Source organism: Enterobacter sp. EGD-HP1 (genome assembly GCF_000733275.2).
Classification (GTDB): Bacteria; Pseudomonadota; Gammaproteobacteria; order Enterobacterales; family Enterobacteriaceae; genus Enterobacter.
In genome coordinates, this window is the sequence record NZ_AVOP01000005.1 from 1 (window position 1) to 115,343 (window position 115,343).

Annotated in this window: 112 protein-coding genes and 2 tRNA genes (1 of these 114 running past the window's edge); 53 read left to right on the top strand and 61 right to left on the bottom strand. The window is 55.2% G+C overall.

The annotated features are described in order from the left end of the window. A partial coding sequence (locus tag N037_RS05880; RefSeq protein WP_032639687.1) for an SIS domain-containing protein occupies nt 1–373 on the top strand: 373 nt, incomplete at its 5' end. Between the two features lie 9 nt (nt 374–382). After that, entirely contained in the window at nt 383–958 is a 576-nt protein-coding gene (dolP, locus tag N037_RS05885; protein ID WP_023333574.1) for a division/outer membrane stress-associated lipid-binding lipoprotein, read from the top strand. A gap of 49 nt (nt 959–1,007) precedes the next feature. Here dolP and N037_RS05890 read toward each other — a convergent pair whose 3' ends face one another. Further along, nucleotides 1,008–2,045, bottom strand: coding sequence for a permease (locus tag N037_RS05890; protein WP_032639689.1), 1,038 nt, complete (start codon nt 2,043–2,045; stop codon nt 1,008–1,010). 40 nt (nt 2,046–2,085) lie between these two features. Beyond that, complete coding sequence (locus N037_RS05895) at nt 2,086–2,730, bottom strand: NAD(P)H-binding protein (RefSeq protein ID WP_032639691.1); 645 nt, start codon at nt 2,728–2,730, stop codon at nt 2,086–2,088. Between the two features lie 128 nt (nt 2,731–2,858). Here N037_RS05895 and N037_RS05900 point away from each other — a divergent pair, with 128 nt between their 5' ends. Next, nucleotides 2,859–3,377 carry a type 1 glutamine amidotransferase domain-containing protein gene (locus N037_RS05900; RefSeq protein ID WP_023333577.1) on the top strand — a complete coding sequence of 173 codons (519 nt, stop codon included), beginning with the start codon at nt 2,859–2,861 and terminating at the stop codon, nt 3,375–3,377. On the opposite strand, the gene N037_RS05905 is transcribed toward N037_RS05900, so the two are convergent. After that, entirely contained in the window at nt 3,357–3,791 is a 435-nt protein-coding gene (locus tag N037_RS05905; RefSeq protein ID WP_023309322.1) for a YhbP family protein, read from the bottom strand. The genes N037_RS05900 and N037_RS05905 overlap by 21 nt on opposite strands. A gap of 14 nt (nt 3,792–3,805) precedes the next feature. On the opposite strand from N037_RS05905, the gene N037_RS05910 reads away from it, so the two are divergent. Beyond that, nucleotides 3,806–4,135, top strand: a complete 330-nt coding sequence (locus N037_RS05910; RefSeq protein WP_072163896.1) for a GIY-YIG nuclease family protein — start codon at nt 3,806–3,808, stop codon at nt 4,133–4,135. Here the strand turns inward: N037_RS05910 and N037_RS05915 are convergent. Beyond that, complete coding sequence (locus tag N037_RS05915; RefSeq protein ID WP_032639694.1) at nt 4,122–4,625, bottom strand: GNAT family N-acetyltransferase; 504 nt, start codon at nt 4,623–4,625, stop codon at nt 4,122–4,124. The two genes, N037_RS05910 and N037_RS05915, sit on opposite strands and share 14 nt — an antisense overlap. Continuing rightward, nucleotides 4,619–5,143: a ubiquinone anaerobic biosynthesis accessory factor UbiT gene (ubiT, locus tag N037_RS05920; protein ID WP_032639696.1), complete on the bottom strand. Its 525-nt coding sequence runs from the start codon at nt 5,141–5,143 to the stop codon at nt 4,619–4,621. Before ubiT ends, N037_RS05915 begins: the two co-directional genes overlap by 7 nt. 211 nt (nt 5,144–5,354) lie before the next feature. Between ubiT and ubiU the strand changes: the two genes are divergently transcribed. The 3 genes from ubiU to N037_RS05935 all read left to right on the top strand — a co-directional run bounded on the left by ubiU (nt 5,355) and on the right by N037_RS05935 (nt 8,322). Beyond that, the gene (ubiU, locus tag N037_RS05925) at nt 5,355–6,350 is read left to right on the top strand and encodes a ubiquinone anaerobic biosynthesis protein UbiU (protein WP_032639698.1); all 996 of its coding nucleotides are present in this window, start codon (nt 5,355–5,357) and stop codon (nt 6,348–6,350) included. A gap of 7 nt (nt 6,351–6,357) precedes the next feature. Continuing rightward, entirely contained in the window at nt 6,358–7,236 is an 879-nt protein-coding gene (locus N037_RS05930; protein ID WP_032639700.1) for a U32 family peptidase, read from the top strand. A 78-nt stretch (nt 7,237–7,314) separates the two neighbouring features. Then, nucleotides 7,315–8,322 (top strand): luciferase-like monooxygenase, encoded by a 1,008-nt coding sequence (locus tag N037_RS05935; RefSeq protein WP_023333583.1) that lies wholly within the window; start codon nt 7,315–7,317, stop codon nt 8,320–8,322. A gap of 96 nt (nt 8,323–8,418) precedes the next feature. Here the strand turns inward: N037_RS05935 and mtr are convergent, their stop codons facing one another. The 12 genes from mtr to N037_RS05990 form a co-directional block, all read right to left on the bottom strand. Beyond that, the gene (gene mtr / locus N037_RS05940; protein ID WP_032639779.1) at nt 8,419–9,663 is read right to left on the bottom strand and encodes a tryptophan permease; all 1,245 of its coding nucleotides are present in this window, start codon (nt 9,661–9,663) and stop codon (nt 8,419–8,421) included. 142 nt (nt 9,664–9,805) lie between these two features. Next, nucleotides 9,806–11,701 carry a DEAD/DEAH family ATP-dependent RNA helicase gene (locus N037_RS05945; RefSeq protein WP_032639702.1) on the bottom strand — a complete coding sequence of 632 codons (1,896 nt, stop codon included), beginning with the start codon at nt 11,699–11,701 and terminating at the stop codon, nt 9,806–9,808. Next, nucleotides 11,694–11,774, bottom strand: coding sequence for a protein YrbN (gene yrbN, locus N037_RS24800; RefSeq protein WP_097397692.1), 81 nt, complete (start codon nt 11,772–11,774; stop codon nt 11,694–11,696). The genes N037_RS05945 and yrbN overlap by 8 nt, the downstream gene beginning before the upstream one ends. 107 nt (nt 11,775–11,881) lie before the next feature. Beyond that, nucleotides 11,882–12,766 (bottom strand): lipoprotein NlpI, encoded by an 885-nt coding sequence (gene nlpI / locus N037_RS05950; RefSeq protein WP_023333586.1) that lies wholly within the window; start codon nt 12,764–12,766, stop codon nt 11,882–11,884. 108 nt (nt 12,767–12,874) lie between these two features. After that, entirely contained in the window at nt 12,875–15,013 is a 2,139-nt protein-coding gene (gene pnp / locus N037_RS05955; protein WP_023309332.1) for a polyribonucleotide nucleotidyltransferase, read from the bottom strand. Nucleotides 15,014–15,255: 242 nt separating this feature from the next. Continuing rightward, nucleotides 15,256–15,525 carry a 30S ribosomal protein S15 gene (rpsO, locus tag N037_RS05960; RefSeq protein WP_003861789.1) on the bottom strand — a complete coding sequence of 90 codons (270 nt, stop codon included), beginning with the start codon at nt 15,523–15,525 and terminating at the stop codon, nt 15,256–15,258. A gap of 154 nt (nt 15,526–15,679) precedes the next feature. Further along, the gene (gene truB, locus N037_RS05965; RefSeq protein WP_032639704.1) at nt 15,680–16,630 is read right to left on the bottom strand and encodes a tRNA pseudouridine(55) synthase TruB; all 951 of its coding nucleotides are present in this window, start codon (nt 16,628–16,630) and stop codon (nt 15,680–15,682) included. After that, nucleotides 16,630–17,034, bottom strand: coding sequence for a 30S ribosome-binding factor RbfA (gene rbfA, locus N037_RS05970; RefSeq protein ID WP_003024988.1), 405 nt, complete (start codon nt 17,032–17,034; stop codon nt 16,630–16,632). Before rbfA ends, truB begins: the two co-directional genes overlap by 1 nt. A gap of 89 nt (nt 17,035–17,123) precedes the next feature. Then, nucleotides 17,124–19,811: a translation initiation factor IF-2 gene (gene infB, locus N037_RS05975; protein WP_023333588.1), complete on the bottom strand. Its 2,688-nt coding sequence runs from the start codon at nt 19,809–19,811 to the stop codon at nt 17,124–17,126. Nucleotides 19,812–19,835: 24 nt separating this feature from the next. Next, the gene (nusA, locus tag N037_RS05980; RefSeq protein ID WP_032639707.1) at nt 19,836–21,338 is read right to left on the bottom strand and encodes a transcription termination factor NusA; all 1,503 of its coding nucleotides are present in this window, start codon (nt 21,336–21,338) and stop codon (nt 19,836–19,838) included. 28 nt (nt 21,339–21,366) lie between these two features. After that, nucleotides 21,367–21,819 (bottom strand): ribosome maturation factor RimP, encoded by a 453-nt coding sequence (gene rimP / locus N037_RS05985; protein ID WP_032639709.1) that lies wholly within the window; start codon nt 21,817–21,819, stop codon nt 21,367–21,369. Nucleotides 21,820–22,026: 207 nt separating this feature from the next. After that, nucleotides 22,027–22,103 (bottom strand) — tRNA-Met (locus N037_RS05990). A gap of 287 nt (nt 22,104–22,390) precedes the next feature. Between N037_RS05990 and argG the strand changes: the two genes are divergently transcribed. Continuing rightward, complete coding sequence (gene argG, locus N037_RS05995; protein ID WP_023309336.1) at nt 22,391–23,737, top strand: argininosuccinate synthase; 1,347 nt, start codon at nt 22,391–22,393, stop codon at nt 23,735–23,737. A 152-nt stretch (nt 23,738–23,889) separates the two neighbouring features. Here argG and N037_RS06000 read toward each other — a convergent pair. From N037_RS06000 to rlmE, 6 genes are all read right to left on the bottom strand, one after another. Beyond that, nucleotides 23,890–23,976 (bottom strand) — tRNA-Leu (locus N037_RS06000). A 9-nt stretch (nt 23,977–23,985) separates the two neighbouring features. Further along, nucleotides 23,986–24,318: a preprotein translocase subunit SecG gene (gene secG / locus N037_RS06005; protein WP_023333590.1), complete on the bottom strand. Its 333-nt coding sequence runs from the start codon at nt 24,316–24,318 to the stop codon at nt 23,986–23,988. Between the two features lie 223 nt (nt 24,319–24,541). Continuing rightward, nucleotides 24,542–25,879, bottom strand: coding sequence for a phosphoglucosamine mutase (glmM, locus tag N037_RS06010; protein ID WP_023333591.1), 1,338 nt, complete (start codon nt 25,877–25,879; stop codon nt 24,542–24,544). Continuing rightward, nucleotides 25,872–26,720 carry a dihydropteroate synthase gene (gene folP, locus N037_RS06015; protein ID WP_032639711.1) on the bottom strand — a complete coding sequence of 283 codons (849 nt, stop codon included), beginning with the start codon at nt 26,718–26,720 and terminating at the stop codon, nt 25,872–25,874. The genes glmM and folP overlap by 8 nt, the downstream gene beginning before the upstream one ends. Before the next feature lie 98 nt (nt 26,721–26,818). Beyond that, nucleotides 26,819–28,753 (bottom strand): ATP-dependent zinc metalloprotease FtsH, encoded by a 1,935-nt coding sequence (ftsH, locus tag N037_RS06020; protein WP_010436002.1) that lies wholly within the window; start codon nt 28,751–28,753, stop codon nt 26,819–26,821. Nucleotides 28,754–28,855: 102 nt separating this feature from the next. Beyond that, nucleotides 28,856–29,482, bottom strand: coding sequence for a 23S rRNA (uridine(2552)-2'-O)-methyltransferase RlmE (rlmE, locus tag N037_RS06025; RefSeq protein WP_003861812.1), 627 nt, complete (start codon nt 29,480–29,482; stop codon nt 28,856–28,858). A 127-nt stretch (nt 29,483–29,609) separates the two neighbouring features. Here rlmE and yhbY point away from each other — a divergent pair, with 127 nt between their 5' ends. Continuing rightward, the gene (yhbY, locus tag N037_RS06030; protein ID WP_003861814.1) at nt 29,610–29,903 is read left to right on the top strand and encodes a ribosome assembly RNA-binding protein YhbY; all 294 of its coding nucleotides are present in this window, start codon (nt 29,610–29,612) and stop codon (nt 29,901–29,903) included. A gap of 151 nt (nt 29,904–30,054) precedes the next feature. On the opposite strand, the gene greA is transcribed toward yhbY, so the two are convergent. Then, a complete protein-coding gene (gene greA / locus N037_RS06035; RefSeq protein ID WP_014171793.1) occupies nt 30,055–30,531 on the bottom strand; it encodes a transcription elongation factor GreA in 477 nt (158 codons plus the stop codon). 228 nt (nt 30,532–30,759) lie between these two features. On the opposite strand from greA, the gene dacB reads away from it, so the two are divergent. From dacB to pmrB, 3 genes are read left to right on the top strand one after another with little or no spacing between them, the layout of a single operon-like run. Next, the gene (dacB, locus tag N037_RS06040) at nt 30,760–32,193 is read left to right on the top strand and encodes a serine-type D-Ala-D-Ala carboxypeptidase (RefSeq protein ID WP_023333594.1); all 1,434 of its coding nucleotides are present in this window, start codon (nt 30,760–30,762) and stop codon (nt 32,191–32,193) included. 2 nt (nt 32,194–32,195) lie between these two features. Continuing rightward, on the top strand, nt 32,196–32,858 hold the full coding sequence (gene pmrA / locus N037_RS06045; protein ID WP_023333595.1) for a two-component system response regulator PmrA: 663 nt from the start codon (nt 32,196–32,198) through the stop codon (nt 32,856–32,858). Further along, nucleotides 32,855–33,898: a two-component system sensor histidine kinase PmrB gene (gene pmrB / locus N037_RS06050; RefSeq protein ID WP_023333596.1), complete on the top strand. Its 1,044-nt coding sequence runs from the start codon at nt 32,855–32,857 to the stop codon at nt 33,896–33,898. Before pmrA ends, pmrB begins: the two co-directional genes overlap by 4 nt. Before the next feature lie 34 nt (nt 33,899–33,932). Here the strand turns inward: pmrB and cgtA are convergent, their stop codons facing one another. From cgtA to rplU, 4 genes are all read right to left on the bottom strand, one after another. Continuing rightward, nucleotides 33,933–35,108 carry an Obg family GTPase CgtA gene (cgtA, locus tag N037_RS06055; protein ID WP_023333597.1) on the bottom strand — a complete coding sequence of 392 codons (1,176 nt, stop codon included), beginning with the start codon at nt 35,106–35,108 and terminating at the stop codon, nt 33,933–33,935. A gap of 15 nt (nt 35,109–35,123) precedes the next feature. Next, on the bottom strand, nt 35,124–36,089 hold the full coding sequence (locus N037_RS06060; protein WP_023333598.1) for a DMT family transporter: 966 nt from the start codon (nt 36,087–36,089) through the stop codon (nt 35,124–35,126). Between the two features lie 95 nt (nt 36,090–36,184). Then, entirely contained in the window at nt 36,185–36,442 is a 258-nt protein-coding gene (rpmA, locus tag N037_RS06065; protein WP_004385076.1) for a 50S ribosomal protein L27, read from the bottom strand. Between the two features lie 19 nt (nt 36,443–36,461). Then, the gene (gene rplU, locus N037_RS06070) at nt 36,462–36,773 is read right to left on the bottom strand and encodes a 50S ribosomal protein L21 (protein WP_003025032.1); all 312 of its coding nucleotides are present in this window, start codon (nt 36,771–36,773) and stop codon (nt 36,462–36,464) included. A 257-nt stretch (nt 36,774–37,030) separates the two neighbouring features. On the opposite strand from rplU, the gene ispB reads away from it, so the two are divergent. Both ispB and sfsB read left to right on the top strand, forming a co-directional pair. Continuing rightward, entirely contained in the window at nt 37,031–38,002 is a 972-nt protein-coding gene (gene ispB, locus N037_RS06075; protein ID WP_023333599.1) for an octaprenyl diphosphate synthase, read from the top strand. 229 nt (nt 38,003–38,231) lie between these two features. Further along, complete coding sequence (gene sfsB, locus N037_RS06080; protein ID WP_023333600.1) at nt 38,232–38,519, top strand: DNA-binding transcriptional regulator SfsB; 288 nt, start codon at nt 38,232–38,234, stop codon at nt 38,517–38,519. A gap of 60 nt (nt 38,520–38,579) precedes the next feature. On the opposite strand, the gene murA is transcribed toward sfsB, so the two are convergent. The 7 genes from murA to mlaF all read right to left on the bottom strand — a co-directional run bounded on the left by murA (nt 38,580) and on the right by mlaF (nt 43,373). Continuing rightward, a complete protein-coding gene (gene murA, locus N037_RS06085) occupies nt 38,580–39,839 on the bottom strand; it encodes a UDP-N-acetylglucosamine 1-carboxyvinyltransferase (RefSeq protein WP_024906358.1) in 1,260 nt (419 codons plus the stop codon). Between the two features lie 50 nt (nt 39,840–39,889). Continuing rightward, nucleotides 39,890–40,144, bottom strand: a complete 255-nt coding sequence (ibaG, locus tag N037_RS06090) for a BolA family iron metabolism protein IbaG (RefSeq protein WP_023333602.1) — start codon at nt 40,142–40,144, stop codon at nt 39,890–39,892. 126 nt (nt 40,145–40,270) lie between these two features. Then, nucleotides 40,271–40,564 carry a lipid asymmetry maintenance protein MlaB gene (mlaB, locus tag N037_RS06095; RefSeq protein WP_032639716.1) on the bottom strand — a complete coding sequence of 98 codons (294 nt, stop codon included), beginning with the start codon at nt 40,562–40,564 and terminating at the stop codon, nt 40,271–40,273. After that, on the bottom strand, nt 40,564–41,199 hold the full coding sequence (mlaC, locus tag N037_RS06100; protein ID WP_023333604.1) for a phospholipid-binding protein MlaC: 636 nt from the start codon (nt 41,197–41,199) through the stop codon (nt 40,564–40,566). Before mlaC ends, mlaB begins: the two co-directional genes overlap by 1 nt. Nucleotides 41,200–41,217: 18 nt before the next feature. Continuing rightward, entirely contained in the window at nt 41,218–41,766 is a 549-nt protein-coding gene (mlaD, locus tag N037_RS06105; protein ID WP_023309352.1) for an outer membrane lipid asymmetry maintenance protein MlaD, read from the bottom strand. Between the two features lie 4 nt (nt 41,767–41,770). Continuing rightward, nucleotides 41,771–42,553 (bottom strand): lipid asymmetry maintenance ABC transporter permease subunit MlaE, encoded by a 783-nt coding sequence (gene mlaE, locus N037_RS06110; RefSeq protein WP_023333605.1) that lies wholly within the window; start codon nt 42,551–42,553, stop codon nt 41,771–41,773. 7 nt (nt 42,554–42,560) lie between these two features. Beyond that, complete coding sequence (mlaF, locus tag N037_RS06115) at nt 42,561–43,373, bottom strand: phospholipid ABC transporter ATP-binding protein MlaF (protein ID WP_023309353.1); 813 nt, start codon at nt 43,371–43,373, stop codon at nt 42,561–42,563. Nucleotides 43,374–43,600: 227 nt separating this feature from the next. Here mlaF and N037_RS06120 point away from each other — a divergent pair, with 227 nt between their 5' ends. From N037_RS06120 to npr, 11 genes are all read left to right on the top strand, one after another. Further along, on the top strand, nt 43,601–44,578 hold the full coding sequence (locus N037_RS06120; RefSeq protein ID WP_023309354.1) for a calcium/sodium antiporter: 978 nt from the start codon (nt 43,601–43,603) through the stop codon (nt 44,576–44,578). Between the two features lie 13 nt (nt 44,579–44,591). Then, on the top strand, nt 44,592–45,578 hold the full coding sequence (kdsD, locus tag N037_RS06125) for an arabinose-5-phosphate isomerase KdsD (protein ID WP_023333606.1): 987 nt from the start codon (nt 44,592–44,594) through the stop codon (nt 45,576–45,578). 14 nt (nt 45,579–45,592) lie between these two features. Beyond that, on the top strand, nt 45,593–46,159 hold the full coding sequence (gene kdsC, locus N037_RS06130) for a 3-deoxy-manno-octulosonate-8-phosphatase KdsC (protein ID WP_023309356.1): 567 nt from the start codon (nt 45,593–45,595) through the stop codon (nt 46,157–46,159). Continuing rightward, nucleotides 46,156–46,731 (top strand): LPS export ABC transporter periplasmic protein LptC, encoded by a 576-nt coding sequence (gene lptC, locus N037_RS06135; RefSeq protein WP_023333607.1) that lies wholly within the window; start codon nt 46,156–46,158, stop codon nt 46,729–46,731. The genes kdsC and lptC overlap by 4 nt, the downstream gene beginning before the upstream one ends. Then, nucleotides 46,700–47,254, top strand: coding sequence for a lipopolysaccharide ABC transporter substrate-binding protein LptA (lptA, locus tag N037_RS06140; RefSeq protein ID WP_023333608.1), 555 nt, complete (start codon nt 46,700–46,702; stop codon nt 47,252–47,254). The genes lptC and lptA overlap by 32 nt, the downstream gene beginning before the upstream one ends. Nucleotides 47,255–47,260: 6 nt before the next feature. Beyond that, nucleotides 47,261–47,986: an LPS export ABC transporter ATP-binding protein gene (gene lptB / locus N037_RS06145; RefSeq protein ID WP_023309359.1), complete on the top strand. Its 726-nt coding sequence runs from the start codon at nt 47,261–47,263 to the stop codon at nt 47,984–47,986. A gap of 47 nt (nt 47,987–48,033) precedes the next feature. Continuing rightward, nucleotides 48,034–49,467, top strand: coding sequence for an RNA polymerase factor sigma-54 (gene rpoN, locus N037_RS06150; protein WP_032639718.1), 1,434 nt, complete (start codon nt 48,034–48,036; stop codon nt 49,465–49,467). Between the two features lie 22 nt (nt 49,468–49,489). Next, complete coding sequence (gene hpf, locus N037_RS06155) at nt 49,490–49,777, top strand: ribosome hibernation promoting factor (RefSeq protein ID WP_008501444.1); 288 nt, start codon at nt 49,490–49,492, stop codon at nt 49,775–49,777. An 82-nt stretch (nt 49,778–49,859) separates the two neighbouring features. Beyond that, nucleotides 49,860–50,351 carry a PTS IIA-like nitrogen regulatory protein PtsN gene (gene ptsN, locus N037_RS06160; protein WP_008501443.1) on the top strand — a complete coding sequence of 164 codons (492 nt, stop codon included), beginning with the start codon at nt 49,860–49,862 and terminating at the stop codon, nt 50,349–50,351. Between the two features lie 45 nt (nt 50,352–50,396). Next, nucleotides 50,397–51,251: an RNase adapter RapZ gene (gene rapZ, locus N037_RS06165; RefSeq protein WP_008501442.1), complete on the top strand. Its 855-nt coding sequence runs from the start codon at nt 50,397–50,399 to the stop codon at nt 51,249–51,251. After that, entirely contained in the window at nt 51,248–51,520 is a 273-nt protein-coding gene (gene npr / locus N037_RS06170; RefSeq protein WP_003861872.1) for a PTS phosphocarrier protein NPr, read from the top strand. Before rapZ ends, npr begins: the two co-directional genes overlap by 4 nt. Nucleotides 51,521–51,559: 39 nt before the next feature. Here npr and mtgA read toward each other — a convergent pair whose 3' ends face one another. From mtgA to lptF, 5 genes are all read right to left on the bottom strand, one after another. Then, complete coding sequence (gene mtgA, locus N037_RS06175; RefSeq protein ID WP_032639720.1) at nt 51,560–52,285, bottom strand: monofunctional biosynthetic peptidoglycan transglycosylase; 726 nt, start codon at nt 52,283–52,285, stop codon at nt 51,560–51,562. Continuing rightward, a complete protein-coding gene (elbB, locus tag N037_RS06180; protein ID WP_032639722.1) occupies nt 52,282–52,935 on the bottom strand; it encodes an isoprenoid biosynthesis glyoxalase ElbB in 654 nt (217 codons plus the stop codon). The genes mtgA and elbB overlap by 4 nt, the downstream gene beginning before the upstream one ends. Before the next feature lie 233 nt (nt 52,936–53,168). Further along, nucleotides 53,169–55,502 (bottom strand): aerobic respiration two-component sensor histidine kinase ArcB, encoded by a 2,334-nt coding sequence (gene arcB, locus N037_RS06185; protein WP_032639725.1) that lies wholly within the window; start codon nt 55,500–55,502, stop codon nt 53,169–53,171. Nucleotides 55,503–55,637: 135 nt separating this feature from the next. Beyond that, nucleotides 55,638–56,720, bottom strand: a complete 1,083-nt coding sequence (gene lptG, locus N037_RS06190; RefSeq protein WP_023333613.1) for an LPS export ABC transporter permease LptG — start codon at nt 56,718–56,720, stop codon at nt 55,638–55,640. Next, the gene (lptF, locus tag N037_RS06195) at nt 56,720–57,820 is read right to left on the bottom strand and encodes an LPS export ABC transporter permease LptF (protein ID WP_024906345.1); all 1,101 of its coding nucleotides are present in this window, start codon (nt 57,818–57,820) and stop codon (nt 56,720–56,722) included. The genes lptG and lptF overlap by 1 nt, the downstream gene beginning before the upstream one ends. Nucleotides 57,821–58,086: 266 nt before the next feature. Here lptF and pepA point away from each other — a divergent pair, with 266 nt between their 5' ends. The 5 genes from pepA (at nt 58,087) to ahr (ending at nt 64,745) form a co-directional block, all read left to right on the top strand. Then, nucleotides 58,087–59,598, top strand: coding sequence for a leucyl aminopeptidase (pepA, locus tag N037_RS06200; protein ID WP_023309366.1), 1,512 nt, complete (start codon nt 58,087–58,089; stop codon nt 59,596–59,598). Nucleotides 59,599–59,716: 118 nt separating this feature from the next. Further along, nucleotides 59,717–60,160, top strand: a complete 444-nt coding sequence (gene holC, locus N037_RS06205) for a DNA polymerase III subunit chi (RefSeq protein ID WP_008502815.1) — start codon at nt 59,717–59,719, stop codon at nt 60,158–60,160. After that, nucleotides 60,160–63,015 carry a valine--tRNA ligase gene (locus N037_RS06210; RefSeq protein WP_023309367.1) on the top strand — a complete coding sequence of 952 codons (2,856 nt, stop codon included), beginning with the start codon at nt 60,160–60,162 and terminating at the stop codon, nt 63,013–63,015. Before holC ends, N037_RS06210 begins: the two co-directional genes overlap by 1 nt. 123 nt (nt 63,016–63,138) lie before the next feature. After that, nucleotides 63,139–63,642 carry a GNAT family N-acetyltransferase gene (locus tag N037_RS06215; RefSeq protein WP_032639727.1) on the top strand — a complete coding sequence of 168 codons (504 nt, stop codon included), beginning with the start codon at nt 63,139–63,141 and terminating at the stop codon, nt 63,640–63,642. Nucleotides 63,643–63,725: 83 nt separating this feature from the next. Further along, a complete protein-coding gene (gene ahr / locus N037_RS06220; RefSeq protein ID WP_032639729.1) occupies nt 63,726–64,745 on the top strand; it encodes an NADPH-dependent aldehyde reductase Ahr in 1,020 nt (339 codons plus the stop codon). A 90-nt stretch (nt 64,746–64,835) separates the two neighbouring features. On the opposite strand, the gene N037_RS06225 is transcribed toward ahr, so the two are convergent. After that, nucleotides 64,836–66,473, bottom strand: a complete 1,638-nt coding sequence (locus N037_RS06225; RefSeq protein WP_032639731.1) for a dihydroxyacetone kinase subunit DhaK — start codon at nt 66,471–66,473, stop codon at nt 64,836–64,838. 137 nt (nt 66,474–66,610) lie between these two features. Between N037_RS06225 and N037_RS06230 the strand changes: the two genes are divergently transcribed. Continuing rightward, complete coding sequence (locus tag N037_RS06230; protein WP_032639734.1) at nt 66,611–68,113, top strand: helicase HerA-like C-terminal domain-containing protein; 1,503 nt, start codon at nt 66,611–66,613, stop codon at nt 68,111–68,113. Here the strand turns inward: N037_RS06230 and N037_RS06235 are convergent. Then, nucleotides 68,093–69,034 (bottom strand): TIGR01212 family radical SAM protein, encoded by a 942-nt coding sequence (locus N037_RS06235; protein ID WP_156369710.1) that lies wholly within the window; start codon nt 69,032–69,034, stop codon nt 68,093–68,095. The genes N037_RS06230 and N037_RS06235 overlap by 21 nt on opposite strands. Nucleotides 69,035–69,721: 687 nt before the next feature. Between N037_RS06235 and gltB the strand changes: the two genes are divergently transcribed. Continuing rightward, nucleotides 69,722–74,182, top strand: coding sequence for a glutamate synthase large subunit (gltB, locus tag N037_RS06240; RefSeq protein WP_032639738.1), 4,461 nt, complete (start codon nt 69,722–69,724; stop codon nt 74,180–74,182). Nucleotides 74,183–74,191: 9 nt separating this feature from the next. Continuing rightward, a complete protein-coding gene (gene gltD / locus N037_RS06245; protein WP_023333622.1) occupies nt 74,192–75,610 on the top strand; it encodes a glutamate synthase subunit GltD in 1,419 nt (472 codons plus the stop codon). 28 nt (nt 75,611–75,638) lie between these two features. Here the strand turns inward: gltD and sspB are convergent, their stop codons facing one another. The 5 genes from sspB to zapE form a co-directional block, all read right to left on the bottom strand. Next, a complete protein-coding gene (gene sspB, locus N037_RS06250; protein ID WP_032639781.1) occupies nt 75,639–76,136 on the bottom strand; it encodes a ClpXP protease specificity-enhancing factor in 498 nt (165 codons plus the stop codon). A gap of 5 nt (nt 76,137–76,141) precedes the next feature. Then, entirely contained in the window at nt 76,142–76,780 is a 639-nt protein-coding gene (sspA, locus tag N037_RS06255) for a stringent starvation protein SspA (RefSeq protein WP_023333624.1), read from the bottom strand. Nucleotides 76,781–77,088: 308 nt separating this feature from the next. After that, entirely contained in the window at nt 77,089–77,481 is a 393-nt protein-coding gene (rpsI, locus tag N037_RS06260) for a 30S ribosomal protein S9 (protein ID WP_003860436.1), read from the bottom strand. 15 nt (nt 77,482–77,496) lie between these two features. Next, the gene (gene rplM / locus N037_RS06265) at nt 77,497–77,925 is read right to left on the bottom strand and encodes a 50S ribosomal protein L13 (RefSeq protein WP_006178824.1); all 429 of its coding nucleotides are present in this window, start codon (nt 77,923–77,925) and stop codon (nt 77,497–77,499) included. A 349-nt stretch (nt 77,926–78,274) separates the two neighbouring features. Further along, the gene (zapE, locus tag N037_RS06270) at nt 78,275–79,399 is read right to left on the bottom strand and encodes a cell division protein ZapE (protein ID WP_032639740.1); all 1,125 of its coding nucleotides are present in this window, start codon (nt 79,397–79,399) and stop codon (nt 78,275–78,277) included. 189 nt (nt 79,400–79,588) lie between these two features. Here zapE and zapG point away from each other — a divergent pair, with 189 nt between their 5' ends. From zapG to degS, 3 genes are all read left to right on the top strand, one after another. Further along, entirely contained in the window at nt 79,589–79,987 is a 399-nt protein-coding gene (gene zapG, locus N037_RS06275) for a Z-ring associated protein ZapG (RefSeq protein ID WP_008502832.1), read from the top strand. A 171-nt stretch (nt 79,988–80,158) separates the two neighbouring features. Then, nucleotides 80,159–81,526 (top strand): serine endoprotease DegQ, encoded by a 1,368-nt coding sequence (gene degQ / locus N037_RS06280; protein WP_032639742.1) that lies wholly within the window; start codon nt 80,159–80,161, stop codon nt 81,524–81,526. A 91-nt stretch (nt 81,527–81,617) separates the two neighbouring features. Further along, complete coding sequence (gene degS / locus N037_RS06285; RefSeq protein WP_023333627.1) at nt 81,618–82,685, top strand: outer membrane-stress sensor serine endopeptidase DegS; 1,068 nt, start codon at nt 81,618–81,620, stop codon at nt 82,683–82,685. Between the two features lie 56 nt (nt 82,686–82,741). Here the strand turns inward: degS and mdh are convergent, their stop codons facing one another. Next, complete coding sequence (gene mdh / locus N037_RS06290) at nt 82,742–83,680, bottom strand: malate dehydrogenase (protein WP_023333628.1); 939 nt, start codon at nt 83,678–83,680, stop codon at nt 82,742–82,744. A gap of 397 nt (nt 83,681–84,077) precedes the next feature. Between mdh and argR the strand changes: the two genes are divergently transcribed. The 3 genes from argR (at nt 84,078) to yhcN (N037_RS06305) (ending at nt 85,565) form a co-directional block, all read left to right on the top strand. Further along, on the top strand, nt 84,078–84,548 hold the full coding sequence (gene argR / locus N037_RS06295; protein WP_023309388.1) for a transcriptional regulator ArgR: 471 nt from the start codon (nt 84,078–84,080) through the stop codon (nt 84,546–84,548). 375 nt (nt 84,549–84,923) lie between these two features. Beyond that, a complete protein-coding gene (gene yhcN / locus N037_RS06300; RefSeq protein ID WP_032639744.1) occupies nt 84,924–85,187 on the top strand; it encodes a peroxide/acid stress response protein YhcN in 264 nt (87 codons plus the stop codon). Between the two features lie 111 nt (nt 85,188–85,298). After that, complete coding sequence (yhcN, locus tag N037_RS06305) at nt 85,299–85,565, top strand: peroxide/acid stress response protein YhcN (protein WP_032639746.1); 267 nt, start codon at nt 85,299–85,301, stop codon at nt 85,563–85,565. Nucleotides 85,566–85,626: 61 nt separating this feature from the next. Here yhcN (N037_RS06305) and N037_RS06310 read toward each other — a convergent pair whose 3' ends face one another. The 5 genes from N037_RS06310 to aaeX all read right to left on the bottom strand — a co-directional run bounded on the left by N037_RS06310 (nt 85,627) and on the right by aaeX (nt 90,607). Then, the gene (locus N037_RS06310; protein ID WP_032639748.1) at nt 85,627–85,899 is read right to left on the bottom strand and encodes a barstar family protein; all 273 of its coding nucleotides are present in this window, start codon (nt 85,897–85,899) and stop codon (nt 85,627–85,629) included. 45 nt (nt 85,900–85,944) lie between these two features. Next, nucleotides 85,945–87,399 (bottom strand): NAD-dependent succinate-semialdehyde dehydrogenase, encoded by a 1,455-nt coding sequence (locus N037_RS06315; RefSeq protein ID WP_023333632.1) that lies wholly within the window; start codon nt 87,397–87,399, stop codon nt 85,945–85,947. 91 nt (nt 87,400–87,490) lie between these two features. After that, the gene (gene aaeB / locus N037_RS06320; RefSeq protein ID WP_023333633.1) at nt 87,491–89,458 is read right to left on the bottom strand and encodes a p-hydroxybenzoic acid efflux pump subunit AaeB; all 1,968 of its coding nucleotides are present in this window, start codon (nt 89,456–89,458) and stop codon (nt 87,491–87,493) included. A 5-nt stretch (nt 89,459–89,463) separates the two neighbouring features. Continuing rightward, nucleotides 89,464–90,396, bottom strand: coding sequence for a p-hydroxybenzoic acid efflux pump subunit AaeA (aaeA, locus tag N037_RS06325; protein ID WP_023333634.1), 933 nt, complete (start codon nt 90,394–90,396; stop codon nt 89,464–89,466). Nucleotides 90,397–90,403: 7 nt separating this feature from the next. After that, a complete protein-coding gene (gene aaeX / locus N037_RS06330) occupies nt 90,404–90,607 on the bottom strand; it encodes a p-hydroxybenzoic acid efflux pump operon protein AaeX (RefSeq protein ID WP_003860416.1) in 204 nt (67 codons plus the stop codon). Nucleotides 90,608–90,786: 179 nt separating this feature from the next. Here aaeX and aaeR point away from each other — a divergent pair, with 179 nt between their 5' ends. Further along, entirely contained in the window at nt 90,787–91,713 is a 927-nt protein-coding gene (aaeR, locus tag N037_RS06335; RefSeq protein WP_032639750.1) for an HTH-type transcriptional activator AaeR, read from the top strand. A gap of 219 nt (nt 91,714–91,932) precedes the next feature. After that, complete coding sequence (locus N037_RS06340; protein ID WP_032639752.1) at nt 91,933–92,547, top strand: YagU family protein; 615 nt, start codon at nt 91,933–91,935, stop codon at nt 92,545–92,547. A gap of 47 nt (nt 92,548–92,594) precedes the next feature. Here the strand turns inward: N037_RS06340 and tldD are convergent, their stop codons facing one another. The 8 genes from tldD to csrD all read right to left on the bottom strand — a co-directional run bounded on the left by tldD (nt 92,595) and on the right by csrD (nt 104,863). Next, complete coding sequence (gene tldD, locus N037_RS06345; RefSeq protein ID WP_023333636.1) at nt 92,595–94,040, bottom strand: metalloprotease TldD; 1,446 nt, start codon at nt 94,038–94,040, stop codon at nt 92,595–92,597. A gap of 84 nt (nt 94,041–94,124) precedes the next feature. After that, the gene (gene yhdP / locus N037_RS06350) at nt 94,125–97,925 is read right to left on the bottom strand and encodes an AsmA2 domain-containing protein YhdP (RefSeq protein WP_032639755.1); all 3,801 of its coding nucleotides are present in this window, start codon (nt 97,923–97,925) and stop codon (nt 94,125–94,127) included. A gap of 42 nt (nt 97,926–97,967) precedes the next feature. After that, the gene (gene rng, locus N037_RS06355; protein ID WP_010436156.1) at nt 97,968–99,437 is read right to left on the bottom strand and encodes a ribonuclease G; all 1,470 of its coding nucleotides are present in this window, start codon (nt 99,435–99,437) and stop codon (nt 97,968–97,970) included. Then, the gene (locus tag N037_RS06360; protein ID WP_032639757.1) at nt 99,427–100,020 is read right to left on the bottom strand and encodes a Maf family protein; all 594 of its coding nucleotides are present in this window, start codon (nt 100,018–100,020) and stop codon (nt 99,427–99,429) included. The genes rng and N037_RS06360 overlap by 11 nt, the downstream gene beginning before the upstream one ends. Nucleotides 100,021–100,029: 9 nt before the next feature. Further along, nucleotides 100,030–100,518, bottom strand: a complete 489-nt coding sequence (mreD, locus tag N037_RS06365; RefSeq protein ID WP_023309399.1) for a rod shape-determining protein MreD — start codon at nt 100,516–100,518, stop codon at nt 100,030–100,032. Beyond that, nucleotides 100,518–101,534 (bottom strand): rod shape-determining protein MreC, encoded by a 1,017-nt coding sequence (mreC, locus tag N037_RS06370; RefSeq protein WP_023309400.1) that lies wholly within the window; start codon nt 101,532–101,534, stop codon nt 100,518–100,520. The genes mreD and mreC overlap by 1 nt, the downstream gene beginning before the upstream one ends. A gap of 62 nt (nt 101,535–101,596) precedes the next feature. After that, on the bottom strand, nt 101,597–102,640 hold the full coding sequence (mreB, locus tag N037_RS06375) for a rod shape-determining protein MreB (RefSeq protein WP_000913396.1): 1,044 nt from the start codon (nt 102,638–102,640) through the stop codon (nt 101,597–101,599). 282 nt (nt 102,641–102,922) lie between these two features. After that, nucleotides 102,923–104,863, bottom strand: a complete 1,941-nt coding sequence (gene csrD, locus N037_RS06380) for an RNase E specificity factor CsrD (protein ID WP_023333639.1) — start codon at nt 104,861–104,863, stop codon at nt 102,923–102,925. A 183-nt stretch (nt 104,864–105,046) separates the two neighbouring features. On the opposite strand from csrD, the gene acuI reads away from it, so the two are divergent. The 12 genes from acuI to fis all read left to right on the top strand — a co-directional run. Then, on the top strand, nt 105,047–106,021 hold the full coding sequence (gene acuI / locus N037_RS06385; protein ID WP_032639759.1) for an acrylyl-CoA reductase (NADPH): 975 nt from the start codon (nt 105,047–105,049) through the stop codon (nt 106,019–106,021). 77 nt (nt 106,022–106,098) lie between these two features. Then, nucleotides 106,099–107,100, top strand: coding sequence for a protein-methionine-sulfoxide reductase catalytic subunit MsrP (gene msrP, locus N037_RS06390; RefSeq protein ID WP_023333641.1), 1,002 nt, complete (start codon nt 106,099–106,101; stop codon nt 107,098–107,100). Beyond that, nucleotides 107,101–107,700, top strand: a complete 600-nt coding sequence (gene msrQ / locus N037_RS06395; protein ID WP_032639761.1) for a protein-methionine-sulfoxide reductase heme-binding subunit MsrQ — start codon at nt 107,101–107,103, stop codon at nt 107,698–107,700. A gap of 234 nt (nt 107,701–107,934) precedes the next feature. Then, nucleotides 107,935–108,387, top strand: coding sequence for a type II 3-dehydroquinate dehydratase (gene aroQ / locus N037_RS06400; RefSeq protein ID WP_023333643.1), 453 nt, complete (start codon nt 107,935–107,937; stop codon nt 108,385–108,387). Between the two features lie 21 nt (nt 108,388–108,408). Beyond that, nucleotides 108,409–108,870, top strand: coding sequence for an acetyl-CoA carboxylase biotin carboxyl carrier protein (accB, locus tag N037_RS06405; protein ID WP_010436174.1), 462 nt, complete (start codon nt 108,409–108,411; stop codon nt 108,868–108,870). A 10-nt stretch (nt 108,871–108,880) separates the two neighbouring features. Next, nucleotides 108,881–110,230, top strand: a complete 1,350-nt coding sequence (accC, locus tag N037_RS06410; protein ID WP_023333644.1) for an acetyl-CoA carboxylase biotin carboxylase subunit — start codon at nt 108,881–108,883, stop codon at nt 110,228–110,230. A gap of 108 nt (nt 110,231–110,338) precedes the next feature. After that, nucleotides 110,339–110,581: a YhdT family protein gene (locus N037_RS06415; protein WP_023333645.1), complete on the top strand. Its 243-nt coding sequence runs from the start codon at nt 110,339–110,341 to the stop codon at nt 110,579–110,581. Beyond that, the gene (gene panF / locus N037_RS06420) at nt 110,571–112,022 is read left to right on the top strand and encodes a sodium/pantothenate symporter (protein ID WP_032639763.1); all 1,452 of its coding nucleotides are present in this window, start codon (nt 110,571–110,573) and stop codon (nt 112,020–112,022) included. The genes N037_RS06415 and panF overlap by 11 nt, the downstream gene beginning before the upstream one ends. A gap of 11 nt (nt 112,023–112,033) precedes the next feature. Then, nucleotides 112,034–112,915, top strand: a complete 882-nt coding sequence (gene prmA / locus N037_RS06425; protein ID WP_032639765.1) for a 50S ribosomal protein L11 methyltransferase — start codon at nt 112,034–112,036, stop codon at nt 112,913–112,915. Between the two features lie 128 nt (nt 112,916–113,043). Further along, nucleotides 113,044–113,784, top strand: a complete 741-nt coding sequence (locus tag N037_RS06430) for a carbonic anhydrase (RefSeq protein ID WP_032639768.1) — start codon at nt 113,044–113,046, stop codon at nt 113,782–113,784. A gap of 330 nt (nt 113,785–114,114) precedes the next feature. After that, nucleotides 114,115–115,080: a tRNA dihydrouridine synthase DusB gene (gene dusB / locus N037_RS06435; protein ID WP_023309409.1), complete on the top strand. Its 966-nt coding sequence runs from the start codon at nt 114,115–114,117 to the stop codon at nt 115,078–115,080. A 23-nt stretch (nt 115,081–115,103) separates the two neighbouring features. Further along, a protein-coding gene (fis, locus tag N037_RS06440) for a DNA-binding transcriptional regulator Fis (RefSeq protein ID WP_000462905.1) crosses the window boundary here: on the top strand, nt 115,104–115,343 show its 5' portion. Its footprint extends 57 nt past the window's final position; only the first 240 of its 297 coding nucleotides appear in the window; the start codon lies at nt 115,104–115,106; its stop codon lies beyond the right edge, outside the window.

Sequence of the window (115,343 nt, forward strand, 5' to 3'; positions counted from 1 at the left end):
TTTACCCGCCATTGCACTTAATACCGATAATGTGGTCTTAACGGCGATTGCTAACGATCGTCTGCATGACGAAATTTACGCAAAGCAGGTGCGAGCCCTGGGTCACGCCGGAGATGTGCTGCTGGCCATCTCCACGCGCGGGAATAGCCGGGACATTGTCAAAGCCGTTGAAGCCGCCGTCACCCGCGACATGACCATCGTGGCCTTAACCGGCTATGACGGGGGTGAGCTGGCGGGTCTGCTTGGGCCGCAGGATGTGGAAATCCGCATTCCTTCTCACCGGAGCGCACGTATTCAGGAAATGCATATGCTCACGGTGAACTGCTTATGTGATTTGATCGATAACACGCTTTTCCCTCACCAGGATGATTAAGGAGTTCTTATGAAGGCTTTATCGACCCTCGCAGTCCTTATGTCTGCATTACTGCTTCAGGGATGTATCGCTGCGGCCGTTGTGGGTACCGCAGCGGTAGGCACCAAGGCGGCAACCGATCCACGCACCGTGGGGACACAGGTGGATGACGGTACGCTGGAGCTGCGCGTCAACAGTGCGCTGTCGAAAGACGAACAAATCAAGAAAGAAGCGCGTATCAACGTAACGGCTTATCAGGGCAAAGTGCTGCTGGCAGGCCAGGCACCGAATATGGAGCTCGCCTCTCGCGCGAAACAGATTGCGATGGGCGTCGAAGGGACCACAGAGGTGTTTAACGAAGTGCGTCAGGGCAAGCCAATTGGCCTGGGTGACGCCTCTTCCGATACCTGGATCACCACCAAAGTGCGTTCCCAGCTGCTGGGTTCGGACCAGGTGAAATCATCCAACGTGAAAGTGACGACTGAAAACGGCGAAGTGTTCCTGCTGGGCCTGGTGACCGACCGTGAAGGGAAAGCGGCGGCCGATATCGCCAGCCGGGTGAGCGGCGTGAAGCACGTCACCACCGCGTTTACTTACATTAAGTAAGCCACACCTGAATGTAGGCCCGGTAAGCGCTAGCGCCACCGGGCTTTTTTTACATCAACGCAATACTCCCCACTATCGCCCCGCTCAACGCCACCAGCCCAGCGGTGAGCCACAGCGCTTTCGCCGGGAACGACTTACGCAGCATGATAAGCGACGGCAGGCTGATCGCCGGCAGCGTAATCAGCAGCGCCAGCGCCGGCGCGGTACCCATACCGGCCAGCATCATGGTCTGAACAATCGGGATCTCCGCCGCCGTTGGGATCACAAAAAGACAGCCTGCAACGGCCATCGCAATGACCCACATCAGCGTGTTGTCGATTGCGCCATCCGCATGCGGGAAGAGCCAGACGCGCGCCGCCCCCAGAACCAGTACCGCCAGGATATAGACCGGGATGGTGCTCCAGAAGAGCTGCCACAGCGCCCTGCCCCAGCGAGCGAAGAAACCGCCCTGCGGCTCGCTGACGTCAAGCTCAACGGCTGCGGGTTCTTCGGCAGTATCCTTCACCAGCTTTTGTACCAGCGTCGCCACCACCAGCACGGTCAGCAGCCCGGCAACCAGGCGGATAAACGCGAAATGCCAGCCGAGCACGAAGCCCATAAACACCAGCGTTGCCGGGTTGAGCAGCGGGTTCCCCATCCAGAACGCCAGCGCGCCGCCCATCGACACGCGCTGACGACGCATCCCTGCAGCCACGGGCGCGGCACAGCAGGAGCACATCATGCCCGGCAGGGAGAAAATCGTTCCCAGCAGCGTGCCCTGAAAGCGCGGCTGCCCGAGGGTTTTCACCAGCCAGTTACGGGGGATCAGCACCTGAATCAGCGAGCCCAGGATCACGCCTAAGACGGCAGCCTTCCAGACGGCAAGGAAGTAGACCATGGCGTAGTCCCACGCCGCCTGCAGCGGGCTGGAATCAGCCTGCGCGAGAATAGATTTACCGATGCTGTGCGTTTCGGCGGCGGTGAAGGCTTTGCCGTAGTACGGCTGCCATTTCACGTACCAGAGGCCAACAATGACCACGAGAAAGAAGAGTGCGGGCTTCCACCATTGAACAGGTGTTGCCGCCTGAGATGAAGACTGACCAGTCATAGCATTCCCCGGAGAGTATTAGGTTATTAGCCGGGGGAGTTTACGCCTCGCCCTGCGCGATTTCACGCAGTTTTGCCGAGGGGATAATGTTAACGCCCGCTTTCGACGGGGCCAGCCCCTCTTTTAACATCGCGCGGGCGACGTCCCGCGCCTCGATGGATTTCCAGTTGCCGGGAAGAATGCGAAACAGCGGGGCCAGTATCGACTCGTTAAATCGGCGTTCGTCCCGGTGGCCGATCAGCATCGACGGGCGCACAATCGTCAGCTGCTCCCATTTCTGCGCAATCAGTGCATCCTCCATCTTGCCCTTGACCTGGTTGTAGAAGAAAGGCGATCCGGCACTGGCACCCAGCGCGCTGACCACCAGAAAATGTTTGGCCCCCAGCTTTTTCGCCGTGAGTGCGGTATCCACCACCAGCGTATAGTCGGCGTGGATAAATGCCTCTTTGCTGCCCGCCTCCCGCCGCGTGGTGCCCAGACAGCAAAAGGCGATATCAATCGGGTCCTGGACCTGCGCCAGCGCGTCGGTCAGCTGAGGATCGTGCGGATTAAAAACGCCGGATAAGTCCGCCAGCGGTCGACGCGTCGGGGCGGCAATGTAGTTCACGCGGCGATCCTGAATCAGCAGCCGCAGCAGATGATCGCCCACTAACCCGGTGGCACCCGTAATCAATACCTGACTCATCTTATCCCCTTTACAGAATTGTCCGTTTGCGAACTCAGCGTCGTCGACCACACTTAGAAGTCTGTTACAGGTAAGTATTTACCACAAGCGGAGAAAAATCAGTCTGAAGCCAAAACAACGGAGGAAGCATGGGCAAGAAAATCGCAGTCTTGATTACCGACGAGTTTGAAGATTCAGAATTCACCTCTCCAGCAGAGGCGTTCCGCAAGGCGGGACATGAGGTCATTACCATTGAGAAAGAGGCGGGCAAAACGGTGACAGGCCATAAGGGCGAGGCGACCGTGACCATTGATGAGACTATCGATAACGTTAGCCCCTCAGATTTCGACGCTCTGCTCTTACCCGGCGGCCATTCCCCGGATTCCCTGCGCGGGGACGAGCGCTTCGTGACCTTCACCCGGGACTTTGTCTCCACCGGCAAACCGGTCTTTGCCATCTGCCACGGCCCGCAGCTGCTCATCAGCGCAGAAGTGGTCCGCGGGCGTAAGCTTACCGCCGTGAAGCCGATCGTTATCGATCTGAAAAATGCGGGGGCCGAGTTTTACGATCAGGAGGTGGTTAACGACAAAGACCAGCTGATCACCAGCCGAACCCCGGACGATCTCCCGGCGTTTAACCGCGAAGCGCTACGCCTGCTCGGCGCGTAACCAGTGAAGCTTCTTGCCAAAGCCCAGGGTGTTGTCGGTAAATTTCAGCTCATCGAGGCGGATTTCCCACACCGGGGCTTTTAGCGCAGCGGCTACCGGAAAGCGGCGCGTGTAGAGCTTACGGCGCGCGTCGCTCTCTTCACCATCCAGACGACGGATCTCCCCTTTGAACTGCACGCCGCGGATCAGCGCGACCGTTTTCGGCTGGCCGTTTACCGTGCCCGCCACCTTTGCCTGCTGTCCGGTCATCTGCGCGTGACGCGTTTTGTCTTCACTCATGACATAAAAAGCCACGCGCTCAGGATCGTAGTAGTAAAACGCATTTGCGCACCACATCTCACCCTCGTCATAGACGCACCAGGTGACAACATGCTGCTTCGCCAGCCAGCGGTTAATGGCGGCCAGTGTTTCCATTTTCGTTCTCTCTCATGCTATGGTGCGTTCACCTTAACATACTGAATCCGTTTACCGTGTGCTGGTTTCTCTATCTTGTCCGAACCGCTGATAACGCCCTCTACACCGGGATCACCACCGATGTAGCGCGGCGTTTTTTACAACATCAAACGGGAAAAGGGGCAAAGGCGCTGCGGGGGAAAGGGGAATTACAGCTCGCCTTCTCAGCGCCCGTCGGCGACCGTTCGCTGGCGCTCAGGCTGGAATACCGCATCAAACAGCTGACGAAGCGCCAGAAAGAGCGCCTCGTGACCGGAGACGGCTCCTTTGAGGCGCTACGCGAGAGCCTGATTAAAAGCGATTGAAATGGTCGTGGTACTCGACCAGGCCATGCACGCCGTTGAGCGCGTCGTCCGCCAGACGATGGACCTGGAAAGCGGATTCTGTACCCGGCCAGCGGCAGCGCAGATCGTAATGCGCGGCCTGCTCAAAGCCCAATCGGCCATAGAACGCCGGATCGCCCAGCGTGACAACGGCCGCATAACCAAACTCATTGAGCGAATCCAGCCCTTCATAGACCAGCTGGCGCGCCAGACCTTGCCCGCGATAGCTTTCATCTACCGCCAACGGCGCCATGCCTACCCACTGCAGCTCTTCGCCCTGAACGATGACCGGACTGAAGGCAACATAGCCCACCACCTGACCTTCGTCATCGGTGGCAACCAGCCCCAGCGTAATCAGGCCGTCTTCGCGAAGGTCGTGGACCAGTTGGGCTTCGGCATCGCTCGCAAAGGCGCGGCGTAACAACGCATCGATCCCCGGCGCATCAATCCCAATTTCGACTCGAATCAGCATGGCTCACCTACTGAAGTGTGTTTACCGTCCGGCGGGGTTTTCAGCCCGGCCTCAACGAAATCTGCCATTTGCATTAACATCACGCGCAGCGCTTTCGGCATCTGCTCCAGCTCAATGGCATCCATTAAATTCTTAACGTACAGGCCCAGCTCCGTATCGCCTTCAATCACCAGACGGCGCTGGAAGAAGAGCGTATCCGGATCCTGCTTGCGCGCGGCGATCATCAGCAGATCGCTGGCGCTGGCGCTAAAACTCACATCCGCCTCGGCGGTTTCGCGTACGATCAGCTGGTCATTCTCAACGGAGGTAAACCAGCGCAGCCCGATGTCACGCACTTCAATGCTTAACCAGCGGCCTTCGAGGAATTCTAGCTCGCCATCCTGCAGCGCCTGGCGGAACTGCCAGCTCAGGACCTGCTCCAGCACCTGGCGTTTAAGCGCGAACGGCGCCAGCTTGACCGGCACGCTCAGCATTGATGGACCAAATTGTACGAGACGTGAACGCAGTTTATCCAGCACGAGCTTTACTCCCTGATATCTATAGTCCTGCTATTTTGCCATATCCGAAGCGCAACATAGCGGCGTAAATCAACAAACCTTCGTCAGCCGTACCTCATTATTGGTGCCATCAATACGCCATTAGCTGCCTTAAATCAAAAATTGTCGCGTATGGGTTAATTAAAATCCCAGCTCGTTAACAATTTTGCGATCGACTACATCAGGATAAATTATGGAGCTGCTCTGCCCTGCCGGAAATCTTCCGGCGCTTAAGGCGGCCATCGAAAATGGGGCCGATGCGGTCTATATCGGGCTGAAAGATGACACCAACGCCCGCCATTTTGCTGGCCTCAACTTTACGGAGAAAAAGCTTCAGGAAGCCGTTAACTTCGTTCACCAGCACCGCCGCAAGCTGCATATCGCCATCAATACCTTTGCTCATCCTGACGGCTATGCCCGCTGGCAGCGCGCGGTGGATATGGCAGCACAGCTGGGTGCCGATGCGCTGATCCTGGCCGACCTCGCCATGCTTGAGTATGCGGCAGAACGCTATCCTCATATTGAGCGCCACGTCTCTGTTCAGGCATCTGCCACCAACGAAGAGGCCGTGCGTTTTTACCATCAGCACTTTGACGTGGCCCGCGTGGTGCTGCCGCGCGTGCTCTCTATTCATCAGGTTAAGCAACTCGCGCGCGTCACGCCAGTACCGCTGGAGGTTTTTGCCTTTGGCAGCCTGTGCATCATGGCCGAAGGCCGTTGCTATCTTTCCTCTTATTTAACCGGTGAATCTCCGAATACCGTCGGGGCCTGCTCCCCTGCCCGCTTTGTTCGCTGGCAGCAAACCCCTCAGGGGCTGGAGTCTCGCCTGAATGAGGTGCTGATTGACCGCTACAAGGACGGTGAAAACGCCGGTTATCCAACCTTGTGTAAGGGCCGCTATCTGGTCGACGGCGAGCGCTATCACGCGCTGGAGGAGCCGACCAGCCTTAACACGCTGGAGCTGCTGCCGGAACTGCTGGCGGCCAATATTGCCTCGGTGAAAATCGAAGGTCGTCAGCGCAGCCCGGCCTACGTGAGCCAGGTAGCGAAAGTGTGGCGTCAGGCCATCGACCGCTGCATGGCGGATCCGCAGAACTACGCTCCACAGCAGTACTGGATGGAGACGCTCGGGTCGATGTCCGAAGGCACGCAAACCACGCTTGGCGCGTATCACCGTAAATGGCAGTGAGATCATCATGAAATATTCATTAGGACCGGTGCTCTACTACTGGCCAAAAGAGACGCTGGAAGATTTTTACCAACAGGCCGCCACCAGCAGCGCCGATGTGATTTACCTCGGTGAAGTGGTGTGCAGCAAGCGCCGCGCCACCAAGGTGGGCGACTGGCTGGATATGGCGAAAAGCCTGGCCGGCAGCGGCAAGCAGGTGGTGCTCTCGACGCTCGCGCTGGTGCAGGCGTCTTCCGAACTGGGCGAGCTGAAGCGCTACGTCGAAAACGGCGAGTTCCTGCTGGAGGCGAGCGATCTCGGCGTGGTTAATATGTGCGCCGAACGCAAGCTGCCGTTTGTCGCGGGCCATGCCCTGAACTGCTATAACGCCGTGACCTTGCGCCTGCTGCTCAAACAGGGGATGACGCGCTGGTGCATGCCGGTAGAACTCTCCCGCGACTGGCTGGCAAACCTGCTGAATCAGTGCGACGAGCTGGGCATACGCAATCAGTTTGACGTGGAGGTGCTGAGCTACGGGCATCTGCCGCTGGCCTACTCCGCCCGCTGCTTTACCGCGCGCTCGGAAGACCGCCCGAAAGACGAGTGTGAAACCTGCTGCATTAAGTACCCGAACGGGCGCAGCATGCTGTCGCAGGAGAATCAGCAGGTGTTTGTCCTCAACGGTATTCAGACCATGAGCGGCTATGTCTATAACCTCGGCAACGAGCTGGCGTCGATGGAGGGGCTGGTAGATATGGTTCGGCTGTCGCCGCTCGATACCGGCGTGTTCGCGATGCTGGACGCCTTCCGCGCCAATGAAAACGGAGCCGCTCCGCTGCCGCTGACGGCAAACAGCGACTGCAATGGCTACTGGAAGCGTCTGGCCGGGCTGGAACTTCAGGCGTAAAAAAGGCTCACTTTGTTAACAACGGTTATCATTTTTTAATGCAGTATTAAAGATTCACCGTCGACAAAGTGAGCTGTTATGACTGACAAAACCATTCCGTTTTCGGTGCTGGATCTGGCGCCGATCCCACAAGGCGCCTCGGCAAGAGAAGCCTTTTCGCACTCGCTGGATCTGGCTAAGCTGGCCGAAAAGCGTGGCTATCACCGCTACTGGCTGGCCGAGCACCACAACATGGTGGGCATCGCCAGCGCCGCCACCTCGGTACTGATTGGCTATCTGGCAGCTAATACCACTACCCTGCACCTGGGCTCCGGCGGCGTGATGCTGCCAAACCACGCCCCGCTGGTGATTGCCGAGCAGTTTGGCACCCTGAATACCCTCTATCCGGGGCGCATTGATTTGGGCCTTGGTCGTGCGCCGGGCAGCGACCAGCCGACCATGCGTGCCCTGCGTCGCCATATGAGCGGCGATATCGACAACTTCCCGCGCGACGTGGCCGAGCTGGTGGACTGGTTCGACGCGCGCGATCCGAACCCGCACGTTCGCCCGGTACCGGGCTACGGTGAGAAGATCCCGGTTTGGCTGCTGGGCTCAAGCCTCTACAGCGCACAGCTTGCCGCGCAGCTGGGGCTGCCTTTTGCGTTCGCCTCGCACTTCGCGCCGGATATGCTGCATCAGGCGCTGCATCTTTACCGCACGAACTTCAAACCGTCCGAGCGTCTGGAGAAGCCGTACGCGATGGTGTGTATCAACATCATTGCCGCCGACAGCAACCGCGACGCGGAATTCCTGTTTACCTCCGTGCAGCAGGCGTTTGTGAAGCTGCGTCGCGGTGAGACGGGCCAGCTTCCACCGCCGGTGGAGAATATGCATCAGCTGTGGTCAGCCTCAGAACAGTATGGCGTTCAGCAGGCGCTGAGTATGTCGCTGGTGGGGGATAAGGCAAAAGTGCGTCACGGGCTTGAAGCGGTGCTGCGCGAAACGCAGGCGGATGAGATTATGGTTAACGGCCAGATTTTCGATCACCAGGCGCGTTTGCATTCGTTTGATTTGGCGATGCAGGTGAAAGAAGAGTTGGTGGGGTAGCCTTTTTGCCGGGTGGCGGCTTCGCCTTGCCCGGCCTACGGTTTTCTCCCTCTCCCTTCGGGAGAGGGGCGGGGTGAGGGGATCAGGCCGCACGGTTTAATGGTAAACAGGCAGCAGGTTAAAACTCGACAGCACGTGTACCAGGGCATTGCCAGCACCAAACACCAGAATCAGTACAATCATCGGCTTACCGCCCCAGACGCGGAATTTCGGGCTGCCAAAGCGTTTACGTGATTTACGTGCCAGCAGCGCCGGCACAATTGCCGCCCAGATGGTCGCCGCCAGGCCGGCATAGCCGATGGCGTACAGGAAGCCGTTCGGCCACAGCAGACCGCCCACAATCGGTGGCAGGAAGGTCAGCAGCGCGGTTTTGAAGCGCCCCATCGCAGAATCATCAAAGCCAAACAGATCCGCCAGGTAGTCAAACAGACCCAGGGTTACGCCGAGGAAAGAGCTCGCCACCGCAAAGTTAGAGAAGATAACCAGAAGCAGATCCAGGCTGCGGCTGTTCAGCACGCCGCTCAGCGCCTGCACCAGCACGTCGATGTTACCGCCCTTCTGGGCAATGCCGATAAATTCCGGACGCGGGATGTTGCCCATCGTCCCCAGCAGCCAAATCACATACAGACCCAGCGCCAGCAGCGTGCCGTAGACCAGACACTTTACAATGGTGCGGGGATCTTTGCCGTAGTACTTCATCAGGCTCGGCACGTTACCGTGGTAACCGAACGACGCCAGACAGAACGGCAGCGTCATCAGCAGGTACGGCGTGTAGGAGGTATTCACTTCGGCGATGTTAAACAGCGTGGCGGGCGTCACGTGCCCCAGCAGGCTGCCAAAGGTCAGGAAAAAAGTGATGACCTTAGCGCCTAATACGATCGCCGTCATGCGGCTCACCGCTTTGGTGCTCATCCAGACGATAAACGCTACAGCCAGCGCAAAACACAGCCCCGCCAGACGCGCCGGAACGTTCAGCGACATCTCCGAGAAGGTGTGATGCAGAATCGAGCCGCTCGCCGAAATATACGCGTAGGTCAGGATATAGAGCACAAAGGCGATGGACAGCCCGTTCACCAGGTTCCAGCCTTTACCCAGCAGATCTTTGGTGATGGTGTCGAAGCTGGAGCCAATGCGGTAGTTCAGATTCGCCTCAAGGATCATCAGCCCGGAATGGAGCATACAGAACCAGGTAAAGACCAGCGCCGCAAGCGACCAGAAGAACCACGCACCGGACATGACCACGGGCAGGGAAAACATCCCGGCACCTATAATGGTTCCGCCGATGATCACCACGCCGCCAAGCAGCGAAGGTGACGTTTGGGTGGTGGTTAGTGTCGCCATACAGCCTTTTCTCCAGTCAATCATGCGGTTCTGCATTTTAATGTGACGCACTGTACCAGTACAAGAGTACAAAGGGAATAAAAAAAGCCCCGATAGCGTATATCGGGGCTGTATATTTTACTTTACGTCAGAAGCGTAAGGCTTACGCGTCACCGAAACGGCGACGGCTGGTGCCTTCTTCACGACGTGGGCCACGGTTTTCGCGACGCTCGCCGGAGAAACGACGACCTTCACCACCGCGACCTTCGCTGCGGCCGCCTTCACGACGCTCGCCACCGAAGCTGCGACCACCGCCACGACGTTCACCACCGCGGTCAGGGCGTGGCTGTGCATCACCCATCAGCTGCATGTTCATCGGCTTGTTCAGGATGCGGGTACGCGTAAAGTGCTGCAGCACTTCGCCCGGCATGCCTTTTGGCAGCTCGATGGTGGAGTGGGATGCGAACAGCTTGATGTTACCGATGTAACGGCTGCTGATGTCGCCTTCGTTAGCGATCGCGCCAACGATGTGACGAACTTCAACGCCATCATCACGGCCCACTTCAATGCGGTACAGTTCCATGTCACCCGCGTCACGACGTTCACGACGTGGACGGTCTTCACCACCACGCTCTGGACGGTCACCGCGTGGGCCACGGTCATTACGGTCGCCACGACGTTCGAAGCGATCGTCACGGTCACGGAATTCACGCTTAGGACGCATCGGCGCATCTGGTGGCACGATCAGGCTACGTTCGCCCTGAGCCATTTTCAGCAGTGCTGCAGCCAGGGTTTCCATGTCCAGCTCTTCGCCTTCAGCAACAGGCTGAATCTGCGACAGCAGCGCACGGTACTGATCCAGATCGCTGCTTTCCAGCTGCTGCTGTACTTTCGCGGCGAATTTTTCCAGACGGCGTTTACCCAGCAGATCTGCGTTTGGCAGGTCAGCTTCTGGAATGGTCAGCTTCATGGTGCGTTCAATGTTACGCAGCAGACGACGCTCGCGGTTCTCAACGAACAGCAGCGCGCGGCCAGCACGGCCCGCACGACCGGTACGGCCGATACGGTGAACGTAAGACTCGGAATCCATCGGGATGTCGTAGTTCACAACCAGGCTGATACGCTCAACGTCCAGACCACGTGCTGCCACGTCGGTTGCAATCAGGATATCCAGACGACCATCTTTCAGACGTTCCAGAGTCTGCTCACGCAGGGCCTGGTTCATGTCGCCGTTCAGCGCTGCGCTGTTGTAGCCGCTACGCTCCAGGGCTTCAGCCACTTCCAGGGTCGCGTTTTTGGTACGAACGAAGATAATCGCCGCATCAAAATCTTCCGCTTCCAGGAAACGTACCAGCGCTTCGTTTTTGCGCATGCCGTACACAGACCAGTAGCTCTGGCTGATGTCCGGGCGAGTAGTTACGCTGGACTGAATACGCACTTCCTGAGGATCTTTCATGAAGCGTTTGGTGATACGGCGAATCGCTTCTGGCATGGTGGCAGAGAACAGCGCGGTCTGGTGACCGTCCGGGATCTGCGCCATGATGGTTTCGACGTCTTCGATGAAGCCCATACGCAGCATTTCATCTGCTTCATCCAGTACCAGGCCGCTCAGTTTAGAGAGATCCAGAGTACCGCGCTTCAGGTGATCCAGCAGACGGCCCGGCGTACCGACAACAATCTGTGGACCCTGGCGCAGGGCGCGTAACTGCACGTCATAACGCTGGCCGCCGTACAGGGCTACCACGTTTACGCCGCGCATATGTTTAGAGAATTCCGTCATTGCTTCTGCAACCTGAACAGCCAGTTCACGGGTTGGAGCCAGGACGAGGATCTGCGGTGCACGCAGGTCCGGATCAATGTTGTTCAGCAGCGGCAGCGAGAATGCTGCAGTTTTACCGCTACCAGTCTGGGCCATGCCCAGCACGTCACGACCAGAGAGCAGGTGTGGGATACACTCAGCCTGGATCGGAGATGGTTTTTCGTAACCCAGATCGTTAAGGGCTTCAAGGATAGGAGCCTTCAGGCCCAGATCTGCAAAAGTGGTTTCGAATTCAGCCATGTAGTACAAGTGCCTCGATATTAATGGCGGCCAGTCTACTTAGCTCATCGTGAAAATGATTAGCAATTTTCATTGAAAAGTGTGAACCGGCTCAAAGTAGGTGTATTGACGAACAACAACGCCCTCACCAGTGAAGGTGATGGCAATCAAAAGATTACGGGCTGATGTTTATGTCGTCAGCTATTGCTGGTCCGATTCTGCCAGGTCGTCTTGCTCCTGGCCCAAGAGCGATAATTCCAACAATGCATAACGGTGCTCAACGAAGTTGTGTACGTTGTTAGCAACCGCTAATTTGAACAGTGCCGTAGCGCTGTCCATATCCCCCAGACTTAGGTAGTACTTACCTAAATAGAAGTTGGTTTCACTGAGATGCTCAGCGAGCGAGGTGTTATCCGTTGCGTCCGCCTTGAGGCGTTCCATCAGCGTTGCTTCGCTAATGTTGCCCAGGTAGAACTCGACAATGTTCCATCCCCACTGTTCCTTGTCCGATTTATCGAAGCGCTGTTTTAGTGCCTCTTTTGCCTGCTTCTCATCGAGCTTCCGCTCAACGATGTAAAGCCACAGGCTACGGAAAGGATCATTAGGATCGTCTTGATAAAACGCCAGCAGATCATCTTGCGCTAACTTATCACGACCGCCGTAATACAATGCGATACCGCGATTCAAGTGCGCGTAGTTGTAAGTTGGATCAAGCTCAAGTACAGAATCAAACGCTTCATAGGCAGCATCAAAATTGCCTGCCTGCGTTAAATAAATGCCTAAGTAATTGAATACTTCAGGCATATCAGGTCGGATAGCCAGCGCTTGTGAAAAATCATTTCGCGCCAATGCCCTCAGACCGAGACTATCATACAACACTCCGCGCTCATATAAAAGCTGTGCGCGTTCTTCATCGGTTAAAGCCCGACTGGCAAGTATTTGTTCCATGCGTGCCAGAATCACTTCCTGCTGCAAAGTCGGTTGCAATGGCACTGCGAGGACTTCGCTCTTACGCCAGGCAGAGTTGCTGCATCCTGCCAGCGTTAAAGCTGTCGCAACGAAACACCAGCGCAAAAAAGGCTTCATTTCCCACTCCCGAAGACAACTATTGGATGAACGTCCTGTCCCCCGGCGGCTTAACAAGGCGTCCTGCCTGATAATAGGCCCTCCGCAAAGCGGAGGGCAAATGGCAACTTACTCGCCTTGCTGTTCTGCTGCCTGTGCTTCTGGCGCAGCAGCTGGCTGAGACTGCTCGGTTGCTTCTTTAATGCTCAGACGGATACGGCCCTGGCGATCAACTTCCAGAACTTTAACCGGTACTTCCTGACCCATCTGCAGGTAATCGGTCACTTTCTCAACGCGCTTGTCAGCGATCTGAGAGATGTGAACCAGACCTTCTTTACCGCCACCGATGGCAACGAACGCGCCAAAGTCAACGATACGGGTCACTTTACCTGCGTAGACGCGGCCCACTTCGATCTCTGCAGTGATTTCTTCGATGCGGCGGATCGCGAATTTCGCTTTCTCGCCGTCGGTTGCTGCGATCTTCACAGTACCGTCATCTTCGATTTCGATCGTGGTGCCAGTCTCTTCGGTCAGCGCACGGATTACGGAACCGCCCTTACCGATAACATCTTTGATCTTGTCTGGATTGATCTTGATGGTGTGGATACGCGGAGCGAACTGAGAAATATCGCCACGCGGCGCGTTAATCGCCTGTTCCATCACGCCCAGGATGTGCAGACGCGCACCTTTAGCCTGGTTCAGGGCAACCTGCATGATCTCTTTGGTGATACCTTCAATTTTGATATCCATCTGCAGCGCAGAGATACCTTCGCGGGAACCCGCTACTTTGAAGTCCATATCGCCCAGGTGGTCTTCGTCACCCAGAATGTCAGACAGAACAACAAAGTTGTCGCCTTCTTTCACCAGACCCATTGCGATACCCGCAACGGCGGCTTTGATTGGCACGCCTGCATCCATCAGCGCCAGAGAGGCACCACACACGGAAGCCATGGAAGAAGAACCGTTGGATTCGGTGATTTCAGACACCACACGTACGGTGTACGGGAATTTGTCTGCTTCTGGCATGACTGCCAGCACGCCGCGCTTCGCCAGACGACCGTGACCAATTTCACGACGCTTCGGCGAGCCAACCATACCGGTTTCGCCTACGGAGTACGGAGGGAAGTTGTAGTGGAACAGGAAGCTGTCGGTGCGCTCGCCCATCAGTTCGTCGATGATCTGTGCGTCACGTGCGGTACCCAGGGTCGCGGTAACCAGCGCCTGCGTTTCACCACGGGTGAACAGCGCGGAACCGTGAGTACGTGGCAGAACGCCAGTACGCACATCCAGACCACGGATCATGTCTTTTTCGCGGCCATCAATACGCGGCTCGCCTGCCAGTACGCGGCTACGAACAACGTTTTTCTCGATAGCGTGCAGGATGTCGCTCAGTTCGTTAGCGTCCAGCGCTTCGTCTTCAGCAACCAGCGTCGCGATAGTTTCAGACTTGATCACGTCAACCTGAGCGTAACGCTCCTGTTTGTCAGTGATGCGGTATGCATCGCTCAGACGAGATTCTGCCAGGGCTGCAACGCGTGCGTTCAGCGCGTCGTTTGCCGCTTCTGGCTGCCAGTCCCAACGTGGTTTACCGGCTTCTTTCACCAGGTCGTTGATGTTCTGGATAACGATCTGCTGCTGGTCGTGGCCAAATACCACAGCGCCCAGCATCTGGTCTTCGCTCAGCAGTTCAGCTTCGGATTCAACCATCAGCACAGCGGCTTCAGTACCCGCTACAACCAGGTCCAGCTTACTTTCTTTCAGCTCTTCCTGAGTTGGGTTCAGCACGTACTGGTCGTTGATGTAGCCAACGCGCGCGGCACCGATTGGGCCATTGAATGGAATACCAGACAGCGACAGGGCAGCGGATGCGCCGATCATCGCAACGATGTCCGGGTTAACCTGTGGGTTAACGGAAACAACGGTCGCGATAACCTGAACTTCGTTAACGAAGCCTTCCGGGAACAGCGGACGAACCGGGCGGTCAATCAGACGCGCAATCAGGGTTTCGCCTTCGCTTGGACGGCCTTCACGACGGAAGAAACCACCCGGGATTTTACCGGCAGCGTAGGTACGCTCCTGGTAGTTAACGGTCAGCGGGAAGAAGTCCTGACCTGGTTTAGCTTTTTTCTGGCCAACAACGGTAACGAATACCGCAGTGTCATCCATGCTTACCATAACGGCAGCAGTAGCCTGACGTGCCATCATGCCGGTTTCCAGCGTGACGGTATGTTGACCGTACTGGAATTTACGAACGATCGGATTCAGCAAAGTTCTGTCCTTTCTTAAATGTTTGACAGCACACCATCGGTGTGCTGTCGATTTAACCCGACCTTCTTCGCATCCTCGCGACTAATGACAACCAACACCCCCATGGGTGAAGCCTCTCATTAGCCGCGCGAACCTCTGCAATGAAGATCATTTATAGCAACAATACAATAGTTTCCAGTGAATTGCTGCCGTCTGGTTGAAAAAAGGGGCCATCAGGCCCCCTTTTCTGAAACTCGCAAGACTTAGCGACGCAGACCCAGACGCTCGATCAGCGCGGTGTAGCGTGCAACATCTTTACGTTTCAGGTAGTCGAGCAGTTTACGACGCTGAGAAACCATACGCAGCAGACCACGACGGCTGTGGTGATCTTTTTTGTGCTCTGCAAAGTGACCCTGCAGGTGGTTAATCTGTGCAGTCAGCAGTGCAACCTGAACTTCGGTAGAACCGCTGTCGTTAGTACCACGACCAAACTCAGAAACGATTTTAGCTTTAGCTTCAACGCTTAGAGACATTTTCAAACTCCAAAGTATAAAGAATGTAAGGATGCCGATCTCTAATTCAGCAATCCCATGTACGCCCCGCAGATTGTTAAACAATTTACCAGGCGTTAAGCGGCGATATTCTACTCGTCTCCCCTGCTTATCGCAAGGTGAGCCGTTATCACCGTCACGCGTCGACCGGATATTCGACGACCAGACGACGCGGCGCAACGCGCCCTTCGCCATCCATTTCGCCCATACCGATGAATTTCCCTTCGTCACCTTCGGTCACGCGTACCAGTCCTTCCAGCGGCGCTTGTGCCGTACGAACCGGGTTGCCGTTCTTAAAGTAAACGGACGATGTTAAAGGAAGATTAACAACCGGGAAGTCTGCTGCCGGACTGTCCATCGGCATCAGCAGTGGATCCAACAAATCTGCCGGCGCGATCCCCTGTGCTTCCGCCTGTTCTACGAGCTCGCGCAGATGTTCAAGGGTTACCATCCGCTCCACCGGGTACTTGCTCACCGCCAGACGACGCAGGTAAATCACATGCGCGCCGCAGCCCAGCTTTTCACCGAGATCGTCGATGATGGTGCGAATATAGGTCCCTTTCGAACAGTGCACTTCCAGCTCCAGCTCATCGCCTTCATGGCGAATTAACAGCAACTCATACACGGTTATCGGACGGGCTTCACGCGGGACGTCAATGCCCTGGCGCGCATATTCGTAGAGCTTCTTGCCCTGATATTTCAGCGCCGAATACATCGACGGCACCTGCATCGTGTCGCCACGGAAGCTTTCCAGCGCCGCATCAAGCTGCTCTGCACTGAAGGCCACCGGGCGCTCTTCAACCACCTGTCCATCCGCGTCGGAGGTATCCGTGCGCTGGCCCAGTTTAGCGATAACGCGGTAACGTTTATCGGAGTCGAGCAGGTACTGGGAAAACTTTGTCGCCTCACCCAGGCAGACCGGCAGCATGCCGGTTGCCAGCGGATCGAGCGCGCCCGTATGGCCCGCACGGTTGGCGTTATAAATACGCTTAACTTTTTGCAGCACGTCGTTGCTGGATGCGCCCTGGGGTTTATCCAGCAGCAGCACACCATGCACGTCGCGACCACGACGACGAGGACGACTCATCAGTCCTCCTTGCTGTCGTCCGCTGGGTTCACACGACGCTCATCGTCATGTTTCACCACGCTGGTCACCAGGTTGGACATACGCATACCTTCGACCAGCGAGTTGTCGTAGAAGAAGGTCAGTTCAGGAACGATACGCAGGCGCATCGCTTTGCCAAGCAGAGAGCGGATGAAACCTGAGGCTTCCTGCAGCGCTTTAATGCCGTTTTTCACTGCCGCTTCGTCCTGATCGTTCAGGAAAGTGACGAACACTTTTGCATAGGCCAAATCGCGGGACATTTCGACACCGGAAACGGTGGTCATCATGCCGACACGCGGGTCTTTAATTTCACGTTGCAGAATGAGTGCGATCTCTTTCTGCATTTCCTGCGCTACGCGCTGAGGGCGACCAAATTCTTTCGCCATAATAAATTCTCCAGACAAAAAAGGGGCTAAAAGCCCCTTTTAAAATTATTGCCGGGTGGCGCGAGGCGATCCCGGCTTACAATCGGTAATTAAGCGATGGTACGCTGAATTTCGATGATCTCGAACACTTCGATCATATCGCCAACGCGAACGTCGTTGTAGTTCTTCACGCCGATACCACATTCCATGCCGTTACGGACTTCGTTAACGTCATCTTTGAAGCGGCGCAGGGATTCCAGCTCGCCTTCGTAGATAACCACGTTGTCGCGCAGTACGCGGATTGGGTTGTGACGTTTGATGTTACCTTCGGTAACCATACAGCCTGCGATCGCACCGAATTTCGGTGATTTGAACACGTCACGTACTTCAGCCAGACCGATGATCTGCTGTTTCAGCTCAGGAGACAGCATGCCGCTCATCGCTGCTTTCACTTCGTCGATCAGGTTATAGATGACGGAGTAGTAGCGCAGATCCAGGCTTTCAGCTTCAATCACTTTACGCGCAGATGCATCCGCACGAACGTTGAAGCCGACCAGGATAGCGTTGGACGCAGCAGCCAGGGTCGCGTCGGTTTCGGTGATACCACCTACGCCAGAACCGATGATCTTCACTTTCACTTCGTCGGTAGACAGTTTCAGCAAGGAGTCGGAGATCGCTTCCACAGAACCCTGAACGTCAGCTTTCAGAACGATGTTCACTTCGTGAACTTCGCCCTCGGTCATGTTGGCAAACATGTTCTCGAGTTTAGATTTCTGCTGACGAGCCAGTTTAACTTCACGGAATTTGCCCTGACGATACAGTGCCACTTCACGCGCTTTCTTCTCGTCACGCACAACGGTCACTTCGTCACCGGCAGCCGGAACACCGGACAGACCCAGGATTTCCACTGGAATGGACGGACCCGCTTCCAGAACTTCCTGACCCAGTTCGTTACGCATCGCACGAACGCGGCCGTATTCGAAGCCACACAGAACGATATCGCCTTTATGCAGCGTACCTTCACGAACCAGAACGGTAGCAACCGGGCCACGTCCTTTATCCAGGAAGGATTCGATCACCGCACCGCTCGCCATACCATTACGGATCGCTTTCAGCTCCAGTACTTCAGCCTGCAGCAGGATCGCGTTCAGCAGGTCGTCAATACCGGTACCCGCTTTAGCAGATACTGGGATGAACTGCGCTTCACCGCCCCACTCTTCCGGCATAACGCCGTACTGAGACAGTTCATTCTTCACGCGGTCCAGATCGGCTTCTGGCTTATCGATTTTGTTGACTGCAACAACCAGAGGCACCTGCGCCGCTTTCGCGTGTTGGATAGCTTCGATGGTCTGAGGCATCACGCCATCGTCCGCAGCAACAACCAGGACAACGATATCCGTCGCCTGAGCACCACGGGCACGCATTGAGGTAAACGCTGCGTGGCCTGGGGTATCCAGGAAGGTGATCATGCCGTTTTCGGTTTCTACGTGGTAAGCACCGATGTGCTGGGTAATGCCACCCGCTTCACCAGAGGCAACCTTGGTAGAGCGAATGTAGTCAAGCAGAGAGGTTTTACCGTGGTCAACGTGACCCATGATGGTCACTACTGGTGCGCGCGGTTCTGCCGCAGCGCCAGTATCACGGTCGCTCATTACTGCTTCTTCCAGTTCATTTTCACGACGCAGGATAACTTTGTGGCCCATCTCTTCAGCAACCAGCTGTGCGGTTTCCTGATCGATGACCTGGTTGATGGTTGCCATAGCGCCCAGCTTCATCATCGCTTTGATGACCTGAGAGCCTTTAACCGCCATCTTGTTCGCCAGTTCGCCAACGGTGATGGTTTCGCCAATCACGACGTCACGGTTAACTGCCTGAGCTGGCTTCTGGAAGCCCTGCTGCAGAGCGGAACCTTTACGCTTACCGCCTTTACCGCCGCGAACAGCAGCGCGTGCTTCTTCACGGTCAGCTTTGGATTCAGCGTGCTTATTGCCTTTTTTCGCTGGACGCGCAGCTTTAGTACTGCGAGTACGGCCGCGACCACCTTCAACTTCACGGTCGTTGTCGTCTTCAGCCTGACGCGCGTGCTGAGAAGTGGTCACGTGATAATCGCTGGTATCTTCAGTCGGTTCAGCGGTATTCACACCGTTCTTCTCGTTTTCTTCTGCCATACGGCGCGCTTCTTCTGCGACGCGGCGAGCTTCTTCTTCCAGCTTACGGCGGGCTTCTTCTTCCGCTTTACGCTTCAGCTCGGCAGCTTCATTTTCACGGCGGGCTTTTTCAGCCTGGGCGGTTTTTGTCATTTCGTCTGTCTGTTGATTGCTCACTTTGTCTTTTTCCGCAGCGTCACGCTTCACTTTATCACTTGCGTCGCGTTTCGCTTTTTCTGCGGCCTCACGTTCAGCTTTTAATTCTGCTTCACGTTTGGCGGTTGCTTCCGCCTCACGCTGAGCTTGTTCTTCCGCTTCACGCTGTGCCTGCTCTTCCGCGGCAAGGCGTTCTGCCTCTTGCGGATCACGTTTTACAAAGGTGCGCGTCTTGCGGACTTCAATTTGTACCGATTTGCTTTTGCCACCGGTACCAGGGATGTTTAACGTGCTACGCGTTTTGCGCTGCAGCGTTAACTTGTCAGGCGTAGAACCGTGTTCACGGTTCAAATGCGTTAACAAGGTTTGTTTTTCTTGCGCGGTCACCGAGTCATCAGCGGACTTCGGGATCCCTGCATCAGCAAATTGCTGTACCAGGCGGTCCACGGAGGTCTGAATCTCAGCAGCCAGCGATTTTACAGTTACATCAGTCATGCTGTTCCTTCCTGCTACAGTTTATTACGCTTCGTCGCCGAACCAGCAAATATTACGTGCGGCCATGATGAGCTCGCCGGCTTTCTCGTCGGTTAAACCTTCGATATCAGCCAGGTCATCAACGCCTTGCTCAGCGAGATCTTCCAGCGTACAAACACCACGGGCAGCCAGCTTGAACGCAATCGCACGATCAAGACCTTCCAGATTCAGCAGGTCATCAGCCGGCTTCTTATCGCCAAGGCTTTCTTCCTGAGCCAGCGCCAGGGTGGTCAGTGCGTTTTTAGCGCGTTCACGCAGGGTTTCAACGGTTGGTTCATCCAGACCGTCAATTTCCAGCAGCTCTTTCATTGGCACATAGGCCAGTTCTTCCAGCGTAGAGAAACCTTCTTCAACCAGAACAGTGGCGAAGTCTTCGTCAATATCCAGGTATTTAGTGAAGGTATCGATCGCCGCATGGGCTTCAGCCTGATGCTTAGCCTGCAGGTCATCAACGGTCATAACGTTGAGTTCCCAGCCGCTCAGCTGTGACGCCAGGCGTACGTTCTGACCGTTACGGCCGATTGCCTGCGCCAGGTTGCCCGCTTCAACAGCGATATCCATGGTGTGTTTGTCTTCGTCAACAACGATAGACGCCACATCAGCTGGAGCCATTGCGTTGATCACGAACTGCGCCGGGTTGTCATCCCACAGAACGATATCAATACGTTCGCCGCCCAGCTCAGTAGAGACTGCCTGGACACGCGCACCGCGCATACCGACGCAAGCACCGACCGGGTCGATACGCTTGTCGTTGGTTTTCACCGCAATTTTCGCACGGGAGCCCGGATCGCGAGCCGCCGCTTTAATCTCGATAACTTCTTCACCGATTTCCGGTACTTCGATACGGAACAGTTCTACCAGCATTTCTGGCTTAGAACGGGTCACGAACAGCTGCGCACCGCGCGCTTCAGGGCGAACGGCGTACAGAACACCGCGGATACGGTCGCCTGGACGGAAGTTTTCACGCGGCAGCATATCTTCACGCAGGATCACGGCTTCAGCGTTACCCGGCAACCCTTCGGATTTGATCTCCAGGGAGATGTTGTCGCGGTTCACTTTCTTCACCACGCCGGTGATGATTTCGCCTTCCTGATCGCGGAACTGATCGACAACCAGCGCGCGCTCGGCTTCGCGCACTTTCTGCACGATGACCTGTTTAGCGGTCTGGGTGGTGATACGGTCGAAGGTCACAGATTCAATCTGATCTTCAACGTAATCGCCCACGTTCAGACTTTCGTCTTCAAAACGGGCGGCTTCCAGCGTGATCTCTTTGGTCGGCTGGGTCACTTCTTCAACGATTACCCAACGACGGAATGTATCGAAGTCACCGCTTTTACGATCGATTTCTACGCGAACATCGATCTCTTGTTCGTATTTTTTCTTGGTTGCTGTAGCCAGTGCACTTTCCAGCGCTTCGAAAATCTTCTCACGCGGCAGTGATTTCTCATTGGAGACGGCTTCAACAACAGCCAAAATTTCTTTGTTCATCGCGGGCTTTTCACCTCAATCCAGACTGTTAAAAGTGGGGAACCAGGTTCGCCTTCTGGATATTACTCAGCGCGAACACTTCATCTTTGCCGTCGACTGTCACCGTGATCATTTCACCATCAACGGCTTTGATAATTCCCTGCCATTTACGGCGGTTCTGTACGGCCATACGCAGAACGAGAGCCACTTCTTCACCGGTAAAGCGCACATAGTGCTCGGCCGTGAACATCGGGCGATCGAGGCCAGGTGAGGAAACTTCCAGGTTGTACGCAACGGTAATCGGGTCTTCAACATCAAGAACCGCACTCACCTGGTGGCTGACATCAGCACAATCATCAACATTGATGCCATCTTCACTATCAATATAGATGCGCAGCGTCGATGTACGGCCGCGAACGAATTCGATGCCGACCAGTTCGTAGCCCAGTGCTTCGACCGGTGCAGTAATCATCTCTGTTAATTTTTGCTCTAATGTGGACAAGCCCACCCCCAAGACATAAAAAAAGGGCGTAAAGCCCAGTTATTCTGTAGTCAGATAACAAAAAACCCCGATAAATCGGGGCTTTAGATAACTGAACCCTATAGCCACAACTGTGGCCTGGAGCACTTTCCGAAAGAATTTTTTCAAATCCAGCTACGAAGGCTCTAAGTCTTCACAGTATATTTGAAAAAGAACTTTATGGGAAAGTGGTTGCGGGGGCCGGATTTGAACCGACGACCTTCGGGTTATGAGCCCGACGAGCTACCAGGCTGCTCCACCCCGCGCCTGAAACGTGGCAAATTCTACGCGTTTTGGACAGAATTTGCAAATAATGCTGGGATTTGGTACCGAAGACGGGACGTAAAATCGGCGTTTAGTATATTGATAGTTGACCCCACCTGTCAAGGCGACTTCCGCCAGATCAAACAGACCAAAATTTTTACAAAAAACGCACGAGTCTCTTCCGGTCTTCGCCAAAAGATGATTAAATGAATACTCACTTATTTTGCATAAAAATGCACAAGAGAGCGAAAGCGGTCTCTAATCAGTCAATCAAGCAGGGTTTTATTCTATGACGACGATTCTCAAGCATCTTCCGGTAGGACAACGTATTGGCATCGCTTTCTCAGGCGGCCTGGATACCAGCGCTGCACTGCTGTGGATGCGCCAGAAGGGAGCGGTTCCGTATGCCTATACTGCGAACCTGGGTCAGCCGGATGAGGACGACTATGATGCCATTCCTCGTCGCGCTAAAGAGTATGGTGCTGAGAACGCGCGCCTGATTGACTGCCGTAAGCAACTGGTCGCGGAAGGTATCGCGGCTATTCAGTGTGGTGCATTCCATAACACCACCGGCGGCCTGACCTATTTCAACACGACCCCGCTGGGCCGTGCGGTCACCGGCACCATGCTGGTTGCGGCGATGAAAGAAGACGGCGTCAACATCTGGGGTGACGGCAGTACCTATAAAGGCAACGATATTGAACGTTTCTATCGTTATGGCCTGCTGACCAACGCCGAACTGCAGATCTACAAGCCATGGCTGGATACCGACTTCATCGACGAGCTGGGTGGTCGTCATGAAATGTCCGAGTTTATGATTGCCTGCGGTTTTGACTACAAGATGTCCGTTGAGAAAGCCTACTCCACCGACTCCAACATGCTGGGTGCGACGCACGAAGCGAAAGACCTGGAATTCCTGAACTCCAGCGTGAAGATCGTTAACCCGATCATGGGCGTGAAGTTCTGGGACGAGAACGTCAAAATCCAGGCCGAAGAAGTGACTGTGCGTTTCGAACGCGGCCATCCGGTTGCGCTGAACGGTAAAACCTTCTCTGACGACGTTGAGCTGATGCTGGAAGCTAACCGTATTGGCGGACGTCACGGTCTGGGCATGAGCGATCAGATTGAAAACCGTATCATCGAAGCGAAAAGCCGTGGCATCTATGAAGCCCCGGGTATGGCGCTGCTGCACATCGCTTACGAGCGTCTGCTGACCGGCATCCACAACGAAGACACCATTGAGCAGTATCACTCTCATGGCCGTCAGCTGGGTAAACTGCTGTATCAGGGCCGCTGGTTCGATCCACAGGCGCTGATGCTGCGTGATGCGCTGCAGCGTTGGGTAGCAAGCGCGATCACCGGCGAAGTGACGCTGGAACTGCGTCGCGGTAACGACTACTCCATTCTGAACACCGTGTCGGACAACCTGACCTATAAAGCAGAGCGTCTGACCATGGAGAAAGGTGAATCCGTGTTCTCACCGGACGATCGTATTGGCCAGCTGACCATGCGTAACCTGGATATCACCGATACCCGCGAGAAGCTGTTCAACTATGTTGAGAATGGCCTGCTCTCCGCGAACTCCGGTAACGGTCTGCCACAGGTTGAAAACCTGGAACACAGCGATAAGAAATAATCGACAGCAAGTCATGCAAAAGGCGCCCTACCGGCGCCTTTTTTGTTTGGTGTTTGTAGGGCGGGTAAGCGCAGCGCCACCCGTCATTTTGCCCCCCACACAATATACAGACGAAAAAAAAGACGTCTTTCGACGTCTTTCTTCTGGAATATTGGTACCGAGGATGGGACTCGAACCCACAAGCCCGTTAGGGCACTACCACCTCAAGGTAGCGTGTCTACCAATTCCACCACCTCGGTACAGAATACTTAGTGCGGGATATCGCTGGTTGGCTTAGCCGGTGCAGCTGGCTGAGTCTGCTCAGTTTTCGCTGGCGCGCTCAGATTTTCCCACTCGCTTCCTTTGCTGGTCTTGTTGCTGTTGATATTGCCAAGCACCAGACTGATGATGAAGAACAGCGTAGCCAGAATCGCCGTTGTACGGGTCATGAAGTTCGCAGAACCACTTGAACCAAACAGCGTACCGGAAGCGCCTGCTCCGAAGGAGGCTCCCATATCAGCGCCTTTACCTTGCTGCAGCATAATCAGCGCTACGAGAGCGATGGCTACAATAAGGAAAATAACTAAAAGAGCTTCGTACATAATCAACCTGTTCCTTGCGGATTTGCCGCATACCAATGCTTCGACCAATTAGCAGGATTTTTGTTTCCCACTGAAGCGGGTGTGAATACTAACCAAAGCGAATGGCCTTCGCAAGGGCATTTTCGACGCATTGTATCAACTGCGGAAAAAAACAGCAAAAAGCCATTAATTGCTTAAAACAAAGGCGGCAAACGCCGCCTTTTTAAACATTTAGCATGCAATATTATGCAGCTTTCACGGCATCCGCGATACGGTGCGCAAACTCGGTTACCTGCGCTTCGTCTTCACCTTCCACCATCACGCGGATCAGCGGTTCGGTACCGGACTTACGCAGCAGCACGCGTCCACGGTTGCCCAGCGCCGCTTCAACGTCAGCCATTACCGCTTTCACGTTCTCATTTTCCAGCGGATCGCCTTTACCGGCTGTGAAACGTACGTTTACCAGGATCTGTGGGAACATTTTCATCCCGCTGCACAGATCGTGCAGGCTCATATGGTTGCGGGCCATCGCGGCAACCACCTGCAGCGCGGCCACAATACCGTCACCGGTGGTGGTTTTGTCGAGCAGGATCACGTGACCTGAGTTCTCAGCACCGATACGCCAGCCCTTCTCCTGCAGTTTTTCCAGCACATAGCGGTCACCCACTTTCGCGCGGACAAACGGAATACCGAGCTGTTTCAGCGCCAGCTCCAGGCCCATGTTACTCATCAGCGTACCCACCGCACCACCGCGCAGCTGGCCCTGACGCAGACCTTCACGTGCAATGATGTAGAGGATCTGATCGCCGTCGACCTTGTTACCTTCGTGGTCGACCATGATCACGCGGTCACCGTCGCCGTCCAGCGCAATACCCAGATCGGCTTTCTCTGCCAGAACACGCGCCTGCAGGGCACGAACGTCAGTTGCCCCCACCTGCTCGTTAATGTTCAGACCATCCGGCTCGCAGCCAATGGTGATGACTTTCGCACCCAGCTCGCGGAAGACATTCGGGGCGATGTGATAGGTCGCGCCATTAGCACAGTCCACCACAATTTTGAGGTGAGCCAGGCTCAGCTCATTCGGGAACGTGCCTTTACAGAATTCGATATAGCGACCCGCCGCATCAACGATACGGTTCGCTTTACCCAGCTCTGCGGAATCAACACAGGTGATCTCTTTTTCCATTTCAGCTTCAATGGCTTCTTCCACCTCATCCGGCAGCTTGGTGCCGTCAATGGAGAAGAATTTAATGCCATTGTCGTAGAACGGGTTATGAGAAGCCGAGATGACAATCCCCGCTTCCGCACGGAAGGTGCGCGTCAGATACGCAACCGCAGGCGTTGGCATTGGGCCAGTAAAAGAAGCGGAAAGTCCAGCAGCCGCCAGCCCCGCTTCCAGCGCGGACTCCAGCATATAGCCGGAAATGCGGGTGTCTTTACCGATGATAATTTTACGTGAGCCATGACGCGCCAGTACCTTGCCAGCCGCCCAGCCGAGCTTCAGGACAAAATCAGGGGTGATGGGAGCATCGCCTACGCGCCCACGGATACCGTCGGTACCAAAATATTTACGATTACTCATAGCGTTTGTTTTCCTTCGCTGCCAGTGTGGCTTCCACCACACGCATGGCTTCTACTGTTTCTTTTACGTCATGGACACGAATAATGTGCGCGCCCTGCATCGCCGCAATCACCGCGCAGGCCAGACTACCGCTCAGGCGTTCGCTCGGTCCCACGTTCAGCAACTGCCCAATCATCGACTTTCTCGACATCCCCACCAGCAGCGGCAGGCCAAAGTGATGGAATTCCGACAGGCGCGCAAGTAACGCATAATTATGTGAGAGATTTTTACCGAAACCGAACCCCGGGTCGAGCAGCAATTTCTCTTTTGGGATACCTGCACGTTCACAGCGCGCGATATGCTCAATAAAGAAGCGATTCACGTCAGCAAAGACATCGTCGTACTTCGGTGCTTCCTGCATGGTTTTCGGCTGACCCTGCATGTGCATCAGGCATACCGGTAACCCCGTCTCTGCTGCGGCCTCAAGTGCACCAGGCTCAGTGAGTGAGCGAATATCATTAATAATGTGAGCGCCCACTCTCGCCACTTCACGAATCACCTCAGGCTTGGACGTGTCTACGGAGATCCATACTTCAAACCGCTGTGCGATAGCTTCAACCACCGGCACCACGCGCGCCAGCTCTTCTTCCACAGACACGTCCGCCGCACCAGGACGCGTCGATTCGCCGCCAACGTCAATGATGGTGGCACCCGCATTAATCATTAAATTCGCGTGCTTAACCGCCTCGATAAGCGTGTTGTGCGCGCCGCCGTCAGAGAAGGAGTCAGGGGTAACATTCAGGATCCCCATCACATGGGGGTGTGAAAGATCGAGATGCGTGTCCTGAGCGAATAATTTCATGGCGAAATCCCTGATATCTATTTGATTAAACAAAAATGAAAAACCCCGGAGCAAGCTCCAGGGTTTGAGGTAAAAACGAACGCATCAACAGCAGTGACTTACTTATCGCCCAACTGTTCTGACATGGTATTACCCGGGTTTGGCGTACGCGGTTCATCAACCGGACGCGGCGCACGCGGGGTGCCATTGTTGTCAGAATTATTGGAAGCGCCTGGGTCTTCCCAGCCTGCTGGCGGACGCACTTCACGGCGCGCCATCAGGTCGTCAATCTGCGGTGCATCGATAGTCTCATATTTCATGAGCGCATCTTTCATCGAATGCAGGATGTCCATATTGTCGTTCAGGATCTGGCGAGCACGCGCATAGTTACGCTCTACCAGAGATTTTACTTCCTGGTCGATGATACGTGCCGTCTCATCGGACATATGCTTCGCTTTCGCCACAGAACGGCCCAGGAATACTTCCCCCTCTTCCTCTGCATACAGCAGCGGACCGAGTTTGTCGGAGAAGCCCCACTGCGTCACCATGTTACGCGCCAGGTTTGTCGCGACTTTGATGTCGTTAGACGCACCGGTAGAAACATGTTCCACACCGTAGATAATCTCTTCTGCCAGGCGACCACCGTACAGGGTAGAAATCTGGCTTTCCAGCTTCTGACGGCTGGCGCTGATCGCGTCGCCTTCAGGCAGGAAGAAGGTCACACCCAGCGCACGACCGCGCGGAATAATCGTCACTTTATGTACCGGATCGTGTTCCGGCACCAGGCGACCGATAATCGCGTGACCCGCTTCGTGATATGCCGTGGACTCTTTCTGCGCTTCCGTCATCACCATGGAGCGACGTTCCGCACCCATCATGATTTTGTCTTTCGCTTTCTCAAACTCCACCATCGATACGACGCGCTTGTTACCGCGAGCGGCAAACAGTGCGGCTTCGTTGACCAGGTTCGCCAGGTCCGCACCGGAGAAGCCCGGGGTACCACGCGCAATAATTGCCGCGTCGATATCCGGCGCCAGCGGTACGCGACGCATGTGAACTTTCAGAATCTGTTCACGACCGCGAACGTCCGGCAGACCCACAACAACCTGACGGTCGAAACGGCCTGGACGTAGCAGCGCAGGGTCCAGTACGTCAGGACGGTTCGTTGCCGCGATAACGATGATACCTTCGTTACCTTCGAAACCGTCCATCTCAACCAGCATCTGGTTCAGCGTCTGTTCACGTTCATCGTGACCACCGCCCAGACCTGCGCCACGCTGGCGGCCTACGGCGTCGATTTCATCGATGAAGATAATGCACGGTGCTGCCTTCTTAGCCTGCTCGAACATGTCACGCACACGAGATGCACCGACACCCACGAACATTTCGACGAAGTCAGAACCTGAAATAGTAAAGAACGGCACCTTCGCTTCACCCGCGATGGCTTTCGCCAGCAGGGTTTTACCGGTACCCGGAGGGCCAACCATCAGCACGCCTTTCGGAATCTTACCGCCCAGCTTCTGGAAACGGCTCGGTTCACGCAGGTATTCAACCAGTTCACCCACTTCTTCTTTCGCTTCGTCACAACCGGCGACGTCAGCAAACGTGGTCTTGATCTGGTCTTCCGTCAGCATACGCGCCTTGCTCTTACCGAACGACATGGCACCTTTGCCACCGCCGCCCTGCATCTGGCGCATAAAGAAGATCCAGACGCCGATAAGAAGCAGCATCGGGAACCAGGAAATGAAGATAGAAGCCAGCAGGCTTGGTTCTTCTGGCGGCTCGCCAACCACCTTGACGTTTTTGGTCAGAAGATTATCAAGCAGCTTAGGATCGTTCACCGGGATGTAAGTCGTGTAACGGTTACTATCTTTCTTGGTAACGTTGATCTCACGTCCGTTGATACGCGCTTCGCGAACCTGGTCCTGATTGACCTCCTGCAGGAAGGTAGAATAATCCACCTTGCGGCCATTCGACTCGCTGGGCCCAAAGCTCTGGAATACTGACATCAGCACGACGGCAATGACCAGCCAGAGAATTAGGTTTTTCGCCATGTCACTCAAGGGATTAACCTCACATTACAACTGTGTTAAAAACAGCGTCAGGATACTCTATATCCAGTTTCATTCAAACTTTCGCCTGAAATCTACCGGTTATCATTTTCGCCCGGTCGCTACAATATACACTTCTCGGGAACGGGCCCGGGAAGAGTCCGGCTTACGAACTTTAACCTTCGCAAACAGGGAGCGAATTTCCTTAAGATACTCCTCGAAACCTTCGCCCTGAAACACCTTCACAACAAAACTACCACCAGGCGCTAGTACATCACGACACATTTCTAACGCTAGCTCCACCAGATACATGGCGCGGGGGATATCCACCGCCGGTGTTCCACACATATTTGGTGCCATATCTGACATGACAACCTGGACCTTACTGTCACCTACACGATCAAGTAACGCTTTCAGCACTAATTCATCACGAAAGTCGCCCTGAAGGAAGTCGACACCGACGATGGGATCCATTGGTAAAAGATCGCATGCGATGATTCGGCCCGTTCCACCGATCTGCGTAACCGCATACTGAGACCATCCGCCAGGTGCCGCACCGAGGTCAACAACCGTCATCCCCGGCTTAAAAAGTTTGTCACTTTGCTGTATTTCATCAAGTTTAAACCAGGCACGGGAACGCAACCCCTTTTTCTGTGCCTGTTGAACATATTTATCGCTAAAGTGTTCCTGAAGCCAGCGGCTGGAACTGGCAGAACGCTTTTTACCTGTCATTTAACTTTTCCGTCCGGGTTCATCGTTGCCTACTTTTGACGTAAATTTCTACGCAGCTATTTGGCGATATAAGGGAGATGGCGGTAGAATGAACCGTTTTCAATCCCAACGTAAGCAAAAATATACGATGAATCTGAGTACTAAACAAAAACAGCACCTTAAAGGTCTGGCACATCCGCTCAAGCCTGTAGTGATGCTTGGCAACAATGGTTTGACCGAAGGGGTGCTCGCCGAGATTGAACAAGCGCTGGAACACCACGAGCTGATCAAGGTGAAAATCGCCTCTGAAGACAGAGACACTAAAAACCTGATCGTGGAAGCCATCGTGCGCGAAACCGGCGCCTGTAATGTACAGGTCATCGGTAAAACGCTGGTGCTCTACCGCCCATCTAAAGAGCGTAAAATCTCGCTGCCACGCTAAGGATATCCTGAATCAAACACATTTTCTGTGTGAAACGAGGGATTTCTGTCAGCAGGCGAGCAAAATGCCATGCTCCTTGAGTTGATAAAAGGCCGCTATGCGGCCTTTTTCTTTTCTTTACAATGTATCAACATCTTAGTAGAGAAGCGAATTACAGGTATTCAACCTTAATAATTTCGTATTCCACTTCACCGCCAGGGGTGCGGATGGTGACAACATCGTCCTGCTCTTTGCCAATCAGGCCGCGAGCAATCGGAGAGTTCACTGAAATCAGGTTCTGTTTGAAGTCTGCTTCATCATCACCCACGATGCGATAGGTCTGCTCTTCGTCATTGTCCAGGTTCAGTACGGTCACCGTAGAACCAAAGATCACACGCCCGTTGTTTGGCATTTTGGTGATATCGATAACCTGTGCATTGGACAGTTTTGCTTCGATATCTTTAATACGCCCTTCACAGAAGCCCTGCTGTTCACGCGCGGCGTGGTATTCAGCATTCTCTTTCAGGTCGCCATGCTCGCGCGCATCCGCGATAGCGGCGATGATTTCAGGACGACGCACGGATTTCAGGAAATCCAGCTCTTCGCGCAGTTTTTCGGCACCACGTAAGGTCATCGGAATAGCTTGCATTTGTTATACCTCTTAAACATTCCTGTTGGGAGCAGTGTTCCCTGCTCCTGCCCCCCTAAGCGGACAAGAAGCAAAAAGAAAACCGACCCGGGAGCAATGCCCCAGGTCAGCAGCAATTTTTCAATTTGATATGCATTTTACCGCGAAGTTCACTATGGGTCATCGTTTACTTTGCAGTGCCATGCACCGTAGTATGACGGTTTGTTTTCGGGTTGTTAGCGCGAGATTATGCGATTTTCCAGATTTATCATCGGATTGACTACCAGTATAACGTTCACGGCTCAGGCCGCGAATGTTGATGAGTACATTAATCAGCTCCCCGCAGGCGCGAACCTTGCCCTGATGGTGCAGAAGGTTGGCGCACAGGCTCCCGAGATTGACTATCATAGTCAACAGATGGCACTGCCTGCCAGTACCCAAAAGGTGATCACTGCCCTCGCCGCCCTGCTCCAGCTCGGGCCGGACTTCCGATTTACGACCACACTCGAGACCAGGGGTAACGTCGATGGTGGTGAACTGAAAGGCGATCTTATCGCCCGTTTTGGCGGCGATCCGACCTTTAAGCGTCAGGATATCCGCAATATGGTTGCGGTGTTGAAAAAATCTGGCGTGCAGAAAATTGATGGCAATGTGCTGATCGACACCTCCATCTTTGCCAGCCACGATAAAGCACCTGGCTGGCCGTGGAACGACATGACCCAGTGCTTTAGCGCCCCGCCCGCCGCCGCGATTGTCGACCGTAACTGCTTCTCGGTTTCGCTTTACAGCGCGCCAAAGCCGGATGATTTAGCGTTTATCCGCATAGCGTCCTACTACCCGGTCACGATGTTTAGCCAGGTCCGCACGCTGGCGAAAGGTTCCCCGGATGCGCAATATTGTGAGCTGGACGTCGTGCCCGGCGATCTGAACCGCTTCACGCTTACCGGCTGCCTGACGCAGCGCGCCGATCCACTGCCGCTGGCCTTTGCGATACAGGATGGAGCAAGCTATGCGGGTGCCATTCTGAAAGATGAACTGAAACAAGCGGGAATCACCTACTCCGGTACGCTGCTTCGCCAGACGCAGGTCAACCAGCCCGGCACGGTCATCGCCAGCAAACAGTCTCCGCCGCTGCACGATCTACTGCGAATCATGTTGAAAAAGTCTGACAACATGATTGCCGACACCGTCTTTCGCATGATTGGCCACGCGCGTTTCGGCGTGCCGGGAACCTGGCGCGCGGGTTCCGACGCCGTTCGTCAGATCCTGCGCCAGCAGGCGGGGATCGAGCTGGGTAATACCATCGCCGTCGATGGCTCCGGATTATCGCGACATAACTTGATCTCCCCAGCCACGATGATGCAGGTGCTTCAGTACATTGCACAGCATGACACTGAGCTAAACTTTATTTCAATGCTGCCGCTGGCCGGGCATGACGGTTCACTGCAGTACCGCGCCGGGCTTCACGCTGCCGGCGTGGATGGCAAAGTATCCGCTAAAACAGGCTCACTGCAGGGGGTTTACAACCTTGCAGGCTTTATCACTACCGCCAGCGGACAACGCATGGCATTCGTGCAGTATCTTTCCGGCTATGCCGTCGAGCCGACCGACCAGCGCAATCGTCGTATTCCGCTTGTTCGCTTCGAAAGCAGGCTTTATAAGGACATCTACCAGAATAACTAGCGATGAAACTACTCATAGTTGAAGACGATCTGTTATTGCAGGAAGGGCTGGCGCTGGGGCTGGCCAATGAAGGGTATGCCCTCGACTGTGCCGGCACCGCCGCGGAAGCGGACTCCCTGATTCAGAGCGGCGAATACAGTCTGGTGATCCTCGATTTGGGCTTACCTGATAAAGACGGTGCCACGCTGCTCAGCCAGTGGCGACGCCGCGGTATCGCCAACCCGGTATTGATCCTGACGGCTCGCGATGCCATTGAGGATCGCATAACCGGCCTCGATGCAGGCGCAGATGATTACCTGGTGAAGCCTTTTGCGCTTGCGGAGCTGCAGGCTCGGGTGCGAGCGTTGATTCGCCGCTATCAGGGACATAGTGATAACTTACTGACCGACGGCGATATTACGCTGAATCTGCAAACCCAGCAGGTACTGCGCCAGGATCAGGCGGTAGAGGTGACGCCAAAAGAGTTCGCCTTGCTTACTCGTCTTATCATGCGCAGCGGGCAAACGGTGCACAGAGAAACGCTCCAGCAGGATATCTACTCCTGGCAGGACGATCCGGGGTCGAATACCCTCGAAGTTCACATTCACAACCTGCGTCGCAAGCTCGGCAAGGACAGAATCAAAACCGTCCGTGGCGTTGGCTATCGCCTGGAGAGCCAGAAATGAACAGCATGCGTCGGCGTTTGATGGTGCTGCTGGCGGTCATTCTGTTATTTTTCCAGCTGATAAGCGTCATCTGGCTGTGGCATGAAAGCCGTGAGCAGATTGGTTTTCTGGTGAATGAAACGCTGTCGGCGAAAGCGCGCAACAACCACGTTGAGAAAGAGATCCGCGAAGCGATTGCCTCGCTGCTGGTCCCATCTCTGGTGATGGTCGGTTTCACGCTACTGTTTTCATTCTGGGCGGTCACCTGGATAACCCGACCACTGAATAAACTCCGTGACAGCCTGGCTAACCGTTCGGCAGATAACTTAACTCCGCTTCCCATGTATTCCGACATGGAAGAAATCGGTGCGGTGACAACCTCCCTGAACCAGCTGCTCGCCCGGCTGGACAATACCATTCAGCAGGAGCGCCTCTTCACCGCTGACGCCGCACACGAGCTTCGAACGCCTCTTGCCGGTATTCGGCTCCATCTGGAGCTTATGGCGCAGTCAGGCGCGCCACAGGCCGCGACGCTCATTACCCGTATCGATCAGCTCATGCATACCGTTGAACAGCTGCTGATGCTGGCCCGTGCCGGACAGGCAATGGCGAGCGGCCACTACGAAACCGTGGGCTGGACGGAAAATATCATTGAACCTCTCGGCCTGGGACATGAAGCCAAAGAGCATAAGGTGATTTGGCCCGCTAAAAGCGCGCTCACGGTACAGGGAGATGCCGTACTCCTGCGCCTGATGCTGCGCAACCTGCTTGAGAATGCCGGGCGTTACAGCCCACCAGGGACAACGATTACAGTGACATTAACCGAGGTCGAGGGTGGAACGCAGATCAGCGTTATCGATCAAGGTCCTGGTATTGATGAAGCGCACCGACTGTCAATTACTGAGCCATTCCGCCGTCTTGACCAGCGCTACGGTGGCAGCGGTCTGGGCCTGAGCATCGTGCAGCGCATCGTCCAGCTTCATCATGGCAGGTTGACGCTTGAGAATGGCGCTGAAGGCGGTTTAATCGCCAGCTGCTGGCTGCCTGCGACGCTGGAATAAAAAAAGCCCCCATAATGGGGGCTTTGGACAGATGTTAGTGCTTGTAGATGAACTCGACGCCTTCTTCGTCGTCTTCATCCCAGTCATCGTCCCAGTCTTCATCGTCTTCTTCCGCTTCCAGCTCTTCAAGCTGCTGGCGGTGGTAGTCATCCCACATGAATTCGACTTTTTCAGGCTGTTTCGCTTCTTCCGCCTGAACGATTGGGTTCTCAATGATAAAGGTCATTACATCCCAGCACAGATCTTTCACGCCAACCTGGCTTGCCGCAGAGATCAGGTAGTATTTATCTTCCCAACCCATCGCTTCAGCAATGGCTTTCGCTTTTGCTTCCGCTTCGGCTTTGTCCATCAGGTCGATCTTGTTGAAGACCAGCCAGCGAGGTTTATTCGCCAGTTTTTCGCTGTATTTTTCCAGTTCACCGATGATGATGCGGGCGTTTTCAACCGGATCGGAACCGTCGATAGGATCGATATCGATAAGGTGCAGCAGCACGCGGCAACGCTCAAGGTGTTTCAGGAAACGAATACCCAGACCCGCGCCTTCCGCAGCGCCTTCAATCAGACCCGGAATATCGGCGACCACAAAGCTCTTCTCGTTATCCATACGGACAACGCCCAGGCTTGGTACCAGCGTGGTAAACGGATAGTCCGCCACTTTTGGTTTCGCCGCAGAAACAGCGCGAATGAACGTCGATTTACCGGCGTTTGGCATACCCAGCATGCCCACGTCTGCCAGAAGCATCAGCTCCAGCTGCAGATCGCGCTTATCGCCCGGCGTACCCATCGTTTTCTGACGCGGCGTACGGTTAACGGAAGATTTGAAACGGCTGTTACCCAGACCGTGCCAGCCGCCTTTCGCCACCATCAGGCGCTGACCGTGTTTGGTCATATCACCCATGGTTTCACCGGTCCCCTGGTCAATTACACGGGTACCGACCGGAACCTTAATGGTAACGTCCTTACCGCGTTTCCCGGTACAGTCACGGCTTTGGCCGTTCTGACCACGTTCAGCGCGGAAAGATTTTTCGAAACGGTAGTCGATCAGCGTGTTGAGGTTCTCATCCGCCTCCAGCCACACGTCACCACCATCCCCACCGTCGCCGCCGTCAGGACCGCCACGTGGGATATACTTTTCACGGCGGAAGCTCACGCAACCATTGCCGCCATCACCAGCCACGACCAGGATCGTCGCTTCATCAACAAACTTCATTTTACTCTCCGTAACTCATTCGCCTGAGCGGGGGACTACTACAACCGCTTCATTTTTGCGCCAACGTCCCCAAAGACGATGACCAATGGCGGAATACATCGCGCCCGCAACCACGACAAACGCACCGAGATAACCCAACAGGTTGAGCATCGGTCTGACGAAGACATCGGGCCAGGCCATTGATAACAAATCTGAAAATAACAGCGTAAACAGCGGAGTAAGCGTAATTAACGCGCTCACCTGTGCTGCCTGCCAGCGCGCCATCGCTTCGGCCAGCGCGCCATAACCGACCAGCGTGTTCAGCCCACAAAAAACGAGGCACGCCAGTTGCCAGTCGCTAAGCTGGGTAATCACGCCCGGCTTTGCTAATGGCAGCAATGCTATTGTACACAAAGTGTACAGCAAAAAGAGGATCTGCTGTGAGGCAAGTCGACGCAATAACACCTTTTGCGCGACGCCATAGCTCACCCAGACCGTTGCTGCCCCCACACCGAAAATGACACCCCATGTGTAATCCGTCAGGCGGGTAAAAATCTCTATCAGACTGGTGTTGAAGAACATCACCAGACCGCACAACAGCATACTCGCCCCGATAATCTGCGTACCGCGCATCTTCTCTTTGAGGATAAAGACGCTGGCGACCATCATGCCCACCGGTGAAAGCTGACCTATCACCTGCGACGCCGTGGGGCTGAGATATTGCAGGGAAGAGCTGAACAGGATGAAGTTACCGAACAGACCGCCCGTCGCGATAGCCAGCAATACCAGCCAGCGCGGTTTACGGAAGAGCCGCAAGGAAGGAAGCTTACCTTTGATAGCCAGAATAGCCCCAAGGCCGATGCTTGCCATCAGAAAGCGATAAAAGACCACCGTAGGCGGCTCCATCACTTCCAGTACCTGCTTCATTGCAATTGGCAACGCACCCCAGCACATTGCGGTGGTGAGCGCCAAGAGAATACCCATGCCGGCCTGCTGCTTCATGCCCGTTTTCCCTACAGAAAATTTTCCGGGTTTCCAATGTAAAAAGCCCCGCAACACGTTGCGGGGCTTTAATCCGTTACCGGACCGAGAAAACCTTACTCAGCAACGATGCTGATGTATTTACGGTTGTTCGGGCCTTTAACTTCAAATTTCACTTTACCGTCTGCTTTAGCAAACAGAGTGTGGTCACGACCGCAACCTACGTTGTTGCCAGCGTGGAATTTGGTACCACGTTGACGAACGATGATGCTACCCGCCAGAACGGATTCGCCACCGAAACGCTTAACGCCCAGGCGTTTAGCTTCTGAATCGCGACCGTTACGTGTGGAGCCGCCAGCCTTTTTATGTGCCATTTAAATCTCTCCTCAGGTCTTAGGCGCTGATGCCAGTAATTTTCACATCAGTGAACCACTGACGGTGGCCCTGCTGCTTACGGTAGTGCTTACGACGACGAAACTTAACGATTTTAACTTTCTCGCCACGACCGTGTGCAACAACTTCAGCTTTGATAACGCCGCCATCAACGAAAGGAACGCCGATTTTGACTTCTTCACCGTTTGCGATCATCAGAACTTCTGCGAACTCAACAGATTCGCCAGTTGCGATGTCCAGCTTTTCCAGGCGAACGGTCTGACCTTCGCTTACTCGGTGTTGTTTACCACCACTTTGGAAAACCGCGTACATATAAACTCCGCTTCCGCGCACGTCCTCGTATGAATCAGAGTGCGCTATAAATATTCACAATAGGGCGCGAATATTACGCAAAACGCGAGCCTTTGACAAGTGCTACCGTCAATACATGAAGAAAAAAAACACAACACGTACGGTAACGTTTATCTGTGCCGTTTTTTCAGTACAATCAGCACTACTATTGATAAACCGAAACCCTTCGTTACCCCATTGAAGATGGGATCAACAGGATAAAAAGCCCGGCTTTTGCGATGAATTTAGAAAAAATCAACGAGTTAACCGCGCAAGATATGGCGGGTGTGAATGCAGCAATCCTGGAGCAACTCAACTCTGACGTTCAGCTGATCAATCAGTTGGGCTATTACATCGTTAGCGGCGGCGGTAAACGCATTCGTCCGATGATCGCCATTCTGGCTGCCAGAGCCGTTGGCTATCAGGGAAATGCTCACATCAGTATCGCAGCGCTCATCGAATTTATTCACACGGCGACGCTTCTGCATGACGATGTGGTGGATGAATCGGATATGCGTCGTGGCAAAGCCACGGCAAACGCCGCGTTCGGGAACGCAGCCAGCGTACTGGTGGGGGATTTTATCTATACCCGCGCCTTCCAGATGATGACCAGCCTGGGCTCCCTGAAAGTGCTGGAAGTGATGTCCGAAGCCGTAAACGTTATTGCTGAAGGCGAAGTGCTACAGCTGATGAACGTCAACGACCCGGACATCACCGAAGAAAACTACATGCGCGTCATCTACAGCAAAACCGCGCGCCTGTTTGAAGCGGCGGCCCAGTGTTCCGGCATTCTGGCTGGCTGTACCGAAGCACAGGAAAAGGGCCTGCAGGACTATGGCCGCTATCTGGGTACGGCATTCCAGCTGATTGATGATTTGCTGGACTACAGTGCGGACGGCGAGACGCTCGGCAAAAATGTGGGTGATGACCTGAACGAAGGTAAACCTACCCTGCCGCTACTTCACGCCATGCGCAACGGAACGGCCGATCAGGCGAAAATGATCCGTGAAGCGATCGAACAGGGAAATGGCCGCCATCTTCTGGAACCTGTGCTGGAAACCATGGCTATCTGCGGATCGCTGGAATGGACGCGTCAGCGTGCGGAAGAAGAAGCCGACAAAGCCATCGAAGCTCTCCAGGTTATTCCCGACAGCCCATGGCGCGAGGCGCTGATTGGTCTTGCCCACATCGCCGTTCAGCGCGACCGTTAATCCCCTTGTGTCTCCCCGCGACCATAGCGGGGAGATTCCAGTACACACCTGTAAATTCCGCGTTCATGTAAATTCATCGGTTTAGAGACCGCATGAATAAAGGCGTGTCTTATTCTGAATATCCCTTCAAGTAACGCGAACTTTTTAGAACAAGAGTTTGAAATGGGTATAGTAACCTCGTCGTTTCAGAGGAAACGGCGTAGGTGAATCCGAACTTAAGGACAGCGTTATGGATACGAAATTTATCGACTGGCACACGGCTGATATTATTGCCGCACTGCGCAAAAGAGGCACTTCGCTGGCAGCGGAGTCCCGCCGCCATGGACTGAGCTCTTCAACACTGGCAAACGCCCTCACCCGCCCCTGGCCCAAGGGAGAATTAATTATCGCGACGGCGCTGGATACGCATCCGTGGGTGATTTGGCCTTCGCGTTACCACGATCCGATTACCCATGAGTTTATCGACAGAACGCGCATGATTCGCCAGAGAAAGGCAAAGAAAGAACCAAAGGAATAACGTTTTTTTGACGGGAACAGCAACCCCCCGGTCATTGCTGGCAGGGGGCTGCCGGAACGATTACTCGCCCTTCACACGCTCGATATTGGCACCCAGCGCGCGCAGTTTATCCTCAATACGCTCATAACCACGATCGATGTGATAAATACGATCCACGATCGTTGTGCCTTCCGCGATACAACCCGCCAGCACCAGGCTTGCAGACGCACGCAGATCGGTTGCCATCACCTGAGCACCTGACAGCTTCTCAACGCCATGGCAAATCACGGTATTACTTTCGATCTCAGCATGCGCACCCATACGGATCAGCTCCGGTACGTGCATAAAGCGGTTCTCGAAAATCGTTTCAGTGATGAAGCCAGTCCCTTCTGCGACCAGGTTCAGCAAGGTGAACTGCGCCTGCATGTCCGTTGGGAACGCCGGATGCGGTGCCGTACGCACATTGACCGCTTTTGGACGCTGACCGTGCATATCAAGACTGATCCAGTCTTCACCGATTTCGATATCCGCACCCGCATCGCGCAGTTTCGCGAGTACCGCATCCAGGGTATCAGGCTGCGCGTTACGACACACAATCTTACCGCCAGAGATCGCCGCAGCGACCAGGAAGGTACCGGTTTCGATACGGTCCGGCAGTACACGATAGACACCACCGCCCAGACGCTCAACGCCTTCGATGGTGATACGGTCAGTACCCTGGCCGGTGATCTTCGCCCCCAGCGCCACGAGGAAGTTGGCGGTATCCACAATTTCCGGTTCGCGCGCGGCGTTTTCGATGATGGTGGTACCTTCTGCCAGCGTCGCCGCAGACATAATGGTGACCGTTGCGCCCACGCTCACTTTGTCCATGACGATGTGCGCGCCTTTCAGACGGCCATTAACAGACGCTTTAACGTAACCTTCTTCCAGCTTGATCTCAGCGCCCAGTTTCTCCAGACCAAAGATGTGCAGGTCAACCGGACGCGCACCGATGGCGCAGCCGCCCGGCAGAGAGACCTGACCCTGACCAAAACGCGCCACCAGCGGGCCAAGCGCCCAGATGGATGCGCGCATGGTTTTCACCAGATCGTATGGGGCTGAAAAGTTATTCACCTTGCTGGCGTCGATCCAGACGGAACCGTTACGCTCGACTTTCGTGCCCAACTGGGTGAGCAACTTCATGGTGGTATCGATATCTTTCAGCTTCGGTACGTTCTGAATTTCTACCGGCTCTTCCGCAAGCAGCGCAGCAAAGAGGATTGGCAGCGCGGCGTTTTTCGCGCCAGAAATTGTGACTTCGCCCTGGAGACGCGTTGGCCCCTGTACACGAAATTTATCCATTGTGTGCTCTCTTATAAATTCAACCGTGCTGCGGGCCTGTCGCCCTCAGCTCAAAAACCGTTTAGTTTGCGATCGCGTGCCCATTCTTGCGGGGTGAACGCTTTAATCGACAGGGCGTGGATGCGGTTATCCGCAATATATTCCATCAGCGGCGCGTACACAGCCTGCTGTTTCTTCACACGGCTCATACCGTCGAACATCTCACCCACAGCAATAACCTGGAAGTGACTGCCATCGCCAGAGACGTGGGCTTCCTGAAGGGAGAGTGCATTCATCAGCACTGTCTGGATTTCATGATTTTCCATGGGTTCTTAATCATCTGATAGTGAAAACAAGCCCAACATCTTAGAGCAAAGTGGCGTTGTCTTAAACAAGCAAAAAGCCCCGACGATGAAACTGTCAGGGCTTTCGGAAGTAACGCACTGAAAATATTAACGAGGCAGTACGTCCTGAGGGAGATTGTAGAGCTGCGCAAGGGTCACGACATTATCGCTCGCGCCGTGAAGCGTGACGCTAGCCCCCTGCTTTTTCCCTACCGCAACCAGATGGGCCAGCAGCGCAACACCCGCCGTATCCACCCGCGTGACGTCGGTTAAGTCGATGAGCGTCACGCCCTGCATCGCTTCATGGCGTTTGTCCCACAGTGGGTTCAGCAGATCCTGATCCAGCTCACCGGACAGCTTTAATGTCTCGCCTTCACGCGACCAGCTGAGTTGCTGTGACATTACTTCTTCTCATCCAGGCTAATTTTCTGGCGAGAGATAGACTGCAGCTGTGCGGTCAGGCCATCGATGCCCTTGGTGCGCAGCAGGTCGCTCCATTCGTTCTGTTTGGTGGTGATCATGCTTACCCCTTCGGCAATCATGTCATACGCCTGCCAGTGACCGGTCTGGCTGTTTTTACGCCACTGGAAATCCAGACGAACCGGCGGACGACCGTTAGGATCGATGATCGTCACACGGATAGGGACGATAGTTGCATCGCCCAGCGGCTGCTCAGGCGCAATCTGATAGGTCTGGCCGTGGTACATCGCCAGCGCCTGGCCATAAGCCTGTTTCAGGTATTCACGGAACGCGGCAAAGTAGGCATCACGCTGCGCAGGGGTCGCGTCTTTGTAATAACGTCCCAGCACCAGCGCACCCGCATATTTAATCTGCACATACGGCAGCAGCTCCTGGTCAACGACGTCACGCAGATAGTCAGGATTAGCACGAATTTTAGGCTGTTCGTTTTTAAGACGGTCGAAGGTCTTCTTCGCCGCTTCGTCCATCAGTTTGTACGGGTTACTCTGATCCGCAGCGTGAGCGGCGGTAAGAGGGGCGATGACCAGCATGGCAACCATTAACAGTCGTTTAAACATGAATGACTTCTCCTGATATTAATTCGCAGCACCTGGCGTCGGTGCGACGTCGGTATGATCTTCGCTCTGCGCTGGGGCAGCGTCGGATTTTTTCTCATCCCCTTTACTGCTGTAAAGGAACTGACCAATCATATCCTCCAGCACCATCGCGGATTTCGTATCCTGAATGACGCTACCGTCTTTAAGGATAGTCGTTCCCAGTTCGGGGTCTTCAAAGCCAACGTTAAGCGCCAGATATTGTTCTCCCAGCAGGCCGGAAGTACGGATAGAAAGGGAACTGGTATCCGGGATATGGTTGTAGCGCTCTTCGATATCCATCGCGACGCGTGGCAGATAAGTTTTCTCATCAAGCGTAATGTCAGATACGCGTCCGATCACCACGCCGCCGATACGGACCGGTGAACGCGCCTTCAGCCCGCCGATGTTATCGAAGGTGGCATAGATGCGATACGTCGGCTCGGTGCGCACAGACGTGATATCCGCCGCTCTCAGGCAGATAAACAGCGCGGCCAGCAGCGCCAGCAGCAGGAATACACCGACCCAAATTTCATTTTTTCTCGTTTGCATGAACTCAATTCCCAAACATCAGTGCGGTGAGCACAAAATCCAGACCCAGTACGGCCAGCGACGAATGTACGACTGTACGTGTAGTTGCACGGCTAATGCCCGCCGACGTCGGGATGGCATCGTAACCATTGAACAATGCAATCCAGGTGACCGTAATGGCAAATACCACGCTTTTAATCAGGCAGTTAACCAGATCCATTCGCAGGTCAATGGCGTCCTGCATCGCGGACCAGAAGAAACCGGCGTCAATGCCTTTCCAGTGCACGCCAACCAGCGAACCGCCCCAGATACCCACGGCGACAAACAGGATCGTCAGCAGCGGTAAAGAGATCACCCCCGCCCAGAAACGCGGTGAGATCACGCGACGCAGCGGATCGACCGCCATCATCTCCATGCTGGAGAGTTGCTCGGTCGCACGCATCAGGCCAATTTCAGCCGTTAATGCCGACCCCGCACGCCCGGCGAACAACAGCGCCGCCACAACCGGCCCCAGTTCACGCAGCAGCGAGAGCGCCACCAGCATCCCGAGACTGGTTTCCGCACTGTAGGTTGTCAGAACAAGATAGCCCTGTAGCCCAAGCACCATACCGATAAACAGACCGGAAACAATGATGATGAGCATCGACAGCACGGCGACATTATAAAGCTGCCGCACCAGCAGCGGTGCATGCTTACGGAATTCCGGCTTGCCGACCAGCGCGTTGAATAACATCAATCCGGCACGCCCGAACGTCCTGATGGTTTTTATGCCACGGTGTCCGAGAGCGGCCAACGCATTTAACAGCATGAGTGGCTTAACTCCCTATTCCCAGTAAATCGTCACGATAGTCGCCCGCCGGGTAGCGGAACGGCACAGGGCCATCGGCAATACCGTCGAGGAACTGCCGCACGCGCGGATCGCAATTTTCCTGCAGCGCCTGGGCGCTACCGTGTGCGACGATCTTTTTGTCCGCCACGATATAGGCGTAATCGGCAATGCTCAATACTTCCGGTACATCGTGCGATACCACAATGCAGGTGACGCCAAGCGCGCTGTTCAGTTCAGAGATGAGCTTCACCAGCACGCCCATCGTGATGGGATCCTGTCCAACAAACGGTTCGTCGAACATGATTAAATCAGGTTCTAATGCAATGGCTCGCGCCAGCGCGGCACGGCGCGCCATCCCCCCGGAGAGCTCTGAAGGCATCAGCTTCGCGGCGCCCCGCAAACCGACGGCTTCGAGCTTCATCATCACCGTGCTTTTCAGCAGTTCCGGCGGCAGGCTGGTATGCTCGCGCAGCGGATAGGCCACGTTATCAAAGACATTCATGTCGGTGAACAAGGCTCCAGACTGAAAGAGCATGCTCATGCGTTTGCGAACAGTATACAGACGCGAGCGTGACATCTCCGGGATGTTTTCGCCATCAAAGAGGATTTCACCGCGATCGGGTGGGATCTGCCCACCAATAAGGCGCAGCAGGGTCGTTTTACCGATCCCGGACGGCCCCATAATGGCAGTGATCTTGCCACGCGGTACGGTCAACGAAATATCATCAAATATCAATCTGTTGGCGCGAGAAAAACTCACACCGCGAACATCGACTAAATTCGCCATCGTTTGGCTCATTTATGGTTCCTTTATTACCCTGCTCACGTTAAGGCATGCCGCCTGAATCAGCCCTCAACTCCGCATTTTTACAGAATAATAGCCGTTGAGGTTAGCGAAAGCTGGCATTTGTTTTACTTTTCCGGCGCATAAAGTCAAAATTAGGAATTCGTTACGCCTCAGACTGTATGCAGTCCAGCCATTCCCGCGCGATGGACCAACGAGTATACCTGAAGAAAGGACTTTTGATGCTTTTAGCAACAGCACTGTTAATAATTGGTTTACTATTGGTGGTCTACAGTGCTGACCGTTTAGTGTTTGCTGCATCTATCCTGTGTCGCCTGACGGGCGTACCGCCTGTCGTCATCGGGATGACCGTTGTCAGTGTTGGAACGTCACTTCCTGAGATCATCGTCTCTGTCTCGGCATCGCTGCATGGTCAGCTAGACCTGGCAGTCGGCACCGCGATTGGCTCTAACATCGTCAATATACTCTTGATATTAGGGCTTGCCGCCCTGCTCCATCCATTTCGCGTGCATTCTGATGTTCTGCGCCGTGAATTGCCGCTAATGTTAATCGTAAGCCTGCTGGCAGGCTGCGTATTTTACGATGGTGTACTGAGCTACAGCGACGGCATATTCTTGCTGGCGCTGGCCGTCATTTGGCTGCTGTATAGTGTTAAAATCGCCCGACTGGCTGAGAAGCAGGGCCAGGATAGCCTGACCCGTGAGCAGGTCGCCGAGCTTCCACGAGAAGGCACGCTGCCTGTTGCTCTGCTCTGGCTTGGCGTTGCGCTGATCATCATGCCGATGGCAACGCGCATGGTCGTGGATAACGCGACGGTGCTGGCGAACTATTTCGCCATCAGTGAACTGACCATTGGTCTGACGGTGATTGCCATCGGTACCAGCCTGCCGGAGCTGGCCACAGCTATTGCAGGGGCGCGTAAAGGTGAGGACGACATTGCCATTGGTAATATCATCGGTTCCAACATTTTTAATATCGCCATTGTGATGGGCCTGCCGGCCCTGATTACGCCAGGCCCCTTTAATCCCCTGGCGTTCTCACGCGACTATGGCGTGATGTTATTGGTCAGCGTGATATTTGCCCTGCTCTGCTGGCGGCGGCAACGACAGATCGGCAAAGGCGCTGGCGCGCTGCTGACGGGTGGATTTATCGTATGGATGGCGATGCTGTACTGGCTCTCGCCTCTTCTCTCTGGGTAAACGGAAACGCATTATGTCGCAAATAGAATTGCAGCCGGGGTTTGACTTTCAGAAAGCAGGCAAAGAGGTTCTGGAGATTGAACGTGAAGGTCTGGCGCAGTTAGATCAGTACATTAATCAGGATTTTAGTCTGGCATGTGAGAAGATGTTCTACTGTGCCGGCAAAGTCGTGGTGATGGGGATGGGCAAGTCCGGCCACATTGGACGCAAAATGGCGGCAACATTTGCCAGCACCGGAACCTCTTCCTTCTTTGTACATCCGGGGGAAGCCGCGCACGGCGACCTGGGTATGGTCACGCCGCAGGATATCGTCATCGCGCTGTCCAACTCCGGTGAGTCCAATGAGATCCTGGCGCTGATCCCGGTACTGAAGCGACTGCAGGTGCCGCTTATTTGCATGACCAGCCGTCCGGAAAGCAGCATGGCGCGCGCGGCTGATATTCACCTGTGCGTGAAAGTGCCCAAGGAGGCCTGTCCGCTCGGCCTGGCACCGACGTCCAGCACAACCGCAGCATTGGTCATGGGCGATGCGCTCGCCGTCGCGCTGCTCGAAGCCCGCGGTTTTACGCCGGAAGATTTCGCGCTTTCCCATCCGGGCGGTGCGCTGGGGCGCAAACTGCTGCTTCGGGTAAACGATATTATGCACACCGGGGATGAGATCCCTCACGTCAGTAAAGAAGCCTCCCTGCGTGATGCGCTACTGGAAATCACCCGCAAGAATCTGGGTATGACGGTCGTGTGCGACGATCTGATGAAAATTCAGGGGATCTTCACCGATGGCGACCTGCGTCGCGTGTTCGACATGGGTGTCGATGTCCGCACGCTCGGCATTGCCGACGTGATGACGCCGGGCGGTATCCGCGTGCGTCCGGGTACGCTGGCAGTGGATGTGCTGAATCTGATGCAGTCCCGTCATATCACCTCCGTTATGGTTGCCGATGGCGACCAGTTGCTGGGTGTGGTACATATGCATGATCTGCTGCGCGCAGGCGTAGTGTAATGAAGGATAAGACAATGAGTAATGCGGGTGCATCCCTTGCAACCTGTTATGGTCCGGTTAGTACCCAGATGATGGCAAAGGCGGAAAACATTCGTCTGCTCATCCTGGATGTGGATGGGGTACTCTCCGATGGCCTGATTTACATGGGCAATAATGGCGAAGAGCTGAAAGCCTTTAACGTTCGCGACGGCTACGGTATCCGCTGTGCGCTCACTTCTGGTATTGAGGTGGCTATCATCACCGGGCGAAAAGCTAAACTGGTAGAAGACCGCTGTGAAACCTTAGGCATTACCCATCTGTATCAGGGTCAGTCCGATAAAATGGCGGCGTTTAAGGATTTACTGGGTAAACTGGCTATCGCACCGGAAAACGTGGCCTATGTCGGGGACGATCTGATTGACTGGCCCGTGATGGCTGAAGTCGGTCTGAGTATCGCTGTTGCCGATGCGCATCCGCTGCTGATCCCGCGCGCTGACTATGTTACCCACATCAACGGGGGCCGTGGTGCCGTACGTGAAGTCTGCGATCTGCTTTTGCTGGCGCAGGGCAAGCTTGATGAGGCCAAAGGGCAATCGATATGAGTAAAACCAGACGTTGGATTATCATTTTGCTGTCGCTTGTCGCACTGGTATTGATTGGCGTGAACCTTGCCGATCGCGACGATACGCAAACGGAAGTGGTCAACAATAACGATCCAACCTATAAAAGCGATCACAGCGACACTGTGGTCTACAGCCCGGAAGGTGCGCTGAACTATCGTTTGATTGCCCAGCATGTTGAATATTTTTCAGATGACGGTATTTCGTGGTTTACCCGACCTGTCATGACCACGTTTGATAAGGACAAGGTGCCGACGTGGTCAATTAAGTCAGATCGGGCAAAACTGACAAATGACCGTATGCTTTATCTGTATGGCCACGTTGAAGTCAACGCCCTGACCGCTGACTCACAACTGCGAAAAATTACGACGGATAATGCCCAGATTAACCTGGTAACCCAGGACGTGACCTCGCAGGATCTGGTCACACTGTATGGCACAACATTTAATTCCAGCGGTTTGAGAATGCGCGGGAACTTACGCAGCAAGAACGCCGAGCTGATTGAAAAGGTTAGAACCTCCTATGAAATTCAAAACAAACAAACTCAGCCTTAAAGTAATTATCGCCAGCGCGATGCTGGCGACCAGTCTCCCCGCGCTTGCTGTAACGGGCGATACCGACCAACCGATCCATATCGAGTCCGATACCCAGTCTCTCGATATGCAGGGTAACGTCGTCACCTTCACGGGTAACGTCGTCATGACTCAGGGCACCATTAAAATCAACGCCGACAAAGTGGTCGTGACCCGTCCGGGTGGCGAGCAGGGCAAAGAGATCATTGATGGTTACGGTAACCCGGCCACCTTCTACCAAATGCAGGACAACGGCAAGCCGGTGAAAGGTCACGCCTCGCATATGCACTACGAGCTGGCGAAGGACCTGGTCATCCTGACCGGAAACGCGTATCTGGAACAGCTGGACAGCAACATTACCGGCGACCGAATCACCTATCTGGTGAAAGAGCAAAAAATGCAGGCCTCCAGCGAGAAAGGCAAACGCGTCACGACCGTACTGGTTCCGTCGCAGCTGCAGGACAAAGGCAAAGGCCAGGCCCCGGCACAGAAGAAGAGTAACTAATTCGTTATGGCAACATTAACTGCAAAAAATCTCGCGAAGGCCTATAAGGGCCGCCGTGTCGTAGAAGATGTCAGTCTGACCGTCAACTCCGGCGAAATTGTAGGGCTGCTTGGCCCTAACGGTGCGGGTAAAACCACCACCTTCTACATGGTCGTTGGCATTGTGCCGCGCGATGCCGGCAACATAATCATTGACGATGAAGACATCAGTCTTCTGCCGCTGCACGCGCGCGCGCGTCGCGGGATCGGCTACCTGCCGCAGGAAGCCTCCATTTTCCGTCGTCTTAGCGTTTACGATAACCTGATGGCGGTCCTGCAAATTCGTAACGACCTGACCAGCGAACAGCGTCAGGATCGTGCCAACGAGCTGATGGAAGAGTTCCATATTGAGCATCTGCGTGACAGCCTCGGTCAGGCCCTCTCCGGGGGGGAACGCCGCCGCGTTGAGATTGCGCGTGCGCTGGCCGCAAACCCGAAATTTATCCTTCTGGATGAACCGTTTGCGGGCGTTGACCCGATCTCGGTTATCGATATTAAACGTATCATTGAACACCTGCGTGACAGCGGGCTTGGCGTACTGATCACCGACCACAACGTCCGTGAAACGCTGGCCGTGTGTGAACGCGCGTATATTGTGAGCCAGGGCAATCTGATCGCCCACGGTACGCCGCAGCAGATCCTCGAAGACGATCATGTTAAGCGCGTCTATCTTGGGGAAGACTTCAGACTCTGATAGGGTAGAGGTAACGTAACGCCGAACCGGAGAAAAATGCTCTGAACATGAAGCAAGGTTTGCAATTAAGGCTCAGCCAACAACTGGCGATGACGCCGCAGCTACAGCAGGCAATTCGTCTGTTGCAACTGTCCACGTTAGAACTTCAGCAGGAGCTCCAGCAGGCGCTGGACAGCAACCCCCTGCTGGAACAAACCGATCTTCATGACGAGGTAGATACCCAGCAATCGCAGGATACAGAAGCGCTCGACACCGCGGATGCACTCGAACAAAAAGAGATGCCCGACGAGCTTCCGCTGGATGCCAGCTGGGATGAAATCTACACCGCCGGAACCCCTTCCGGTACGCGTGCAGACTACCAGGACGATGAGCTACCGGTCTATCAGGGAGAAACCACCCAGTCGCTGCAGGATTACCTGATGTGGCAGGTGGAACTCACCCCCTTCTCCGATACCGACCGCGCGATTGCCACCTCAATTGTCGATGCCGTTGACGACACCGGCTATTTGACCGTCACGCTGGACGAGATTCTGGAAAGCATGGGCGATGAAGAGATTGAGCTTGAGGAGATCGAAGCCGTTCTGAAGCGCATTCAGCGTTTCGATCCGGTAGGCGTGGCTGCAAAAGATCTGCGCGACTGCCTGCTGATCCAGCTTTCCCAGTTCAGCAAAGAGACGCCATGGATCGACGAGGCGCGCTTAATCATCAGCGATCATCTGGATCTGTTGGCTAACCACGATTTCCGCTCCCTGATGCGCGTCACGCGCCTGAAGGAAGAGGTGCTGAAAGAAGCGGTGAATCTGATCCAGTCGCTCGATCCGCGCCCGGGTCAGTCGATCCAGACCAGCGAGCCCGAGTACGTCATCCCGGACGTGCTGGTCAGAAAACACAATGACCGCTGGGTCGTTGAACTGAATTCAGACAGCATTCCTCGCCTGCAAATCAACCAGCAGTACGCCTCCATGTGCACCAGCGCGCGTAACGACTCCGACAATCAATATATTCGTAGCAATCTTCAGGAAGCACGATGGCTGATCAAAAGTCTTGAGAGCCGAAATGATACGCTGCTACGCGTCAGCCGCTGTATTGTCGAACAGCAGCAGGCGTTCTTTGAGCAGGGCGAAGAGTTTATGAAACCGATGGTACTGGCGGATATCGCCCAGGCCGTCGAAATGCATGAATCAACCATTTCCCGTGTCACCACGCAGAAGTATCTGCACAGTCCACGCGGTATTTTTGAGCTTAAGTATTTCTTCTCCAGCCATGTGAATACCGAGGGCGGCGGCGAAGCGTCGTCAACGGCCATTCGTGCTCTGGTGAAGAAGTTGATCGCCGCGGAGAACCCCGCGAAGCCACTAAGCGACAGTAAGTTAACCACCATGCTGTCCGATCAGGGTATTATGGTGGCACGTCGTACTGTTGCGAAGTATCGAGAGTCTTTATCCATTCCGCCGTCCAACCAGCGTAAACAGCTGGTCTGACACAACCGATAAGGAAGACACTATGCAGCTCAACATCACTGGACAAAACGTCGAAATTACCGAGGCTTTACGCGACTTCGTGAACGCGAAGTTTGCAAAACTCGAACAGTATTTCGAAAGGATCAATCAGGTCTATATTGTGTTGAAAGTGGAGAAAGTGACTCATATCTCGGATGCCACCCTGCATGTTAACGGGGGTGAACTGCATGCCAGTGCGGAAGGGCAAGACATGTACGCTGCTATCGACGGCTTGATTGATAAGCTTGCACGACAGCTCAATAAACATAAAGATAAACTGAAACAACACTAATTGTCCGGGCAGTTAACGGGTGCAGGACGGCCTGTTGTGAAACACAACAGGCCATTTGTACAGTTAGCGCTTAGGTGAAATTATGATGAACAACGATTCCGCTCTTCAACTGAGCAATGTCCTTAACCAGGAATGTACCCGCAGTGCGGTTCACTGCCAGAGCAAAAAACGTGCGCTGGAGATCATCAGTGAACTGGCTGCCAAACAGCTGGGCCTGCCGCCGCAGGTGGTGTTCGAAGCGATTCTGACCCGTGAAAAAATGGGCAGTACCGGTATCGGCAACGGCATCGCGATCCCGCACGGCAAACTGGAAGAGGATACCCTGCGTGCCGTTGGTGTGTTTGTGCAGCTTGAAACACCTATCGCCTTCGATGCCATTGATAACCAGCCCGTCGATCTCCTCTTCGCGCTGCTGGTGCCTGCCGACCAGACGAAAACCCATTTGCATACGCTGTCGCTGGTCGCAAAACGTCTGGCCGATAAAACCATATGCCGTCGACTGCGCTCGGCCCAAAGTGATGAAGAGCTCTATCAAATTATCACTGAAGCAGAAGGCAATCAGGATGATGCATAATCAGGAGATGGCCTTCACATCTGTTGTCCTGAGGAGAAACGGAACATGGTGCTGATGATTGTCAGTGGCCGTTCAGGGTCGGGGAAATCCGTTGCTCTGCGCGCGCTGGAAGACATGGGTTTTTACTGCGTCGATAACCTGCCGGTCGTGTTGTTGCCCGACCTGGCCCGCACGCTTGCGGAGAGACAAACCTCTGCCGCCGTCAGTATCGACGTCCGTAACATGCCGGAATCGCCCGAGATCTTCGAACAGGCCATGAGCAACCTGCCTGATACATTCTCGCCACAGCTGCTGTTCCTTGATGCAGACCGCAATACGCTGATCCGCCGCTACAGCGATACCCGTCGTTTGCACCCGCTTTCCAGTAAGAACCTCTCTCTGGAGAGCGCTATCGATGAAGAGAGTGACCTGCTGGAGCCGCTGCGTTCTCGTGCCGACCTGATTGTCGACACCTCTGAGATGTCCGTTCACGAGCTGGCGGAAATGCTGCGTACCCGGTTGTTGGGTAAGCGCGAGCGTGAACTGACGATGGTGTTCGAATCCTTCGGCTTTAAGCACGGTATTCCGATTGATGCGGATTACGTTTTTGACGTGCGCTTCCTGCCGAACCCGCACTGGGATCCAAAGCTGCGTCCAATGACCGGTCTGGATAAACCCGTCGCGGCCTTCCTCGACCGGCACACAGAAGTTCACAATTTTATCTACCAGACGCGAAGCTACCTTGAGCTATGGTTACCTATGCTGGAGACAAACAATCGTAGCTACCTGACGGTGGCGATTGGCTGTACCGGCGGTAAACATCGTTCGGTTTACATCGCCGAACAGCTGGCCGACTATTTCCGCTCGCGCGGGAAGAACGTTCAGTCCCGTCATCGCACGCTGGAAAAACGTAAAACATGACCGTAAAACAAACCGTTGAGATTACCAATAAGCTTGGCATGCATGCACGCCCGGCGATGAAACTGTTTGAGCTGATGCAGGGGTTCGATGCAGAGGTTCTGCTGCGGAATGACGAAGGCACCGAAGCGGAAGCGAACAGCGTGATCGCCCTGCTGATGCTGGACTCCGCCAAAGGACGCCAGATTGAAGTCGAGGCCACCGGTCCCCAGGAAGAGGAAGCGCTGGCAGCGGTGATTGCGCTGTTCAACGCAGGGTTCGACGAAGATTAAGGTCTGCCAGTCAGGCGGGTGGCGCTGCGCTTACCCGCCCTACATAAGATTATTTCGCTGCATAAATCCTTCCCCACCCAGCTGACGCATTTGACGCATGATCCACGCCTGACGACTTCGCACGTACCCTGATGGGGCGCTGGCTTTAAAGCGGATGGGATTCGGTAAAACAGCGGCCAATAGCGCTGCTTCTGACATGCTCAGACGGCTGGCTGGTTTATTGAAATACCGTTGCGCGGCAGCTTCCACGCCAAATATGCCGTCGCCAAACTCAGCGACGTTGAGATAAACGGTCAGGATGCGTTTTTTGCTCCAGACCGTTTCCATCCCAAGGGTCAGCCCCGCTTCCAGCCCTTTTCGCACCCAGCTTCGACCATCCCACAGAAACAGATTTTTGGCCGTCTGCTGCGACAAGGTTGACGCGCCGCGCACGCGGTTTTCATGGCGTTCGTTATGGGCTAGCGCCTTCTCAATTGCCGCCACGTCGAACCCCCAGTGCTCCGGGAATTTCTGGTCCTCCGCCGCGATGACCGCCAGCCCCATGAACGGTGAAATCTCGTCCATGCTCACCCAGTCAGAGTGGGCAACATAGCCGAAATCACCGCTGAACCACGCGCTAAGCTGGCGCTCAACCATAACGGCAGAGAACGGAACCGGCATAATGCTGAATAAAGCCAGCCCGCCTCCCCAGAATACCGCCAGTACAAGAACAATACGCAAAAGGATGCGTTTCACCCCTGCGCCTGCGGCAAATTTACGCCTCATTCAGTCAGCACCAGCACGCGAGCCACCAGCTTTTCAATGCCTGAGGCCGCCTCAGCGATATTGTTCGCCAGCATATACGCCGGCGTGGTGACAACTTTGTTATCTTCATCAACCACAATGTCATCAACCGGGCACGGAACGTGTTCGCCCCCCATTTCCTCGACGATCTCTGCGGTATCAATATCCGTCCCGATAGTCAGGCGCAGCGGGAAATCGAAAATCCTGGGCAGCATGGCCGGCGCGATGCAGATAAAGCCCAGCGGTTTTCCCACCGCATGCATGGCCTGCGACAGCGCTTTCAGATGAGGATCGATCTGACACTCCGCGCCCTGCGCAGCGAAGGTACTGAGATTTTTGGCCGCGCCAAACCCACCCGGCACAATGAGCGCATCAAGCTCTGTAGGATCTGCCTGAATAAGAGGATGGATATCACCTCGCGCAATACGCGCGGCCTCAATCAGTACATTACGGGTTTCCGCCATCGGCTCACCGGTCAGATGATTAATCACATCCGCCTGATTTTTGTCTGGCGCAAAGCAAATAACTTCTGCTCCGTGCTTAGCCAGGGCCAACAGCGTGATGACGGCTTCATGTATCTCAGAACCATCGTAAACACCGCATCCGCTCAGCACGACACCAATCTTTTTCATCATGACAATCCTTTTCTGCAACTTGCTGAAGCACATTAATAATTTTGATTAAAACGCTATGCTTCACACATTTCACTGATTCATGTAACAAACCATTTAAGATTTGCTATCTTATCTGCGTGCGGCCTAAATTTTTTCAGGCGGCGCCCTTTCGAAAATAACTTTAAAAAACAGGCGCAGCCACGATTTCCCTGGTGTTGGCGCAGTATTCGCGCACCCCGGTTAAGCCGGGGTCATTTTTTTCTGGCATCAACCCAGGCCTTCAGCACCGCAACATCGTTTTGCCACTCTTGTTTCATCTCTTCAACCCAATCACCCACGTTATCTTCCCATGCAGGTAAATCAGGTGACTGAATCTGTTGACCCAGCTGCTGCAGGTGGCGTAAGCCAACCGAGCCGGCGGCACCTTTAATTTTATGTCCTTCTTCCACGATGCCCTTCTGGTCACGAGCCGTCAGGTTTGATTCCAGCACGCTCAGATAGCCCGGCATCATTTTTTCGAATACCGCCAGACCGTCGGTAATCAGTTTCGGGCCGACCAGATCGATGTACTGCTCCAGCATCGCGGTATCGAGTATCGTTTGGGCTTTTGCGCTATCAACAGACGTCATGGTGCTCTCCTCTTCATCACGGGTATCCCAGAACTTCTTAATCATGGCGGTCAGAGCAGGCACCGCCAGCGGCTTGCTGAGTACATCGTCCATACCGGCATCGAGATACTCTTTTTTATCTTTCAGTACGTTCGCCGTCAGCGCCACCAGCGGCGGCAGTTCGTCGGCCGCGTACTGACGCGTCAGCTCACGCGAGATATCCAGCCCGGTCATGTCCGGTAACTGGATATCAAGCAGGACAAGATCGTATTCGTCCGGTTTAAACATCTCGAGCGCGGCCTTACCGGTCATCGCGACATCCACGCTATTGCCCAGCTTTTCCAGCACGGAGCGCGCCACAATAACGTTCAGCTCAATATCTTCCACCAGCAGAACGTGCAGCGCAGGCAGCGGCATGTCGTCGTTTTCAAAGGTATCCTCAACCTCCTCCGCCACCGCCGGTGCATGGACCGTCAGCGTGAAGGTTGACCCTTTCCCCGGCTGGCTGGCAACGGTGATATCGCCCCCCATACTTTTTGCCAGCCGTTTAGAGACCGCCAGACCAATGCCCGTTCCGGTAGCAGGCTTCCCGCCGTTGCTGTCCTTCACCTGGTAGTACATCGCGAAAATTTTGTCCTGCTCCTCCTGCGGAATACCAATCCCGGAGTCCTCCACCTCGAAGTGCAGCATATCGCCGTCGTCAAAGCGGATGCGTACTGCCACCTGCCCCTTCTGGGTAAATTTCACCGCGTTGCTGATAAGGTTCCACAGGATCTGGCGCAGACGCGTGCCGTCAGTCACCACTTTATGCGGCAGCGGCAGGGTTGGCTCCATGACAAAACTCAGCCCCTTCTGCTGCGCCTGTAAGCCGGACAGGTTTTCGAGATCGGCAAGGAAGCTGGTGAAATCAACAGGCTGGTTATCAAGCTGAACTTTACGGCGCTCCATCTTATCCATATCAATAATATCGTTGAAGATATTACCCAGCGTGACCGCTGAGACATGGATAGTCTTGAGGTATTTTTCCTGTTCTGCGGTCAGGTCGGTATCCAGCAGAATTCGGCTCAGCCCGACAATGCCGTTAAGCGGCGTACGCAGCTCGTGGCTGATGGTGGAGATAAAGGTAGTCTTGTCGCGGCTGGCGCGCTCCAGGGCGTCCTGATAGCGCTTACGCTCGGTGATATCGCGGCCAAAGCCCATCAGGCCGTGGCGTTTCCCGACGCGGTCATAGTAAGGCACCTTACGGATCTCAAAGCAGGCTTTGCGTCCATCCGGGTAATCCAGCCACTGTTCATAGGTCAGCGAGACGTTATGGCGGAAGACTTTTTCGTCCGTCTCCATAACCTTGGCCGCCGCCTCTTCAGAGTAAACGTCCTGCGGCTTCAGGTGAATCAGCTGCTTCTCGCTTTTTCCGGTGAGCAGCTCCATCGCACGGTTACAGCCGGAAAACTCTTTATCTTCATTACGGTAGAACACCAGATCCGGTGAAGCATCAAGAAATGACCGCAGGAAAGAGGACTGCTGCTCAAGCTGGATCTGCGTGACCTCGCGCTCTTTCATTTCGATTTTCAGCTGCTCCAGCGTGGCCTGACGCTCGGCTTCCGCCTTCTCACGATCTGAAATCTCCTGGTTCAGCTGCGCGATGTTGTCTTTGAGCTGGACGTTGAGCTTCAGGTCGCGCTCGCGCATCTCTTCCAGTTTATCGACCAGTTTTGACAAACGCTGACGGGACTCTTCCAGCTGTTCAACCACCACGGAAAGGAAATAGACCGCCCAGGGCGTAATGAGCAAGCCAAAGAAGATGGAGCGGATGACGTCGATACTCTCGACCTGACCATGCAGAACCATGGTGACGGCCATTTGCACGACAATGGCCAGAACGACCAGCGCCAGCGCAAGCAGCATGGAGAAACGCACCAGCCCAAGCTTCATCATCAGGTCGACGTAATACTGGGCAAGCATTCGAATTTGCTTCATAGAGGATCCCTTCACGACTTTATCGCTCAATAATACTCAAATTCAGGGCGAGGCGTTGAAGGTTGTGAGAAAAAGTGCGGGGTGAAACAGGAGATTAGCCTCGCTCCCGGTTAACCGGAAGCGAGGAGAGGTCAATCAGGAGCGTTTCAACAGCAGCCAGAGGCTGATCAGGAGGAAACTGGCGCTTGGCAGCAGCGCACCAATCATCGGCGGAATACCATAAACCAGCGTCAGCGGACCGAAGATCTGGTCGAGCACGTAGAATACAAAGCCGAAGCTGATACCGGTCACAACGCGCACGCCCATCGGCACGCTACGCAACGGGCCGAAGATAAACGACAGCGCCATCAGCATCATCACCGCCACGGACATCGGCTGGAAGATCTTGCTCCACATGTTGAGCTGATACCGTCCTGCATCCTGCCCGCTCGACTTCAGGTATTTCACATAGTTGTGTAAACCGCTGATGGAGAGCGCGTCAGGATCCAGCGCCACAACTCCGAGCTTATCGGGAGTCAGATTGGTCTTCCACGTGCCGGTTACCGTCTGAGAACCGGCAATCTGTTTCGGATCGGTCAGGTCAGACTCATCGACCTGGGACAAGCGCCACTGTTTTTTTTCAGCGTCAAATTTCGCCGAAGAGGCGTGGCGGACTGACTCCAGACGGCGCTGGTCATCAAAAGCGTAGATGCTCACCCCACCCAGTTCATCATTGCCATTGACCCGTTCGATGTAGACGAAGTTTTTACCGTCTTTCGCCCATAAACCTTGCTGAGTCGAGAGCAGTGAGCCGCCGTACATGGCCTGGGCACGGTAGTTACGCGCCATCTGTTCGCCCTGCGGCGCGACCCACTCGCCAATCGCCATGGTCAACAGCACCAGTGGGATCGCGGTTTTCATTACCGACAGCGCAACCTGCATGCGGGTAAAACCCGAGGCCTGCATAACGACAAGCTCACTGCGCTGCGCCAGCATCCCCAGCCCCAGCAGTGCGCCCAGCAGGGCCGCCATCGGGAAGAAGATTTGCACATCTTTCGGCACGCTGAGCAGGGTATACATCCCCGCGCCCAGCGCGTCATAGCTCCCCTGCCCGGCTTTTTTCAGCTGGTCGACAAATTTGATAATGCCGGAGAGCGACACCAGCATGAACAACGTCATCATGATGGTGGTAAAAATGGTTTTACCGATATAGCGATCAAGAACGCCAAACGCCTGCATTAGATGGCTCCTTTACGCGAGAATCGGGCACGTATGCGGCGCACAGGCACCGTATCCCACAGGTTTAATCCCAGCGCCAGTAAGATGTACAGGCTGTTGACGAACCATGTCCAGACCATAGGGTCCAGCTTACCCTTCGCGCCGTTAGAACGAATCGAGGTTTGCAGCAGGAAATAGATCAGGTACAGCAGCATCGCCGGCAGCATGGAGAGCACGCGTCCCTGGCGCGGGTTCACCACGCTCAGCGGCACGACAATCAGCGCCATCATAAACACGGTGAAGACAAGCGTAATACGCCAGTGGAACTCAGCGCGCGCTCTGTCGGTATCGGTGTTCCACAGCGTGCGCATGTCCATTTGCTCGGTATCCGTTGGATCGAGCGCCACCGCCTGATGGCCGATAATAGCCTGATAGTTCTGGAAATCCGTAATACGGAAGTCGCGCAGCATCGCGGTGCCTTCGAAACGGGTGCCTTTGTTCAGCGTCACGATCTGCGAACCATCTTTGCGCTGAGCAAGCTGACCGGAGTCTGCAACCACCACTGATGGACGCGCGTTACCTTTGGGACGTAACTGCGCCAGGAATACGTCGTTGAATTTACTGCCGTCAACGCTCTCAATAAACAGCACGGAGTTGCCGTCGGTTGCCTGCTGGAACTGCCCCTGGGCTAACGCCGCCATGCCGGGGTTGGCTTTCGCTTCGGCCAGCACTTCGTCCTGATGACGGGAAGACATGGGGCCCGCCCACATCACATTCACCGCAGCAACAATACCCGTGAACAGCGCCAGTATCATGGCCGCTTTCACCAGTACCGCTTTGCTAAGGCCACAGGCATGCATCACCGTGATTTCACTCTCGGTGTAGAGTTTCCCAAGCGTCATGAGCAGGCCAAGGAAAAGACTTAGCGGCAGGATGAGCTGCGCCATTTCCGGGATCCCTAAACCAAGCAGGGAAAGCACCAGATTTGTTGGAATTTCGCCGTCAACAGCCGCACCGAGGATCTTAACCAGCTTCTGACAGAAAAAAATCAGCAGCAGGATGAAGAGGATCGCCAGTTGGCTCTTGAGCGTCTCCCGCACCAGATATCTTATGATTATCACTTTAAATACGCCCGTAAAAACCCGTCTCTTTGCAGGAATTTCGCTTGTTTCATGGCTTAAACGTCATTTATTCTCTTGAGTCGTCGAAATCATCGCTAAGATTAAAACATCCAGCGGATTCACGCTTCAGGACTTTTTCTGACGTGTCGAAACCGTAGTAACGTAAGATTAACACGAAGTCACCACAACAGCGGACATGAGTTACGAAAGGTTTCAATTCTATCCGTAGCAGCCGCCGTTGTCTTTAAGATTCAGGAGCGTAGTGCATGGAGTTCAGTGTAAAAAGCGGTAGCCCGGAGAAACAGCGGAGTGCCTGCATCGTTGTGGGCGTCTTTGAACCGCGTCGACTCTCCCCGATCGCCGAGCAACTCGATAAAATCAGTGACGGCTATATTAGCGCCCTGCTGCGCCGTGGCGAACTGGAAGGCAAACCTGGGCAGACGCTGTTACTGCACCATGTTCCAAACGTACTGTCAGAACGTATTCTGCTGATTGGCTGCGGCAAAGAACGCGAGCTGGATGAACGTCAGTATAAGCAGGTGATTCAGAAAACAATCAATACGCTGAATGATACTGGCTCAATGGAAGCCGTCTGCTTCCTGACCGAGCTGCACGTCAAAGGACGTAACACCTACTGGAAAGTGCGTCAGGCGGTTGAAACGGCAAAAGAGAGCCTGTACAGCTTCGATCAGCTGAAGACCAATAAAAGCGAGCCGCGTCGTCCGCTGCGTAAAATGGTCTTTAACGTGCCAACCCGTCGCGAACTGACCAGCGGTGAACGCGCGATCCAGCACGGTCTGGCGATCGCTGCCGGCATTAAAGCGGCCAAAGATCTCGGCAACATGCCGCCTAACATCTGTAACGCGGCGTACCTGGCCTCTCAGGCGCGTCAGCTGGCCGACGCCTACAGCAAAAACGTTATCACTCGCGTCATCGGCGAACAGCAGATGAAAGAGCTGGGGATGCACTCTTACCTGGCGGTCGGTAACGGCTCGCAGAATGAATCCCTGATGTCCGTCATCGAGTACAAAGGCAACCCGTCCGAAGATGCGCGTCCGATCGTACTGGTCGGTAAAGGCCTGACCTTCGACTCCGGCGGTATCTCCATTAAGCCTGCCGAGGGCATGGATGAGATGAAGTACGACATGTGCGGCGCGGCGGCGGTTTACGGCGTGATGCGCATGGTCGCGGAACTTCAATTGCCTATCAACGTGATCGGCGTCCTGGCGGGCTGCGAAAACATGCCTGGCGGGCGCGCTTATCGTCCGGGTGACGTGCTGACCACCATGTCCGGCCAGACCGTTGAAGTGCTGAACACCGACGCCGAAGGCCGTCTGGTGCTGTGTGACGTGCTGACCTACGTTGAGCGCTTCGAGCCTGAAGCGGTAATTGACGTCGCCACCCTCACCGGTGCCTGTGTGATTGCGCTGGGCCACCACATCACCGGCCTGATGTCGAACCATAATCCTCTGGCGCACGAGCTTATTGGTGCCTCAGAGCAGGCCGGGGACCGCGCATGGCGTCTGCCGCTGGGTGACGAATATCAGGATCAGCTGGAGTCTAACTTTGCGGATATGGCGAACATTGGCGGACGTCCTGGCGGTGCGATCACCGCGGGCTGCTTCCTGGCACGCTTCACCCGCAAGTACAACTGGGCGCACCTGGATATCGCGGGCACCGCATGGCGCTCCGGTAAAGCCAAAGGCGCAACCGGTCGTCCAGTGGCGCTGCTGTCGCAGTTCCTGCTCAATCGTGCGGGTTTTAACGGCGACGAGTGATGCACAACGCCGGGTGGCGGCTTCGCCTTACCCGGCCTACAGCATCACTCAACCGTAGGCCGGGTAAGCGTAGCGCCACCCGGCTTTGCATTTAAATCCACGACAAGAAGCCCCATATATGAAGAATGCAACGTTCTACCTTCTGGACAACGACACCCATCAGGATGGCCTCAGCGCCGTCGAACAGCTGGTGTGTGAAATTGCCGCAGAACGTTGGCGCGCAGGTAAACGCGTTCTGATTGCCTGTGAAGATGAACAGCAGGCCATTCGCCTGGATGAAGCGCTGTGGGCGCGTCCGCCGGAGAGTTTTGTCCCGCATAACCTGTCGGGCGAAGGGCCGCGCGGTGGAGCACCGGTTGAAATTGCCTGGCCGCAAAAGCGCAACAGCAGCGCGCGCGATATTCTGATTAGCCTGCGGATAGATTTTGCAGATTTTGCCACCGCTTTCACAGAAGTGGTAGACTTTGTCCCTTACGAAGAATCTTTGAAACAACTGGCGCGCGAACGCTATAAAGCGTACCGCCTGGCTGGTTTTAACCTGAATACGGCAACCTGGAAATAATGGAAAAGACATATAACCCACGCGATATCGAACAGCCGCTTTACGAGCACTGGGAACAGCAGGGCTATTTCAAGCCTAACGGCGACGAAAGCAAAGAGTCCTTCTGCATCATGATCCCGCCGCCGAACGTCACCGGCAGTTTGCATATGGGTCATGCTTTCCAGCAGACCATCATGGACACCATGATCCGCTACCAGCGCATGCAGGGTAAAAACACCCTGTGGCAGGCGGGGACTGACCACGCGGGTATCGCGACCCAGATGGTGGTTGAGCGTAAAATTGCCGCTGAAGAAGGAAAAACCCGCCACGACTACGGTCGCGACGCGTTCATCGACAAAATCTGGCAGTGGAAGGCAGAATCCGGCGGCACCATTACCCGTCAGATGCGCCGTCTCGGCAACTCCGTGGACTGGGAGCGCGAGCGCTTCACCATGGACGAAGGCCTGTCCAACGCCGTTAAAGAAGTCTTCGTCCGCCTGTACAAAGAAGACCTGATTTACCGCGGCAAACGCCTGGTAAACTGGGATCCAAAACTGCGTACCGCCATCTCTGACCTGGAAGTGGAAAACCGCGAGTCTAAAGGCTCCATGTGGCATATTCGCTATCCGCTGGCCGATGGCGCAAAAACCGCCGACGGTAAAGATTACCTGGTGGTTGCCACTACCCGTCCGGAAACCCTGCTGGGCGATACCGGCGTGGCCGTTAACCCGGAAGATCCGCGTTATAAAGACCTGATCGGCAAATTTGTGGTGCTGCCGCTGGTAAACCGCCGTATTCCGATTGTGGGCGACGAACACGCCGACATGGAAAAAGGCACCGGCTGCGTAAAAATCACCCCGGCGCACGATTTCAACGACTATGAAGTCGGTCGTCGTCACGCCCTGCCGATGATCAACATTCTGACCTTCGACGGCGATATCCGCGAAAGCGCAGAAGTGTATGACACCAAAGGCAACGAATCCGACGTTTATTCCAGCGACATCCCGGCTGAGTTCCAGAAGCTGGAACGCTTTGCCGCGCGTAAAGCGATTGTGGCTGCCGTCGACGCACTCGGCCTGCTGGAAGAGATCAAACCTCACGATCTGACCGTACCGTACGGCGACCGTGGCGGCGTGGTGATCGAGCCAATGCTGACCGACCAGTGGTACGTGCGTGCCGACGTGCTGGCGAAACCGGCTGTCGAAGCGGTTGAAAACGGCAGCATTCAGTTCGTGCCGAAGCAGTACGAAAACATGTACTTCTCCTGGATGCGTGACATTCAGGACTGGTGTATCTCCCGTCAGCTGTGGTGGGGTCACCGTATTCCGGCGTGGTACGACAACGAAGGCAACGTTTACGTTGGCCGTAGCGAAGACGAAGTGCGTCAGGAAAACAACCTGAGCGCAGACGTTGCGCTGCGTCAGGACGAAGACGTGCTGGACACCTGGTTCTCCTCCGCGCTCTGGACCTTCTCCACCCTCGGCTGGCCAGAAAACACCGACGCGCTGCGTCAGTTCCACCCAACCAGCGTGATGGTCTCCGGCTTCGACATTATCTTCTTCTGGATTGCCCGCATGATCATGATGACCATGCACTTCATCAAAGACGAAGACGGCAAGCCGCAGGTTCCGTTCCATACCGTCTACATGACCGGTCTGATCCGCGACGACGAAGGCCAGAAGATGTCCAAGTCGAAGGGGAACGTGATTGACCCGCTGGATATGGTTGACGGTATTTCTCTGGAAGACCTGCTGGAAAAACGTACCGGCAACATGATGCAGCCGCAGCTGGCCGAGAAAATCCGCAAGCGCACCGAGAAGCAGTTCCCGAACGGGATCGAGTCTCACGGTACCGACGCCCTGCGCTTCACCCTGGCGGCACTGGCTTCTACCGGCCGTGACATCAACTGGGACATGAAGCGTCTGGAAGGTTACCGTAACTTCTGTAACAAGCTGTGGAACGCCAGCCGCTTCGTGCTGATGAACACCGAAGATCAGGATTGCGGCTTCAACGGCGGCGAAATGACCCTGTCTCTGGCAGACCGCTGGATCCTGGCGGAATTCAACCAGACGGTGAAAGCCTTCCGCGAGGCGCTGGACAGCTACCGCTTCGATATCGCGGCGGGCATCCTGTATGAATTCACCTGGAACCAGTTCTGTGACTGGTATCTGGAGCTGGCGAAGCCGGTGATGAACGGCGGTACTGAGGCGGAACTGCGCGGCACGCGCAACACGCTGATTACCGTTCTGGAAGGTCTGCTGCGCCTGGCGCATCCGGTCATTCCATTTATCACCGAAACTATCTGGCAGCGCGTGAAGGTGATTGCAGGCATCAACGCCGATACCATCATGCTGCAGCCGTTCCCGGAATTCGATGCGGCCAAGGTTGACGAAGCGGCGTCCGCGGATACCGAGTGGCTGAAACAGGCGATCGTTGCGGTACGTAACATCCGTGCTGAAATGAACATCGCCCCTGGCAAACCGCTGGAGCTGCTGCTTCGTGGCTGCAGCGAAGCGGCTGTTCGTCGCGTCACCGAGAACAACACCTTCCTCAAGACCATGGCGCGTCTGGAAAGCATCACCGTGCTGCCTGCGGATGACAAAGGTCCGGTTTCCGTGACCAAAATCATCGACGGCGCCGAGCTGCTGATCCCGATGGCGGGCCTGATCGACAAAGACGCCGAGCTGGCGCGTCTGGCGAAAGAAGTGGCGAAAGTCGACGTGGAAATTGGCAAAATCGAAAGCAAGCTGGCGAATGAAGGCTTTGTGGCCCGCGCGCCGGAAGCGGTCATCGCCAAAGAGCGTGAGCGTCTGGTTGCTTTCGCCGATGCGAAGACCAAACTGATTGAGCAGCAGGCGGTTATTGCCGCACTGTAATGCTTTTACCCCTTACGCTTCAGGGCGTAAGGGGTATCCTTCCTGAAAACTCCTCGCTTGCACTCCCCTTTCTGCGGTGCTATTAACAGCAGTTATGTGTCAATTTTTGTTATGAGTAATGCTATGAGCGTGATTACCCCCGTCGCGACGACGATGCGTCGGATCACTGAGCAGGATAATTCGGCTATCGCCGCCGTTATCCGCACCGTTTCTGCCGAATATGGCCTGACGGCTGACAAAGGCTACACGGTTGCTGACCCGAACCTGGACGAGCTTTACCAGCTCTACAGCCAGCCAGGGCATGCCTACTGGGTAATCGAGCAGAACGGCCTGGTGGTGGGCGGCGGCGGCGTGGCGCCCCTCAGCTGCAGCGAGCCGGATATCTGTGAACTACAGAAAATGTATTTCCTGCCAACGGCGCGCGGGCAAGGGCTGGCAAAAAAGCTGGCGCTGATGGCGCTGGACCACGCGCGCGAGCAGGGTTTTACCCGCTGCTACCTTGAAACCACCGCTTTTCTCAAAGAGGCCATCGGCCTGTATGAACATCTGGGCTTTGAGCATATCGATACGCCGCTGGGCTGTACCGGCCACGTTGATTGCGAAGTCAGAATGCTGAAAAGTCTGTAATTTTCGTTCCTGCCCTCTTCTGTTAAGCGGCTGTAAACTGAATGCTCTACACTCACAGTTCACACCATAACGGGGGAAACACGATGTCGAAGATAAAAAGCTACGCCGCACCGCAGGCGGGTGCAGAACTTGAGCTGTACGAGTACGATGCAGGCGTTCTAAAAGCTGAAGACGTCGAAGTACAGGTTGATTACTGCGGGATCTGCCACTCGGATCTCTCGATGATCGACAACGAATGGGGCTTCTCGAGCTATCCGCTGGTTGCCGGGCACGAAGTCATTGGTCGCGTCGTGGCGCTCGGTAGCGCCGCGCAGGACAAAGGGCTGAAAGTGGGCCAGCGCGTGGGCATTGGCTGGACGGCACGCAGCTGCGGCCACTGCGACGCCTGTATCAGCGGCAATCAGATCAACTGCCTCGAAGGCGCCGTTCCCACCATTCTGAACAAAGGCGGTTTTGCCGACAAGCTTCGCGCCGACTGGCAATGGGTGATCCCGCTGCCGGACAGTATTGATATCGAATCCGCTGGTCCGCTGCTGTGCGGCGGTATCACCGTCTTCAAACCGCTGCTGATGCACCATATCACCGCCACCAGCCGCGTGGGCGTGATCGGTATCGGCGGTCTGGGCCATATCGCCATCAAGCTGCTGCACGCGATGGGCTGTGAAGTCACGGCGTTCAGCTCGAACCCGGCGAAAGAGAAAGAAGTGCTGGCGATGGGTGCGGATAAAGTCGTAAACAGCCGCGATCCTGACGCGCTGAACGCGCTGGCTGGGCAGTTTGATCTGATCATCAACACCGTAAACGTCGATCTCGACTGGCAGCCGTACTTTGAAGCGCTGGCCTACGGCGGCAATTTCCATACCGTGGGTGCCGTAATGAAGCCGCTGCCGGTTCCGGCGTTTACCCTGATCGGCGGCGATCGCAGCGTGTCAGGCTCCGCGACCGGTACGCCGTTTGAGTTGCGCAAGCTGATGAAGTTTGCCGGACGCACCAAAGTGGCCCCGACCACCGAACTGTATCCGATGTCGAAAATCAACGAAGCAATCCAGCACGTGCGTGACGGCAAAGCCCGCTACCGCGTGGTGTTGAAAGCGGATTTCTGATGTGACAGTGCCGGGTGGCGGCTTCGCCTTACCCGGCCTGGATCTGATTTTGTTGGCCCGGTAAGCGCAGCGCTACCGGGCTATTCTCACCTATCGCACCAGTGCAGAAAACACCTCTGCCACCGCGACCGCCCCCGGGTCCATTACCCCGTCCAGGTTCTCTTTATTCACATACGACGAGCGCCCCGCGCCCGCTTTCATCATCTTCGCAGTCGCTTCAGCCCCCTGCTGTGCGGCCTTCGCCGCTGACTCAATATCGCCTTTCCGCAACGCCTCCAGCGCCGGCTGCAGCGCGTCGATCAGGGTACGATCGCCGAGATCTGCGCCACCGTATTGCTTCATCTGCGCCAGCCCGCTGAGCAATGCCTCGGGCAGCGGCTGGCCATCGTGAAGCTTTTGACCGGCCGCGGTAAAGAAGATCGACATCAGCACCCCGCTCGATCCGCCCATCACCGTGGCCAGCCGCTCGCCCACCACCAGCAGCAGCGTCGATACGTTATCAAGCGGGAGCTTGCGATCCTCCAGACGCTGCGCAATATCCCGCGCGCCTTGCGCAAAGGTAGAGCCCGTATCACCGTCGCCCACTTTGGCATCCAGCGCGTTCAGTCGGTTTTCCAGCTGGAGCAGCGTTTTCGTCACCGAGGAAACATACACGCCCACCCGCAGATTGTCCGACGGAGTGTATTCCACGCGATCGTGAATGGCGGTATGCGCCACGATGCGCAGTGGCGCAAACGCAACAGGCTTCTGCCAGCCCAGCGTTTCGACCTCGGCGTGAATCGCCTTTTCAAAGAAATCGTTGAGCTTCAGCAGCGTGAGCGAAAAGCCCTTCATGTCCAGCGCGCTCACCAGCGGCGCGGGGCCTATCAGGTACGCGATCTCCTCTTTCAGCGCCGAATGCGCCAGCTCTTTGGTCAGCAGCGCCATCTCCAGCGCCGATACGCCGCCGAGGTTGTTAATCAATACCGCAAACCGCCCCTCACCCGCCTGCACGCGTAACGGCGCCACCAGCGTGTCGATAATGGCTTTGCTGTTCTGCGTATCCACGACGGAAGCACCCGGCTCACCGTGAATGCCCAGACCCAGCTCGACATGGCCCTGCTTAATGCGTCCCTCTTCATCGTCGCTGCCCGGCAGGTTGCACGTTTGCATCGCAACGCCCAGACTCCAGAGGTTGTCGCAGGCCTGCTGCGCAATATCCCGCACCTCACTCAACGATTTCCCTTGCTCCGCCGCATAGCCCGCAATCTTATGCACCAGTGCCGTACCGGCAATACCGCGCGGCTGTTTGTTATCCGGCAGCGCGATATCGTCCGCCACGATCGCCATCTCCACCTTGAGGCCATAGCGTTTGGCCTTTTCAGCCGCCAGACCAAAGTTCAGGCGATCGCCGGTGTAGTTTTTGACGATCAGCAGGCAGCCGCGATCGCCCGTGACCGCCACAATGGCATTCAGCACCGCATCCACGCTCGGCGAGGCAAACAGATCGCCACACACTGCCGCCGTCAGCATCCCTTTGCCGACAAACCCGGCATGTGCCGGTTCATGGCCGGAGCCGCCACCGGAGATCACCGCCACGCGGCTTTTGTCCCAGTCGCCGCGTGCGACGATCCTGATGGCCGGATCGATATCAAGTTTGACGAGATTTGCGTGTGGCGCAGAAAGCAGTATGCCTTCAATGGCATCGTTGACCAGCTGTTTGCGATCGTTAAAGAAGAATCTGGACATAGTTTCCCACTATTTTGTGAACCGTATGCAAAAGCATAGTCCGCGCTGGATAATGCGCCGCAAAGTCAGGAATTTACTCAACCAAATTGCTTTCAGGTTGCCTATACTCCACCCAGGACTAAGAGAGGAAGCGCATCATGAGTACACCATTGTTAATTGCCCGGACGCTGGAAAAAGAGCTGTATTTATTGCCCGCGATGGCGAACCGCCACGGTCTGATCACCGGAGCGACCGGAACGGGGAAAACCGTCACCCTGCAAAAACTGGCGGAGTCGCTTTCGGAGATTGGCGTTCCGGTCTTTATGGCTGACGTGAAAGGCGATTTAACCGGTGTGGCTCAGGAAGGGACGGCCTCTGAAAAACTGCTCGAACGGCTGAAGAATATTGGCATCACGGACTGGACGCCGCATAACAATCCGGTGGTGGTGTGGGATATCTTTGGTGAGAAAGGCCACCCGGTGCGCGCCACCGTCTCCGATCTCGGCCCGCTGCTGCTGGCCCGTCTGCTTAACCTCAACGACGTGCAGTCCGGCGTGCTGAATATCATCTTCCGCATTGCTGACGATCAGGGACTGCTGCTGCTTGATTTCAAAGATCTGCGCGCCATTACCCAGTACATCGGCGATAACGCCAAATCCTTCCAGAACCAGTACGGCAATATCAGCAGCGCCTCGGTGGGTGCCATTCAGCGTGGGTTGCTGACCCTGGAGCAACAGGGGGCCGAACACTTCTTCGGCGAGCCGATGCTGGATATCAAAGACTGGATGCGCACCGACAGCAGCGGCAAAGGCATCATCAACATTCTGAGCTCCGAGAAGCTCTACCAGATGCCAAAGCTCTACGCCGCCAGCCTGCTGTGGATGCTCTCTGAGCTTTACGAGCAGTTACCCGAAGCAGGCGATCTGGATAAACCGAAGCTGGTCTTCTTCTTCGACGAAGCGCACCTGCTGTTCAACGACGCACCGCAGGTCCTGCTGGATAAAATTGAACAGGTCATCCGCCTGATCCGCTCCAAAGGCGTTGGCGTCTGGTTTGTCTCGCAAAACTCCTCGGATATCCCGGATAACGTGCTCGGCCAGCTTGGTAACCGCGTGCAGCACGCCCTGCGCGCCTTTACGCCGAAGGATCAGAAAGCGGTGAAAGCCGCCGCGCAAACCATGCGCGCCAATCCTGCCTTTGATACCGAAGCGGCGATTCAGGCGTTGGGCACCGGTGAAGCGCTGATCTCATTCCTTGATGCGAAGGGCAGCCCGTCCGTAGTGGAGCGCGCCATGGTAATCGCGCCCTGCTCGCGCATGGGGCCGGTTACCGACGATGAACGTAACGGCCTGATTAACCACTCTCCGGTTTACGGGAAGTACGAAGACGAGGTGGATCGCGAGTCCGCGTTCGAAATGCTGCAAAAAGGGGTGCAGGCGACCACCGAATCGCAGGATGCGCCTGCCGCTAAAGGACAGTCCGTCGCGGTAGATGACGGCATTCTGGGCGGGCTGAAAGACATCCTGTTCGGCAGCACCGGGCCGCGCGGCGGCAAGCGCGACGGCGTGGTACAAACCATGGCGAAAAGCGCGGCGCGACAGGTCACCAATCAGATAGTGCGCGGCATGCTGGGAAGTTTGTTAGGCGGCCGTCGCCGGTAATCGGGGAACCCACGGGCGGCCAAGCGCCGACCCCTGTACGCCGTTCTCCTGCAGATAGCGGTCGATTTCCAGCATCCCCGTCCAGCGGTTCTCACACCATAGCGGTGCCAGAAGCGTTGGACGGCGGGCGCTGGCCGAGATGCGGTGGTAGACAATTTCAGGCGGCGTGTGGCGAATCATCTCCCCCGCCGTCACCGTATAGTCCTCTAGCGCAATACCGCTTAACCGCCCCGCTTCCCAGGCTTTCGCCATAATGCTTCCCGTAACAATATGCAGAGGGTGCAGCTTAATGCCGTCCACGCCGGTCTCAACCACCTTTTCCAGCGTTTCAAGGCCATGCTGTTGACCTTCACCGGGTAACCCAACAATCAGGTGCGAACAGACCTTCAGCCCCCGCTCGCGGGCCAGGCGCGTGGTGCGCTGGTAGCAGGCGAAATCATGGCCGCGATTGATACGGTGCAGGGTTTTGTCGTGCGCGGTCTGCAGGCCCAGCTCCAGCCAGATCTCGTAGCCTTGCTCTTTGTACTCGCTGAGCAGGTCCAGCACCGCGTCCGGCACACAGTCCGGGCGCGTGCCCACGCACAGCCCAACGATGTTAGCCTGGCTGACGGCCTGCTGGTACATCGAGCGCAGCACCTGGACCTCCGCCCACGTGCTGGTGTAGGCCTGGAAATAGGCCAGATATTGCTTCGCGCGGTTTACCAGGCTCGCCTGATGGGCGAGCTGTTCAGCGATAGATTTATGCTGCTGGGCTTCGTCAGCAAAGGACGCAACGTTACAGAAGGTGCAGCCGCCGCGCCCGATGGTGCCATCGCGATTCGGGCAGCTAAACCCGCCGTGCAGCGTCAGCTTATGAACCTTTTGCCCGTACCGCTGCAAAAGATCCCCACCAAACATATTGACTAATTTCTGTAACTGCATAATCTGATAGACCGCCCCGGAGAAAGGGGACAAGCCTGCCACTTTTAGCCTCTGTCGGCGATGACCTGGATCAATCGCCCTGGACGGCCTTTATCTATATGAATAAATACTCAGGATTACTGCAATTTCATTCACGCTATCCGTGATTACTTTTCCTTATGTTCTGATTGTTTTTTTCATTTATAGCGCCACCACTGAAAAACAGTGGCTTTATGCGGGTTTGCAGCCAATGCCAGATTATTATTCTGCTATAAAACTGCTATTCAGCACGCTACATTGATAATACCGCTTTCATATAGTGAGTCAGATCACACTCCGCTACGTCCTGCCAGGGCATGCAATCAATGTAAAAATAGTTAAATACCCTTTAATTACAATAGCATAAACTCTCTTTAGCACATTTTTGTATAAATAAGATTGCCATTTGACCTGTGTACCAATTCCCGATAAGTTGGAAATCCGCTGGAAGCTTTCTGGATGAGCGGCCTGCTCATCATATTTATGCAGTAATTGAGATTCCCTCTGAAGCAAGTCCTCAAACTTGTTTACCTGCGCGAAAGGATGAAAAAGAGGGCGAATGCGAGGTCCGCGTATGAAACGCAAACCCCGTCGCCATGCTCTTTCTGTGCCTGTGCGCCACGGTTAAGTTCAGTGGGAAGCCCGACGAGCCTGGGGAGGTTCACTGATATGTTGTACGATAAATCCCTTGAGAAGGATAACTGTGGTTTCGGCCTGATCGCCCACATAGAAGGCGAACCTAGCCACAAGGTAGTGCGTACTGCTATTCACGCACTGGCCCGAATGCAGCACCGTGGCGCGATTCTTGCCGATGGTAAAACCGGCGACGGTTGCGGCCTGCTGCTGCAAAAACCGGATCGTTTCTTCCGCATCGTGGCGGAAGAGCGCGGCTGGCGTTTAGCCAAAAACTACGCTGTCGGCATGCTGTTCCTGAACCAGGATCCTGAAAAGGCTGCCGCCTCACGCCGCATCGTCGAAGAAGAACTTCAGCGTGAAACCCTGTCGATTGTCGGCTGGCGCAATGTGCCAACCAACGAAGGGGTGCTCGGTGAAATCGCCCTCTCCTCGCTGCCTCGTATCGAACAAATTTTTGTTAATGCGCCTGCGGGCTGGCGTCCGCGCGATATGGAACGCCGTCTGTTTATCGCCCGCCGCCGCATTGAAAAACGTCTCCAGGACGATAAAGAGTTCTACGTTTGTAGTCTCTCTAACCTGGTGAACATCTATAAAGGTCTGTGTATGCCGGCTGACCTGCCGCGCTTCTACCTGGACCTGGCGGACCTGCGTCTGGAATCGGCCATTTGCCTGTTCCACCAGCGCTTCTCTACCAACACCGTTCCTCGCTGGCCGCTGGCTCAGCCGTTCCGCTACCTGGCGCACAACGGCGAGATCAACACCATCACCGGTAACCGCCAGTGGGCCCGCGCTCGTACCTATAAGTTCCAGACCCCGCTGATCCCTGACCTGCACGATGCCGCGCCGTTCGTGAACGAAACCGGCTCGGACTCCAGCTCAATGGATAACATGCTTGAACTGCTGCTGGCCGGCGGGATGGACATCGTGCGCGCCATGCGTCTGCTTGTGCCGCCGGCATGGCAGAACAACCCGGATATGGACCCTGAGCTGCGCGCCTTCTTCGACTTTAACTCCATGCACATGGAGCCGTGGGACGGCCCGGCGGGCATCGTCATGTCCGACGGACGTTTCGCTGCCTGTAACCTGGACCGTAACGGTCTGCGTCCGGCGCGCTACGTCATCACCAAAGACAAGCTCATCACCTGCGCCTCTGAAGTTGGTATCTGGGATTACCAGCCTGACGAAGTGGTCGAGAAAGGCCGCGTCGGTCCGGGTGAGCTGATGGTTATCGACACCCGCGGCGGGCGCATTCTGCACTCAGCCGAAACCGATCACGATCTGAAAAGCCGCCATCCGTACAAAGAGTGGATGGAAAAGAACGTGCGTCGCCTCGTGCCGTTCGAAGATTTATCGGATGAAGAAGTGGGTCGTCGCGAACTGGACGACGATGCGCTTGCGAGCTTCCAGAAACAGTTTAACTACAGCGCGGAAGAGCTGGACTCTGTTATTCGCGTCCTGGGTGAAAACGGCCAGGAAGCGGTCGGCTCTATGGGTGACGATACCCCGTTTGCCGTGCTCTCCAGCCAGCCGCGCATCATTTACGATTACTTCCGTCAGCAGTTCGCGCAGGTCACCAACCCGCCGATCGACCCGCTGCGTGAAGCGCACGTGATGTCGCTGGCGACCAGCATCGGTCGCGAGATGAACGTCTTCTGCGAAGCAGAAGGCCAGGCGCACCGTCTGACCTTTAAATCGCCGATCCTGCTGTACTCCGATTTCAAACAGCTCACCACCATGAAAGAGGAGCACTACCGCGCCGACACGCTCGATATTACTTTCGACGTGAACGACGCGAGCCTCGAAGAGACGGTGAATGCGCTGTGTGACAAAGCCGAACAGATGGTGCGTAACGGTACCGTTCTGCTGGTGTTGTCCGACCGTAATATCGCGAAAAACCGTCTGCCGGTGCCTGCCCCGATGGCGGTGGGCGCTATCCAGACGCGTCTGGTCGACAAGAGCCTGCGCTGCGACGCCAACATCATTGTCGAAACCGCCAGCGCCCGCGACCCGCACCACTTTGCCGTGCTGTTAGGCTTTGGTGCGACGGCGATCTACCCGTACCTGGCCTACGAAACGCTGGCCCGCCTGGTGGATACCCGCGCGATCGACAAAGACTACCGCGCGGTAATGCTGAACTACCGTAACGGCATCAACAAAGGTCTGTACAAGATCATGTCCAAAATGGGCATCTCGACCATTGCCTCCTACCGCTGTTCGAAGCTGTTTGAAGCGGTCGGCCTGCATGACGAGGTCGCCAACCTCTGCTTCCAGGGCGTGGTCAGCCGCATCGGCGGCGCTGGTTTTGCTGACTTCCAGCAGGATCTGGTGAACCTGTCCAAACGCGCCTGGCTGGCACGTAAGCCGCTGGATCAGGGCGGTCTGCTGAAATACGTTCACGGTGGCGAATACCACGCATACAACCCGGACGTGGTGCGCACGCTGCAGCAGGCGGTTCAGAGCGGCGAATACAGTGATTACCAGCAGTACGCTGAGCTGGTAAATAACCGTCCGGCGGCAACGCTGCGCGATCTCATTGCTCTGAACCCGGGTGATGAAGCGGTCAGCATTGACGAGGTTGAGCCTGCATCCGAACTGTTCAAACGCTTCGATACCGCGGCGATGTCCATCGGCGCGCTTAGCCCGGAAGCCCACGAAGCGCTAGCGGAAGCCATGAACAGCATCGGCGGCAACTCCAACTCCGGCGAGGGCGGTGAAGACCCTGCACGTTACGGTACTAACAAAGTCTCCCGTATCAAGCAGGTGGCATCCGGTCGTTTTGGCGTAACGCCTGCGTACCTGGTCAACGCCGACGTGATCCAGATTAAAGTTGCTCAGGGCGCTAAACCGGGCGAAGGCGGTCAGCTACCGGGTGATAAAGTTACCCCGTACATCGCCAAACTGCGCTATTCCGTGCCGGGCGTGACGCTGATCTCCCCGCCGCCGCACCACGATATTTACTCTATCGAGGACTTAGCGCAGCTGATTTTCGACCTGAAGCAGGTCAACCCGAAGGCGATGATCTCCGTGAAGCTGGTTTCCGAACCGGGCGTCGGCACCATCGCTACCGGCGTGGCGAAAGCCTATGCGGATCTCATCACCATCGCTGGCTACGACGGCGGTACTGGTGCAAGCCCGCTCTCCTCCGTGAAATATGCGGGCTGTCCTTGGGAGCTTGGCCTGGTGGAAACCCAGCAGGCGCTGGTGGCTAACGGTCTGCGTCACAAGATCCGTCTGCAGGTGGACGGTGGCCTGAAAACCGGCCTCGACATCATCAAAGCGGCGATTCTGGGCGCGGAAAGCTTCGGCTTCGGCACCGGCCCGATGGTTGCGCTCGGCTGTAAATACCTGCGTATTTGCCACCTGAACAACTGCGCAACGGGCGTTGCGACCCAGGACGAGAAGCTGCGTAAGAATCACTACCACGGCCTGCCGTTCAAAGTGACCAACTACTTTGACTTCATCGCCCGCGAAACCCGCGAGCTGATGGCGCAGCTGGGCGTGAAACGCCTGGTGGACCTGATTGGCCGTACCGACCTGCTGAAAGAGCTGGACGGTTTCACGGCGAAGCAGCAGAAGCTTGAGCTGTCTAAGCTGCTGGAAACCGCGCAGCCGCACCCTGGCAAAGCGGTCTACTGCACCGAGAACAACCCGCCGTTTGATAACGGCGTGCTGAACGCGCAGCTGCTGCAGCAGGCGAAACCGTACGTGGACGACAAGCAGAGCAAAACGTTCTGGTTTGATATCCGCAACACCGACCGTTCAGTCGGTGCGTCGCTCTCCGGCTACATCGCGCAGACGCACGGCGATCAGGGACTGGCAGCAGATCCGATTACCGCGCACTTCAGCGGGACCGCGGGTCAGAGCTTCGGCGTGTGGAACGCAGGCGGCGTTGAGCTGTATCTGACCGGCGATGCCAACGACTACGTCGGCAAAGGCATGGCGGGCGGTCTGCTGGCGGTGCGTCCTCCGGTAGGCTCAGCCTTCCGCAGCCATGAAGCCAGCATCATCGGTAACACCTGCCTGTACGGCGCGACCGGCGGTCGTCTGTTTGCCGCGGGCCGTGCGGGCGAGCGTTTCGCGGTGCGTAACTCCGGTGCTATTACCGTGGTGGAAGGCATTGGCGATAACGGTTGTGAATACATGACGGGCGGGATTGTTTGCGTTCTGGGTAAAACCGGCGTGAACTTCGGCGCAGGCATGACGGGCGGTTTTGCGTACGTCCTGGATGAAGACGGTGAGTTCCGCAAACGCGTGAACCCGGAGCTGGTGGAAGTGCTGGACGTTGATACCCTGGCTATTCACGAAGAACACCTGCGCGGTTTGATTACCGAACACGTGCAGCATACCGGTTCTTCGCGCGGCGAAGAGATCCTGGCGAACTGGCCGGCGTTCTCTGCGAAATTCGCGCTGGTTAAGCCGAAGTCCAGCGATGTTAAAGCCCTGTTGGGTCACCGTAGTCGTAGCGCAGCAGAGCTGCGCGTGCAGGCGCAGTAAGGAATTCAGATGAGCCAGAACGTATACCAGTTTATCGACCTGCAGCGTGTTGATCCGCCAAAGAAACCGCTGAAGATCCGTAAAATTGAATTTGTTGAAATCTACGAGCCGTTTTCAGAAGGCCAGGCCAAAGCACAGGCAGACCGCTGCCTGTCCTGCGGTAACCCTTACTGCGAATGGAAATGTCCGGTACACAACTACATCCCGAACTGGCTGAAGCTGGCCAATGAAGGACGTATTTTTGAAGCCGCCGAGCTGTCTCACCAGACCAACACCCTGCCGGAAGTGTGCGGCCGCGTGTGTCCTCAGGACCGCCTGTGCGAAGGCTCCTGTACGCTGAACGACGAGTTTGGCGCGGTGACCATCGGTAACATTGAGCGCTATATCAACGATAAAGCGTTCGAGATGGGCTGGCGTCCGGATATGACCGGCGTGAAGCAAACCGACAAGCGCGTGGCCATCATCGGTGCGGGCCCGGCGGGCCTGGCCTGTGCGGACGTGCTGACCCGCAACGGCGTGAAGGCGGTGGTCTTTGACCGTCATCCGGAAATCGGCGGTCTGCTGACCTTCGGTATCCCGGCCTTCAAGCTGGAAAAAGAGGTCATGACCCGTCGCCGTGAAATCTTCACCGGCATGGGCATTGAGTTCAAACTGAACGTGGAAGTGGGCCGCGACGTGCAGCTCGACGACCTGCTGAAGGATTACGACGCCGTGTTCCTCGGCGTCGGCACCTATCAGTCCATGCGCGGCGGTCTGGAGAACGAAGATGCGCCGGGCGTGTACGACGCGCTGCCGTTCCTGATTGCCAACACCAAGCAGATTATGGGCTACGGCGAAACCGCCGAAGAACCTTTCGTCAGCATGGAAGGCAAACGCGTAGTGGTGCTGGGCGGTGGTGATACCGCGATGGACTGCGTGCGTACGTCTATTCGTCAGAACGCGGCACACGTGATCTGCGCCTACCGTCGTGACGAAGAGAACATGCCGGGCTCTAAACGCGAAGTGAAAAACGCGCGTGAAGAGGGCGTGGAGTTCCAGTTCAACATCCAGCCTCTGGGTATTGAAGTGAATGCTAACGGTAAAGTGAGCGGCGTGAAGATGGCGCGCACTGAGATGGGGGCACCGGATGCGAAAGGCCGTCGTCGCGCCGAGATCGTCGCCGGTTCTGAGCACGTGATCCCGGCCGATGCCGTGGTGATGGCGTTCGGTTTCCGTCCTCACAGCATGGAGTGGCTGGCGAAGCACAGCGTCGAGCTGGATTCTCAGGGCCGCGTAATCGCGCCAGAAGGCAGCGATAATGCGTTCCAGACCAGTAACCCGAAAATCTTCGCCGGCGGCGATATCGTTCGCGGTTCTGACCTGGTGGTGACGGCGATTGCCGAAGGGCGTAAAGCGGCTGACGGGATACTGAACTACCTGGAAGTGTAAAAAAACAGGCCCGATTGGGCCTGTTTTTTTATTTCACGACGCGAAGAGCCGGACGACCACCGCGCGGAGGCGGATCGTCATCAGGGTCATTGTCGTCGTGACGATCGGGTTTATCGCCATCAATAAGTGACATCACCGTGTCGCTTTCGCGCTCATCGGATGCGTTGTCATCATTCAGGCTGGCAACATCTTCATCATACGCCGCTTCCGGCTCGAACATGGTACCTGCACCGTTTTCACGCGCATAGATAGCCAGCACCGCTGCCAGCGGTACGGAGACCACGCGCGGCACGCCGCCGAAACGCGCATTGAAGCGCACTTCATCGTTTGCCAGCTCCAGGTTACCCACCGCACGCGGGGCTATGTTCAGTACGATTTGCCCGTCACGCGCGTATTCCATAGGAACCTGCACGCCCGGCAACGTCACATCCACAACCAGGTGCGGCGTGAGCTGGTTATCCAGCAGCCATTCATAGAAGGCGCGCAGCAGATACGGACGGCGTGGGGTAAGTTGTGACATTTCCACAGTCATTAGCCTCGGCCGAGACGCATTTCACGTTCCGGTTCAGTTAAAGATGCCAGGAAAGAGTCGCGTTCAAATACGCGAGTCATGTAGCCCTTCAGCTCTTTCGCGCCAGGGCCGCTGAACTCAACGCCCAGCGTAGGCAGACGCCACAGCAGCGGAGCCAGGTAGCAATCCACCAGGCTGAACTCGTCGCTCAGGAAGAACGGTTTCTGACCAAACACAGGGGCGATTGCCAGCAGCTCTTCACGCAGTTGCTTACGCGCAGCGTCGGCCTCAGAAGCGGAACCGCTGACGATAACGTTCATCAGAGAGTACCAGTCTTTTTCGATACGCTGCATGTACAGGCGGCTTTCACCACGCGCGACAGGGTAAACAGGCATCAGTGGCGGATGCGGGAAACGCTCATCCAGATATTCCATAATGATACGGGATTCCCACAGGGTCAGCTCGCGATCCACCAGCGTCGGTACGCTTTGGCTCGGGTTGAGATCGATCAGATCCTGAGGCGGGTTATCCTTTTCCACATGCTCGATCTCAAAACTGACACCCTTCTCGGCCAGCACGATACGAACCTGATGGCTATAAATGTCAGTAGGACCAGAAAACAGCGTCATTACCGAACGTTTGTTGGCAGCGACAGCCATGAAAACCTCCAGGTATATTCAGAATTTTTACTGCTACCAGCCCAACAGGGGCCAGCCAGATGTTGTATCGCCCATCCCAGAGAAAACACATTGTTCAAGAAACGAACAAAAACCGAGTATTCACCGATATTTGGGCAGAAAATTGGATGATAGTTTACCAGATTTTGATGGCTTTGTGGTGAGGGGATTCTGGAAATGTGGAAAAAGAGAAGATATATGCATGGAGATTGTGGATAACCTGCGCATTATCCATAAAAAAACCCGCCGAAGCGGGTTTTTCGCCAATCGTTCTGCGTAAGCAGAATGGATTAACGTTTGGAGAACTGTGGACGACGACGTGCTTTACGCAGACCCACTTTCTTACGTTCAACCTGACGCGCGTCACGAGTAACGAAGCCAGCTTTACGCAGTTCAGAACGCAGGGATTCGTCGTACTCCATCAGAGCGCGGGTGATACCGTGACGGATCGCACCTGCCTGACCGGAGATACCACCACCTTTAACGGTGATGTACAGATCCAGTTTTTCTACCATGTCAACCAGTTCCAGCGGCTGGCGAACTACCATGCGGGCAGTTTCGCGACCGAAGTATTGTTCCAGAGAACGCTGGTTGATTACGATTTTACCACTGCCCGGTTTGATGAAAACGCGAGCTGCGGAACTTTTGCGGCGACCAGTGCCGTAGTATTGATTTTCAGCCATTGCCTATAATCCCGATTAGATGTCAAGAACTTGCGGTTGCTGTGCCGCGTGGTTGTGCTCGTTGCCTGCGTAAACTTTCAGTTTACGGAACATAGCACGACCCAGCGGGCCTTTTGGCAGCATGCCTTTAACCGCGATTTCAATCACACGCTCAGGACGGCGAGCAATCATCTCTTCAAAGGTCGCTTCTTTGATACCACCGATGTGGCCGGTGTGGTGATAGTACACTTTGTCAGTACGCTTGTTGCCGGTAACAGCAACTTTATCAGCGTTCAGAACGATGATGTAATCACCGGTATCAACGTGCGGAGTGTATTCCGCTTTATGCTTACCGCGCAGGCGACGAGCCAGTTCAGTAGCCAGACGGCCCAGAGTTTTACCGGTCGCGTCAACAACATACCAGTCGCGCTGTACGGTTTCTGGTTTAGCTGTAAAAGTTTTCATTAAAAGCTTACCCAAATAATAAGTTACACGTTGGTGAACACCCAAACGTTTAGTCAGTTGAGGTTCACACGACAAAGTCCGGCAAACCTACCCCTTCGAATAGCTAATGCCGACACATAGAAAGTTTCGGGAAAAAAACCTTCTCGTAACGTGGGGTCGCAAGATTATAGAGAAGTTGAGGTCAAAGATCGACCCTTAAATGTGATTTGGAATGGGTTTTTCGGGGTTAAGTATTGTGCGGTCTGGTGCCCTCACCCCCGGCCCCTCTCCCACAGGGAGAGGGTGGCATTTATTAACGTCTGGTACCCTCACCCCCAGCCCCTCTCCCACAGGGAGGGGGTGGCGTTTGTTACGGCATATGCTCCAGCTTCAGGTATTCCTCGCTCTGCATCTCCTGCAGGCGCGACAGGCAGCGCTGGAACTCAAACTTCAGCCGCTCGCCCTGGTAAATCTCATATAAAGGTACCTCGGCGCTGACCACCAGCTTGACGTGGCGCTCATAAAACTCGTCCACCAGCGCAATAAAGCGCCGTGCTTCACTCTCCATCAGCCGCGTCATTACCGGTACATCCAGCACCATCACGGTGTGGAACAGTCGCGAAAGCGCAATGTAGTCGTGCTGGCTGCGGGCATCCACGCAAAGCGTCGTAAAGGAGACCGCCAGCGTTTGGTTTTCGACACCGAGGGTGGGCAGCGGGCGATGGTTAATCTCGAGTTCCGGGGCGTGCTCGCGTTTTGTTCCCGCCAGCGCCAGCCAAAGTGCATCCATCTCGCGGGTGGTCTCTGCATTTAATGGCGAAAGCCACAGGTGCGCCTGGGTCAGCGTGCGCAGACGATAATCGACGCCGGCATCGACGTTCATGATGTCACAATGCTGTTTGATAGCATCGATGGCGGGCAGGAAGCGTGCCCGCTGCAAGCCGTTACGATAGAGCTCATCCGGCGGGATATTCGACGTGGCCACCAGCGTGATACCGCGGGCAAATAACGCTTTCATCAGGCCGCCTAACAGCATGGCATCGGTGATGTCAGACACAAAAAACTCATCGAAACAGAGCACGTCCGTTTCCGCCTTGAACCTGTCGGCCACAATCTCCAGCGGATCGCTCTTGCCCTGCAGTGCGGTCAGCTCTTCATGCACCCGCAGCATAAAACGATGGAAGTGCAGACGCTGTTTACGTGCGCCAGGCAGGCTCTGGTAGAACATGTCCATCAGCCAGGTTTTACCACGTCCGACCCCGCCCCACATATAGAGACCGCGAACCGGCGCATAAGCCTGTGGCGCTTTTTTACCGAGCAACCGCCCAAATGCCGCCTTTAGCCCACCGTTCTGTTCAACTTCAGCGGGTTTTGCCGTCAGCTCCTGATAAATCATCTCCAGACGGTTTACCGCCTCACGTTGGACGTCATCAGGCTGATGAGTGCCCTCGTTAAGGGCCTGTTGATATCGCGATGCAGGGGACAGGTTTTGCATAATCTTATTGTTATTCCTTCAATTAACGCTCACCAGCAGACGTGACTGATGAAAAAAAGGCCGTTCTACACTACGCGATGATACGTCAGGATTCCACTTCTGCAGAAATAGCGGTTATAGTGGCATTATCAGGCACAGGCAGGAGCCGAGCCAACACCCTACGGAACAACAAGACAACGGGAGAAGTTCATGACCTGGGAATATGCGCTAATCGGTTTAGTCGTCGGCATCGTCATCGGTGCTGTGGCCATGCGTTTCGGTAATCGCAAATTGCGTCAGCAGCAGTCACTGCAGTACGAACTGGAAAAGAACAAAGCCGAGCTGGAAGAGTATCGTGAAGAGCTGGTCAGCCATTTTGCCCGTAGCGCAGAGCTGCTGGACAATATGGCGACCGACTATCGTCAGCTGTATCAACATATGGCAAAAAGCTCCAGCAGCCTGCTGCCGGAAATGACCGCGGAAACCAACCCGTTCCGCAACCGTCTGGCTGACTCTGAAGCCGGTAACGATCAGGCGCCCGTTCAGATGCCTCGCGACTATTCCGATGGCGCGTCCGGCCTGCTGCGCGGCGGTGTAAAACGCGATTAATCGCACAACCTGAATTTATTTTACGGGCGCAGCGATTGCGCCCGTCCTTTCTTGATGACCCCAGCTATCATTTAGTTAAACACCTCATTGTTCAGCGGTTTAAAATTCAATAACATCAACGTGTTTTTGGGGCCGTTTTTCCTTTATTCCAGGTTACGAGAGTCAACATCGATGAAGAAAAAAAACCAGCTGTTGAGCGCTATCGCGTTAAGTGTCGGGTTATCTCTCTCGGCGTCCGTCCCTGTATTCGCCGCCATTCCCTCCCAGGTGCCTGGTCAGGCGGCCATTCCAAGCCTCGCGCCAATGCTGGAAAAAGTGTTGCCTGCGGTCGTCAGCGTTCAGGTCGAGGGCACCGCAGTACAAAGCCAACGCGTCCCTGAAGAACTGAAAAAATATTTTGGCGATGAGGCTCCTGACCAGCAGGCTCAGCCTTTTGAAGGCCTGGGCTCAGGCGTCATTATTGATGCAGCAAAAGGCTATATCCTGACCAACAATCACGTCATCAGCCAGGCCGATAAAATCAGCGTCCAGCTGAACGATGGCCGTGAATTTGATGCCAAACTGATTGGCGGCGATGACCAGAGCGACATCGCGCTATTGCAGGTTCAAAACCCAAGCAACCTGACCCAGATTGCCATCGCGGATTCCGACAAACTGCGGGTCGGCGATTTTGCCGTCGCCGTGGGCAACCCCTTTGGCTTAGGGCAAACCGCCACCTCCGGGATTGTCTCTGCGCTCGGGCGCAGCGGCCTCAATCTCGAAGGGCTGGAAAACTTTATCCAGACCGATGCCTCAATCAACCGTGGGAACTCCGGTGGAGCATTGCTTAACCTTAACGGCGAGCTGATTGGAATCAACACGGCGATTCTGGCACCGGGCGGCGGCAGCATCGGGATCGGTTTTGCCATCCCCAGCAATATGGCCAAAACGCTGGCGCAGCAGCTCATCCAGTTCGGTGAAATCAAACGCGGGCTGCTGGGTATAAAAGGGATGGAGATGAGCGCGGATATCGCAAAAGCGTTCAACATCAACGTACAGCGCGGGGCGTTTGTCAGTGAAGTGCTGCCAAACTCCGGCTCGGCAAAAGCGGGCGTGAAGTCGGGTGATGTGATCGTCAGCCTGAACGACAAACCGCTGAGCAGCTTTGCAGAACTGCGTTCACGGATTGCCACAACGGAACCTGGCGCCAAAGTGAAGCTGGGCCTGATACGTGACGGTAAGCCGCTTGACGTTGAAGTGACGCTGGATAAGAGCACCTCTTCCTCGGCCAGTGCGGAGCTTATCGCCCCGGCGCTGCAAGGGGCTACCTTGAGCGACGGGCAGCTGAAAGACGGTACGAAAGGCATTAGCATCGACACCGTCGAGAAGAGCAGCCCTGCCGCACAGGCTGGATTGCATCAGGATGACGTGATCATCGGTGTAAACCGCAATCGCGTGCAGTCCATTGCCGAACTGCGCAAGGTGCTGGAAAGTAAACCGGCGGTGATTGCCCTGCAGGTCATGCGTGGCAATGAGTCCATCTATATTCTGTTGCGCTAAGCATTTGCGACCCGGACATCACCGCTGCGTGTGATGTCCGGATAACTCATGTTATGCTGCAAATCGTTCCTTTTTTAACGACACGCGCATCATGCTTTTAAAGCTCTTACGTTCTATTGTCATCGGTTTGATTGTCGCTGGCCTACTGCTGCTGGCGCTGCCGTCTTTACGTCAGTTCAATAAACTGTCGGCTCCCCAGTTCGATAGCACGGATGAAACGCCGGCCACCTATAACGGGGCCGTCCGCCGTGCCGCACCTGCCGTGGTAAATGTCTATAACCGTGGTCTGAATACCTCAGCCCACAACCAGCTGGAGATCCGTACCCTCGGCTCTGGCGTGATCATGGACGAGCGCGGCTACATTATTACCAACAAGCACGTGATTAACGATGCCGACCAGATTATCGTCGCTCTGCAGGATGGCCGCGTGTTTGAGGCGTTACTCGTTGGGTCTGACAGCCTTACCGACCTGGCCGTCCTTAAAATTAACGCGACGGGCGGTTTGCCGGTTATACCGATAAACCGTAAGCGCACCCCGCATATTGGTGACGTCGTAATGGCTATCGGCAACCCTTACAACCTCGGCCAGACCATCACTCAGGGGATTATCAGCGCGACAGGTCGTATTGGTCTGAACCCCTCCGGGCGACAGAACTTCCTGCAAACCGATGCCTCAATTAACCACGGTAACTCCGGTGGGGCGCTGGTCAACTCGCTGGGCGAACTGATGGGCATCAACACCCTCTCGTTCGATAAGAGTAACGACGGTGAGACACCGGAAGGGATCGGCTTTGCCATTCCGTTCCAGCTGGCGACCAAAATTATGGATAAGCTGATCCGCGATGGCCGCGTGATCCGCGGCTATATCGGTATTGGCGGGCGCGAGATAGCACCGATGCATACCCAGGGCGGCGGTATCGATCAGATTCAGGGCATCGTGGTTAACGAGGTGGCGCCGGGTGGTCCGGCGGCCAACGCGGGGATTCAGGTCAATGATGTCATCGTGTCGGTCAACGGCACGCCAGCGGTCTCTGCGCTGGAGACGATGGATCAGGTGGCTGAAATTCGCCCGGGCTCTATTATTCCTGTCGAAGTCATGCGCAACGATAAGAAACTAACGCTCCACGTAACCATTCAGGAATACCCGGCCACGAACTGACAGGCATAAAAAAACGGAGCGATACGCTCCGTTTTTTTACCGGGAGACGGTTCGTTTTACTTGTTAACGAACTCTTCGCCCAGGGTGATATCTTTCTTCAGCGTATCCAGCATGCCTTCCATCGCGTGTTTTTCAAACGCGCTCAGGGTACCAATGGATTTACGCTCTTCGATACCGTTTTTACCCAGCAGCAGCGGCTGAGAGAAGAAGCGAGCGTGTTCGCCATCGCCTTCAACGTAAGCGCATTCAACAACGCCTTTCTCGCCCTGCAGAGCACGAACCAATGACAGACCAAAACGCGCAGCCGCCTGGCCCATAGACAGGGTTGCAGAACCGCCACCCGCCTTCGCTTCTACCACTTCGGTACCCGCGTTCTGGATGCGTTTGGTCAGGTCAGCCACTTCCTGCTCGGTGAAGCTTACGCCAGGGATCTGGGACAGCAGAGGCAGGATGGTGACGCCAGAGTGACCGCCGATTACCGGAACTTCCACTTCTGTTGGCTGCTTGCCTTTCAGCTCAGCAACAAAGGTGTTGGAACGGATGATATCCAGTGTGGTCACGCCGAACAGTTTGTTTTTGTCGTAAACACCCGCTTTCTTCAGCACTTCTGCCGCGATAGCTACGGTGGTGTTCACCGGGTTAGTGATGATACCGATGCATGCTTTCGGGCAGATTTCTGCAATCTGCTGCACCAGGTTTTTCACGATGCCCGCGTTGACGTTGAACAGGTCTGAACGATCCATGCCTGGCTTACGCGCCACGCCTGCAGAAATCAGCACCACGTCGGCACCCTGAAGTGCAGGACGTGCATCTTCACCGGAGAAGCCTTTGATTTTTACAGCGGTCGGGATGTGGCTCAGGTCAACCGCCACACCTGGGGTTACCGGAGCAATATCGTACAGGGAGAGTTCTGAGCCTGAAGGCAGTTGGGTTTTCAGTAGTAGGGCAAGCGCCTGGCCGATACCACCAGCAGCGCCGAGGACTGCGACTTTCATCCTAAACTCCTTATTATGGTTAACTTAAGTATCTGTAAATCCGTTGCGGCGACCATAATTCAGCAAGTAAATAATTACAATTTTCGTAGCTAAAGAATTTGAGGTCACGCGACTTTATCTCTCACCAGAAGACTATCTGACGACAGAGGGCAACGCTTTAAGAGGTGGTTACAATACACCCTGCCACGCCACCAAAACAACATCATTTTGATAACATTTAATTTACTTTTAAGCTTATTTGCGCGGCGTGACCCAGGCATGTTTTCTGATAACGAAATCTGATAAAATCACTCCCTTTCATAACATTATTTCAGCCTGGCGCTGAGTAGATAATTTGCATAAAAATTCATCCACATGCATAATAATGTTGTTTCTATCGTCATATTCCGGGTGACTTATGCGAAGCTCGTCTAAGCAAGAAGAATTAGTAAAGGCGTTTAAAGCGCTACTTAAAGAAGAGAAATTCAGTTCTCAGGGAGAAATTGTTCAGGCGCTGCAGGAACAAGGCTTCGATAACATCAATCAGTCGAAAGTCTCCCGCATGTTAACGAAATTTGGCGCGGTGCGTACCCGTAACGCCAAGATGGAGATGGTCTATTGCCTGCCGGCAGAACTTGGCGTGCCGACCACCTCCAGCCCGCTCAAGAATCTGGTTCTGGATATCGATCATAACGATGCCGTCGTGGTGATCCACACAAGCCCTGGTGCCGCACAGCTGATTGCCCGCATGCTGGACTCGCTGGGTAAAACGGAGGGTATCCTCGGGACTATCGCTGGCGATGACACCATCTTTACCACACCGGCTAGCGGTTTCTCCGTGAAAGATCTCCACGAAGCGATTCTGGTTCTGTTCGAACAGGAACTCTAATCCCCTCTCCCCGTAGCGCCGCTGCGGGGATCGTTCTGCTTCCGCTGCGTTTCCCCCTCTTTTCCACTGCCCTTCACTTTGACAAATAGTGCTTTTTACCACCTATTAACATTCATCTGGTGAATGTTAAATCAAAAAATCGCACAAAAAATCAAAAGCTCATATCCATATGATTTAATTAGATATAACCATCAATCACGAACAAAAAACGCTCAATATTATGCAATTTGGTTATAAAAAACAGACTGGTTAACACGTAATAACAATGGAAACCATTAGTCTGGTATTAATTTTTTCCGTTATTAGTGTATACTTGATTTTGTGATGAGGGTCACGAAACAAGACCCCACTAAAAAATTCGACGAGGTAAGAATCATGAAACTCAAATCAACTGTAGCGGCGCTGAGCGTCCTGTCTGTCCTGTCATTCGGTGCTTTCGCGGCTGACGCTATCAATGCTGACCAGGCGCAATCCCGCCAGGCCATCGGTACGGTTTCTGTCGGCGCGGTCGGCACATCGCCAATGGACATGCATGAGATGCTGAACAAAAAAGCGGAAGAACAGGGTGCATCATCCTATCGCATCATCGAAGCGCGTTCTGGTGACCACTGGCACGCCACCGCTGAGCTGTACAAATAAGTTTTAGTAATAACTGAAAACGTAAATCTCCACTCAACGGCACCAGGCATAAAAATAGCGGTTCAACCCTTCTCGCCGTTGAGTAAAAAACCCTATTCAGGAGTAAAGACTATGAAAAGCAAATTGATCATCGCAACCCTCGGTCTGGCATCTGTTCTCTCTTTCGGCGCAAGCGCAGCCGTACAGCAGGTGAATGCCGACCAGGCACAAAATCTACAGCGTATGGGCAGCATCTCCGTAACGTCTGTCACCGGTTCACCGATGGATATTCGTCACGAACTTGCCGCCAAAGCTGAAAAAGCAGGCGCCACCAGCTATCGCGTCACCGAACTGAATCAGGGTGACCATTGGCATGCAACGGCAGAGCTGTATAAATAAACCCTCGTCGTATCTCATCATACGACTTGCCCCTGGCCTCATGGTCAGGGGCTTTTTTCATTCAATGCCGCGCGTTAAAGCGCAGCTGCCCTTCAAGCTCTTCTTCCGCTTCATCAAACAGCAATATCAGCGCGCCAAAACGTCTGCGAAGCTTGTCGGGCAAATGGATGAACTCAATTTCCAGCGGTAGCGGCAACTGACTGCCGGTGACCACGTCCCACAGCGTATCCAGATTCGTCACGCTTTCCCGTTCAAGATCAAACACCCGGATAAATTCACGGTAGAAGTCTTCCTGACTGTCGATCTCGTCAAAATCAAACGTATAGGTTTTCATTGCCAGCCACCCAGTCCAGGCGAGCGGCAGATGCCGCCCTGTCTATTATAATCCCCCAATATGCAGGGTTTTAACTTCCAGATACTCTTCCAGCCCCAGCACGGAGCCCTCTCGTCCAAGGCCTGACTCTTTCACGCCGCCAAAGGGACCGAGCTCCGTGGAGACGGCGCACTCGTTAATGCCGATCATCCCGCTCTCGATGGCCTGAGAAACGCGGAAGACCCGTGAGAGGTTCTGGGTATAGAAGTACGCCGCCAGCCCATAGGGCGTGTTGTTGGCGCGCTGGATGACTTCGTCTTCCGAGGTGAAACGGAAGCACGCCGCCACCGGGCCAAACGTCTCCTCTTCTGCCAGCTTCATGCCTTCATGGCAGTCGCCCAGTACGGTTGGCATCCAGAAATTCCCGCCAAGCGGATGAGGCTTGCCTCCTGCCAGTACGGTTGCGCCCCGGGCAACGGCATCGTCGACATGCTCACGCACCTTGTTGACCGCAGAAGGTTCAATCAGCGGCCCGACGACCACCCCCTCCTCAAGACCATTACCCACCTTCAGGGCATTCACCGCATCGGCGAGCTTATTCACAAATTTGTCGTAGACGGTTTCCTGAATATAAAAACGGTTCACGCTGACGCAGACCTGCCCGGCATTGCGGAACTTGTTGGCGATCGCTCCCTTAACCGCTGCGTCGATGTCCGCATCCTCAAAAACGATATACGGGGCATTTCCCCCCAGCTCCATCGAGACTTTTTTCATGGTTTCTGCGGCGTTACGCACCAGCGTTTTGCCGACGGAGGTTGAACCGGTAAAGGAGATTTTACGCACGTCGCGGCTTGCCATGATTGCATCGCTGATTTCATGCGTATTCCCGGCCACGGCATTGAGCACGCCGTCGGGCACACCGGCCTGTTTCGCCAGCGTAAGCAGCGCAAAGGCGCTGAGCGGCGTGTTATTGGCCGGTTTGATCACACCGGTGCATCCTGCTGCCAGCGCCGGGCCTAACTTGCGGGTGAGCATGGCCATCGGGAAGTTCCACGGCGTAATCGCCGCGACCACGCCAATGGGTTCACGGGTCGCCAGTATGCGTGAGCCGGGTTTGATCGGCGGAATAATTTCACCGTTCGCGCGTTTGGCCTCTTCGGCAAACCACTGGATAAAGCTGGCAGCGTACTCGACTTCTCCCTCCGCCTCTTTCAGGGGTTTACCCTGTTCGGTGGTCATTAACCGCCCGAGCCAGCTTTTATTCTCAATAATCAGTTCGTACCAGCGGTAGAGAATGGCCGAGCGTTCCTTCGCGGTTTTGGCACGCCATGCCGGGAAGGCTTTGGTTGCCGCTGCGATCGCTTCTTCAGTTTGCGCTTTACCCGCTTTCGCAACTTTCGCGATTACCTCACCGGTCGCGGGGTTCAGCACATCAAAGGTTGTATCCAGCGTTTTCCAGATTCCGTTGACCAGATAACCGGTCTGAAAAAGGATGTGGTCCTGAAGCGCCTGGGTCGTCATGTGTTCTCCCTTTCTGAAATGTAAGAACGTGCTGGAATAAGTATAGCCACAAAAAAACCGACGCTTTTGGCGTCGGTTTTTTTTACTTCTGTCAGTTATCCGTGAGGGCATTCTGGTAGCGATGCAGCATAAACACCAGCCGACCTACCGGCTCGGTCACCTGAGGCGGTGCCTCCCAGTGCTTGAGCTTCTCCTGGTAGATATCGAGCTCTTCAAGCAGCTGCGTAAAGTAACGACGCCGTTTATCATCGCTGCTGGCGGAAAGCACGTGATCGGCGGTAAGACGCAGCTGGCGGTGCCAGGCCGACAGATCGTCGTTGATCGGCACGGGGGCGTTACGCAGACGCTGGTGCGCGATGATCATGGTTAACGCCAGGCGGAACTTCGCGATATCGCCCGGGAACTTGTTCAGCAGCAAAAACAGCTGCTGGTAAAGCGCGGGCAGGTGGTTCTCTTTACGGCGCGCGGTGTTGGTTGTCATCGACGACACGGCAGCCGACACGAACTGGTTCAGCAGCACGCGGCCCGTTCTTGCCTGCGAGTTATCCCGAACCAGCAGTATCACCATCATGGCCAGGAAACAGCCCACCAGCTGACCTAACGCGCTGTCGAGGAACTGGCTGAAATGGAAGGTCATCGGGTTATCAAGCACGATGATGTTAATCGTACTCGCCAGCGCCCCCAGCGATCCCAGACGCCGCTTTTGCACTTCAATGCCGATAAAGAACGCCATTACCGCGAGGCTAATACAGAGCAGCAGCATGCTCTGTTGCGTCGACGGGATGATGACCAGGAAATAAAGTGCCCCTATCGGCAGAGCGGCAATGGTGCCGTAGAGGAAATCAATGGCGACCATACGCGGGTTAGGCAGACGCATCGCCAGTGCGGTCACGACGGCAATCATCACCATTGCGCCGCTGCCGGACGTCCAGCCCGTCCACAGCCAGAACAACGTGCCGAGCATGCAGGCAAGCGTCGTACGCCAGAAGTTAACCATCGCATGATGGCGCTCGGCAGATTCTGCCTTGATCACCACTTCGCCCTGCAACACTTCTTCTTCCGCCGCGCTGATTTTGGTATTCCCGATCACGCCGCGCTTCAGCAGCAGGTAGCGCGTCGCGGCGCCGACCCAGGTGTAGATGGTTACCGGCGTGTCGCGCTCCCCGGTCCAGGCGATAACCCTGCGCATACGCTTCAGCTGCTTGTGCACGTCCTGCACCGTTTCTACCGGCTCGGCGAACAGCTCGCGGAACGTATCGGTGACCACTTCCGGGCGGGTGTTCTGAATCAGATAGGTTTCACATGCCTGGGTAATCAGCGTCAGAGAGACGGTGTTGAGGGCTTTCAGGCGACGATTCGCGCGAGCCCATCGCGAGGACTCCATATTAAGGTTGCTGCGCATCCCTTCCAGCGCCTGCGTACGACGTACCAGACCGCTCCAGGCTTTATCCACCTCTTCGCTGTCGCCGTGCTTAATGCACAGCTGCATCAGCTGATACTGGGCAACAATCAGCGCATCAAGCTCACGGTCAACCTCCTGCTTGATGGAGCGCGGGGAGAAAAGCAGGTCAGCGACAATCGCACTGACAATACCAATCACAATCTCGCTGCAGCGCTCTACCGCAAACTGCGGGGCGAGCAGCGGTTCAGACTGAATGGTGATGATAATAATTAGCGCGGTATAGCCCGCCAGCCCCCAGGCGTAGGAGTTCTCCACTTTCACCAGAGACGAGATCCAGGTGCAGAAACCCGCCCAGATGCAGCAGACCATCAGCATCAGCAGCGGGGTGCGGATCATCAAAATAATAATGGTCAGCGCCGCGAAACAGCCGATAAACGTCCCGATGATACGCAGCATCCCGCGATAGCGGATCGCGCCAGAATAGGGCTCCCCGCCCGCGGCGAAGGCAGGACCCGCCGCGACAATGGCGGCCGTTAACACCGCCCAGCGAGGGGTTTCAAGCTGGAAGTGGAAGCCGACAAACAGCGCCAGCACAATGGCGCACGCCAGCTTCACGGCGAAGCGAATGTGCTGGCTGGCGATGGAAAAGATACCCATGGCGATTAACCAAACTCGCGCAGGCGGTGGGCAATTTTACGGAAGAACGAGTCCTGGCTGGCATCCCGGTCCTTTTCACCGGTGATGACCACCGTCGCCGTGGTACCCGCAGGCCACAGATTTCCCTGCTGTTCATCCAGATGGATGCGCACCGGCACGCGCTGGGCCAGACGCACCCACTCCAGGTTGGAGTCTACCGTCGCCATCCCTTTGGCATCGTTAGAACTGCTGGAGTTAGTCACCCCAGCGGCAACACTGTCGACGGTACCTTTAATGACGCGGTTGCTGCCCAGCGGCGTAATTTCCGCCCGGAAGCCCGGACGCACGCCTTCCAGCTTGGTCTCTTCCATATAGGCGAGCACGTAGAAGGAGTTCTGTTTAACCAGCGCCACGGCGGTTGAACCACGGGTAATGAATTCCCCGGCATAGACGTTCAGGTTGGTCACCCAGCCATCGGACGGCGCGCGGATCACGGTGCGTTCGAGATCGAGCTTCGCCAGATCGCGCGTTGCCTGCGCTTTCGCCAGCTGGTGCAGCACGGTTTGCAGCACGTTGTTGGACTGGTCAATCTCTTCGCGGGACATTGCCTGAACGCCCAGTTGATTACGACGGCCTGCCTCGCGGCGTTTCTCCGCAGCCAGCGCCTGGTAATAGGCCACGTCCGCTTCCGCCTCTTCCAGCGCTTTCTGGTAACGAGGCTGGTCGATGGTGAACAGGACCTGATCTTTCTTCACCAGTTGGTTATCGTGGACGTTGACCGCCGTGATAAGACCGGCCACGTCAGGGGCTATGGCCACCACATCGGCGCTGAAGCGTGCATCACGCGTCCATGGTGATTCGGTGTAATAAACCCAGGCGCGGAAAATAGCGATGAAGGCGAGGATAACCAGCGCCATCGTGATGGCAGTGCGGGAGATTTTTCTTGTTAGCGTTTTCACATCAACCTCAGACAAACATGCGCGATATCAGGTAAAACAGGCAGCAATACAGCGCGGTATTGAACAATGCAGGGTGCCAGACGAAATCGTAGATCCCGGTAGGGACCAGCACCTTGCGCACCAGCCAGAAGATCGCCAGTGATAAAAGAAGCTCGAAAAATATCGGTGGGAACGACAGACCGAACACCACGATAACGGGAAACAGACTCATGTTGACCTTGATAAGAGAGAGTGCAGGCTTCAGAATTTTTAAGCGCACGCCACCGCAGGAGAGCAAGAAACGCCGGGCGAGAATGGCGCAGCCGTTATGTAATTAATAATATATTAACGTAACTGTTATGCTGTTATCTATAATATGTGATCTAAATCACTTTTAAGCCAGAGTGAACAATGGAACGTTTAAAACGCATGTCGGTCTTCGCCAAAGTGGTTGAACTGGGCTCTTTTACCGCCGCTGCACGCCAGCTTCAGATGAGCGTCTCATCCATCAGCCAGACGGTGTCCAAACTGGAAGATGAGCTTCAGGTCAAGCTGCTCAACCGCAGTACCCGCAGCATTGGGCTGACGGAAGCGGGTAAAATTTACTATCAGGGCTGTCGCCGCATGCTGCTTGAAGTGCAGGATGTTCACGAACAGCTCTATGCCTTCAACAACACCCCCATCGGCACGCTGCGCATCGGGTGTTCTTCAACTATGGCACAAAATGTTCTCGCTGCCATGACGGCGGAGATGCTGAAAGAGTATCCCGGGCTTACCGTCAATCTGGTGACGGGTATTCCTGCGCCGGATCTGATTGCCGACGGGCTGGACGTGGTGATCCGCGTCGGCGCGTTGCAGGATTCCAGCCTGTTCTCGCGACGGCTGGGCAGCATGCCGATGGTGGTCTGTGCATCGAAAAGCTATCTGGCGCAGTACGGCGTTCCGGAGAAACCCGCCGATCTCACCAACCACTCATGGCTGGAGTACAGCGTGCGGCCCGATAATGAATTCGAGCTGATTGCCCCGGAAGGGATCTCCACCAGGCTGCTGCCGGAAGGACGGTTTGTCACTAACGATCCGATGACCATTTCGCGCTGGCTGGTGGCCGGCGCCGGGATCGCCTACGTGCCGCTAATGTGGGTGATCAACGAGATCAACAGCGGCGTGCTGGAGATCCTCTTCCCGCGCTACCAGTCCGATCCGCGTCCGGTGTACGCCCTGTATACCGAAAAAGACAAGCTCCCGCTCAAGGTACAGGTGTGTATTAACTATCTGACCGAGTATTTTGTGGACGTGGCGGAACTGTTTCAGGGGATGCGGGGAAGAAGAAAGGAATAATCGATTTAACGCCGAAAGTATATGAGTGATGAATATTTCCGGGATGCAACCCCTCTGCATTCTGGAATATTCCTTCGCCACTATCAGGAATAGCTAATTGACACTGCTGCCGCCTGCCCTTTACCTTATAAAAAGCCTGCCTTTCGGGCTGTTATTAATTTGTTGCTGATTTGAATAATAAAATGTATTTCGCAGGATGACGTTAAACAAGGAAAAGAAATGAATCTATTTGAACAAACTCCGCCTTCACGCAGGCGCTATGGACTCGCCGCGTTCATTGGTTTAATTGCAGGGATTGTCTCCGCGTTTGTCAAATGGGGAGCCGAGGTGCCGCTTCCGCCACGCAGCCCCACCGATTTATTCACCGGCGCATGCGGGCCTGAGCAATTAATAAGAGCCGCTAGCCAGATTGACTGTTCTCGTAATTTTTTAAACCCTCCCTATGTATTTTTACGCGACTGGCTGGGCGTGGCCGATCCTAACGCGGCGGTTTATACATTTGCCGGACATATATTTAACTGGGTTGGCGTGACGCATATTATTTTCTCAATCGTCTTCGCTGTTGGTTATTGTGTCGTTGCTGAAGTCTTCCCGAAAATTAAACTCTGGCAGGGTTTGCTCGCGGGTGCGTTAGCTCAGCTCTTTGTGCATATGATCTCTTTCCCGCTGATGGGTCTGACGCCACCGCTGTTTGAGCTACCGTGGTATGAACACGTTTCAGAGATCGTGGGCCATCTGGTCTGGTTCTGGTCGATCGAAATCATTCGTCGTGACTTGCGTAACCGCATCACTCACGAGCCGGATCCTGAGATACCGCTGGGTAATTTACGTTAAAAAAAAGGCGCTACATCAGTAGCGCCATTTCTTTATGCAGGGTCAGGTCAGGCTGTACCGCCCACCGTCAGGTTGTCCACTTTCAGCGTTGGCTGACCCACGCCAACCGGCAGGCTCTGGCCCTCTTTACCGCAGACGCCCACGCCGTTATCCAGCTTCAGATCGTTACCGACCATGGAGATCTGCTGCATGGCTTCAATACCGGAGCCAATCAGCGTCGCCCCTTTCACCGCTTTGGTCACTTTGCCTTTCTCGATCAGATACGCTTCTGAGGTGGAGAAAACAAACTTACCGGAGGTGATGTCCACCTGGCCGCCGCCAAAGTTTGGCGCAAAGATACCGTAATCAACGGATTCGATAATCTCCTGCGGCGTGGATTTGCCCGGCAGCATGTAAGTGTTGGTCATGCGCGGCATCGGAAGGTGCGCGTAAGATTCACGGCGTCCGTTGCCCGTCGGCGCTACGCCCATCAGGCGCGCGTTGAGTTTGTCCTGCATGTAGCCTTTCAGCACGCCGTTTTCGATCAGCACATTGTACTGGCCTGGCGTACCTTCATCGTCGATAGAAATCGAGCCGCGACGATCGAGCATGGTACCGTCATCCACCACGGTGCACAGCTCCGAGGAGACAAGCTGCCCGATCTGACCGCTGAATACGGAGGTCCCACGACGGTTAAAGTCGCCTTCCAGACCGTGGCCCACCGCCTCGTGCAACAGCACGCCCGGCCAGCCAGCGCCCAGCACCACCGGGAATGAGCCCGCCGGCGCCGCGACGGCATTCAGATTCACCAGCGCCATGCGTACGGCTTCTTTTGCCCACGCGTCAGCGCGTGCTTCACCGTCAACATCCCCCAGGAACCAGTCGTAGCCGAAACGACCGCCGCCGCCGCTTGAGCCGCGCTCGCGTTTGCCGTCGTCATCGACCTGCACGCTAATAGAGAGACGCACCAGCGGACGTACATCTGCCGCCAGGGTACCGTCCGTTGCCGCAACCAGAATCAACTCATACACACCGCTCAGGCTGGCAGAAACTTCCTGCACGCGTTTGTCCGCCGCGCGGGCAACTTTGTCCACGCGACGCAGGATATCCAGCTTCTCTTCACGGCTCATGCTCTGCAGCGGATCGATGCTGGTATAGAGCGCAGAGTGCTGCACTTCTCCCAGGGTTTTCACGCGGCCATCGCCGGTATCACGCACAATGGTCCGTGCGGCCTGCGCGCTCTGCTCAAGTGCAGTGAGGCTTATCTGATCGGCATAGGCAAAACCGGTTTTCTCGCCGCTGATGGCGCGGACGCCGACGCCCTGGTCAATGTTGTAGGAGCCATCTTTGATGATGCTGTCTTCTAAAACCCAGGATTCGTGATAGCTCGACTGGAAATAGAGATCGCCGTAGTCGAGACGGCGTTCGGTCAGTTGACCAAGAATGGAGAACAGGTCCTGATGGCTCAGGCCGTTCGCTGCGAGCAAATGTTCACTTACCAGGTTCAGACTCATCGTATTGCTACTCGTTCGTTGCCGCCCGTGGCGGTATAAAAATCGTATTTATTGAGAGTGAGGCAATTACCTGCCCACGTCAAATCATTGCTGTGCATCTTTGCGCGGCTGGCGCAGCACCTCGTTAATCTGCGGTTTATCCACCGGACCGGTAATGCGGTAGCGCAGAATGGAGACCTTGCTCCAGAGTGGACCCAGCACTTTACTGGCGGCAAACACCGCCGCACCGACTATCGGGTTCACCACAAAGGCCGCCGCAACGCCCACGCTTGCGGAAATTTCCGGCGCCACCACGGCTTCCATATCCAGCTCGCGACGCACGAGGTTGACGGAGCCTTTCATGGCGATATCCGCTTCCAGGCCATCCACCAGCGTGTCGTCCGTGTGCAGAACGCCGTCCTTGATCCACGCCGTACTGCGGATGGAATCGTAGTAGAAACCTTCGCTGAAGGTATCGCTGAAATCGAAGCGCAGCTTGCGCAGCAGCGCATCAAAACTCAGCAGGCGCAGGATCTGCCCGGCGCGCCCGGTGCTCACGTCGGCAATTTCACCTTTGCCAAAGTGAGTTTTCAGAATGCCGTTCAGCGAGGCCTCATCCGGCTTCCACGGTGCGTCACGCCAGTGAAGATCGTAATCGACGTCAAATGACGAGCCGCGCAGCGGCGTGCTGATACCAAAGAAATTGGCTGCCGCATCCAGCTTGTTGCCTTTAATGTCGCCCTTTAGGGAAGTTCGCTGCTCGCCCGGGTTATTCACCCATTCTCCTGCGGCCGTCATGCGGCCAAAACCGGTATCAACCAGGCCGCCGGAGAGCGTAAGCGTATTTGCCTGGATGGTGAAATCGCCGTCGATACGGCCATATTTCTGCCCCCACAGCCAGCACTCCGCACAGCGCAGCTGGAGATCGGGCCAGCCGCTAAAATCGATGCGGGATGTCTTACTCAACGGCGATGTCCCTGCCGGCTGGTCTTTTCCGCTCGCGCTTGCCGGGTTGTAGTAGAGATAGCGGATCGCCGCCTGCCACGGCGCGTGATTGCGCATGGTCAGCGTGCCGTTGATCTCCCTTCCCTGGGCCTCCACCTTCGTGCCGTTAGCGCCAGGCTGCGAGACAATGCTCAGGTTGTTCCACTGCTGTCCGCCCAGCATCAGAGAAGGCGTACGTACGGTAATGGCTTGCGGGAACTGGGCGGTTTCATCAACGTTTTGCCCAACGCCTTTCTGGAACAGCGCCAGCCACTCTGCACCATCCATCGGTGGGAGATTCAGCTCAATGCCCGGCTGCTCCGGCAGCGGCGGCGTGGAGCGGCTATCCGTTGTCCAGATGGCTTTGTCGAGGGTGAGTTTGCGGTTAAGCAGCCAGCGGCTGTTGAAGTGGTTTGTCCCACCCGCGCTGCCGGTCAGCTCGAAGCTGTTCAGGTTGCCATCGACGTTCAGCTTTACCGGCAGCGGCTGTCCGGCCTGTTTATCCAGCGGCGCAGGCAGCTGGCTCTGAAGGTTTTTCAGATCGCCCGTGATGTCGACCTTATACCGGGCACCCGCATGATAAGGCAGGTCGATTGCCACTTTACCCTGCCAGGTAACCGCCCCCTCCACTGATGCCTCAATTGGCTTTGGCAGGACGTCCATACGCGCTGGCTGCCAGTTGCCATCCAGATTGACGGCCACCTGATAAGCCTTTTCACCCTCGGTAGTCGTGAAGTCAATATTAACGGGCTGATTAAACCAGCTCGCCGTAAGCGGCTCGCTCTTAAGGTTACCGTTCTCAAAGCTGAACTGCCCGCTGAGATTTTTCAGCGTGCTCTCAAGGGGTTTGATGAACAGACTGTTGTTCTTCAGGCGGACATCGCCTTTGGCGGTGGTCATCTCCCCGTCCAGCGGGATATCAAGATGTAAGCGAGCATTCACATCGCCATCAAGCTGCAGCTGCTGAAGCGTCGCCGCCAGCGACTCTTTCAGCGGCGTCTCTTCAAAGTACGGTCCCACCGCTTTGCCGGGACCGTTGATGTCGGCATCAATCAGCAGCTTCTCTTTTGAGTAGTCCGGGATGTTGGCCGTCAGGTTGCTGGCCGTCACGCCGCCCAGCGCCACGCTGTCGGACTTCATCCATAGTCCGTCATTGAGGAAGTTGAGTTCGATATCCAGGTTTTTCAGCGCGGGCCAGCCGGGCTGGAACGCAAAGGTCGCGTTATGCAGCGGCACCAGCACCTGGAACTGGCCTTCATTATGTTTGTACGGGAAAAGATGCGGATTACCGCCGTAGACCAGCGTGGCATTGTCCGCCTGACCGCCCTGAATCGCGCCGCTGAGATAGTCCACCAGCGCTTTTCCCATCAGGTTTTCCGGGAAGTAGCGCCAGGCCTGAGAGCCGTCATCGGTGCTGATCCCCGCCAGAATGCCGAGCCACGGCTCATCACCTTCAGGCTGCATATAGCGGAAATCACCGCGCGCATGCACCGCTTTGGCTTTCACATCGATATGGCGGCCATCAAGCTGGAAACCCTTGTCGTTACGGAGCCAGTTAAGCACCGCGCTGCCCTGTTCGATTTCCAGCGGCGCGCGGAAGACCGTCTCGTAAGGCATTTTGGCATCGTGCATATCAACCGTCAGCCTGCCGTTTTCCACGCTGCCTTCCAGCTTGCCGCTAAAGTGCTCTGCCCCCGGCAGCAGCTTCCACTGCTTCCAGGCAAGATCTTTCCAGGTTGCCTGGAAACGGGTTTTTTCCGTCGCCTGAAGCGGGATATCCAGCGCCAGGGCGTCTATCTTCCCGCTCGGCTGCGTTGCCAGCCAGATCTCGCCCAGGTCCGGAGATATCTTTGCCGCCATCGAGCGCAGGCCTTCAATGGCAGCCAAATCGAGGTTGCTGGCGCGGATGCGCAGCTCGTCGCTGCGTTTACTGGCCGTGCCGCCGACATCCTGCTCCGGCATCCAGGCCAGCGTTAGCGCACCGCGCGGCCACGGCTTGTCGTCCATGGTGATGCGGGTATCGGGAATGGCAAACTGCCAGCCCTCTTTCTCCTGCGTCACGTGCGCGGTGAGGTTATCGACGGAAAGCTGATGCTGCTGTTTTTCACCTTTCCAGCTTGCGCCCCCCTGCTTGAGCCAGATATCGCCGCTGGCAAATTCGCCTTTGGTCAGAGTCAGCCAGCCTTCAAGGCTGAAACGGGCTGTCTCCAGCTGCATATTTTGCTGGATCCAGTCGCCCAGCCACGGCTTCACGTCCACATCATCGGCCTGAAGCCAGACTTTGCCGTTGTTTAGCAGGCCGTCATCGTCCCGCAGATCCATGCGCACCTGCATCACGCCGTGCTGGCCGTTCAGGCTTGAGAGATTAACTTGCCCTTCGGCGCGGTGCCGATCCTTGCCGTTGAGCCAGGTCAGCTGGGGGATCGCCAGTTCGGCGCGCTGGCCGGAAAGGGTAATAAAGCTCACTTCGCTGTCGCGCAGATCGAAATGATCGAACTGGCGGAGGAAAAGATCGCTGAAGCGGTTGGCCTCAAGACCCTGACCGCTATCGCCGCCAGACAGCGGCGTATTGGTCAGAAACTGGAGTTGATAAAAGGTGAGATCGCGAAACTGCCAGCGAAGATGCAGCAGGCTTTGCCAGACGTCCAGCGCCAGAGTCACGCGTTTGATTTTGAGATGGCCGCCATCTTTCAGGCTGGCGTTGATATCCCGGACATCGAGCGTCGGGCCAAAATTCTGCCAGTTAGCGCTAATCTGGCTTACATTCACCGGCACGCCGGTGGTGGATTCGATTTTAGCCAGCAGCTGCGGACGCCAGCTGTCCAGATGCGGTAATACGAGGCGTAGCCCGCTCACGAGCAACGCGACAATCACGACCAGCGTTGCCCCTGTAAGCAATAAAATCCCCGGCAATCGCCTCACGCATCTCTCCTTGTCAGCTTTTGTCACGCAGCGTACTGCGTCTTACATCATCACGACGTCAAACTGCTCCTGGTTATAGAGCGGTTCAATTTGTACTTTTACCTGTTTGCCGACAAAGATTTCCACTTCCGCCAGCGCGTGCGACTCTTCGCCTTTCAGCGCTTCAGCCACCGCAGGGGAAGCATAGACCAGAAAACGATCGGAGTCGTAGGCATGATGAACACGGACGATTTCACGCATGATTTCATAGCAGACGGTCTCAACCGTCTTTACCGTTCCGCGTCCATGGCAGGTTGGGCATTCATTACACAGCACATGCTCAACGCTTTCACGGGTACGCTTACGCGTCATCTCCACCAGCCCCAGCTGTGAGAAGCCGTTGATGCTGGTTTTCACGCGATCTTTACTCAGCGCCTGCTCAAGCGAGTGCAGCACGCGGCGACGATGGTCTTCATTACTCATATCGATGAAGTCGATGATGATAATGCCGCCCAGATTGCGCAGACGAAGCTGGCGCGCAATCGCCTGAGTGGCTTCGATGTTGGTGTTGAAGATGGTGTCATCCAGGTTGCGATGGCCGACAAACGCGCCGGTGTTAATATCGACGGTGGTCATCGCTTCGGTCTGATCGATGATCAGATAGCCGCCTGACTTCAGCTCGACCTTACGCTCCAGCGCTCGCTGGATCTCGTTTTCGACATCATAGAGATCGAAAATCGGCTGACGCCCTGAATAATGCTCCAGCAGGCCAGGCATCTCCGGAATATATTCGGCAGTAAATTCCAGCAGCGCTTCATAGGTCAGGCGCGAGTCCACGCGAATGCGGTCGAGCTGCGCGTCGGCAAAGTCACGCAGAACGCGCTGAGCAAGCGCCAGTTCACCGTAAAGCTGGTAGCGGGTCTGGTTGCGTTTTTTACGCTCCATCACCTTGGTCCAGACGCGCTTCAGGTAAGCCGCATCCGACGCCAGGTCTTCTTCGCTGATCCCTTCCGCAGCGGTACGGATGATAAACCCGCCCTGTTCATCGCAGTAGGCGCTGACCACTTTCTTCAGACGCTCGCGCTCGGTTTCGCTCTCAATACGCTGCGAAACGCCCACGTGCGACGCGCCGGGCATAAAGACCAGATAGCGGGAAGGTAAGGTGATGTCGGTGGTCAGACGGGCGCCTTTGGTACCGAGGGGATCTTTCACCACCTGCACCATCAGATCCTGTCCCTGACGTACCAGTTCAGAAATATCGCGTACGGCAAACTGCTTTTGCTCTTCGCCCGCAACGCACTCGGTGTGCGGCATGATATCGGAGGCATGTAAAAACGCCGCCTTATCCAGTCCAATATCTACAAAAGCCGCCTGCATACCCGGCAGTACACGACTGACACGACCTTTGTAGATATTGCCTACTATTCCGCGCCGCGCTTCACGCTCAATATGAATTTCCTGAAGAATGCCACCATCAATATAGGCCACACGGGTTTCCGATGGCGTTACGTTTACCAACAATTCAGCCGTCATAATTATCCCTTCCCTCACGCAGTGAGTTAAAATTGCTCAGCAACTCATACGTTTCCACCAGCGGTAAGCCGACTACGGCGTGATAGCTGCCATTAATCTTCCTGACAAAACAGCCACCCAGCCCCTGAATACCGTATGCACCTGCTTTATCCATTGGTTCACCGCTGGCAATATAAGCGGCAATGTCGTCGTCGGTAAGTACTCTGAACGTCACTTCTGTCACCACCAGGCAATCCAGCACGTGCTGGCTGTCAGCCAGCGCGACGGCCGTCATCACCTGATGCGTATGTCCGGACATTTTGCGCAGCATGCGCGCCGCATGATCGGCGTCGCGCGGTTTCTCCAGCACTTCACCGTTCAGAATAACGATGGTATCTGCTCCCAGCACGGGGAGATCGCGTGGCACACTGGCCACGCCCGCCTGCGCTTTCTCGCGCGCCAGGCGAGACACGTACTGTTGAGCGCTTTCGCCCTCAGCACGTTTTTCTTCAATGCCGGTCACGATGCGTTCAAAAGAGACCCCTAGCTGCGTCAGGAGTTCCTGACGGCGCGGGGAGCCGGAAGCGAGATACAAAGACGTCATAGAAACCTTTTATTGTACAGCAAACTGCTGGCGAACCTTCCGCATCAGCAGGAATAACCATGGCCAGAGCACACCGTTTACTACACTACTCCAGAACACTTCCGGTCGGAAAGAGACGTTGATCACTAAAAACTCTGCCCAGAAAACAACGATATCCGCCGCGAGCGACAATAACATCACCACCAGGGCCTGTTGCCAGAGCGCAAGGTTACGAAAGAGCTGGAATTTGAGTGCGACGAGGTACGCAATAATGCTCATGGACAAGGCGCGCACGCCAAGCGTAGAGCCACTAATGAGATCCAGTATGGCACCCATCACGAAACCTGTGCCGACATTTACGCGATGCGGCAGGGCAAGGATCCAGTAAAGTAAAATGAGCAATACCCAGTTTGGCCGGAAAACGAGAATGTCATCCGGCCAGGGCATCACTTGGAGTAACAGTGCGATGAGAAACGAGAGCCAGATGACCCAACGTCCCTGGCTACGATAACTTGCCACTACTGCCCTCCCGAAGAGAGTTTAGGCGGTGGTGGCGCATCCGGCAGCGGCTGCGTTAACCCTGTTGCCGGTGCCGGTACTGGCGCAGGCGGCCCCATGGAATCCGCAGGCGGGAGAACCTGCGGCATCATCTGCATCAGGCGCTCGTTTGCTACGCGATGCACCTCTTCAGGCGTCATCGGATTAGCACCGTTACGATCGGCGCCCCACAGCAGCAGCAGATAGCGCAGACGCTGCAAACCGGCGGTTGGACGCGCCTGAATCACGGTATAGGCACGCTGAGTATCCAGCTTAACTGAAGAGACCACCGCAACCGGATAGCCTTCAGGGAAGCGTCCACCCAGGCCAGACGTCACCAGCACGTCGCCCACGCGAATATCCGTGTTAGCCGGCAGGTGTTCCAACTGCAGGTCGTCCGTACAGCCGTTACCGGCCGCAATCACGCGAATATCGTTGCGCAGAACCTGGATCGGCAGCGCATGTGTGGCATCGCAAATCAGCAGCACGCGGCTGGTCAGTTTGGCCACGGCAACAACCTGGCCCACTACGCCTTTATCACTGATAACAGGCTGACCTTCATACACCCCGTTCACGCTCCCTTTGTCGATCACAACCTGATCGCTGTAGGGGTCGTTCACGGTGGAGATCACCTGCGTGACCATTTTCTGCTCATCCTGACGCAGCGGCGAGCCGAGCAGTTCACGCAGACGCGCGTTTTCCTGCTTGTATTGCCCCAGCATCAGCAGTTCGCTGTTTTTCAGCAGCAGTTCCTGACGTAAGGCCCGGTTTTCGAGTTCGAGTTGGTCGCGCGAAGACAGCGTTTGAGAAACGGAGTCGAGCAGTTCACGGGGACCATTTGAAACAAAGTAGAAAGGACTGACTGCGGTATCCATGTACGTTCTGATCTGGCTGAACGTACCGAGGCGGCTATCGGCAATAATGACCCCAAGCGCAACCAGAACCGCCAGAATGAGGCGAAACTGTAGCGATGGGCCACGGCTAAAAATTGGCTTCATAGGCTATGCGTATTCTCGCGTCAGAGAGAAAGGGTAGCAAATTGCTACCCTCTCAAACTCGACTACTCTTCGCTGAACAAATCGCCGCCGTGCATGTCGATCATTTCCAGCGCCTTGCCACCACCACGGGCGACGCAAGTCAGTGGATCTTCTGCAACTACGACAGGAATACCTGTCTCTTCCATTAACAGGCGGTCGAGGTTACGCAGCAGCGCACCACCACCGGTCAGAACCATACCGCGCTCGGAGATATCGGACGCCAGCTCTGGTGGACACTGTTCCAGCGCAACCATTACCGCGCTCACGATGCCCGTCAGTGGTTCCTGCAGTGCTTCCAGAATTTCGTTGGAGTTCAGGGTAAAACCGCGTGGAACACCTTCAGCCAGGTTACGACCGCGAACCTCGATCTCACGCACTTCATCGCCCGGATACGCAGAGCCGATTTCGTGTTTGATACGCTCTGCGGTGGCTTCACCGATCAGAGAGCCGTAGTTACGGCGCACATAATTAATGATGGCTTCATCGAAGCGGTCACCACCAATACGTACGGAAGAGGAGTACACCACGCCGTTCAGAGAGATAACGGCCACTTCAGTAGTACCACCACCGATATCCACCACCATAGAACCGGTAGCTTCGGAAACAGGGAGGCCAGCACCGATGGCCGCAGCCATTGGCTCTTCAATCAGGAACACTTCACGTGCACCTGCACCCTGGGCAGATTCACGGATTGCGCGACGTTCTACCTGGGTTGCGCCAACCGGCACACACACCAGAACACGCGGGCTTGGACGCATGAAGCTGTTGCTGTGAACCTGCTTGATGAAGTGCTGAAGCATTTTTTCAGTCACGAAAAAGTCGGCGATAACGCCGTCTTTCATTGGGCGAATGGCGGCGATGTTGCCAGGGGTACGACCCAGCATCTGCTTCGCGTCATGACCCACTGCGGCCACGCTTTTCGGCGAGCCTGCACGATCCTGACGAATGGCCACAACAGAAGGCTCATTCAATACGATGCCTTGTCCTTTTACATAAATAAGGGTATTCGCGGTACCCAGGTCAATGGACAGGTCATTGGAAAACATGCCACGAAATTTTTTCAACATACTAAGGGATAATCCTGAAAGCTGGGGCGGAAAACAAAATCCGCTTACTTTACCAACCACACGCAGCAGCGACAAGGCGCAAAAATCATCTGCAACGGTGAAAATTTGTGCAGTACGTTTCCTGATGTTACAAAATCATCCCCTGACTCCCTCAGGGCTGAGTAAACAGTAGCGTTCCCCACTGACGTTTGTAACCCGTTAAAGGTCGTTCACTGGCTTTTTGCTCGACATACTCAAAGCTACAGGCGCGATATTCTACGTGAAAACAGCGTAAACGGCAGGTCAAACAGAGTATCTTTGCAAATATTTTTTCACGTTGGTGTCAAGCGGTTGAGAGGCAGCAAAAAAATCCCCCTGACCACCCATCACACCACGCTCTGTTAACATCTGCCATTCGCTTCTGGAGCGCACGCCTGCGGCAAATACTTGTGTTCGCGTTCCCTTGCATGCTTCGACCAGACTCTGAACCAGCAGCTGGTTTTCCGTCCGCTTCTCAATATTCCTTACCAGCCCCGGATGTAGCTTTAATAACTCCACATCCAGCTCCTTGATCCAGTTGGTACTGACCAGGGTCAAACCTGCCTGCGTCACCGCGACACGCGCACCAAGCGCATTGATCAAACGTACCACCGGACGTAACCGGCTGATGTGTTGACCTACGTCGGCCTCAGCAAGTTCAAAAATAATGTGTTTGCGTTGCGATTTTTCGCATTGCATTAATGTATCACGTAGCCAGCGCTGAAAACGTGGGCGTATTAACGACTCCACGGTGACCTGTAACGCCAGGTTTTCTTCAGGCCAGAAGGATAAAAACGGAATCAGCCGGGTAATTTGCTGGCGGTCATACTCTTCGGACAGGCCAAATTGCAGCACCATCGGCAGATATTCCGCCGAGATAACCTCTTCCGTGCCGTCAAAAATACGACACATCAGTTCACGATGATGAACGTTGCCGTTTTTCATCACCGCGGGTTTTTGATAAATACGTGGCCCGCCGCGGCTAAGCATTTGCTCAATCAGCGTCCGCCAGCGCACGTTGCCGCGCCCTTTTTCCGGCAGCGAGTCATCATAAACCGCCCACCCGTTCGCCCCCTGCAACACGGCGTTGCGGGTAGCGGCTTCCGCATGCTCCATCACCTGCTCCGTGGATTGCCCGCCACGCCAGGCGCAGATCCCCATGTGGACCATGTCGTCTCTGTCGAGCATTTTGCTCTGCGGCAGTGCATCCACCGCCTTCAGCAGCTGGCTGGCGATGCTCTCCGATTCCTTCAGCGTACGATGCGGCAACAACACGGCAAAGTCGCTGCGGTGATAGCGGGCCAGCAGCGCGCCCGGGTAGCGCATAATAAAGGTGGAGAGCAGGTTGATCAGCGTAAAGAGGTTTTCTTCCGCGACCCGCTGTCCCCAGGTGTCGCGCAGGAGATCGAAATCGGGCAGGCGAATCATCATCACTACCCCGTGTGTCCCCACTTTTTCTGAATCGTCGAGCAGCGTGGCGAGCTGATTATCAAAGAAAAGACGGTTGTTAAGGCCGGTTTTATTGTCCTGCGCCGCATAAGAGCGGATCAACGTATCCATACGGCTGCGCTGGTCGCTGGCAAACTGGATTTCGGAGAGCAGGGTATCCAGCGCGCTGCTGGCGCGTGACGGCCACTCGTGGACGGAACCACGGACCTGTGGGCCGCGTTCACCGTTAAGGATCCGCACAGAGCGCATCTCCAGCAGCTCCTGACCGGAGAGCTGGCGGCGCAGCCAGCGAACCGCGAGAAAGATCAGCAGGACGATAAACGCAACGGCGACCGTGAGCGGCGCGGTGGTCATCATGGAACGGAAGTAGCTCGCCATCGGATCGAGGTAGACCATGTGTATAGTCATCCCCGGATTTTTGAGGGAGTGCACCGTCACTTCCCGGTACTGGCTCACCACCCCCGCTGGACGGTAACTTCCCTGACGTTCATGGCTTAAAACGCGATGCTTTCCCTGCTGAATGTCGATCTGGACAATATCAACAGGTACCATCAACTCATCGAGCTCGCGGGACAGCGCCGGCAGCGGCGTCGTCAGCAGACGCGTATCAATCACCGATGCGACAGACTGTACCCGGTTGACCAGCTTGTCCTGAATGGCGTTGTAAAAGCTCAGCGAGCAGCCCAGAAGCGTGACAAAAATGGTCAGCCCCGTCAGCAAGGTGATAAAAGCCGAGAACTTCGTCGTTAATCGCATCCTTGAGATTACTCCGTGGGTTGATGGGGGTAGCGAGTAAGCGCTAACTTGCATTTCAAATGCGGCATACTACCAAATCGGGTGTATCTGGCAATTTATTGCGTTAAATCGGCACTGCGTTTCCCTGAGCGAGTATAGTCTTCAGAAATTATTTTCCAATCATCTGAGTCGAGAGGACCCCGTATGCAGGCTTTGATCTTAGAACAGCAGGATGGCAAAACGCTTGCCTCAGTGCAGGCGGTAGAAGAGAGTCGCCTGCCGGAAGGCGAAGTAACCGTCGACATCGACTGGTCCAGTTTAAATTATAAAGATGCGCTGGCGATTACCGGTAAGGGTAAAATCATCCGAAATTTCCCTATGGTGCCAGGTATTGATTTCGCTGGCCGGGTTCATACCAGTGAAGATCCGCGTTTCCACGCGGGCCAGCAGGTGCTGCTTACCGGCTGGGGCGTAGGTGAAAATCACTGGGGCGGGCTGGCAACGCAGGCGCGCGTGAAGGGCGACTGGCTAGTGCCAATGCCGAAAGGTATGGATGGCCGCAAGGCGATGATTGTCGGCACGGCAGGTTTTACTGCCATGCTGTGCGTAATGGCACTGGAAGATGCAGGTATCCGCCCTGAGTCGGGTGAAATTGTCGTCACCGGCGCCAGCGGCGGCGTGGGCAGCACGGCGGTCACGCTGCTGCACAAGCTGGGTTATCAGGTCGCTGCGGTTTCCGGCCGTGAAAGTACCCATGACTATCTGCGCCAGCTCGGCGCCAGCCGCATTCTGAGCCGCGACGAATTTGCCGAAACCCGTCCGCTGGAAAAACAGGTCTGGGCAGGGGCGGTGGATACCGTCGGTGATAAGGTGCTGGCAAAAGTCCTGGCGCAGATGAACTACGGCGGCTGCGTGGCAGCCTGCGGTCTGGCGGGCGGATTTGCCCTGCCAACCACCGTGATGCCATTTATTCTGCGTAACGTACGACTGCAGGGTGTGGATTCCGTGATGACCCCGCCGACCCGTCGTCATGAAGCCTGGGAACGACTGGTGCGCGATCTGCCTGAATCTTTCTATACCCAGAGCGCAACGGAGATAACCCTGAGCCAGGCACCGGAATATGCCAGTAAGATCATGGACAACCAGTTCCACGGTCGCGCGCTGGTGAAAATCGCCTAATCTTCAAATTTTCGTGACATATTCGCGCGAATCCCTCTCCTCCGTCATGCTTAGGAAAACGCATGACGGAGGATGCCATGAAAAACCGAAAACTGACGGAAGCCGACGTAACGTCTGAGTCTGTCTTTATGTTACAGCGCCGCCAGATCCTGAAAATGCTTGGCATCAGCGCCACTGCCCTGACGCTCTCTCCGGCGGCGCACGCCGACCTGCTCGACTGGTTTAAAGGCAACGATCGGCCAAAGGCCCCTTCCGGTGCCCCGCTCACCTTTACGAAACCCGCCCAATGGCAAAACAAACTGACGCTCACGCCGGAAGATAAAGTCACCGGCTACAACAACTTCTACGAATTTGGGCTCGATAAGGCCGATCCTGCCGCGAACGCGGGAAGCCTCAAAACCGATCCGTGGACGCTGAAGATTGATGGCGAAGTGGCAAAACCCCTGACGCTGGACCACCACGATCTCACCACCCGTTTTCCCCTCGAAGAGCGAATCTATCGCATGCGCTGTGTGGAGGCCTGGTCGATGGTGGTACCGTGGGTTGGCTTCCCGCTGCATAAACTGCTGGCGATGGTTGAACCCACCAGCAACGCAAAATATGTCGCTTTCCAGACGCGCTATGCGCCGGACGAAATGCCCGGGCAGAAAGATCGGTTTATCGGCGGCGGGCTTGAGTATCCGTATGTGGAAGGGTTGCGCCTCGACGAAGCCATGCATCCCCTTACCCTGCTGACCGTCGGCGTTTACGGTAAGGCGCTCCCGCCGCAGAACGGTGCCCCCATCCGTTTAACCGTTCCATGGAAATATGGTTTCAAAGGGATTAAATCTATCGTCAGCATTAAGCTTACCCGCGAACGTCCGCCAACCACCTGGAATCTGGCGGCTCCGAACGAATACGGCTTCTTTGCCAACGTGAATCCGCATGTGGATCATCCGCGCTGGTCGCAGGCAACCGAGCGGTTTATCGGTTCAGGTGGAGCGCTGGACGTAAAGCGTCAGCCGACGCTGCTGTTTAACGGCTATGCGGATGAAGTGGCCTCGCTTTACCGTGGTCTCAATTTACGGGAGAACTTCTGAGTGCGTTTAACGGCAAAACAGATTACCTGGCTGAAAGTGCTACTGCACCTGGCCGGGCTGCTTCCTTTTATATGGCTGTTCTGGGCCGCAAGCCAGGGACTCTTTAGCGCAGACCCGGCGAAGGATATCCAGCATTTTACCGGTCGGATGGCTCTGAAATTTTTGCTGGCCACCTTGCTCGTCTCGCCGCTGGCGCGCTACGCTAAACAGCCCTTATTGATACGCACCCGTCGCCTGTTAGGGCTATGGTGTTTTGCCTGGGCGACGCTGCATCTCACTAGCTATGCCCTGCTGGAACTGGGAATTAACAATCTGGCGCTGCTTGGCCGCGAACTGGTGACACGTCCTTATCTGACGCTGGGTATCGTGAGCTGGATGGTTTTACTGGCGTTAGCGCTCACATCCACGCAATATGCTCAACGAAAACTGGGCAGGCGCTGGCAACTGCTGCACAACTTCTTCTATCTTGTCGCGATCCTCGCCCCCATTCACTACCTGTGGTCGGTGAAGATCCTCTCCCCGCAGCCGGTCCTTTATGCACTGGCGGCCGTGGCGCTTTTAGCATGGCGTTACAAGAAGTTCCGCCAGTGGTGGCGATAGTTCGCGAAACTGTGCGTTTTCCCGCAGATTCCCCGTCAACCGCAAATCTTTTTCGGATAGCGGTTGATTATCTTCCCTGATAAGACCAGTATTTAGCTGCTAAATGCTACGAAATCGTTATAATGTGCGACCTTGGTTCGCCTGACAGCGGTTTTAAGCCTCTGAAAAGGTGACATTTGCGCTTCGACGGTATATTTTGTTTTTTACCAGAGAATCGCAGGAGATAGCGGCATAATGACTGATAAATTCCATATCTTAGTTTTGAACGGACCGAACCTGAACATGCTCGGCACCCGTGAGCCAGAGAAGTACGGCACGCTAACATTGGGTGAAATTGTTAACCGTCTGGGAACGGAAGCAGCGTCACTGAATGTGGATTTGGATCATTTTCAGTCAAATGCGGAGTACGCACTCATCGACCGTATTCATCAGGCTAAAGACAATGTGGACTATATCCTGATCAATCCGGCCGCGTTTACGCACACCAGTGTTGCTATCCGCGACGCACTGCTCGCGGTGAGTATCCCGTTTATCGAGATCCACCTGAGTAACGTGCACGCCCGAGAGCCGTTCCGCCACCACTCGTATCTGTCAGATATCGCTGCTGGCGTTATATGTGGACTGGGCGCTGACGGCTATTCATACGCTTTACAGACAGCGGTAAAACGCTTGTCACAATCACACTAAACAAGAGTACGGAACCCACTCATGGATATTCGTAAGATTAAAAAACTGATCGAGCTGGTTGAAGAATCAGGCATCTCCGAACTGGAAATTTCTGAAGGCGAAGAGTCTGTACGCATCAGCCGTGCAGCCCCAGCCGCTAGCTTCCCGGTAATGCAGCAAGCTTATGCTGCGCCAGTGCAGCAGCCTGCGCTCTCCGCAGCCGTTGCGCCAGCAGCTGAAGCCGCACCTGCCGCTGCAGCAGAAATCAGTGGTCACATCGTACGTTCCCCAATGGTTGGTACTTTCTACCGCACCCCGAGCCCGGACGCGAAGGCGTTCATCGAAGTGGGTCAGAAAGTCAACGTAGGCGATACCCTGTGCATCGTTGAAGCGATGAAAATGATGAACCAGATCGAAGCAGACAAATCAGGTACTGTGAAAGCGATTCTGGTCGAAAGTGGTCAGCCGGTTGAATTTGACGAGCCGCTGGTCGTCATCGAGTAACGAGGCGTACATGCTGGATAAAATTGTTATCGCCAACCGCGGCGAGATCGCACTGCGTATTCTTCGTGCCTGTAAAGAACTGGGCATCAAGACCGTCGCTGTGCACTCAAGCGCGGATCGCGATTTAAAACACGTATTGCTGGCGGATGAGACGGTCTGTATTGGCCCGGCTCCGTCCGTAAAAAGCTATCTGAACATCCCGGCTATCATCAGCGCCGCTGAAATCACCGGCGCGGTGGCAATTCATCCGGGTTACGGCTTCCTCTCTGAGAACGCCAACTTTGCTGAGCAGGTTGAACGCTCTGGCTTCATCTTCATCGGCCCGAAAGCCGACACTATCCGCCTGATGGGCGACAAAGTGTCTGCGATCACCGCGATGAAAAAAGCCGGCGTTCCAACCGTACCAGGCTCTGACGGCCCTCTGACAGACGACATGGATGCTAACCGTGCTCATGCTAAACGCATTGGCTACCCGGTTATCATCAAGGCGTCCGGCGGCGGCGGCGGTCGCGGTATGCGCGTTGTGCGCAGCGATGCTGAACTGGCGCAGTCCATCTCCATGACCAAAGCAGAAGCGAAAGCCGCTTTCAGCAATGACATGGTGTACATGGAAAAATACCTGGAAAACCCACGCCACATCGAAATTCAGGTGCTGGCTGACGGTCAGGGTAACGCGATCTATCTGGCAGAACGTGACTGCTCCATGCAGCGTCGTCACCAGAAAGTGGTCGAAGAAGCACCAGCACCGGGCATTACCCCAGAGCTGCGTCGCTACATCGGCGAGCGTTGCTCCAAAGCGTGTGTCGATATCGGCTATCGCGGTGCAGGTACCTTTGAGTTCCTGTTCGAAAACGGCGAGTTCTATTTCATTGAAATGAACACCCGTATTCAGGTTGAACACCCGGTTACCGAAATGATCACCGGCGTTGACCTGATCAAAGAACAGCTGCGTATCGCTGCAGGCCAGCCGCTGTCCATCAAGCAGGAAGAAGTTGTGGTGAAAGGCCATGCGGTAGAGTGCCGTATTAACGCCGAAGACCCGAACACCTTCCTGCCAAGCCCGGGTAAAATCACGCGTTTCCACGCGCCGGGTGGCTTTGGTGTGCGCTGGGAGTCTCATATCTACGCCGGTTACACCGTACCGCCGTACTATGACTCAATGATCGGCAAGCTTATCTGCTACGGCGAAAACCGTGACGTGGCGATTGCCCGCATGAAGAATGCCCTGCAGGAGCTGATCATCGACGGTATCAAAACCAACGTTGATCTGCAGATGCGTATCATGAGCGACGAGCACTTCCAGAATGGTGGAACCAACATCCACTACCTGGAGAAAAAACTCGGTCTTAACGAGAAGTAAGACTGCTCTCACGCGAAAAGGCCGGATTATCCGGCCTTTTTTATTTCTGGGGTCAGGAAAGCCTCATCATGTACAATCCCCGCTTTCTTCATCCACAAGGGACAAAAAATGGACAAACGTTTTGTTCAGGCCCATAAAGAAGCGCGCTGGGCGCTGTGGCTGACCCTTCTCTATCTCGCAGCATGGTTAGTGACTGCTTACTTACCAGACTCCGCTATGGGCATCACCGGCCTGCCACACTGGTTCGAAATGGCCTGCCTGCTGGTACCGCTGGTGTTTATCGTGCTGTGCTGGGCAATGGTCAAATTCATCTATCGCGATATTCCGCTGGAGGACGATGATGCAGCTTGAAGTGATTCTGCCGCTTATCGCTTACTTGTTGGTGGTGTTTGGTTTATCCGTTTACGCCATGCGAAAACGCACGACAGGCACGTTTCTGAACGAGTATTTCCTCGGCAGCCGCTCAATGGGCGGCGTGGTGCTGGCCATGACGCTGACCGCGACCTACATCAGCGCCAGTTCGTTTATCGGTGGACCGGGCGCAGCCTATAAATACGGGTTAGGCTGGGTGCTGCTGGCGATGATTCAGCTGCCTGCCGTCTGGCTCTCGCTGGGTATACTGGGAAAGAAATTTGCCATTCTGGCGCGCCGTTATAATGCCGTGACGCTCAACGATATGCTGTTTGCCCGCTATCAGAGCCGTTTACTGGTCTGGCTGGCCAGCTTAAGCCTGCTGGTGGCCTTTATTGGCGCAATGACGGTGCAGTTTATCGGCGGGGCACGCCTGCTGGAAACGGCGGCCGGGATCCCCTACGAGACGGGCTTGATCATCTTCGGAGTCAGCATTGCGCTGTATACCGCGTTTGGCGGATTCCGCGCCAGCGTGCTGAACGATACGATGCAAGGCCTGGTGATGCTTGTTGGCACCCTTGTTCTGCTGGTGGGCATTGTGCATGCTGCAGGTGGCCTGAGCCACGCCGTCGAAACACTGGAAGCCATCGACCCGAAACTGGTCTCTCCGCAGGGCGCGGATGACATTCTTTCGCCAACCTTTATGACCTCGTTCTGGGTGTTGGTGTGCTTTGGGGTCATTGGCCTGCCGCATACCGCCGTGCGCTGTATCTCTTATAAAGACAGCAAAGCCGTGCACAGAGGTATCATTATCGGCACTATCGTCGTCGCAATCCTGATGTTTGGTATGCACCTGGCGGGCGCATTAGGTCGGGCAGTTATTCCTGACCTTACCGTACCCGATTTGGTCATCCCAACCCTGATGGTTAAAGTGCTGCCGCCATTTGCAGCCGGGATCTTCCTCGCCGCACCGATGGCCGCCATTATGTCGACCATCAACGCTCAGCTGCTGCAAAGTTCCGCTACGATCATTAAAGATCTCTACCTGAACCTGCGTCCTGAGCAGGCAGAGAATGAACGGCGCCTGAAGCGCATGTCGGCCGTTATTACCCTGGCGTTAGGGGCTTTGCTGCTGTTAGCCGCGTGGCGACCGCCGGAGATGATCATCTGGCTGAACCTGCTGGCATTTGGTGGGCTTGAAGCGGTATTCCTGTGGCCGCTGGTGTTAGGGCTCTACTGGGAGCGCGCGAATGCCGCCGGTGCGCTGAGCGCGATGATTGTCGGCGGCGTGCTTTACGCCGTCCTTGCAACGTTTAAGATTCAGTACCTGGGCTTCCATCCGATTGTCCCTTCGTTACTGCTAAGTTTACTGGCGTTTGTGGTGGGGAACCGTTTCGGTCAGCCCGCGCCACAACCCGCTATGATTTCTACTGATAAATAAAGAGTTTTGCCATGCCGTGGATCCAACTAAAACTGAACACAACCGGCGCTAACGCCGAGGAACTGAGCGATGCGCTGATGGAGGCCGGCTCGGTCTCTATCACCTTCCAGGACACGCATGACACGCCGGTCTTTGAGCCACTGCCGGGCGAAACCCGCCTGTGGGGTGATACCGACGTTATTGGCCTGTTTGATGCCGAAACCGATATGAAAGAGGTCGTCGCGATTCTGGAGAATCATCCTCTGCTGGGCGCGGGTTTTGTGCACAAAATCGAACAGCTGGAAGACAAAGACTGGGAACGCGAATGGATGGATAATTTCCACCCGATGCAGTTCGGCAAACGTCTGTGGATCTGCCCAAGCTGGCGCGACGTCCCGGATGAGAATGCGGTCAACGTGATGCTCGACCCGGGTCTGGCGTTTGGTACCGGCACTCACCCCACCACGTCCCTGTGCCTGCAGTGGCTGGATGGTCTGGACCTGGACGGAAAGACAGTGATCGATTTCGGCTGTGGATCCGGGATCCTCGCGATTGCAGCCCTGAAGCTGGGCGCGGCAAAAGCCATCGGGATCGATATCGATCCGCAGGCGATTCAGGCCAGCCGCGATAATGCCGAGCGTAACGGCGTCTCCGATCGTCTGGAGCTGTATCTGCCGGATGCTCAGCCAGACGCCATGAAAGCCGATGTGGTGGTCGCAAACATTCTGGCGGGCCCACTGCGCGAGCTGGCCCCGTTAATCAGCGTGCTGCCCGTTGAGGGCGGTCTGCTCGGGCTTTCCGGTATTCTGGCAAGCCAGGCTGACAGCGTGTGTGAAGCCTACGCCGATCTCTTTGCTCTTGACCCGGTAGTGGAAAAAGAAGAGTGGTGCCGCATCACCGGCCGTAAAAAATAAGCATTTGGCGTGGTCATCTGACCACGCCTTTCCTCCTCTGATAATCCTCTCTCCCCAGGTTATTCTTCGGTAAAATAACCATACAAATCATGTTGATTTGTATTACAAAAATTCACCGGAAGAATATGATGAAACACATTACAGGCAAGGCAGCGCTGCTGGCGCTGAGCATGATCTCGGCTTCAGCATGCGCATCACACTGGAGCTACGAAGGGGAAGGTTCGCCGGAACACTGGGGCGAGTTGGACGAGGCATACAAGACCTGTCAAAGCGGAATGAACCAGTCTCCCATTAATATTGATTCGACCGCAAACGCCCATCTCTCCCCGCTACAAACCCACTACGTCGATGGCCCTGTTACGCTGACAAACAACGGCCATACCATTCAGGCAAGTGAACAGGCTGACACCCGCGATACCCTTTCCCTTGATAAGCAAACCTGGACGTTACAGCAGTTCCACTTCCACGCGCCGAGCGAAAACACCGTTCATGGCAAGAAATATGCAATGGAAATGCACCTGGTTCATAAAAATGCCAGTGGGGAACTGACGGTGGTGGCGGTCATGTTTGATAAAGGAGCCGCAAACCCGGAGCTTGAAAAACTGTGGCGCGTTATGCCTCAGCAGGCCGAGCAAAATGTCTCCATCAAACAAGATCTTAACCTTAACAAACTGCTGCCAAAAGATAAAACGTACTGGCGCTTTAGCGGTTCATTGACCACCCCTCCGTGTTCAGAAGGCGTCACCTGGATTGTGCTTAAACAGCCCCTGACCGTTTCTGCAGAACAGCTTGATAGATTCACCCATACAATGCATCACGATAATAACCGTCCGGTACAGTCGCTGCATGGGCGTGTTGTGGTCGAATAAGACGCATTTTTCGCATGACGATCATGTTCTAAAATGCGACGCAGATCGCAAAGAAGTGGGATAATCTGCTGCTAAAAACAGCAGATTATCCCGCTTCAGCGACGCATTTATTCAGAAATGATGAGAAGTTACGGGAAATTGTAAGCGCCTATAAAATAACCATTATCATATAACATAATGATTTAAATGATGATTAATTTTGAATGGAATGATTGAGCGGCGATTCCTTGATCTATAACAGTGGATTGTTCAAAGTTTGGCCTTTCATCTCGTGCAAAAAATGCGTAATATACGCCGCCTTGCAGTCACAGTATGGTCATTTCTTAACTCATGCGCATCGGACACCACCAGCTTAGAAATCGCCTGATCGCAGCCCCTATGGCAGGTATTACAGACCGGCCATTCAGGACGCTGTGCTATGAGATGGGAGCCGGTTTAACCGTATCCGAGATGATGTCGTCTAACCCGCAGGTTTGGGAAAGCGATAAATCCCGCCTTCGGATGGTGCACGTTGATGAACCAGGTATTCGCACCGTGCAAATTGCCGGAAGCGTGCCTGAAGAGATGGCAGATGCCGCGCGGATTAACGTGGAAAGTGGTGCCCAGATTATTGATATCAATATGGGGTGCCCGGCCAAAAAGGTGAATCGCAAGCTTGCAGGTTCAGCCCTTCTGCAATACCCCGACCAGGTGAAAGCTATCCTGACGGCGGTTGTCAGCGCAGTGGACGTTCCTGTTACGTTGAAGATTCGCACGGGTTGGTCGCCGGAACACCGTAACTGTGTAGAGATTGCCCAACTGGCCGAAGACTGTGGCATTCAGGCCCTGACCATTCATGGACGCACTCGCGCCTGTTTGTTCAACGGTGAAGCTGAATACGACAGCATTCGGGCAGTTAAGCAGAAAGTTTCCATTCCGATTATCGCGAATGGCGACATAACTGACCCGCTTAAAGCCAGAGCTGTACTCGACTATACGGGAGCTGATGCTCTGATGATAGGACGTGCAGCTCAGGGAAGACCCTGGATCTTCCGGGAAATCCAGCATTATCTGGACACTGGGGAGCTGCTTGCCCCGCTGCCTCTGGCAGAGGTTAAGCGCTTGCTTTGTTCGCATGTTCGGGAACTGCATGACCACTACGGCCAGGCAAAAGGGTACCGAATTGCGCGTAAACACGTCTCCTGGTATCTCCAGGAGCACGCTCCAGATGACCAGTTTCGGCGCACATTCAACGCCATAGAGGATGCCAGCGTACAGCTGGAGGCGTTGGAGGCATACTTCGAAAATCTTGCGTAATGAAATAAAGAGCTGACAGAACTATGTTCGAACAACGCGTAAATTCTGACGTACTGACCGTTTCTACCGTTAACTCTCAGGACCAGGTAACTCAAAAGCCCCTGCGTGACTCGGTTAAACAGGCACTGAAGAACTATTTTGCTCAACTGAACGGTCAGGATGTTAATGACCTGTATGAGCTGGTACTGGCTGAAGTTGAACAGCCACTGTTGGACATGGTGATGCAATACACCCGCGGTAACCAAACCCGCGCTGCGCTGATG

Bases quoted from the DNA above. Each gene is read 5' to 3' on its own strand.
- dolP (WP_023333574.1), top strand. From the start codon at position 383: ATGAAGGCTTTATCGACCCTCGCAGTCCTTATGTCTGCATTACTGCTT.
- N037_RS05890 (WP_032639689.1), bottom strand. From the start codon at position 2,045: ATGACTGGTCAGTCTTCATCTCAGGCGGCAACACCTGTTCAATGGTGG.
- N037_RS05895 (WP_032639691.1), bottom strand. From the start codon at position 2,730: ATGAGTCAGGTATTGATTACGGGTGCCACCGGGTTAGTGGGCGATCAT.
- N037_RS05900 (WP_023333577.1), top strand. From the start codon at position 2,859: ATGGGCAAGAAAATCGCAGTCTTGATTACCGACGAGTTTGAAGATTCA.
- N037_RS05905 (WP_023309322.1), bottom strand. From the start codon at position 3,791: ATGGAAACACTGGCCGCCATTAACCGCTGGCTGGCGAAGCAGCATGTT.
- N037_RS05910 (WP_072163896.1), top strand. From the start codon at position 3,806: ATGCTATGGTGCGTTCACCTTAACATACTGAATCCGTTTACCGTGTGC.
- N037_RS05915 (WP_032639694.1), bottom strand. From the start codon at position 4,625: ATGCTGATTCGAGTCGAAATTGGGATTGATGCGCCGGGGATCGATGCG.
- ubiU (WP_032639698.1), top strand. From the start codon at position 5,355: ATGGAGCTGCTCTGCCCTGCCGGAAATCTTCCGGCGCTTAAGGCGGCC.
- N037_RS05930 (WP_032639700.1), top strand. From the start codon at position 6,358: ATGAAATATTCATTAGGACCGGTGCTCTACTACTGGCCAAAAGAGACG.
- N037_RS05935 (WP_023333583.1), top strand. From the start codon at position 7,315: ATGACTGACAAAACCATTCCGTTTTCGGTGCTGGATCTGGCGCCGATC.
- mtr (WP_032639779.1), bottom strand. From the start codon at position 9,663: ATGGCGACACTAACCACCACCCAAACGTCACCTTCGCTGCTTGGCGGC.
- N037_RS05945 (WP_032639702.1), bottom strand. From the start codon at position 11,701: ATGGCTGAATTCGAAACCACTTTTGCAGATCTGGGCCTGAAGGCTCCT.
- yrbN (WP_097397692.1), bottom strand. From the start codon at position 11,774: ATGAAAATTGCTAATCATTTTCACGATGAGCTAAGTAGACTGGCCGCC.
- nlpI (WP_023333586.1), bottom strand. From the start codon at position 12,766: ATGAAGCCTTTTTTGCGCTGGTGTTTCGTTGCGACAGCTTTAACGCTG.
- rpsO (WP_003861789.1), bottom strand. From the start codon at position 15,525: ATGTCTCTAAGCGTTGAAGCTAAAGCTAAAATCGTTTCTGAGTTTGGT.
- truB (WP_032639704.1), bottom strand. From the start codon at position 16,630: ATGAGTCGTCCTCGTCGTCGTGGTCGCGACGTGCATGGTGTGCTGCTG.
- rbfA (WP_003024988.1), bottom strand. From the start codon at position 17,034: ATGGCGAAAGAATTTGGTCGCCCTCAGCGCGTAGCGCAGGAAATGCAG.
- infB (WP_023333588.1), bottom strand. From the start codon at position 19,811: ATGACTGATGTAACTGTAAAATCGCTGGCTGCTGAGATTCAGACCTCC.
- nusA (WP_032639707.1), bottom strand. From the start codon at position 21,338: ATGAACAAAGAAATTTTGGCTGTTGTTGAAGCCGTCTCCAATGAGAAA.
- argG (WP_023309336.1), top strand. From the start codon at position 22,391: ATGACGACGATTCTCAAGCATCTTCCGGTAGGACAACGTATTGGCATC.
- secG (WP_023333590.1), bottom strand. From the start codon at position 24,318: ATGTACGAAGCTCTTTTAGTTATTTTCCTTATTGTAGCCATCGCTCTC.
- glmM (WP_023333591.1), bottom strand. From the start codon at position 25,879: ATGAGTAATCGTAAATATTTTGGTACCGACGGTATCCGTGGGCGCGTA.
- folP (WP_032639711.1), bottom strand. From the start codon at position 26,720: ATGAAATTATTCGCTCAGGACACGCATCTCGATCTTTCACACCCCCAT.
- ftsH (WP_010436002.1), bottom strand. From the start codon at position 28,753: ATGGCGAAAAACCTAATTCTCTGGCTGGTCATTGCCGTCGTGCTGATG.
- rlmE (WP_003861812.1), bottom strand. From the start codon at position 29,482: ATGACAGGTAAAAAGCGTTCTGCCAGTTCCAGCCGCTGGCTTCAGGAA.
- yhbY (WP_003861814.1), top strand. From the start codon at position 29,610: ATGAATCTGAGTACTAAACAAAAACAGCACCTTAAAGGTCTGGCACAT.
- greA (WP_014171793.1), bottom strand. From the start codon at position 30,531: ATGCAAGCTATTCCGATGACCTTACGTGGTGCCGAAAAACTGCGCGAA.
- dacB (WP_023333594.1), top strand. From the start codon at position 30,760: ATGCGATTTTCCAGATTTATCATCGGATTGACTACCAGTATAACGTTC.
- pmrA (WP_023333595.1), top strand. From the start codon at position 32,196: ATGAAACTACTCATAGTTGAAGACGATCTGTTATTGCAGGAAGGGCTG.
- pmrB (WP_023333596.1), top strand. From the start codon at position 32,855: ATGAACAGCATGCGTCGGCGTTTGATGGTGCTGCTGGCGGTCATTCTG.
- cgtA (WP_023333597.1), bottom strand. From the start codon at position 35,108: ATGAAGTTTGTTGATGAAGCGACGATCCTGGTCGTGGCTGGTGATGGC.
- N037_RS06060 (WP_023333598.1), bottom strand. From the start codon at position 36,089: ATGAAGCAGCAGGCCGGCATGGGTATTCTCTTGGCGCTCACCACCGCA.
- rpmA (WP_004385076.1), bottom strand. From the start codon at position 36,442: ATGGCACATAAAAAGGCTGGCGGCTCCACACGTAACGGTCGCGATTCA.
- rplU (WP_003025032.1), bottom strand. From the start codon at position 36,773: ATGTACGCGGTTTTCCAAAGTGGTGGTAAACAACACCGAGTAAGCGAA.
- ispB (WP_023333599.1), top strand. From the start codon at position 37,031: ATGAATTTAGAAAAAATCAACGAGTTAACCGCGCAAGATATGGCGGGT.
- sfsB (WP_023333600.1), top strand. From the start codon at position 38,232: ATGGATACGAAATTTATCGACTGGCACACGGCTGATATTATTGCCGCA.
- murA (WP_024906358.1), bottom strand. From the start codon at position 39,839: ATGGATAAATTTCGTGTACAGGGGCCAACGCGTCTCCAGGGCGAAGTC.
- ibaG (WP_023333602.1), bottom strand. From the start codon at position 40,144: ATGGAAAATCATGAAATCCAGACAGTGCTGATGAATGCACTCTCCCTT.
- mlaB (WP_032639716.1), bottom strand. From the start codon at position 40,564: ATGTCACAGCAACTCAGCTGGTCGCGTGAAGGCGAGACATTAAAGCTG.
- mlaC (WP_023333604.1), bottom strand. From the start codon at position 41,199: ATGTTTAAACGACTGTTAATGGTTGCCATGCTGGTCATCGCCCCTCTT.
- mlaD (WP_023309352.1), bottom strand. From the start codon at position 41,766: ATGCAAACGAGAAAAAATGAAATTTGGGTCGGTGTATTCCTGCTGCTG.
- mlaE (WP_023333605.1), bottom strand. From the start codon at position 42,553: ATGCTGTTAAATGCGTTGGCCGCTCTCGGACACCGTGGCATAAAAACC.
- mlaF (WP_023309353.1), bottom strand. From the start codon at position 43,373: ATGAGCCAAACGATGGCGAATTTAGTCGATGTTCGCGGTGTGAGTTTT.
- N037_RS06120 (WP_023309354.1), top strand. From the start codon at position 43,601: ATGCTTTTAGCAACAGCACTGTTAATAATTGGTTTACTATTGGTGGTC.
- kdsD (WP_023333606.1), top strand. From the start codon at position 44,592: ATGTCGCAAATAGAATTGCAGCCGGGGTTTGACTTTCAGAAAGCAGGC.
- kdsC (WP_023309356.1), top strand. From the start codon at position 45,593: ATGAGTAATGCGGGTGCATCCCTTGCAACCTGTTATGGTCCGGTTAGT.
- lptC (WP_023333607.1), top strand. From the start codon at position 46,156: ATGAGTAAAACCAGACGTTGGATTATCATTTTGCTGTCGCTTGTCGCA.
- lptA (WP_023333608.1), top strand. From the start codon at position 46,700: ATGAAATTCAAAACAAACAAACTCAGCCTTAAAGTAATTATCGCCAGC.
- lptB (WP_023309359.1), top strand. From the start codon at position 47,261: ATGGCAACATTAACTGCAAAAAATCTCGCGAAGGCCTATAAGGGCCGC.
- rpoN (WP_032639718.1), top strand. From the start codon at position 48,034: ATGAAGCAAGGTTTGCAATTAAGGCTCAGCCAACAACTGGCGATGACG.
- hpf (WP_008501444.1), top strand. From the start codon at position 49,490: ATGCAGCTCAACATCACTGGACAAAACGTCGAAATTACCGAGGCTTTA.
- ptsN (WP_008501443.1), top strand. From the start codon at position 49,860: ATGATGAACAACGATTCCGCTCTTCAACTGAGCAATGTCCTTAACCAG.
- rapZ (WP_008501442.1), top strand. From the start codon at position 50,397: ATGGTGCTGATGATTGTCAGTGGCCGTTCAGGGTCGGGGAAATCCGTT.
- npr (WP_003861872.1), top strand. From the start codon at position 51,248: ATGACCGTAAAACAAACCGTTGAGATTACCAATAAGCTTGGCATGCAT.
- mtgA (WP_032639720.1), bottom strand. From the start codon at position 52,285: ATGAGGCGTAAATTTGCCGCAGGCGCAGGGGTGAAACGCATCCTTTTG.
- elbB (WP_032639722.1), bottom strand. From the start codon at position 52,935: ATGAAAAAGATTGGTGTCGTGCTGAGCGGATGCGGTGTTTACGATGGT.
- arcB (WP_032639725.1), bottom strand. From the start codon at position 55,502: ATGAAGCAAATTCGAATGCTTGCCCAGTATTACGTCGACCTGATGATG.
- lptG (WP_023333613.1), bottom strand. From the start codon at position 56,720: ATGCAGGCGTTTGGCGTTCTTGATCGCTATATCGGTAAAACCATTTTT.
- pepA (WP_023309366.1), top strand. From the start codon at position 58,087: ATGGAGTTCAGTGTAAAAAGCGGTAGCCCGGAGAAACAGCGGAGTGCC.
- holC (WP_008502815.1), top strand. From the start codon at position 59,717: ATGAAGAATGCAACGTTCTACCTTCTGGACAACGACACCCATCAGGAT.
- N037_RS06210 (WP_023309367.1), top strand. From the start codon at position 60,160: ATGGAAAAGACATATAACCCACGCGATATCGAACAGCCGCTTTACGAG.
- N037_RS06215 (WP_032639727.1), top strand. From the start codon at position 63,139: ATGAGCGTGATTACCCCCGTCGCGACGACGATGCGTCGGATCACTGAG.
- ahr (WP_032639729.1), top strand. From the start codon at position 63,726: ATGTCGAAGATAAAAAGCTACGCCGCACCGCAGGCGGGTGCAGAACTT.
- N037_RS06225 (WP_032639731.1), bottom strand. From the start codon at position 66,473: ATGTCCAGATTCTTCTTTAACGATCGCAAACAGCTGGTCAACGATGCC.
- N037_RS06230 (WP_032639734.1), top strand. From the start codon at position 66,611: ATGAGTACACCATTGTTAATTGCCCGGACGCTGGAAAAAGAGCTGTAT.
- N037_RS06235 (WP_156369710.1), bottom strand. From the start codon at position 69,034: ATGCAGTTACAGAAATTAGTCAATATGTTTGGTGGGGATCTTTTGCAG.
- gltB (WP_032639738.1), top strand. From the start codon at position 69,722: ATGTTGTACGATAAATCCCTTGAGAAGGATAACTGTGGTTTCGGCCTG.
- gltD (WP_023333622.1), top strand. From the start codon at position 74,192: ATGAGCCAGAACGTATACCAGTTTATCGACCTGCAGCGTGTTGATCCG.
- sspA (WP_023333624.1), bottom strand. From the start codon at position 76,780: ATGGCTGTCGCTGCCAACAAACGTTCGGTAATGACGCTGTTTTCTGGT.
- rpsI (WP_003860436.1), bottom strand. From the start codon at position 77,481: ATGGCTGAAAATCAATACTACGGCACTGGTCGCCGCAAAAGTTCCGCA.
- rplM (WP_006178824.1), bottom strand. From the start codon at position 77,925: ATGAAAACTTTTACAGCTAAACCAGAAACCGTACAGCGCGACTGGTAT.
- zapE (WP_032639740.1), bottom strand. From the start codon at position 79,399: ATGCAAAACCTGTCCCCTGCATCGCGATATCAACAGGCCCTTAACGAG.
- zapG (WP_008502832.1), top strand. From the start codon at position 79,589: ATGACCTGGGAATATGCGCTAATCGGTTTAGTCGTCGGCATCGTCATC.
- degQ (WP_032639742.1), top strand. From the start codon at position 80,159: ATGAAGAAAAAAAACCAGCTGTTGAGCGCTATCGCGTTAAGTGTCGGG.
- degS (WP_023333627.1), top strand. From the start codon at position 81,618: ATGCTTTTAAAGCTCTTACGTTCTATTGTCATCGGTTTGATTGTCGCT.
- mdh (WP_023333628.1), bottom strand. From the start codon at position 83,680: ATGAAAGTCGCAGTCCTCGGCGCTGCTGGTGGTATCGGCCAGGCGCTT.
- argR (WP_023309388.1), top strand. From the start codon at position 84,078: ATGCGAAGCTCGTCTAAGCAAGAAGAATTAGTAAAGGCGTTTAAAGCG.
- yhcN (WP_032639744.1), top strand. From the start codon at position 84,924: ATGAAACTCAAATCAACTGTAGCGGCGCTGAGCGTCCTGTCTGTCCTG.
- yhcN (WP_032639746.1), top strand. From the start codon at position 85,299: ATGAAAAGCAAATTGATCATCGCAACCCTCGGTCTGGCATCTGTTCTC.
- N037_RS06310 (WP_032639748.1), bottom strand. From the start codon at position 85,899: ATGAAAACCTATACGTTTGATTTTGACGAGATCGACAGTCAGGAAGAC.
- N037_RS06315 (WP_023333632.1), bottom strand. From the start codon at position 87,399: ATGACGACCCAGGCGCTTCAGGACCACATCCTTTTTCAGACCGGTTAT.
- aaeB (WP_023333633.1), bottom strand. From the start codon at position 89,458: ATGGGTATCTTTTCCATCGCCAGCCAGCACATTCGCTTCGCCGTGAAG.
- aaeX (WP_003860416.1), bottom strand. From the start codon at position 90,607: ATGAGTCTGTTTCCCGTTATCGTGGTGTTCGGTCTGTCGTTCCCACCG.
- aaeR (WP_032639750.1), top strand. From the start codon at position 90,787: ATGGAACGTTTAAAACGCATGTCGGTCTTCGCCAAAGTGGTTGAACTG.
- N037_RS06340 (WP_032639752.1), top strand. From the start codon at position 91,933: ATGAATCTATTTGAACAAACTCCGCCTTCACGCAGGCGCTATGGACTC.
- tldD (WP_023333636.1), bottom strand. From the start codon at position 94,040: ATGAGTCTGAACCTGGTAAGTGAACATTTGCTCGCAGCGAACGGCCTG.
- rng (WP_010436156.1), bottom strand. From the start codon at position 99,437: ATGACGGCTGAATTGTTGGTAAACGTAACGCCATCGGAAACCCGTGTG.
- N037_RS06360 (WP_032639757.1), bottom strand. From the start codon at position 100,020: ATGACGTCTTTGTATCTCGCTTCCGGCTCCCCGCGCCGTCAGGAACTC.
- mreC (WP_023309400.1), bottom strand. From the start codon at position 101,534: ATGAAGCCAATTTTTAGCCGTGGCCCATCGCTACAGTTTCGCCTCATT.
- mreB (WP_000913396.1), bottom strand. From the start codon at position 102,640: ATGTTGAAAAAATTTCGTGGCATGTTTTCCAATGACCTGTCCATTGAC.
- csrD (WP_023333639.1), bottom strand. From the start codon at position 104,863: ATGCGATTAACGACGAAGTTCTCGGCTTTTATCACCTTGCTGACGGGG.
- acuI (WP_032639759.1), top strand. From the start codon at position 105,047: ATGCAGGCTTTGATCTTAGAACAGCAGGATGGCAAAACGCTTGCCTCA.
- msrP (WP_023333641.1), top strand. From the start codon at position 106,099: ATGAAAAACCGAAAACTGACGGAAGCCGACGTAACGTCTGAGTCTGTC.
- aroQ (WP_023333643.1), top strand. From the start codon at position 107,935: ATGACTGATAAATTCCATATCTTAGTTTTGAACGGACCGAACCTGAAC.
- accB (WP_010436174.1), top strand. From the start codon at position 108,409: ATGGATATTCGTAAGATTAAAAAACTGATCGAGCTGGTTGAAGAATCA.
- accC (WP_023333644.1), top strand. From the start codon at position 108,881: ATGCTGGATAAAATTGTTATCGCCAACCGCGGCGAGATCGCACTGCGT.
- N037_RS06415 (WP_023333645.1), top strand. From the start codon at position 110,339: ATGGACAAACGTTTTGTTCAGGCCCATAAAGAAGCGCGCTGGGCGCTG.
- panF (WP_032639763.1), top strand. From the start codon at position 110,571: ATGCAGCTTGAAGTGATTCTGCCGCTTATCGCTTACTTGTTGGTGGTG.
- prmA (WP_032639765.1), top strand. From the start codon at position 112,034: ATGCCGTGGATCCAACTAAAACTGAACACAACCGGCGCTAACGCCGAG.
- N037_RS06430 (WP_032639768.1), top strand. From the start codon at position 113,044: ATGAAACACATTACAGGCAAGGCAGCGCTGCTGGCGCTGAGCATGATC.
- dusB (WP_023309409.1), top strand. From the start codon at position 114,115: ATGCGCATCGGACACCACCAGCTTAGAAATCGCCTGATCGCAGCCCCT.